Source organism: Streptomyces sp. NPDC048659, assembly GCF_040650575.1.
Classification (GTDB): Bacteria; Actinomycetota; Actinomycetes; order Streptomycetales; family Streptomycetaceae; genus Streptomyces.
This window is the reverse complement of record NZ_JBEZHM010000021.1, coordinates 1-111,448: the sequence shown is the minus strand read 5'-3', so window position 1 is coordinate 111,448 and position 111,448 is coordinate 1. Positions and strand designations below refer to the sequence as shown.

The following is a 111,448-nucleotide window of genomic DNA, read 5'->3' as shown; positions in this document are numbered from 1 at the left end:
TCGGCATCCGCACGGTCTTCGACCTGCGCATGGAGTCCGAGCGGACCAGCGCCCCCGACCGCGTCCCGGCCGGCGCGCGCTACCGCGTCGCCGACGTGCTCGCGGGCACCGGCACCTTCGCCACGATGCCCAAGTCCCCGGCCGAGGCCGAGGGCATGATGGTCCAGGGCAACCGCTTCATGGTGAGCGGCGACACGGCGAAGGCCGCGTACGGCACGGTCTTCGACCGGATCGGCGACGGCGGCGTGCTGTTCCACTGCACCGCCGGCAAGGACCGCACCGGCTGGGCCGAGGCGGCGCTGCTGACCGCGCTCGGCGTGCCCGAGGAGACGGTCATGGCCGACTACCTCGCCAGCAACACCTACCGGGCCGCCGCCAACGAGGCCGTCCTCTCCCACCTGCCGCCCGCCCAGGCCGCCGTCTACAAGCCGCTCCTGGACGTCCGCCCCGGCTACCTGAACGCCAGCTTCGACGAGGTGGAGCAGAAGTACGGCTCCTTCCGCGCGTACCTGCGCAAGGGCATCGGCGTCGACCACCAGGAGCTCAAGGAGCTCAAGCGCGAGCTCCTGGTGGGCTGACCCCCGAGCCCCCGGGCCTCCGGGCCTCCGGGCCCCTAGTCCTGGACGAGCGGCAGCAGTTCCGGCAGGTGTCCGTCCGACGCCCGCGCCGTGCGCTGCCGCTCGTCCGGCACCTCCCCGTACAGCGTCGTACGGGGCTTCGCCGGGCGGCCGGCGCTCTCCGCGATGGCCTCCAGGTCGCGGATCGAGCGGTAGGAGCCGTAACTCGACCCGGCCATACGGGAGATGGTCTCCTCCATGAGGGTGCCGCCGAGGTCGTTGGCGCCCGAGCGGAGCATCTCCGCCGCGCCCTCCGTGCCCAGCTTCACCCAGCTGGTCTGGATGTTGGGGATGTGCGGGTGGAGCAGCAGCCGGGCCATCGCGATGACGGCCCGGTTGTCGCGCACGGAGGGGCCGGGGCGGGCGATGCCCGCGAGGTAGACCGGCGCGTTGGTGTGGATGAACGGCAGGGTCACGAACTCCGTGAAGCCGCCGGTCTCCTGCTGGATGCGGGAGAGCGTGCGGAAGTGCCCGAGCCAGTGCCGGGGCTGGTCGACGTGCCCGTACATCATCGTGGACGAGGAGCGCAGGCCCAGCTCGTGCGCGGTGGTGATCACCTCGATCCAGGTGGCCGTGGGCAGCTTGCCCTTGGTGAGCACCCAGCGGACCTCGTCGTCGAGGATCTCGGCGGCGGTGCCGGGGATCGAGTCGAGCCCCGCCTCCTTCGCGGCCGTCAGCCACTCGCGGATCGAGAGCCCGGTGCGGGAGGCGCCGTTGACGACCTCCATCGGCGAGAAGGCGTGCACGTGCATCCCGGGGACGCGCTCCTTCACGGCCCGCGCGATGTCGAAGTAGGCGGTGCCGGGCAGGTCCGGGTGGATGCCGCCCTGCATGCACACCTCGACCGCGCCGACCTCCCACGCCTGCTGGGCGCGGTCCGCGACCTGGTCCAGGGAGAGGGTGTACGCGTCGGCGTCGGTGCGGCGCTGGGCGAAGGCGCAGAAGCGGCAGCCGGTGTAGCAGACGTTGGTGAAGTTGATGTTGCGGGTGACGACGTACGTGACGTCGTCGCCGACGGCGGCGCGGCGGACGTCGTCCGCGATCCGGGTCAGCGCGTCGAGGGCCGGGCCGTCGGCGTGCAGCAGGGCGAGCGCCTGGGGGTCGGTGAGCCGGGTGGGGTCGTCGGCGGCGACGGCGAGGGCCTCGCGGACGTCGGTGTCGATCCGCTGCGGCACCATGCCGGGCGCGGCGGCCTCGCGGAGCGCGTCCCAGTCCCCGTACACCTCGTCGAAGTCCTCGCGGCGGTCGCCGGTGCGGCCCTCGGTGTCGATGGTGCGGTGCAGGTCGGTGCGGCCGGCGGCGGTGAACGCCTCGTCGGGCTCCTGCCAGGGCAGGCCGCGGACGACGGCGTCCGGGTTCGCGAGGCCGGTCTCCGGGTCGGCGAGGGCGCGGACGTGCGGCAGCAGCCGGGGGTCCAGCCAGGGCTCGCCGCGGCGGACGAACTCGGGGTAGACGCAGAGGCGTTCGCGCAGCTCGAAGCCGGCGGCGCGGGAGCGTGCGGCGAGCTCCTCGATCTGCGGCCAGGGGCGCTCGGGGTTGACGTGGTCGATGGTGAGCGGGGAGACGCCGCCCCAGTCGTCGACGCCGGCCGCGAGGAGCCGCTCGTACTCGGCGTCCACCAGGTTCGGGGGCGCCTGGAGGCAGGCGCTCGGGCCCATGATCAGGCGGGCGACGGCGACGGTGGCGACGAGGTCGTCGATCTCGGCGTCGGGCATCGCGCGCATCGCGGTGTCGGGCTTGGCGCGGAAGTTCTGGATGATCAGTTCCTGGACGCCGTGGTAGGCGCGGGCGACGCGGCGCAGCGCGAACAGGGACTCGGCGCGCTCCTCGTAGGTCTCGCCGATGCCGAGCAGCAGCCCCGAGGTGAAGGGGACGGAGGAGCGGCCGGCGTCCTCCAGGACCCGCAGCCGGACGGCGGGCTCCTTGTCGGGCGAGCCGTGGTGGGGGCCGCCGGGCTCGCTCCACAGGCGCTCGGCGGTGGTCTCCAGCATCATGCCCATGCTGGGGGCGACGGGCTTGAGCCGCTGGAAGTCGGTCCAGGACAGGACGCCGGGGTTGAGGTGCGGCAGGAGTCCGGTCTCCTCCAGGATCCGGATCGCCATGGCGCGGACGTACGCGAGGGTGTCGTCGTAGCCGTGCGCGTCGAGCCACTCGCGGGCCTCGGGCCAGCGGTCCTCGGGCTTGTCGCCGAGAGTGATGAGGGCTTCCTTGCAGCCGAGTTCGGCGCCTCGGCGGGCGATGTCGAGGACCTCGTCGGGGGTCATGAACATCCCGTGGCCGGCGCGGCGGAGTTTGCCGGGCACGGTGACGAAGGTGCAGTAGTGGCACTTGTCCCGGCAGAGCCGGGTGAGGGGTATGAAGACGCTCTTCGAGTACGTCACGATGCCGGGCCGCCCGGCGGCTTCGAGCCCGGCGTCCCGCACCCGCCCGGCCACGCCGACCAGCTCCGCGAGCGCGTCCCCGCGCGCCTGGAGCAGCACCACGGCCTCGGCGACGTCGAGCGCTACCCCGTCCCTGGCCCGCCTGAGCGCGCGCCGCATCGCGTTCTCGGTGGGTCCTGCGGGGCGTCGTGCCTGGTGATCCGTCATGGACCGAGCATACGAGCGGGGGCGGTGGGGGGACATGGGCCGTGGGGGCGGGGCGGACCTGACGGCGCGGTCAGTGGTAGCCCAGTATCCCGGGGGCGTCGATGTCCACGGTGACGATGCCGGGCGGGTAGCGGCCCTCGTGGGCGGTGAGCAGGATCGACATGCCGGTGAACTGCGCCCGGGGCGAGGCGCAGTAGAGCGCGTGGCAGGTGTCCGGGGAGCCGAAGCCGTCGCGCACGAGGGTGCCGACGGTGACGGCCGCGACGGTGTCGAGGTTGTCGACCACGACCGAGGAGAGCCCGAGGACGGCGCGGCTGACGCCTTCGTCCGCCGCCACCGCCTCCGCCAGGCACAGGGCCGGTGCCCACATGACGTCGCCCGGCGTGTTCGCCATGTTCGCCGCGAGCTGGTTGAGGGCCTTGTGGCCCTCGGCCACGGCCAGGATGGCGCTGGTGTCGAGGATGATCACGCGGCGTCGTCCCGTGCGGCCCGCACCTTCTCGGCCGCGATCCGGTAGATGTTGCCGAGGACGTCGGGCGCCCGGTCGAACTCCTCGTCGCTCATCTCCACGCCCATGTTGCGGCGGGCCACCTCGCGGTCGGCCTTGAGCCGCTCGGCGATCTGCTCGCGGGTCGGCTCCCGCTCCGCGAGCTGCTGGACGAGCTGTCCCAGGGTGAGCCCGCGCTCGGCGGCGAGGGAGGCCAGGTGATCGCGGGTCTCCCGGGAGACCTGAATCGTCGTCGTTGCCATAGTGGCACTATAGCGCCGTCACGGCAGATACCGCTCGTACGTGTCCAGCGTCCGCAGCACCTCCCCCTCCCCGCCCGGCGGGAGCTGGACCACGACCTCCTCGCAGCCCAGGTCCGCGTAGTGGGCGAGCTTGCCGGGGGCGGGGTGGACGGCGAACGGGACCGTCTGGAGGGCCTTCGGGTCGCGGCCCGCCGCCTCCCAGACCTCGCGCAGCCTCGGCAGCGTCTCGGTGAGGCCGCGGCCCCCGATGGGCATCCAGCCGTCCGCGTAGTCGGCGATGTGCGCGAAGAGCTTGGGGCCCGCCGCCCCGCCGACCAGGACGCGGGGCGCGCCGCCCGGCGGTTTCGGCCAGGCGTGGGAGGCGCGTACGGAGAGGCCCGACTCCCCCGTGTACGCGGTGGGTTCGGGCGCCCACAGGGCGCGCATCAGGTGCACGGCCTCGCGGGTGCGCTCGCGCCGGGTGGACCAGGTGACGCCGTGGTCGTCGGCCTCCTCGCGGTTCCAGCCGAAGCCGACGCCGAGGGTGAAGCGCCCGCCCGACAGGTGGTCGAGGGTCGCGATCCGCTTGGCGAGCGCGATCGGGTCGTGCTCGGTCACCAGGGTGACGCCGGTCCCGAGCAGCAGCCGCTCGGTGACGGCGGCGGCCTGCCCGAGCGCGACGAACGGGTCGAGCACCCGCCCGTACTCCGGCGGCAGCGGCCCGCCGGCCGGGTAGGGCGTGGTCCGCTCGACGGGGATGTGGGTGTGCTCGGGCAGATAGAGCCCGGCGAAGCCGCGCCGCTCCAGCTCGCGGGCGAGCCGCACGGGGGTGATGGTCTCGTCGGTCAGGAAGATCGTGGTCGAGATCCGCATGACGGCACGGTAGGGGCTGCCGCGCCGAATTCCGAGGGGCGCGACGGGAGGGCTTGGGGCCCCACAGTGACCGTTTCCCGTTGTTCCCCCGTTCACCGGGGCGGAGGACAGTCGGGGGCATGACGGAGACGACCAGACGCGCGCTCCTCGTGACGGGTGCCGCGGGCGCGCTTACCTTGGGGACCGTGAGCTTCGCCCGGGCCGACGGCGGCGGGGGGCTCGGCCGCACCGTGAGCGGGAGCCTTCCGCCGGGCTCCCCCGACTACGTGTACCTGCCCGTCGAGCTGCCGCCCGGCGTCCGCGAGCTGCGCGTGGCCTACACCTACGACCGGCCGCCCGTGCCGCCCGGCACCCAGGGCAACGCCCTCGACATCGGGCTCTTCGACCAGCGCGGCACCGCGCTCGGCGGCCGGGGCTTCCGCGGCTGGTCCGGCGGCGCGCGCACGGAGTTCTTCGTACGGGCCGACGACGCCACCCCCGGCTACGTCGCGGGGCCGCTGCGGCCCGGCCTGTGGCACCTCGTGCTCGCTCCCTACACCGTCGCCCCGCAGGGCCTCGCGTACACCGTGACCGTGAGCCTGACGAAGGGGCCGGACGCGCCCGCCGTCCCGGTCGCCTACCCGCCCGAGCGGGCCCGGGGGCGCGGCCGGGCCTGGTACCGGGGCGACTGCCACCTGCACACCGTGTACTCCGACGGGCGCCGCACCCCGGCCGAGGTCGCCGCCCTCGCGCGCGCGGCGGGGCTCGACTTCCTCACCGCCACCGAGCACAACACCCATGCCGGGCACGGCGCGTGGGCCCCGCACGCCGGGGACGACCTGCTGGTCCTGCTCGGCGAGGAGGTCACCACCCGCAACGGGCACGTCCTCGCCCTCGGCACCGACCCGGGCACCTTCGTCGACTGGCGCTACCGGGCCCGGGAGAACCGTTTCGGCCACTTCGCCCGCGAGATCCGCCGCTCCGGCGGCCTCGTCGTCCCCGCCCACCCGCAGGCCACCTGCGTCGGCTGCGCCTGGAAGTTCGGCTTCGCCGACGCCGACGCGGTGGAGGTGTGGAACGGCCCCTACACCCCCGACGACGAGGTCGCCCTGGCCGGCTGGGACGCGGCCCTCGCGCGCGGGCGCTGGACACCCGCGATGGGCAACAGCGACGCCCACCGCGACCCCGACCGGGTCGGCACCCCGCAGACCGTCGTCCTCGCGGAGGAGCTGAGCCGGGCGGCGGTCCTGGCCGGGCCGCGGGCCGGGCGCAGCTACGTCGCCGAGTCCTCGGCCGTCTCCCTCGACTTCCGCGTCACCGACGGGCGCGGCCGGACCGCCGGGATCGGCGAACGCCTCCCGGTCCGCGCCGACGAGCCCGTCACCGTCCGCCTCCGCGTCACCGGCGCCCCGCCCGGCGGGACGCTGCGCCTCGTCACGGACCAGGGTGTCCTGCACACCGTCCAGGACACCGACACCGCCGAGTGGACGACGACCGCCGCCTACTCCACGTACGTCCGCGCCGAGGTCCGCCACCCGGCCACCGCCCCACCCCTGCCGGGCGCCCTCGCCGCCTTCACGAACCCGGTGTTCCTGGGACGGGCGGGGGCTACCGGCCGGTGACGGGCCGCCGCACCGCCATCGGCCCGTAGCCGCCGCGCTCCCACACCCGCTCGCGGAAGCCCTGGAGCGAGAGCGGGACCCGGTCCTCGCCGGGCACGCCGTGGAAGGTGACGGTGCCGCAGCGGTGGCAGTACCAGCCGTGCGACCACAGCTCCTCGGCCCGGCCCCGGCCCCGGGTCCGCAGGGCGAACGCCGCCTCACGGCCCAGCAGCACGACCGCGACGAAGACGACGACGCCCAGGGCGACGGCCGCGACGGTGTCGAGGAAGGCGAGGTCGGGGCCGGTGTCCTGGGGGAAGCCGGCCCCGGCGCCGTCCCCCTCGGCGCCCTCGGCCAGCCGCCCGCCCAGGAACGCGCCGATGCCGACGACCGCGGCGAGCATCCCGAGGCCGCCGAGCGCGCGGCCCGGACGCCTCGGCAGCGGTGCGAGCGCGTCGGCGAGCGCGGTGGTGGCGATGCGGGTCACGGTGCGCGCGGCGCCGCCGGCGTCGCGCTCGCGGCTGGTGACGGCGGTGCGGCCGGCCAGGTACACGGCGGGCACCGCCTGCGTCAGATCGTGTCGCCCGCAGCCCGGGCAGGTGTGCGTGGTCCCGTTCACGGCTCCCCCTCGGTCCGCACCGCTACCGCGAGGATGACGGGTCCCTGTCACCCCCGGGTCGCCGTCGGGTCACCGTCCTGTACCGCCGCCGGTACCGCCGCCCGCAGCGCCCTCAGGCCCGGTACTCCGTGAGGTCGATCGCGTGGATGCGCAGCGCGTGCCCGAACTCCGGGTGGACCGTCTCCCGCTCCAGCGTCATGCCCAGCTTGCGCATCACGTTCTCCGACGCCGTGTTCGCGGCGCGCGCGATGCTGATCACCCGCTCCAGGCCGCGGTCCTGGAGCGCGAACTCCAGGGCGGCGTGCGCGGCCTCCGAGGCGTAGCCCTGGCCCCAGTACTGGCGGCCCAGGCGCCAGCCGATCTCCACCTCGTGCTCCGCCTCCGGCAGGAAGTGCGGGACGGACAGGCCGGTGAAGCCGATCAGTTCGCCGGAGCCGAGGAGCTCGACGGCGAAGAGCCCGAAGCCCTCGTCGTCCCACTCCTCCTCCCAGTGCTCGATGTTCCCCGCCGTCGTCTCCAGGTCGCGTACGGAGCCGTCGCCGATCCACTGCATGACCTCCGGGTCCGCGTTGATCTCGGCCATGGGCACGAGGTCGTCGTCGGTCCAGCGGCGCAGCAGCAGGCGGGGGGTGAGGATCTCGGTCATGGCTCCATCATCCCGCGCGCCCGCGCCCGTACGACATCCTGGGCCCATGCTGACGCTCCTGGAGACCTACTACGACGCCGTGCCCCGCTCCGCCGCCCGCGCGGAGGCGTTCGGGCCGCTGACCCTCTTCGTACGGGACGGGGCCGGGTGGCCGTACTACGCGCGGCCCGCCCTCGGCCACGCGGGCCCGGTGTCCGTGGCCGCCGTGGACGCGGTACGGGCGCGGCAGCGGGAGCTGGGGGCGCCCGAGGCGTTCGAGTGGGTGGCGGAGACGACGCCGGGGCTGCGGGCGGCGGCCGAGGCGAGCGGCCTCGTGGTGCGGGAGCACCCGCTGATGGTCCTCGCCGAGGGCGCCGAGCCGCCGGGCGCGCTGCCGGAGGGCGTCGTCGTGCGCATGGTCGGCGCGGCCGATCCCGCCCTGGAGAGCGCGGTCGCCGCCCCGTACGCCGCGTTCGGAGCCACCCCCACCCCCGGCGCCGCCGTCCAGGTCGGGGAGCGGATCGCGGCGGGTCTCACCCGGCTCGCGGCGGCCTTCGGTCCTTCCGGCACCGCGCTGGCCGCCGGGCAGCACCAGCCGGTCGGCGCGGTCTCGGAGGTCGTCGGGGTCGGCACCCGCCCGGAGGCCCGGCGCCGGGGGCTCGGGCTCGCGGTCACGGCGGCGCTCGTCGCCGACGCGCGCGCGGCCGGTGTGACGACCGTCTTCCTGAGCGCCACGGACGCCACGGTGGCCCGGATGTACGCCCGCGTCGGCTTCCGCACGGTCGCCACCGCCCTCGTCGCCGAGCCGCCCGAGCCGACCGACCCGGCCGAGCCGGCCGAGCCCTCAGAGGGGGCCGAGGGAGCGCGTACGGAGGGGTGATCCGGGCACTCCGAAAGAAATTTCCCGGGGCGTGTCACATTCCCCGTCCCCCGATCCGTCACTGCGGTGAAGGCAACGGAACGGAAGGGACCGGCGGCACACGACCCCGGTCCCGCGGACTCCCAGGAGCGGACCATGCAGCACGCGATCAAGCCCCGGATGACCAACCCCGCCCACGTGCTCCGCGACACCGGCCCGGCGATCATGGGCCTGGTGAAGGCGGTGCGGGAGGGCGGGGTCGCGGAGTCGACCCTGGAGCTCGTGCACCTGCGGGCCAGCCAGATCAACAACTGCGGGTTCTGCGTCGACTTCGGGGTGAAGAGCGCCCGGAAGAACGGCGTGGGCGACGAGAAGCTGTTCGCGGTCGCCGCCTGGCGCGAGACCCCGTACTTCTCCGACGAGGAGCGGGCCGCGCTGGCGCTCGCCGAGTCGGCGACCCGGCTCGCCGACAGCCCGGACGCGGTGCCGGACGCCGTCTGGGACGCGGCGGCCGATCACTTCGACGAGAAGCAGCTCGCCTCGATCGTGCTGATGGTCGCGCTCACCAACTTCTTCAACCGGATCAACGTCACGACCCGGCAGCCGGCGGGCGCGGCGTTCTGAGGGCCGGTTCCCGCACCATCCGCACGTCGATCGGGTCCTCGGACTCGACCGTGAAGCCCGCCCGCTCGTAGAGGCGGCGGGCGGGGCTGCCCTGGACGACGGTCAGCCGGACGGGGACGCCCTCGGTGTCCGCCCGGTCGAGCAGCGTCCGCAGCACCGCCGTCCCGAGGCCCCGGCCCTGGGCCTCGGGGGCGAGGTAGAAGTGGAAGAGGCGCCGGCCGGGGCCGGGCTCGTCGGGGGCGAAGGCCACGCATCCGGCGAAGGCGCCCGCCACCTCGACGACCGAGGTGTGCTCGGGCCGGAACTCGTCCCGGAGCCGCTGCCGGACCCGGTGCTCGTCGTAGCGGCCCAGCCGCTCCAGGTCGGCGCGCATCACGACGGCCTTCAGCTCGGCGACGGGCTCCAGGTCCGCCGCCCGCGCGGGGCGGGTCCGCCAGCCGCCGCGATCCCCGTCCGTCACGTCTGTCCCGCCTGTCCCCGTAGTCACGCGCGCATCCTAAAGAGGGCCCGGCGGGGGTCCGGGGCCGCCCCCTCCGCCCGTAACCGGACCCTGTCCGTCCGCGTTGGAGCGGACATGAAGAAGATCCTCACCGCAGCCGCCCTGACCGGACTCGCCGTGGCCGGCGGTCTCACCGCCGCCGCCGGGACCGCCGCCGCCGACACCGGGGGCGCCAACCTCCCCTCCGTGATCCCGCTCAGCGGGGTCCTGATGCCGCAGGGCAAGGGCGGCGCCCCGGCCGAGATGCCGGCGCCGAACAAGCTGGTCTCGGGGCTGCTGCCCGGCGGCCACTGACCGCGGCGGCGCCGGGAACGACAAAGGTGGCGGGACCCCCCACGGGCCCGCCACCTCGTCGTTTCCGTCAGCCGACGGTCGCGGAGTCCATCAGTCCGCGACCACCAGCGACGGGGTCTCCTTGGTGAGCACCTCGCCGCGGAAGAACGCGGGGCTGCGGCGCTGCATCACCAGCATGATCACCACGCCGAGCAGCAGCAGCCCGACGCCGATGACGAAGACGGAGCCGACGCCGAGGACCGCGGAGCCGGAGCCGTAGGCCGGGTCCCACATGTCGTACAGCGTCTTGGCGAAGACGGCGGTGAGCATCAGGCCGCCGAGGGCCGGCATGAGGCCCTTGAAGGCGAAGTCGCGCACGGAGCGGAAGAGCTCGCCGCGGAAGTACCAGACGCAGGCGAAGGCCGTCAGCGCGTAGTAGAAGCAGATCATCAGGCCGAGCGCGTAGATCGTGTCGACCAGGACGTGCTCGCTGACCAGGGTCATCACCGTGTAGAAGACGCCGGTGGCGACACCGGCGACGATCGTCGCCTTGCCGGGGGTCTTGAAGACCGGGTGGACCTTGGTGAAGGACTTCGGCAGGGCCTCGTAGGTGGACATGGCCAGGACCGTGCGGGCGACCGGGATGAAGGTCGTCTGGAGGCTGGCGGCGGCCGAGGCGAGCACGGCGACGAAGAGCAGGATGCCGAGGGCGGGGCCCATGACGGGGCCGGCCAGGGCGGCGAAGACGTTGTCGGAGGTCTCCGGGTTGGCCAGGCCGAGGCCCTCGCCGCCGGAGCCGACGGCCATCTGGGCGGCGATGCCGGTGGCCAGGTAGGAGCCGACCAGGACGACCATCGCGATGAGCGCGGCGCGGCCGGGGGTCTTGGCGCTGCCGGTGGTCTCCTCGTTGGTCGCCATGCAGGCGTCCCAGCCCCAGTACATGAAGATCGACAGGGAGAGTCCGGCGGTGAACGCGGCGAAGGACTGCACCGCGAAGGGGTTCATCCAGGACCAGGAGAAGTCGACCGAGGTCTCGAAGGAGCCGGCCTTCGACAGCGCCATCGCCACGAACAGGCCGAGGACGACGAGCTGGAGGCCGACCAGGGTGTACTGCAGGCCCTTGGTGGCGGTCATGCCCCGGTAGCTGATCGCGGTGGCGGTGGCGATCAGGGCGAGGCAGGTGACGATGTGGACGGCCTTGTTGTCGTCCAGGGCGGCGATCGACGGATTGCCCGTGATCTCCCCGGCGAGCAGCCAGAAGTACGAGGTGGCGACGCCGGCCAGGTTCGACAGCACGATGATCGTCGCGATCACCAGGCCCCAGCCGCACATCCAGCCGACCTTGGGGCCGAACGCCTTCACGGTCCAGGTGAAGGAGGTGCCGCAGTCGGGCATGACCTTGTTCAGCTCGCGGTACGCGAACGCGACGAGGAGCATCGGCAGGAAGCCCGCGAGGAAGACGGCGGGCATCTGGAGGCCGACCTCGCCGGCGGTGGAGCCGAGGGTCGAGGTGAGGCAGTAGACGGGGGCGACGGTGGAGATGCCGATGACGGCGCTGCCCATCAGGCCCACGGAGTTGCCGCCGAGGCCCTTGGTGCGCACGCCGCGCTGGTCGGTGGTGCCACCCGCGGTCGCGGTGCCCCTTACCGTGTCTCCGGCCTGGGGCCGCACATCCACCTGAGTCATGAACAGGACGTTAAATGCTGCGGTTTCCACATCCGGAAGATCGTCGTCCGCTCATTTGATCGATCATCACCTTGCAATCTGAGGGCGAATCCGGGTGGTCGCCAATGATTGAAAGATCGACGACCCGGCCGGACCGACCAAGCGGTAGGTCCGGCGCGAGTGTCCGATATGCGGGAACCGCAGCACTGTCCGGAATGTCCGATTCAAAAATTTCCCGAGGAATTTTCCGAAGGTCTCCGGAAACGGGAAGGTGCCGGAAGACCCCCGGTCCGCACCGAAGGTCCCGGATCCGCCCGGACGGCGCCGGATCCGCCGGGACGTCCCGCCCGGACGGCGCCGGATCCGCTCAGCCCGGCCAGACCACCGCCTGCGTCTCGCTGTACGCGTGCAGCGCGTACGAGCCCACGTCCCGGCCGACCCCGCTCTTCTTGAAGCCGCCGAACGGCGCCTCCATGTTCCGGCCGATCGTGTTCACCCCGACCCCGCCCGCCCGCAGCCGGGCCGCGACGCGGAAGGCGCGGGCCACGTCGCCGGACCAGACGTAGTCGATCAGCCCGTAGTCGCTGTCGTTGGCGAGGGCGATCCCCTCCTCCTCGTCGTCGAAGGGCACCACCACGACCACCGGGCCGAAGATCTCCTCCCGGACCACCCGCATCTCGTTGGTGCAGTCCGCGAGCAGCGTCGGCGCCACGTAGAAGCCCCGGTCGAGGCCCGGGCCCGACGGGCGCTCGCCGCCCGCCACCACCGTGGCGCCCTCCTTGCGGCCCAGCTCCACGTACGACTCGATCCGGTCCCGGTGCGCCGCCGAGATCACCGGGCCGACCACCGTGCCCCGCTCCGCCGGGTCGCCGACCTTCATGAAGCCGAGGTAGCCGGTCAGCTTCTCGACCAGCCGGTCGTGGATCCCGCGCTGGGCCAGCACCCGGGTCGGCGCGGTGCAGATCTGCCCGCTGTAGAAGGAGAAGGTCGTGCCGATCCCCATCACCGCGGAGTCCAGGTCGGCGTCGTCGAAGACCAGCGCGGCGCCCTTGCCGCCGAGCTCCATCAGCTGCCGCTTCAGGCTCCGGCCGCAGACCTCGCCGATCGCCTGGCCGACCGCCGTGGAGCCGGTGAAGGAGACCATGTCCACCGCCGGGGAGTCCACGGCCGCCTCGCCCACCGCCGGGGCGGAGCCGGTGACCAGGTTGACCACCCCGTCCGGGACCCCCGCCTCCGCCAGCGCGCGGACCATCGCGAACACCGACAGCGGGTCCTGCGGGGCCGGCTTCACCACCACCGTGTTGCCCATGGCGAGCGCCGGGGCGATCTTGCCCGCCGGGTTGGCCCAGGGGTTGTTGTACGAGGTGACGCAGGTGACCACGCCGACCGGGCGGCGCACCGCGACCGCCCCGAACACCCCGGCCTTCCCCATCGGGCCCGCCTCGTTGATCTGCGGCGGCAGCGCCTGCTCGACCGGCTCCAGGGCGCCGCGCGCGTACCGCCGGAAGCGCGAGGCGCCCACCGCCACCTGCATCCCGCGCGCCGTCGCCGTCGTCGCCCCGGTCTCCGCGCGGGCCAGCAGCGTGTTCGCCTCCGCGTCGCGGGCCATCAGGTCGGCGGCCCGGTCCAGGATCGCGGCCCGCTCCTCCGGCCTCGTCCGCGACCAGGTGCCGAAGGCGTCCCGGGCCGCCTCGGCCGCCGCGTACACCTGCGCCCGGGACGCCTCCGGGGCGAGGCCGACCAGCCCCTCGGTGGCCGGGTCGGTCACCTCGTAGTGGCCGCCGTCGGGCTCGACCCACTCGCCCCCTATGTACAGCCGCTCCGTGATCGTCACCTGGTGCTCACCGTCCTCGTGTCGCGGCCCGAGCGCAGCACCCGGCCCGGGATGGCGCCCGTCACCTCGTCGTCGCGTACCGTCTCGACCCCGTTGACCCGCACCGACACGATCCCGACCGCCCGCGAGTCCAGCCGCGGGCTGTCCCCGGGCAGGTCGTGGACCAGGGTCGCCGGGCCCGCGTCGATCCGCTCCGGGTCGAAGAGGACCAGGTCGGCGTGGAAGCCCTCGGTGATCCGGCCCCGCTCGACCAGCCCGAAGAGCCGGGCCGGGTCGTCGCTGAGCATCCGCACCGCCTGCTCCAGCGGCACCAGCTTCCGGCCGCGCAGGCAGTCGCCGAGGAAGCGGGTGGTGTACGGCGCCCCGCACATCCGGTCCAGGTGGGCGCCCGCGTCGGAGCCGCCGAGCAGCACGTCCTCGTGCTCCCAGGTCGCGCGGCGCAGCTCCCAGGAGGCCGGGTCGTTGTCGGTGGGCATCGGCCACAGCACGGTGCGCAGCTCGTCGTTGGCGCAGATCTCGACCAGGCACTGGAAGGCGTCCTGGCCGCGCTCGGCGGCGATGTCCTTGACGACCCGCCCGGACAGGCCCGCGTTCTCCTTGCTGTACGTGTCCCCGATGACGTACCGGCCGAAGTTCGCCAGCCGCCGGAAGACGCCCGCCTCCTTGGAGTCGGCGCGGCGCAGCAGCTCGGCCCGGACGGCGGGGTCGCGCAGCCGCTCGATCCGCTCGGGCACCGGCAGGCCGAGGACCTCGCCCCAGCCGGGGATGAGGTTGAGGGCGCAGAAGGTGCCGAGCGACATGTTCATGGGGGTGAGGATCGGCATGGTGAGGGCGACGATCCGGCCGCCGGCCGCGCGGGCCCGCTCGGAGGCGAGGAGCTGGCGCGGGACGCGTTCGGGGACGGCGGCGTCGATGGTGAGGACGTTCCAGTTGAGCGGGCGTCCGGCGGCGGCCGTCATCGCGACGAAGAGGTCGATCTCCGGGTCGGAGAACTGGTCGAGGCAGCCCGCGAGGATGGCCTCGATCTGGGTGCCCTCGTGCTCGCCGACGGCCTCCGACAGGGCGATCAGCTCGGCGGGCAGGGCGTGCCGGGAGGCGACGGGGGCGCCGTCGCCGTCGGAGTGGGTGGCCGACTGGGTGGTGGACAGGCCCCAGGCGCCGGCCGCCATGGCCTCCTTGAGGAGGGCGACCATGCGGGCCAGCTGCTCCTCGGTGGGCTGTCCGCCGACCGCGTCCGCCCCCATCACGTACCGGCGCAGGGCGCAGTGGCCGACCATGAAGCCCGCGTTGACGGCGGTGCGTCCGTCGAGGGCGTCGAGGTACTCGGAGAAGGAGGACCAGCTCCAGTCGACCCCCTCCTCCAGGGCCTTCAGGGCCATGCCCTCGACCTTGGACATCATCCGGCGGGTGTAGTCGGCGTCCTCGGGCCGGTCCGGGTGGAGCGGGGCGAGGGTGAAGCCGCAGTTGCCGCCCGCGACGGTGGTGACGCCGTGGTTCATGGAGGGGGTGGCGTAGGGGTCCCAGAAGAGCTGGGCGTCGTAGTGGGTGTGCGGGTCGACGAAGCCGGGGGCGAGGACGAGTCCGGTGGCGTCCTCGCTGGTCCCGGCCTCCTCGGTGACGGTGCCTGGCTCGGCGATGACGGCGATCCGTCCGTCGCGGAGGCCGACGTCGGCGGTGAAGGCGGGGGCGCCGGTGCCGTCGACGACGGTGGCGCCCTTGATGAGGTGGTCGAGCATGGGCCGTCCTTTCTGCGCGGGTCCCGCGCGGGAGCACGGGCGCGCCCCGGTCGGGGGCCTGGCGCAGCCGGCCGCGGCTGCGGTTGCCTCCGGCCGGGGCCGGTACGGGGCGGCGGTCCGGGAAGACGCCGCCCCGCGCTGGGGGTGCGGGTCAGGGCACGGGGCCCGGAGGCGCCCGCGTGGGCGCCGTCCCGTGTGCCCACCCGTCCCGCCCTGCGGGACGATTGCCCACACGGGGGTGGCGAGGGCTCCGTCAGGAGCCCGCGCCCTGCCGGAAGCGGGTGGTGCGGTGGACGGGGTCCGTGTCGATGTTCGGGATGACGTGCTCGCCGATGAGCTTGATGGAGTTCATCGTGTCCTCGTACGAGATCCCGATCGGCAGGCCGAAGGAGAGCTGGTCGGCGCCCGCCCGCTCCCAGCGGCGGCACTGGGCGAGGACCTCCGACGGGTCGCCGCAGATCATCAGCTCCTCCGCGATGAGGAGTTCGATGATCTCGGCCGAGTACTCGGGGAGCAGCTCGGGCCACTCGGGGACGCCCTCGGGGCGCGGGAAGGTGTCGTGGTAGCGGAAGAGCAGCGACTGGAGGTAGTTGAGCCCGCCGCCCACCGCGATCTCGACGGCCTTCTCGTGGGTCTCGGCGCAGATGGCGGTGGAGGTCACCATGACGTTGTCGTTGACGAAGTCGCCGACCGCCTTGGCCTCCTTGATCGCGTTCTTGTAGGACTCGACGACCCACTCCATGTCGGAGACCTTCTGCACGCTGAAGCCGAGGACGCCGAGGCCCTTCTTCCCCGCCATGGCGTACGAGGCGGGGGAGCCGGCCGCGTACCACATGGCCGGGTGGGACTTGCCGTACGGCTTGGGGAGGATCTTGCGGGGCGGCAGCGACCAGTGCTTGCCCTGGAACCCCTCGTACTCCTCCTGGAGCCACATCTTGGGGAACTCGCCGATGGTCTCTTCCCAGATCTCCTTGGTGTGGTTCATGTCCGTGATGCCCGGGAAGAAGCCGAGGATCTCGTGGGAGCCGGCGCCGCGCCCGGAGCCGAACTCGAACCGTCCGCCGGAGAGGTGGTCGAGCATGGCGACCTTCTCGGCGACCTTCACCGGGTGGTTGACCTGGGCGAGCGGGTTGAAGATGCCGGAGCCGAGGTGGATGCGCTCGGTGGCGTGGGCGAGGTAGCCGAGGTAGACGTCGTTGGCGGAGAGGTGCGAGTACTCCTCCAGGAAGTGGTGCTCGGAGGCCCAGGCGTACTTGAAGCCCGACTTGTCCGCCTGGATGACGTACTCGGTCTCCTCGATGAGGGCCTTGTGCTCGGCATCGGGATCGGTCTCGGCCCGCTTGCCGACGTATCCCTGTACGAAGATCCCGAATTCCACGGAAGTTCACCGTCCTCGTGAGTTTCTGACGAATCGTCAGATCAGCGATGTGCCCGACTTTCGCACCGCGCGGTGGGTGCGTCAATACCTGATGGTGCGTCAGAAAAGCTCAGAAGAGGCTGACCCCGGCCAGCCAGCCGCCGTCGATGACGAAGGGCTGGCCGGTGATGTACGCGGAGTCCTCGCCGGTCAGGAAGAGCGCCAGGGCCGCCACCTCCTCCGGCCGCCCGATCCGCCCGAGCGGCACCAGCTTGCGGTACAGCTCCGCGGTGGCCGCCGGGTCGACGCCCTCCGGGTTGCTCATGGCGGTGTCGATGGCCCCCGGGCAGACCGCGTTCACCCGGATCCCCTTCGCCGCCAGCTCCAGCGCGGCCACCCGGGTCAGCCCCAGCACCGCGTGCTTGCTCGCCGCGTAGGCGCCGACCCCGGCCATGCCGGTCACGCCCGTGTACGAGGCGGTGTTCACGATCGTGCCGCCGCCGGCCGCCGCGATCTCCGGCGCCACCGCCTTGATGCCCAGGAAGCAGCCGACCTGGTTGACCCGCACGATCGCCTCGAACTCGTCCAGCGGCGTCGTCACCAGCTCGTTGAAGCGCAGGATGCCCGCGTTGTTCACCAGGCCGTCGATCCGCCCGAAGCGCTCCTTGGCCGCGGCCACCGCCGCCGCCCAGTCCGCCTCCGCGGTCACGTCCAGGCGCACGTAGAGCGCCCGCTCCTCCCCCAGCTCCTTGGCCAGCGCCTCGCCGGGGCCGTCCAGCACGTCCCCGAGGACCACCCGGGCCCCCTCGTCGGCGAAGAGCCGCGCCTCCTGCTCCCCCTGCCCGCGCGCCGCGCCGGTGATGACGACGACCCGCCCGTCCAGCTTGCCCATGCGATGGCTCCTTTCGGATCCCTAGGTCCTGTCGTCACACTCCCGTCGTCGCCCGGAGGGCGGCCTCGCGGCGTCAGGCGCGTGCTCTCGGCGTGCCGGGCGCACGCCCTCGTACTGGACGTACTCGGGCTTGCGCCCGGTGCGGCGAGAGTGCGTGCATGGCGTCGCGAGGCAGGCGGGAGTGTGGCGACAGGACCTAGGTGAGGTGCGGTGCGACCTCCATGGCGAAGGCCCGCATCTGGTCGATCAGTTCGGACCGGCTCCGGCAGCGGAAGCGGACCTGGAGCTGGTCCACGCCCATCTCCCCGTAGGCCCGCAGCGACTCGGCGAGCGCCTGCGGCTTGCCGGTCAGGGTGCGCCGGCCGGTGTCCCAGGCGGGCTGCCCCACGTACAGCGGCTCGGCGATCGCGCCGACCGTGAGCGGCGCCCCGATCCCGGCCGCCGCCCGCAGCTCCCGCAGCCGCGCGATCTGCTCGGCGAGCTTGCCGCGCGGGTCGCCCTGCGGCAGCCAGCCGTCGCCCTTGAGCGCGGCCCGGCGCACGGCGGCGGGCGAGGAGCCGCCGACCCAGACGGGGACCCGCTCCTGCGCGGGGCGGGGCCGCTGCCCCAGGTCCCGGAAGGAGAAGCGCTCGCCCTCGAACTCGGGGAACTCCTCGGGCCCGAGCGCCGCCCGCAGCGCGTCCAGGGTCTCGTCGAGCACCCCGCCGCGCCCGGCGAAGTCCACCCCGAGCGTCTCGAACTCCTCCTGGAGGTGCCCGGCGCCGACCCCGAGCACGAGCCGCCCGCCGGAGAGGTGGTCCAGGGTCGCGTACGCCTTCGCCGAGACCAGCGGGTGGCGTAGCCCGACCAGGGCCACGTGCGAGAGCAGCCGGACCCGCTCGGTGGCCGCCGCCAGGAACGAGAGGGTGGCCACCGGGTCGTACCAGACCGTGCTCATCGCCCCGGCCATCCGGCGCGGCACGGCGACGTGCTCGCAGCTCGCGATGTAGTCGAAGCCGAGCTCGTCGGCGGCGCGGGCGACCGCGAGGAGGTCGGCGGGGCCCGCGGCGGCCTCCCAGGGCTCGGCGTAGATCGTGCTCTGGGACTGGACGGGCAGCTGCATCCCGTAGACCACCATGGGGCTCCTCCTCCGACCTCATCTGACACTGCGTCAGTTGTGATGCCGCGGCCCATGCTGGCTTCTGACGCCTCGTCAGGCAAGGGGTGCGTCCGCTCCGTTACGGGCGGACCCCGCCGGGTGCGCTTTTGTCCAAGACCCCGCGCGGGCCCGGGCCGCACGCTGGAAGCGGCAGCCCCCCGCCCCCGCAAGCGGCCGCACCCGGCCCCCGTCGAACGGACCCCCTCCATGCGTACCCTGCTGCGCCGCACGGCCCAGGCCGGCACCGCCCTGCTCCTCGCCGCCGGCGCCCTGACCCTCACGGGCGGCTCCGCCCAGGCGGCCACCTACGACGGCGGCGACCCGGGCACCGCCAACTGCGGCGGCACCACCAGCACCGTCCAGTCGGCCCCGATGACGGACCAGCACGGCACCCACCTCGGCACCCTGGAGCTCCGCTACAACTCGGGCTGTCGCACCGCCTGGGCCCGGATCACCCTGGACTACACCCAGAGCGCCTGCGGCAACGCCTCCGCCGGCGTCGCCTGCCCCAAGGCATGGGTCATCCGCAACTCCGACGGGCGCCAGTACACCTGCACCGTGACCCAGGGCCACAGCTCCTGCTACACGCCGATGGTCAACGACGCCGGCGTCAGCTCCTACGCCCAGAGCTACACGGACACCGCGGGCGGCACCAAGTACACCCGCACCGGCAGCTACTGAGAACGGGACGGACCCCCGCCATGCGTGACCTCGCCCGCCGCGCCGCCCAGGCCGGCACCGCCCTGCTCCTCGCCGCCGGCGCCCTGACCCTCACCGGCGGCTCCGCGCAGGCCGCCACCTACGACGGCGCCGACCCGGCCGCCACGAGCTGCGGCGGCACCACCAGCACCGTCCAGTCGGCGTCGGTCAACGACCCGTACTTCGGCACCCACGTCGGCACCATCGAGCTGCGCTACAACTCCGGCTGCCGCACCGCCTGGGCCCGGATCACCCTCGACGGCGCCCAGTCGAACTGCGGCAACGCCTCCGCGGGCAAGGCGTGCGCCCAGGCGAAGGTCGTGCGCAACTCCGACGGGCGCCAGTACTCCTGCACCGTCTCCGTCGGGAGCAGCTCCTGCTACACCCGCATGGTCAACGACGCCGGGGTCTCCTCCTACGCGGAGGGCTTCGTCGACGTCGCCGGCGGCATCAGGTACGTCCGGACCGGCTCCTACTGACCCGGCCCGCCCCCAGCCCCCGCCCGGTCCGCCTCCCTCGGCGGGCCGGGCGGGCCCTTTTCCCGCGCCCGGAGCCGTCGGGAATTGTCAGACAGGCCCTAGGGACGCCAGAGGCCGTCCGGGGTGAGCCCCAGCAGGTCGATCGCGTTGCCGCGCACGATCCGCTCGACCACGTCCGGCGCCAGGTGGCCCATCTGCGCCTCGCCCACCTCGCGGGACTTGGGCCAGGTGGAGTCCGAGTGCGGGTAGTCCGTCTCGTAGAGGACGTTGCCGACCCCGATGGCGTCCAGGTTGCGCAGCCCGAAGGCGTCGTCGAAGAAGCAGCCGAAGACGTGCTCGGCGAAGAGCTCCGACGGCGGGCGCAGCACCTTGTCGGCGACCCCGCCCCAGCCCCGGTTCTCCTCCCAGACCACGTTCGCGCGCTCCAGGATGTACGGGATCCACCCGATCTGCCCCTCGGCGTACATGATCCGCAGGTTCGGGAAGCGCTCGAACTTGCCGCTCATCAGCCAGTCGACCATCGAGAAGCAGCAGTTGGCGAAGGTGATGGTGGAGCCGACGGCGGGCGGCGCGTCGGCGGAGGTGGACGGCATCCGGCTGGAGGAGCCGATGTGCATGGCGATGACCGTGCCGGTCTCGTCGCAGGCGCGCAGGAAGGGGTCCCAGTGATCGGTGTGCACCGAGGGCAGCCCGAGGTGCGGGGGTATCTCGGAGAAGGCGACCGCCCGCACGCCCCGGGCCGCGTTGCGGCGGACCTCGGCGGCGGCGAGCTCCGGGTCCCAGAGCGGGATCAGGGTCAGCGGGATGAGCCGGCCCGCCGCCTCGGGGCCGCACCACTCCTCGACCATCCAGTCGTTGTAGGCGCGCACGCCGAGCAGACCGAGTTCACGATCGGCGGCTTCTGTGAAGGTCTGGCCACAGAATCGGGGGAAGGTCGGGAAGCAGAGCGCCGACTGGACGTGGTTGACGTCCATGTCGGCGAGCCGCTCGGGCACGGAGTACGAGCCCGGCCGCATCTGCTCGTAGGTGATGACCTCCAGCCGGATCTCGTCGCGGTCGTAGCCGACGGCGGTGTCGAGCCGGGTCAGCGGGCGGTGCAGGTCCTCGTAGACCCACCAGTCGCCAATGGGGCCTTCGTCCCCTTTGGCGCCCATGACAGGGGCGAACTTTCCGCCCAGAAAGGTCATTTCCTTCAGCGGGGCGCGGACGACCCGGGGGCCGGTGTCGCGGTAGCGGGACGGGAGCCGGTCCTGCCAGACGTGCGGGGGCTCCACGGTGTGGTCGTCCACCGAGATGATCTTGGGGAAGCTCTCCATGCCCTTCACGGTAGCGTCGATCTGACGGTTCGTCAGCTCCCGTGTCCGCGTCCGCCCCGGGATCGGCCGCCCCGATGCTGACGCGCGCCCCGCGGACAAGGCAGACTGTCTTGGGCGAAACCAGCGGTACGGGCAGGGGGAGCTAATGGACCGTGAGGACGGGCCGCGGGTTCCGGAGCAGCACACTCCGGCGACGGGTTCCGACAGGACCGGCACCGGGCCGGCCGAGGAACCTCGCTCCCGCGTACCCGGAGACGGGCGGGCGGGTGCCGGGGGGACCGGGGCTGCCGGGGTGACCGGTGCGGGTGGCGCGAGCGCCGACGCGGGCGGTACGGGCGGCTACGCGAGCGGCGCGGGCCGTGCGGGCGGCGTGCCCGGCGCCCCCGGCTCGCTCCGCTTCGGCGTGCTGGGACCCGTGCGGGCCAGCCGGGGCGGCGGGGAGGTGCTGCCCACCGGTTCGCCGCAGCAGCGGGCCCTGCTCGCCGCGCTGCTGCTGCGCGACGGGCGCACCGCCACCGCGGGCGAGCTGATCGACGCCATCTGGGGCGAGGAGCCGCCCTCCCAGGCGCTGGCCGCCGTCCGCACGTACGCCTCCCGGCTGCGCAAGATCCTCGACCCCGGCGTGCTCGTCAGCGAGTCCGGCGGCTACGCCCTGCGCACCACCGCGCCGGGCCTCACCCTCGACCTCACCGAGGCCCACGAGCTGGCCGCCGAGGCCGAGAAGCTGCGCGGCGCGGGCGACCGGTGCGGCGCGCGCGAGCGGCTCGACGAGGCCCTCGGGCGGTGGGAGGGCGAGACCCTCGCGTCCGTGCCCGGGCCGTACGCCGAGACCCAGCGCACCCGCCTGGAGGAGTGGCGGCTCCAGCTCCTGGAGACCCGGCTCGACCTGGACCTGGAGGTCGGCGCCCACGCGGAGGCCGTCTCCGAGCTGACCGCGCTCACCGCCGCGCACCCGCTGCGCGAGCGGCTGCGCGAACTGCTGATGCTCGCGCTGTACCGCTCCGGGCGGCAGGCCGAGGCCCTCGCCGTCTACGCGGACACCCGCCGGCTCCTCGCCGACGAGCTCGGCGTGGACCCGAACCCGGAGCTCTCCCGGCTCCAGCAGCGCATCCTCCAGGCCGACGCCGAGCTGGCCCGGCCGGTGGAGGAGCAGCCCCCGGCCGCCGCGCCGCTCGCCCGGCCCGCCCAGCTCCCCGCCACCGTGCCGGACTTCACCGGCCGCGCCTCCTTCGTACGCGAGCTGGGCGGCCGGCTCGCCACCGCCGAGGGGCACGTCATGGCGGTGTCGGCGCTCGCCGGGATCGGCGGCGTCGGCAAGACGACCCTCGCCGTGCACGTGGCCCACGAGGCCCGGCCGCACTTCCCCGACGGGCAGCTGTACGTGGACCTCCAGGGCGCCGGTGCGCGCGCGGCGGCGCCGGAGACCGTCCTCGGGGCGTTCCTGCGGGCGCTCGGCACCCCCGACTCCGCGATCCCCGACTCGCTCGACGAGCGGGCCGCGCTCTACCGCTCCACGCTCGACGGGCGCCGGGTCCTGGTGCTGCTGGACAACGCCCGGGACGCGGCGCAGATCCGGCCGCTGCTGCCCGGCACGGCGGGCTGCGCCGCGCTCGTCACCAGCCGCATCCGGATGGTGGACCTGGCGGGGGCGCACCTGGTCGACCTGGACGTGATGTCGCCGGAGGAGGCGCTCCAGCTCTTCACCCGGATCGTGGGCACCGAGCGGGTGCGGTCCGAGCGGGAGGCCGCGCTCGACGTGGTCGCCGCCTGCGGCTTCCTGCCGCTGGCCATCCGGATCGCCGCCTCGCGGCTGGCCGCCCGGCGCACCTGGACGGTCTCGGTGCTGGCCGCCAAGCTGGCGGACGAGCGGCGCAGGCTGGACGAGCTCCAGGCGGGCGACCTCGCGGTGAAGGCCACGTTCGAGCTGGGCTACGGGCAGCTGGAGCCGGCCCAAGCGCGCGCCTTCCGGCTGCTGGGCCTCGCCGACGGGCCGGACATCTCGCTGGCCGCGGCGGCGGCGGTGCTGGACCTGCCGGAGTGGGAGACCGAGGACCTCCTCGAAGCGCTCGTCGACACCTCCCTCGTGGAGTCCGCTGCGCCGGGCCGCTACCGCTACCACGACCTCGTGCGCCTCTACGCGCGCGCCTGCGCGGAGCGGGACGAACAGCCGCCGGGGGAGCGGGAGTCGGCGCTGTCGCGGCTGCTGGACTTCTATCTGTCGACGGCCTCCCGGGTGTACGCGCTGGAGCGCCCCGGCGACCGGCTGGTGGACCATCTGGAGGCCACCGCCTACGAGGGCCTGGTCTTCGCCGACCGGCACACCGCGCAGGACTGGCTGTACGCCGAGGCCAACTGCCTGCTGGCCTGCGTCCGGCAGTCGGCGGCGTCGGCGGGGACGGTGCGGCGGGCGGTGGACCTGCTGTGGGCGGCGCTCGACCTGGGCGAGTCCGGCACCAACGCCAAGGAGTTCGAGGCCATCGCCTCCGGGGTCCGGGACGCGGCGCGCGACTTCGGCGACGTGCGTGCCGAGGGCCGGGCGCTGATGGCGCTGGCGGGCGTCCACCACACCGCGGGCCGCTTCGAGGAGGCCGACCGCGACGCCACGCTGTCGCTGCCGCTCGCGGAGGCCGCCGGGGACCCGCTGCCCGCCTGCTGGTCGGCGAACGCCCGGGGCATCATCGCCCTGTACCAGAGCCGGTTCGAGGAGGGCGAGGTCCATCTCGCCCACGCCATCGAGCGGTTCCGCGGCATCGGCGACCGGCCCGGCGAGGCCGCCGCCCTGTGCAACCTGTCCCGCATCCAGCTCGCCACCGGCCGGACCGCGCGGGCCATCGCCCTCGCCGAGGAGGGCACGGCGATCTACGACTCGATCGGGCACTCGCTGCGCGGCGCCAATGGGCGGTACGCGCTGGGCCTCGCGCTCACCGAGGACCGGCAGCTCGGCCCGGCCGTGGACCGGCTGCGGGAGGCCCTGGAGGTGTTCCGGGACAGCCGGCAGCGCCTGTGGGAGGGCATGACGCTGTTCCGGCTCGCCGAGGTCGACATCGCCGCGCGACGGCCCGCGCAGGCGGCGTCCAACGCCGAGATGGCGCTGACGGTGCTGCGGGGCATCGGCGGGGAGTGGCGCCGCGCCAATGTGCTGACCGTGCTGGGGCGGGCCCTGAACGGCATCGGCCAGCAGGGGCGGGCCCAGGTCTGCTGGCGGGAGGCGCTGGAGGTCTTCGACGAGCTCCGCTCCCCCGAGGCGACCGAGGTCCGGGCGCTGCTGGACCTCATCAGCGCGGCCTAGCGGGGGGCGCGCGGAATCGTCCGCACCGCCCCGGCCTGCGCGTTCATCGTTCGTTTATCGCCGAACGGCAGTCTTGCCTTGTCGATCCGTCGCGTCGGGGGGCAGACGGGTCACCGGCAAGGCCGTCACCGCTGGGAACTAGGGTGCGGCCATGAAGGATCCGTCCGGCTGGTTTCACGGGGGAACGGCCGGACGGATCACGTGCCGCGTCCCCACCCTTCAGGCAGGAGCAGACGAGATGAGCAACCCGATAGAGAAGAACCCGGTCGCCAAGCCTCAGGACATGCACGCCACGGGCGGCTCCGAGAGCGGGATCGTCACCAAGGACATGCACGCCACGTCCGAGCCGGCGGTCGACGCGATCACCGCCAAGGTGACGGCCAGGCCCGAGGGCGAGATCACGACCATGGACATGCACGCCACGTCCGAGCCGGCCAAGCCGGCGCTCTAGACCGCACGCCACGGGGACGGTTCCGGCGACGCCATCGGGGGAGTCGCCGGGGCCGTGGTCGTCCGCAGAGCAAGGCCGCACCGGTTCGGGGGACGCCCCCGGGTCGGGGGGATCCGTGGGGCACGGTCCGGTGCGGCAGGGGGGCGGACGACCAGGGCGGAGGGGCCGGGCCACCGGTCCGGTCCCTCCGTCGCACGTCACGGGGGACGCGCGGAGCTCCGACCTGACGAAGTACGCGAGCGCTCCTCGCACTCGCGTTCGAGGTCCGCGATGATCGATCACGTCCGGGAGCACCGGCGGTGGGGACCGCCGCACCACCCGGACGAGGCACGCCACGCGCGCGCAGGGGGGAGGGCCCGGACCGGCACAACCGGTTCCGGGCCCTTTTGCGTCGACGCCCCCGTCGGCGCCTGGGCTCACCGCCCCCGCTCACCGCCCCCGCAGCGTCCCCTTCAGGACCTTGCCGCTCGCGTTGCGCGGGAGTTCGCGGACGAACTCGACCTCGCGCGGGACCTTGTAGTTGGCCATCTCGCGGCGGGACCAGGCGATCAGGTCGTCCGCCGTCAGGGTCGAGCCGGGGCGGCGGACCGCGTACGCCTTGCCGACCTCGCCGAGGCGGGGGTCGGGGACGCCGACGACGGCCACGTCGGCGATGTCCGGGTGCAGGCCGATCAGCTGCTCGATCTCCGCGGGGTACGCGTTGAAGCCGCCGACGATGAACATGTCCTTGATCCGGTCGGTGATGCGCAGGTTGCCCGCCTCGTCCAGGACGCCCACGTCGCCCGTGTGCAGCCAGCCCTCCGCGTCGACGGCCGCCGCGGTCGCCGCCTCGTCCTCGAAGTAGCCGCGCATCACGTGGAAGCCGCGGACCAGCACCTCGCCCGAGTCGGACAGCCGCAGCTCGGTGCCGGGGACGGCCCGGCCCGAGGTGCGCGCGATCACCTCCGGCGGGTCGCCGCGGCGGCACATCGAGACGAAGCCGCTCGCCTCGGAGAGGCCGTACGCGGTGAGGACCGTGCCCACGCCGAGCTCGCCCCGCAGCCGCTCCACGAGCTGGAGCGGGACCACCGCCGCGCCGGTGACGACCAGCCGCAGCGAGGACAGGTCGTGGCCGCCGCGGGCCGGGTGGTCGAGCAGGGACTGGTGGAGGGTGGGCGGGCCGGGCAGGACGGTGATCCGCTCGGCGGCGATGTTGGCGAGGACGGTGTCCACGTTGAAGACCGGCTGCGGGACCATCACCGCGCCCCGCAGCAGGCAGGCGATGACGCCGGCCTTGTAGCCGAAGGTGTGGAAGAAGGGGTTCACGATGAGGTAGCGGTCGCCCTCGCGCAGCCCGGCGAGCTCGCTCCACAGGGCGTAGCAGCGCAGGGTCTGCTCGTGGGTGATGACGGCACCCTTGGGGCGGCCGGTGGTGCCCGAGGTGTAGATGATGTCCGAGGGGTCGGAGGGGCGGATCGTGGCCGCCCGGGACCGGACCTCGGCGGACGGGACGTCGTTCCCCTCCGAGAGGAAGGATTTCCAGGTGGTGTAGCCCGGGTCCTCGGGGGCGGTGTCGCCGAAGACCACCACCCGGTCCAGATCGGGCAGTTCCACCCCCGCGCGGCGCAGCGAGGCCACGTACGAGGTGCCCAGGAAGGTGCCGGTGACGAAGAGCAGCCTGGCCCGGGAGCGGGCCAGCACGTCGGCGGCCTCGGCGCCCTTGAAGCGGGTGTTCAGCGGGACCAGGACCGCGCCCGCGGTGACCGCGCCGAGCGCGGAGACGATCCAGTCCAGGGTGTTGGGCGCCCAGATGCCGACCCGGTCCCCGGGGCGGATCCCGGCGGCCAGACAGGCGGCCGCCGCGCGCTCGACGCGCTCGCCGAGTTCCGCGTACGTGATCCGCGTGCGGCCGTCGACGACCGCCTCGCGCTCCGCGTACCGCTCGGCCGCCCCGCGCACCAACTGCGGTATCGAGCCCCACTCCATCGCCCACCCCTCCCGTAGCTGACTATCCGTCAGATTAGCTGTAGCCTGACGCGCTGTCAGCAGTGCTGCCGGGCCGGGAGGACCACGTGCTCAAGGACGCAACAGCCATCGTCGGCATAGGCCAGACCCCCTTCGCCAAACAGCTCCCGGAATCGGAACGGACGCTCGCCTGCCGGGCGATCCTCGCCGCCCTCGACGACGCCGGCATCGCCCCCTCCGAGGTCGACGCCTTCGCCTCGTACACCATGGAGGAGACCGACGAGGTCGAGGTCGCCAAGGCCATCGGCGCCGGCGACGTCACCTTCTTCTCCAAGGTCGGCTACGGCGGCGGCGGCTCCTGCGCCACCGTCGGCCACCTCGCCTCCGCCATCGCCACCGGACAGGCCACCGTCGGCGTCGCCTGGCGCTCCCGCAAGCGCGGCAGCGGCCCCCGCCCCTGGAAGAACACCGCCGTCCAGCTCCCCACCCCCGGCCAGTGGACCCGCCCCTTCGGGCTGCTCCGCCCCGCCGACGAGATCGGGATGCTCGCCCGCCGCTACATGCACGAGTACGGCGCCACCCGCGACCACCTCTTCAACGTCGCCCTCGCCTGCCGCAACCGGGCCAACCAGAACCCGGCCGCGATGATGTACGAGCGCCCGCTGACCCGCGAGATGTACATGACCTCCCGCTGGATCAGCGAGCCCCTCTGCCTCTTCGACAACTGCCTGGAGACCGACGGCGCCCTCGCCTGCGTGATCGTCTCCGCCGAACGCGCCCGCGACTGCCGCCAGAAGCCCGTCTACGTGCACTCCGTCGCCCAGGGCCTGCCCGCCCAGCACCACGGCATGGTCAACTACTGGAACGACGACCCGCTCTCCGGACCCGCCTGGACCGCCGCCCGGCACCTGTGGAAGCAGGCCGACTTCGGCCCCCAGGACATCGACGTCGCCCAGATCTACGACGCCTTCACCCCCCTCATCCCGCTCTCCCTGGAGGGCTACGGCTTCTGCGGACGCGGCGAGGGAGCGGCCTTCACCGAGGGCGGCGCCCTGGAGATCGGCGGCCGGCTCCCCCTCAACACCGGCGGCGGCGGCCTCTCCGAGGCGTACGTCCACGGCTTCAACCTCATCAACGAGGGGGTCAAGCAGCTCCGCGGCGTCTCCACCGCCCAGGTCCCCGACGCCGCCACCTGCCTGGTCACCGCCGGTGAGGGCGTCCCCACGTCCGCGATCCTGCTGAGGAGCTGACCCCATGGCCCTGCTCACCCCCGTCACCGACGACGACGGCGCCCCCTTCTGGGAGTACGCGGCCCGCGGCGAACTCCGCGTCCAGGCGTGCGCCGCCCCCGACTGCGGCGAACTCCGCTTCCCGCCCCGCCCCTGCTGCCCGCACTGCCGGTCCTTCGACAGCGAGTGGCGGCTGATGTCCGGGCGCGGCCGGATCTGGTCCTACGTCCTGCCCCACCCGCCGCTGCTCCCCGACTACGCCGAACTCGCCCCGTACAACGCCGTCCTCGTCGAGCTCGCCGAGAACCCGCGCATCCGCCTCGTCGGCAACGTCGTCGCCGCCCCCGACGCCCCGCTGAACTCCGTGGACCCGGCGCGGCTGCGGATCGGGGCGGCCGTGAAGGTCGCGTTCACCGAGACCGACGGGGTCACCGTGCCGCGCTGGCTGCTGGAGCGCGGATGAGCGGCGGGCCCGGGATCCTCGTCGAGCGCGACAAGGAGAGCGGCGTCGCCGTCGTCACCCTCGACCGGCCCGAGAAGCACAACGCGATCACCCTGGAGATGGCCCGGACCCTCGCCGGGACCTGGCGCGGCTTCCGTTACGAGGACGAGGTCCGGGCGATCGTCGTCACCGGCGCCGGCGGCCGGGCCTTCTGCACCGGGATCGACCGCACGGCCGCCGCCGACGTGCCGCAGCCCTCCTCCCCGTACACGATCGACGACCCCCTCCTCGCGATCGGCCCCAAGGCCAACGACCTGTGGAAACCGGTGATCGCCGCGGTGGAGGGGATGGCCTGCGGCGGGGCCTTCTACCTGCTGGGCGAGGCCGAGTTCCTGGTGGCAGGCGAGGACGCCGCCTTCTTCGACCCGCACACCACCTACGGGATGGTCTCCGCCTTCGAGACCATCCACATGGCGCAGCGGATGCCGTACGGGGAGATCGCCCGGATGGCCCTGATGGGCGCCGCCGAGCGGATCTCCGCCCGGCGGGCCTACGAGACCGGGCTGGTCTCCGAGCTGACCGCCCCGGGCGGGGCGCTCGCCGCCGCCGTGGCCGCCGCGGCCGTCGTCGCCGGGCACCCGACCGAGGCGGTCCAGGGCACCGTCCGGGCGCTGTGGTCGGCCAAGGAGACCGCCCGCGCCCAGGCCCTCGCCCACGCCCCGCACCTGGTGGCGCTCGGCAACCTGCCGCCGGAGCGGCAGGCCGGGCTGTTCACCGGGCGGGCTACGGGGTACCGGACGCGGTAGCGGTAGCGGTCGGAGTAGGGGTCGGGGTGGCGGACTTCGGCACCTCGGTCACCTCCCGCACCTCGCACTCCTTCACCCGGCCGACGGCCTTCGGGTCGCGCATCGCGACCTCGAAGGTCTTCTTCCCCCGCCGTTCGACGGTCACCACGGTCTCGGCCCGGTCCGCCTCGTTCCCCGACGCGTCCAGGAAGTCCACCTCGACGCGGAAGGTCTTCGTCTCCCACTCGTCCGAGGTGAGCTCGACCGTGGCCGTGGTGTCCTCCTTGCGGGCGGGCTTGCCCTTGCGCTTCTTCTGCGCGGGCTCCACGCAGTCGGTGACGGTGGCGTAGACGTCCGGCGTCGGCGAGGAGCTCGGCGTCGGCGTGTCCGTGGCGGCGTCCGTGCCGCCCGAGCCGCTCCCCTCGTCCTGGTCGTAGTCGTCGTTGCTCTTCCTGGAGCTGGAGCAGCCGCCGCCCCCGTCACTGCTGCTGCCGCCGCTGCCGCTGCGGCTCTTGCCCGACTTGCCGCTGCCGCCCCCGTGGCCGCCGCCGCTGCTCGTCTGGAACCCGGTCAGCGCGAGCACCACCACCGTGAGCGTCGCCGCCAGTTTCACGCGCGTGCGGATCATGTTCCCCACTCCCCCGTCACTCCCCCCGTCGCCCTTCGACGTGTCCGCGTCACCCTAGCGCCGGGGGCGCCGCCGCCTGGCAGGGCTCCCCGACCCGGCGTAGCGTCGACAGCGAGAGCCGGAGCACCCAGGAGGCCGATCGATGATCCGCAACGTCGTCGGCTCGGTGCTGGCCCTCGCCGGAGCGACGGCCGCCGTTCTGAGCCCCTTCCGTGCCTGGTACGACGGCCGTCACGGGCGCGACTACGCGATCGACGAGCTCTTCACGGGCATCACCGACGCGAAGTCGGCGCTCGTCTCCTCGATCCTGCTCCCCTTCGCCTTCGCCGCGCTGCTCACCCTCATCGGCGTCCTGCTGCGCTCGCGCCTGCTCGTCGCCCTCGCGGGCCTGGTCGTGCTCGGCTTCACCGTGCTGTGGATGGTGCGGGTCGCGCAGGTCCAGGACGGCCTCGTCATCGGAGCCGACGGGCGCGGGCTCGGCGACGGGGTCTCCAACGCCCTGGGCGGCGCGGCGCTGCTGCTGATCGGCGCCGTCGTCATGTCGGGCCGCGGGCGCCGCGCCCGCGCGGGCCGCGTCGACCGCGCGCCGGAGCCGGCCGCGCCCGAGGCCGGGTACGGGCCGGAGGCCGGGCAGCCTTACGCGTACGGCCCCCCGGACGTCGCCCCGCCGCCCTCGACGGACGTGCCGTGGGACCCGGCGCGCGACGAGGACCCGCCGCCGCCGGGCCACCGGGCTTAGGGCCTGTCCGGTCTCACGCGCCCCGGTTGGTCGCCGTGCCCTTCACCGCGTCCAGCGCGTAGACGCAGCGGTCCTTGCTGCACGCGTACACGACGCCGTTCCTGGCCACCGGCGAGCCGGTGATCTCGCCGCCGGTGGCGAGCTTCCAGCGGAGCTGGCCGCCCGTCGCGTCCAGCGTGTACAGGACGTGGTCGGCCGAGCCGAAGTGCACCCGGCCGTCGGCGACGACGGGGGCGCCGATCAGCTCGCCGCCCGCCGCGAACCGCCACTTCGGGGTGCCGGTGACCGCGTCGAGCGTGTAGAGCGCGCTGCCGCTGCCCACGTGCACGTTGCCCGCGGCGACCAGCACCGGCTCGGTGGACTGGCGGGGCTCGGTGGCGATCCGCCAGCGGTCCTTGCCGGTGGTCGCGTCGAGCGCGTACACCGTGCCGAGGTGGTCGACCAGGTAGACCCCGCCGCCGGTGACCGCCGGGCCGGGCGCGAAGGCGGGCGGCGCCAGGAAGACGGCGGGCGCCTCGAAGTGCCAGCGGACGTGACCGGTCGCGATGTCCACGCACAGCACCCGGGTGCCGGCCGCGACGTACACGCAGCCGTCCTCCGCCGGGGCCACCCGGACCGGGACCTGCGCGCAGGAGGCCGCGTCGCCGACCGGGTAGGACCAGCGCTCGGCGCCGCTGCGGGTGTCGAGCGCCTGGAGCCGGGCGTCGCGCCACACGTACACGGTGTCGCCGTGCAGGGCGGGCCCGCCCTCCGGCGTCTCGAAGTCGGTCTGGGCGCCGGTGATCTCCCAGAGCCTGGCGCCGCTGGACGCCTCCCAGCCCTGGACGCCGCCGCCCCGGGTGCCGGTGACGACGGTGCCCCGGTCCACCTGGAGGGAGTACACCCAGGCGTCCGTGTGCAGCCGCCAGCGCTCCGAGCCGTCCAGCGCGTCGAGCGCGTACAGGGTGGGGCCGTCGGAGGCGTGGATCCGGCCGCCGGCGACCGCCATGGACCAGGCCACGTCACGGGTCTTGAACTGGCGCCGGCCGCTCGCCGTGTCCAGGGCGTGCACCTCGAAGGAGGTGACGTAGAGCAGGTTGCCGTCGACGACCGGGGTGCCCCACACGTCGTTGGACATGCGGAAGCGCCAGGGCCGCCAGTGGCCGGGCGCCTCGGGCGCGGGCGGGACCGGCGGGGCCTCGGGCGCGCGGGCGGGGCCGGGCAGCGGGCGGGAGCCGGGCGGCGGGCCGGGCTCGGTGCCCGCGCCGCCGCCGGGCGGGCGGATCCAGCCGGTGGCGGTGCCCGCGGCGGCGCCGAGGCCGACGCCGACGGCGGCGCGGGTGTCGGCGACCCGGGGGCCGGGCCCGATCGGGACGGGGGCGGCGCCGAGCCGGACCGGACCCGTGTCGGGCACGGAGACCGGGGCGGCGGCGGGTCCGGCGTGCCGCCCGCCGCCGGGCCGGTCGCCGTACGGGGCCGCGGGCCGGTCCGCGCGCGGGTCGCCGCCCCAGTCGGCGGGCTGCCGGGGCGGGCGCGGCGGCATCGGCGGCTCGGCCGGGGGCGGCGGCGGGTTGGGGCGTCCGCCGCGGCGGGCCTCGATCATGGCGGTGGCGCGCTGCGGCAGCCAGGCCGCGGCGGTGCCGCTGTCGTCGCCGCCCGCGCCGAAGAGGTGCGGGGCGAGCTGCGCCTGGAGGTCGGCCGGGGTGGGGCGCTGGGCGACGTCCGTCTTCATGCAGGAGTCGATCAGCGGGCGCAGCTCGTCCGGCAGGCCCGTCAGGTCGGGGCCCTCGCGCAGCAGCATGAAGACGGTCTCGACCGGGTTGGCGCCGTGGAAGGGGGCGTGGCCGGTGGCCGCGAAGACCAGCATGGAGCCCAGCGAGAAGACGTCGCTGGCGCCGGTGACGCTGCGCGAGTCGCGGGCCTGCTCGGGGGACATGTAGGCGGGGGTGCCGACGGCGACGTTGGTCATGGTCAGGCGCGTGTTGGAGACGCCCGACGCGATGCCGAAGTCGATCACCCGGGGGCCGTCCTCGACGACGAGGACGTTGGAGGGCTTGAGGTCGCGGTGGACGAGCCCGGCGCCGTGGATGGACTGGAGGGCCTCGGCGACACCGGCGGCGAGCCAGCGCACCGCCTGGGCCGGGAGCGGCCCGCACTCGTTCACTATCTCTTCGAGGGAGGGCGCCGGTACGTACGCGGTGGCCAGCCACGGCACGGCGGCGCGCGGGTCGGCGTCGACGACGGCCGCCGTGTAGAAGCCGGAGACCGCCCGCGCGGCCTCGACCTCGCGGGTGAAGCGGACGCGGAACAGCTGGTCCTCGGCGAGCTCCGTCCGTACGGTCTTGATCGCCACGCGCCGGCCGGACGCCGAGCGCGCGAGATAGACGAGGCCCATTCCGCCCGCGCCGAGCCGGCCCAGCACCTCGAAGGGCCCGATCCGTCTCGGGTCGTGCTGCGTCAGCTGCTCCACTTGCCTGCCACCTCCCCGTAGGGCCATGAGGGTACGGCCCCGTGGAACCTGATTGTTCCTGTCCGAGGCGGTGGTGGCGAACCCGGGGGCGGATCGGGGTGTCCCCGGGCATATCACCGCGCACGCGGGCACGCGGACCGGCGCCCGCGCGGGCGCGTCGGGCGGGGGGTCCGGCGGCGCGTCAGGCGGCGGGTCCGGCGGTGGTCGGGCCCGGATCAGACGGCGGCCAGGCCCGGATCAGGCACCCGGTCAGGCGGCCGGTTCGGCGAGGACGGCGAAGCGGGCGCCCTGGTTGTCGTGGAGGACGGCGATCCGGCCGTGCGGGGTGTCGAAGGGCGGGGTGGCGACCCGGCCGCCGAGCCGGGCGGTGGTGGCGCAGGCCGTGTCGCAGTCGCGGACGGCGAAGTAGGGCAGGACGTGCCCGGGCAGCTCGGCGGGGAAGGCGCCGGTCATCAGGGCCCGGCCGCCGAAGGCGCTGTCGTCGCCGGGGCGGGAGCCGGGCGGGGACCAGACGCGGTAGTCGAAGGCGCCGTCGCGGCCCTCGGCGGCGGGGTCGGCCTGGCGGCCGAGCCAGCCGAAGACGGTGGCGTAGAACGTGTCGACCGCCTCGGGGACCCGGGTGTACACCTCCATCCAGCAGAAGGCGCCGGGCCGGTTCACGGCCTCGAAGCCGTCGTCACCGGCGCCGTCGCCCGGCTGGCGCAGGCCGAAGACGGCGCCGCCGGGGTCCGCGGCGAGCGCCCGGACGCCGGAGCGGCCGACGGGGTAGGGCGCCATGACGAGCTGCCCGCCGGCGGCCTCGATCCGGGCGGCGAGGGCGACGGCGTCGCGGGTGGCGAGGTGGACGGTCCAGGTGGTGGGCATCCGGCCGTCGTGCTTGGCGAGCAGCCCGGCGACCCGGGCGCCGTCGAGGAGGGCGTCGGCGGCGAGGGCGTCGTCGCGGCCGGGGCCGAAGGTCCAGCCGAAGAGCTCGCCGTAGAAGCGCCTGCCCGCTTCGAGGTCGGGGAGCTGCGCGTCCACCCAGCAGGGGGTGCCCTGTGTGAATACGGCCATGGCCCCACGCTAGGGTCCGTCCCCGCGTCCCGCCTGTCCCCCACCCTCCCAAATACGAACATATGTGCGCTTATGGGGTGCGGAGCCCTTGTCCCACAAGGGTTCCGGGGTCGTTGTCCACCGAAGTTGTCCACAGGCTGTTAATAAGCCTATCGGGGACGGAGCCGCCGATCCGGGGCCTGATACCCATTTGCAGTCGGCCGAATCGCGCCCCGATCACCCCTCGGTAAGCTGACGGCATGACAGGACAAGTACGCACCGTCGACGGCCGCGTGGCCGGACGACGCGGCCAGGCGACGCGGCAGAAGCTGCTCGACTGCCTCGGCGAGATGCTCAGCTCCTCGCCCTACCGGGACGTCAAGGTGATCGACGTGGCCCGGAAGGCGGGTACTTCACCCGCGACGTTCTACCAGTACTTCCCTGACGTCGAGGGCGCCGTCCTCGAAATCGCGGAGGAAATGGCCAAGGAAGGCGCGGGACTGACCGAACTGGTCGCCGGCCGCTCCTGGGTCGGCAAGGCCGGCTGGCAGACCTCCGAGGAACTCGTCGAGGGATTCCTGGACTTCTGGCGCAAGCACGACGCGATCCTGCGGGTGGTGGACCTCGGGGCCGCGGAGGGCGACAAGCGCTTCTACAAGATCCGCATGAAGATCCTGAACTCGGTCACCAACTCCCTGACGGACGCGGTGAAGGAGCTCCAGGCGAAGGGCAAGGTCGACAAGGACGTCAGCCCCGCCGCGATGGCGGGCTCCCTGGTGGCGATGCTGGCCTCGGTCGCCGGCCACCAGAAGGGCTTCCAGACCTGGGGCGTGAAGCAGGCCGAACTCAAGCCGAACCTCGCCCTGTTGGTGCACCTGGGGATCACGGGCAAGAAGCCGACGAAGTAGCCCGCACGAGCCCGCGGGGCTCGCCTTCACCCGTCCTGTCGCGCCGGCGGCGGCCCGGAGCTCGTTCCCGTACGAGCCCCGGACCGCCGCCGTCGTCCTGTCGGCGGCGGGTCGGCCCCGGTCAGCCCTGAGGCGGGGCCGCCGGGGTACGGGTCAGCCGGAAGAGCCGGATCTCCCGGTCGATCCGGGCCTGATAGGCCGCGTACGGCGGCCAGAACTCCAGCGCCGCCCGCCAGGCCGCCGCCCGCTCCTCGCCGGTGAGCAGCCGGGCCCGTACGGGGAAGCTCTCGCCGCGCCAGCTCACCTCGGCGTCCGGGTGGGCCAGCAGGTTGCCGGTCCAGGCCGGGTGCCCCGGGCGGCCGAAGTTGGAGCCGACCAGCAGCCAGGTGCCGTCCGCCGGTTCGGGCATGCAGGCCAGCGGGGTGACCCGGGGCTGCCCCGACTTCGCCCCCTTGGCGGTGAGCACCACCCCCGGCAGCATCCGCGCGCTCAGCATCACCTTGCCCCGGGTCAGCCGGTGCACGGCCTTGTCCATGGCCGGGATGAAGTGCGGGGCGACCTTCGCGAAGGTCCGGGTCGACGAGACCTTCTGCATCATCCGCAGTCCGATCGGCATCTAGGCCACCTCTCCGAAGAGTCCGCCGCGTTCGGCGGCGCGGGCGCGCAGCCGGTGCGCGGGGCCGAAGAGGAGCTCGTCGGCCGCCGCGCGCTTGAAGTAGAGATGGGCGTCGTGCTCCCAGGTGACGCCGATGCCGCCGTGCAGCTGCACGGTCTCGGCGGCGGCCGACCGCAGCGCGTCGAGGGCCTGCGCCAGGGCCAGCGCGGGGGCCTCCGGCTCGGCGTCGTCGAGCAGCGCGCAGAGGGTGAGCGAGCGGGCCGACTCGACCTGCACCAGCAGGTCGGCCAGCCGGTGCTTGACCGCCTGGAAGGAGCCGACCGGGCGCCCGAACTGCTCGCGGGTGCCGACGTACTCGACGGTGCGGTCCAGGGCGGCCCGCGCGGCGCCGACCGCCTCGGCCGCGAGCGCGACGGCGACGGTGCGCCCGGCGGCGGCGAGCGCGGCGAGGACGGGGGGCACGGGGGCGGCGGGGGACGCGGAGGACGACCGGGCGGCGGGCCGCCCTGCGGCCGAGGGAGCGGAGGCCCCCGCACCCGCGCCCGTACCCTCCCCGGCGTCCCCGCCCTCCCCGGCCCCCCGTCCCGCCTCCGCCGGGTCCTCCCACTCCCCCAGCAGCTCCCCGGGCACGTCCCTGAGCTGGACGGTGGCCTGGGAGCGGGTGAGGTCGAGGGCGGGCTGGCGGCGGCGGACCAGGCCGGGGCCCGCGTCGGCCGGGTGGACCAGGAAGAGCAGGGTGCGGCTGCGCGGGAAGCCGCCCGCGTGCGCGGCGACCAGCAGCAGCCCGGCGCTGTGCCCGTCCAGGACGTGCACGGCCTCCCCGTACAGCGACCAGCCCTCGCCCCCGGCGGGCCGGGTGGCCTGGACGCCGCCGGAGCGCCCGCCGCCCGCCCAGGGCTCGGCCGCGTTGTCCCCGGTGAGCCCGAGGGCCAGCGGCAGCGCGCCGCCCGGCACCGCGAGGGCGCAGGTCAGCGAGCCGTCGGCGATCCGGGGCAGGAGTTCGGCGCGCTGCCGCTCCGTGCCGAGGGCGGCGATCAGCGGGGCCGCCAGGACGGCGGTGGCGAGCAGCGGGGAGGGGGCGAGCGCGCGGCCGGTCTCCTCGCAGGCGAGGGCGAGCTCGGCGGGGCCGCAGCCGACTCCCCCGTACTCCTCGGGCAGGGCGAGTCCGGGCAGGCCGAGGGTGCCGGCCATGGTGGCCCAGAGCCCGGTGTCGTACCCCTCGGGGGTGGTGACGGCGGCGCGGATCTCGGCCGGTCCTGCCCGCTTGGCGAGGAGTTCGCGCAGGGTCCTGCGGATCTCCTGCTGCTCTTCGGTGACGGCGGCGGTACGCATGGGGCTCCCCTCCGTAACTGACGGGGCGTCATGTTAGAGCGGTGAGCCCGAGAAACACAGCCCGCGAGGGCGGGCGACCCGGGCCGGATCCAAGAAATCTGATGTACCGTCAGATTCATGCCCACCACTTCAGGGGACCGCCGCCGCGTCGCCGTCGTCGGCATATCCCTCTCCGACTGCGGCCGGGTCGACGAGGCCACGCCGTACGCCCTGCACGCCCAGGCCGCCCGCCGCGCCCTCGCGGACAGCGGACTCGACCGCTCCGTCATCGACGGCCTCGCCTCCGCGGGGCTCGGCACCCTCGCCCCGGTGGAGGTCGCCGAGTACCTGGGGCTGCGGCCCCGCTGGGTGGACTCGACCGCCGTCGGCGGCGCCACCTGGGAGGTGATGGCGGCGCACGCCGCCGACGCCATCGCCGCCGGCCACGCCAACGCGGTGCTGCTGGTCTACGGCTCCACCGCCCGCGCCGACATCAAGGCCCGGCGCCGCACCTCCAACCTCTCCTTCGGCACCCGGGGCCCGCTCCAGTTCGAGGCGCCGTACGGGCACACCCTGATCGCCAAGTACGCGATGGCCGCCCGCCGCCACATGCACGAGTACGGCACGACGCTGGAGCAGCTCGCCGAGGTGGCCGTGCAGGCGCGGGCGAACGCGGCGCTCAACCCGGAGGCGATGTTCCGGGACCCGGTCACCGTCGACGACGTGCTCGGCGGGCCGATGATCGCGGACCCCTTCACCAAGCTGCACTGCTGCATCCGCAGCGACGGCGGCTGCGCGGTGCTGCTGGCCGCCGAGGAGTACGTGCCGGACACCGCGAAGGCCCCGGTGTGGATCCTCGGCACCGGCGAGCACGTCTCGCACACCACGATGTCGGAGTGGGAGGACTTCACCGTCTCCCCGGCGGCGGTCAGCGGGAGGCTGGCCTTCGAGCGGGCCGGTGTCACCCCCGCCGACATCGAACTCGCCGAGATCTACGACGCCTTCACCTACATGACCCTGGTGACCCTGGAGGACCTGGGCTTCTGCGCCAAGGGCGAGGGCGGCGCCTTCTTCCAGGACAAGGAGCGGCGCGAGCGGCTGCCGGTCAACACCGACGGTGGCGGCCTCTCCGCCTGCCACCCGGGGATGCGGGGCCTGTTCCTGCTCGTCGAGGCGGTGCGGCAGCTGCGCGGCGAGGCCCCGGGGCGGCAGGTGCGGCGGCCGGACGGCTCGCTGCCGGAGCTGGCCGTGGCCTCGGGGACGGGGGGCTGGTTCTGCTCCTCGGGGACGGTGGTGCTGGGGCGGGGCTGAGCCCCTTCGACTGAGCCGCCCCCGTACGCGCAGCACGCCGAGGGGGCGGCGCGCAAGAGGCTCCGTACCTACTGAACCCGTTCGAAACGCTCTTCTTCGCTTCCGGCGGCGCTGTTACGATCATGCAATCGGACGGGAAGAGCCTGAGGGGGCCGCGCGGCACACGCGCGGAACGACGGCCACCCGTCCCCGCCCGACCGGGCTTCACGGAGGGGACCTCTCTTGACCACACGCGCCCGCGTGCGCTCGCGCCGCACGCTCGCCGCCGCCACCGCCCTCGGCATCACGGCCGGACTCGCCGCCGCGACCGCGCCGGCCGCCCTGGCCGCCGACGCACCCGCCGCCCCCGCCGCCGACGAGGTCGTCCTCCCGAACCCGGGGGCGTTCGCGCCGCGCTCCGCGACCGTGTACCACGCGGGACCCACGGGCTACGCGTACGGCGAGGTCGGCACGGCCGGGCTGTTCTGGACCGACGCCGCCACGGGGACCTCCACCCCGGTGCCCACCGCCGCCCAGTACGGCCACTCCGGCCTCTACCTCGACCCCGCCGTCAAGCCCGGCACCATCGTGGACCTCGCGACCGGCGCCCGGACCCCGGTGACGGTGCCCGATGGGGACATCTTCTTCGGCGCGTACACCTCCGACGGCTGGCTCACCCGCACCGACAAGGACGGCGTCACCACCGCGCTCACGCTGACCCGAGTCAAGGACGGCACCGCCACCGCGACACCGGTCACCGGGATCACGGCGGACACGGGCATGCTCGCCTTGTTCGGCACCGCCACCCAGGACGCCAGGGGCGCCCTGCTGCGCGCCCGGGGCAGCGCCGTCCGCTACTACCTGGACTACGCGAGCGCCACCCTGACCGCGCTGCCCAAGGGCTTCGAGAGCGCCACCCAGCTCCGGCTCTCGGGGGACCACGTCCTCGGCTGGTCGCCCTCCGGCAACACCCTCACCACGGTGCCCCGCGCGGACGCCTCGGCCACCCCGGTGACGACGGTCGCCCCGGACCACGACCCCCTGTACGCCACCTCCTTCGCCGTGGTCGGCGGCCAGGCGCTGTTCGTCCGCAACACCCCGTCCTACGACGACCGAGGCGTGCTGCGCCAGAAGCTCCGGTCCGTGCCGCTCGGCGGCGGCCCGGCGACGGACGTCCTGCCCGCCGCGACGACCTTCCTCACCTACGGGACGGACGGCGGCGTCCTGGCCGTCGGCGGCTCCAGCGCCAAGGACTGGGCGGTCCACCGGATCACCGCCGCCGGAGACGGCACGCTCCGCACGGCCACCGTGCGCACGGTGGCCCCGATGCCCGCGGTCTACAGCGGCATCGCGCTCGGCGGCGGCCGGCTGAGCTACCTCGCCGACGCCGCCCGGGGCAGCAGCCCCTCGCTGTTCGACGTGGACACCGCCGCGACCGGCACCCCCTCGGCGACCGCGCCCAAGCTGCGCCAGCGACTCATGAGCGCCCCGCTCGGCCTGCGCTCGCTCGGCGACGGCGAGAGCGTCTTCGGCGCGGGCAGTTGGGTCCAGGCGCCCACCACCGAGAACTCCTTCCGCTCCGCGCACCTGCCCGCCACGGCCACGGTCGAGGACGCCGCCGGCCGCTACGTGCTGGCCAGGAACGGCGCCACGAGGTACGTCGCCGACCTCGACGTCACCAACGTCAACGACCCCGAGGTCCCGTACACCCTCACCGGCCCCGCCGCCCTCTGGGCCGACCAGGTGTGGAAGCCCGGCCCCGCCAAGGGCACGGTCAACTCCTACAACCTGACGACCAAGGCGACCTCCGCCGCCGTGAACATCGGCTCCGGCTGCACCCCCTCCGAGCTCCAGGCCGTCGGCCGCTGGCTCTACTGGGCCTGCTCGGCGGAGGCGAAGGCCGGCGTCTACGACCGGACCGCCAAGAAGAACGTCCCCGTCGCCTTCGGCATGTCGCTGCTCGGCGACGGCTTCGTGGTCCGCCACGACACCGTCGCCCGCAAGCTGCTGCTGACCGACGCGACGACCGGCACGACCTCGGACCTCGCCGAGGTCCCCGCCTGGGCAGACGCCGACGAGCGCGGCACCTCCTGGACCGTCGACAAGTTCGGCGCCAACGTCGCCTTCGTCGACGCCCAGCGGGCCGTCCACGTCAAGCGGGTGCCCGTGGCCCCCCAGCCGCTCACCCTGCTCGACACCCACTCCGCCCAGTACGACGGCGGCACCACCCAGCTGCGCTGGCGCGCCTCCCGGGCCGTCGGCGCCTGGACCGTCGAGATCAAGAACGCGAGCGGCAAGACCGTCCGCACCTACCGCGGCACCACCGGCAACGGAGCCGGTGTCGCGGTCGACTGGGACAGCCGCGACGACCTCGGCCGAGGCGTCGAGGACGGCCAGTACACGTACCACCTGACCGCGAAGCCCGCGAACGGCTCCGGCGCCGACCTCCGTGCCAACGGCACCCTGTGGGCCTTCGACGTCGGCGTCACCAGCCTCCCCGGCACCTACCACCCCGTCGCCCCCACCCGCCTCATGGACACCCGCTCCGGCCTCGGCGTCCCGAAGGGCAAGGTGGGCGCCGACAAGACGGTCACCCTCCAGGTCACCGGCACCGCCCCGGTCCCGGCCACCGGCGTGACCTCGGTCGTCCTCAACGTCACCGCGACCGACGCGACCGCGGGCAGCTTCGTCTCCGCCTACCCCTCGGGCACCCGGCGGACCTCCGCCTCGAACCTCAACTTCACGGCGGGCCAGACCAGCGCCAACCTGGTCACCCTGCCCGTCGTCGACGGCAAGGTGCACTTCTACAACCGCTCCGGCTCGGTGAACCTGCTCGCCGACGTGGCCGGTTACTACACCGAGGGCACCGGCGGCTCGGCCTACCAGCCCGTCACGCCCAAGCGGCTCATGGACACCCGTGACGGCACCGGCGTCGCGAAGGGCAAGGTCGGCGCGGGCGGCACCGTCACGCTGCCCGTCACCGAGCCGGACGTCACCGCCGTGGCCCTCAACGTCACCGCCACCAACCCGACCGCGACGAGCTTCGTCTCCGTCTACCCGGCCGGCACCGCCCGCCCCTCGGCGTCGAACCTCAACTTCACCGCCGGGAAGACCGTCCCCAACCTGGTCATCGTCCCGGTCCAGGACGGCAAGATCACCTTCTACAACCGCGCGGGCACGGTGGACCTCCTCGCCGACGTCGCCGGCTACTACAAGAAGGGCGTCGGCTCGGTCTTCACCGGTTCGCAGCCCCGCCGCCTGCTCGACACCCGCGACGGCACCGGTCTCGGCGGCACGCCCGCCAAGGTCGGCGCGGGCAAGACCGTGAGTCTGTCCGTAGGCTCCCGGTACTCCGCCGTGGTCCTGAACATCACCGTCACCAACCCCACCGCGGCCGGCTTCGTCTCCGCCTACCCGTACGGCGCCGCCCGCCCGTCCGTCTCGAACCTCAACTTCACGGCCGGCCAGACCGTCCCGAACCTGGTCGTCGTCCCCGTGAAGGACGGCCAGATCACCCTCTACAACCACACCGGCAGCGTCGACCTCATCGCCGACCTCGCCGGGTACTACATCGGCTGACCCACCGGCTGACGCCGACGAACGCCGTACGGAACGCCCCGGGCCCCCCTCAAGGGACCCGGGGCGTTCCGTACATCTCCTCGATCTCCCGGGCGAAGTCCCGCAGCACCGCCCCCCGCCGCAGCTTCAGCGAGGGGGTGAGGTGCCCGCCCGCCTCGGTCCACTCCCGGGTCAGCACCCGGAAGGCGCGGATCGACTCGGCCCGCGACACCAGCCGGTTGGCCTCGTCGACGGCGCGCTGGACCAGGGCGGTGATCTCCTCGTCGCCGGCCAGCTCCCACAGGGCGAGGTGGTCCTTGCGGCGCATGTGCCGCCAGTGCAGCAGCCCCTCGTGGTCGAGGGTGACGAGCGCGGTGACGTACGGGCGGCCCTCGCCGACCACCATGCACTGGGCGACCAGCGGGTGGGCGCGCAGCCAGTCCTCCAGCGGGCCGGGGGCCACGTTCTTCCCGGTGGAGGTCACGATGACGTCCTTCTTGCGGCCGGTGATCCGCAGCCGCCCCGCCTCGTCCAGGGCGCCCAGGTCGCCGGTGGGGAACCAGCCCCGGTCGGTGTACGGCAGGGCGACCCCGCGCCGGGAGTCCCAGTAACCGGCGAAGACGTGCCCGCCCTTGACCCAGATCTCCCCGTCGTCGGCGATCCGCACGGCGGTGCCGGGCAGCGGGGCGCCCACGCTGCCGGGGCAGGGGGCGCCGAGCGGGGTGACGGTGGCGGCGGCGGTGGTCTCCGTCAGGCCGTACCCCTCGCAGACCTCGACCCCGGCCCCGGCGAAGAAGGCGGCGAGCCGCGCGCCCAGCGCCGAGCCGCCGCTCACCACGTGCCGGACCCGCCCGCCGAGCGCGGCCCTGATCCGGCGGTAGACCAGCGGCTCGTAGAGGGCGTGGGCGGCGCGCACGGCCAGCGGGGGGCTGCCCTGTCCGTACCGCTCGGCGGTCCGGGCGGCGCGGTCGAAGGAGGCGGCGCGGCCCGCGCGTTCGGCGGTGGCGCGGGCGGTGTGGAAGACCTTCTCCAGGACGTACGGGATGGCGAGGAGGAAGGTCGGGCGGAACGAGGCCAGATCGGCGAGGAGTTCGTCGCTCTCGACGGACGGGCAGTGGCCGACCGTCACCCGGGCCCGGACGCAGCCGATGGCGACCACGCGGCCGAAGACGTGGGCGAGCGGCAGGAAGAGCAGGGTGGCGGCGGCTTCGCCGGTGGCCGCCTTGAAGACGGGGTGGAGCAGGGCGACGGCGTTGTCGGTCTCGGCGAGGAAGTTGCCGTGGGTGAGCGCGCAGCCCTTGGGGCGGCCGGTGGTGCCGGAGGTGTAGACGAGGGTGGCGAGGGTCTCGGGGGTGAGCAGTCCGCGCCGGGCGGTGACGGCCTCGTCGGGGACGTGCGCCCCGGCCTTGCGGAGCTGGTCGACGGCGCCGGTGTCGAGCACCCAGAGCTGGGCCAGGGCGGGGAGTCCGCGCCGTTCGGCGGAGACCAGCCGGGCCTGGGCGGTGTCCTCGACGACGCAGGCGGCGGCGCCGGAGTCCGCCAGGATCCAGCGGGTCTGGTGGGCCGAGGAGGTGGGGTAGACCGGGACGGTGACGAGTCCGGCGGCCCAGGCGGCGAAGTCGATCAGGGTCCACTCGTAGCGGGTGCGGGCCATCAGGGCGAGCCGGTCGCCGGGCCGCAGCCCCTGGGCGATGAGGCCCTTGGCGACGGAGTGCACCTCGGCCGCGAAGGCCGAGGCGGTCACGTCGGCCCAGGATCCGTCGGGCCGCTTGCGGGCGAAGAGCACGGCCGCCGGTTCCTCGCGGGCGGTGGTGTACGGCAGGTCGGCGAGCGAGCCGCGCCGTACGGGCGGTACGAGGGCGGGGACGGACGCCTCGCGTACGGTCCCGTCGACGCGGACCAGCGTGGGGGCCGGCGGGCCCGGCGGACCGGGCGGGGCGGGCGGCGACTGGGGGGCGGGCACGTGCGGCTCCTCGCGCGTCGAGAACCGGTCGGTAACCTTACTTCCGAGTAAATCTAGGGTGTGGCAAGGGATTTGGACAGCTCCCCTACCGCGGGTCCTGGTTGAACCGGGCGGTCGCCCAGACGTAGCCGAGGACCGTCAGGCCCACGCACCAGCCCGCCGCGAGCCAGCCGTTCGCGCCGATCTCGCCGCCGAGCAGCAGCCCGCGCAGGGTCTCGATGGCGGGGGTGAAGGGCTGGTACTCGGCGATCGGGCGGAACCAGCCGGGCATCGAGTCGACCGGGGTGAAGGCGCTGGACAGCAGCGGCAGCAGGATCAGCGGCATCGCGTTGTTGCTGGCCGCCTCGGCGTTGGGGCTGACCAGGCCCATGCCGACCGCGATCCAGGTCAGCGCGAGGGAGAACAGGACCAGCAGCCCCAGGGCGGCCAGCCACTCCAGGGCGGTGGCGTCCACGGACCGGAAGCCGAGGGCCACGGCGACGGCGCCGACCAGGACCACGCTCGCCACCGACTGGAGCACGCTGCCGACGACATGGCCGACCAGCACGGACGGCCGGTGGATGGCCATGGTGCGGAAGCGGGCGATGATCCCCTCGCTCATGTCGTTGGAGACGGAGACCGCGGTGCCGATCGTGGTGCTGCCGATGGTCATCAGGAGCAGCCCGGGGACGAGGTAGGCGAGGTACGCGGAGCGGTCCGGGACGCCGCCGGTCAGGCCCGCGCTCATCGCGTCCCCGAAGATGTAGACGAAGAGCAGCAGCAGCATGATCGGCGTCAGCAGCAGGTTGAGCGTCAGCGACGGATAGCGGCGCGCGTGCAGCAGGTTGCGGCGCAGCATCGTGGCCGAGTCGCGCACGGCGAGGGAGAGGGAGCTCATCGGACGTCCTCCTCGGACGGGGCGGGGCGGGTGGCGGTGGTGGCGGGGGCCGGAACGGCGGCGGGGGCGGTGAGGGCGAAGAACACGTCGTCGAGGTCGGGGGTGTGCACGGTCAGCTCGTCCGCCTCGATGCCGGCGGCGTCCAGCCGGTCGAGCAGCAGGCGCAGGGCGCGCTGGCTGCCGTCGCTGGGCACCCGGAGGGTCAGCGACTCCTCGTCGCGGACGGCCCCGTCGAGGACGAGGGCGGCGGTCCGGTGGAGCGCCGGGTCGGTGAAGCGGAGCCGGACGTGCCCGCCCGGGATGAGCCGCTTGAGCTCCTCGGCGCTGCCCTCGGCGGCGATCCGGCCGTCGTGCAGGACCGCGATCCGGTCGGCGAGCTCGTCGGCCTCCTCCAGGTACTGGGTGGTGAGGAAGACGGTGACGCCGTCGGCGACGAGCCCGCGGATAATCTGCCACATGGTGTGCCGGGAGCGCGGGTCGAGCCCGGTCGTCGGCTCGTCGAGGAAGATGATCCGCGGGTCGCCGACCAGGGTCATCGCGATGTCCAGGCGCCGCTTCATGCCGCCGGAGTAGGTGGCGGCGGGCTTCTTCGCCGCCTCGGTGAGGTCGAAGCGCTCCAGGAGGTCCGCCGCGACCCGGCGGCCCTCGCTCCGGGAGAGGTGGTGCAGGTCGGCCATCAGGAGCATGTTCTCCTCGCCGGTGATCAGCCCGTCGACGGCGGAGAACTGCCCGGTGACGCCGATCGCGGCGCGCACCTTCTGGGGGGCGGCGGCCAGGTCGTGGCCGCCGATCCGGACCGGCCCGCTGCCGGGTCCGGCGGAGATCAGGGTGGAGAGGATCTTGACGGCGGTGGTCTTGCCCGCGCCGTTCTGGCCGAGCAGGGAGAAGACGGTGCCGGCCGGGACGGCCAGGTCGACGCCGTCGAGGACGAGCTTGTCCCCGTAGGACTTGCGCAGGCCCTGCGCCGCGATGGCGAGGTCGCTCATGGGTGGTGCTCCTTCGGTCTCTCGGGAGGCGGGCGGGGTCAGTTGCTGCGGGCGGTGATGTCGCCGTAGGAGGTGGTGGCGCGGACGGTGAGGGCCGCGGCGGCGCCCTCGGCGTTGCGGAAGGAGTTGGCGACGCGGCCGTGGCCGGTGCCGGCGTCGAGCGTGGCGGAGACGCCCGGGGCGGCGCCGATCACCAGGTCGCCGCGCTCGGTGCGCAGCTCGACCGCGCCGCGCACGGCCTCGGTGACGGTGATGTCGCCCTGGCGGGTGCTCAGTTCGGCCGGGCCGGTGAGGCGGCCGACGGTGATGTGCCCGTCCTGGACGCGGATCCGGGCGCTCGCGGCCTCCTCCAGCGCGACCGGGCCCTGGGCGGTCTCCAGGACCACCTCGCCGAGGGGGCCGGTGCCGAGCAGTTCGCCGGCGGCGACCTCGGCGTCGACCCGGGAGCCGGCCGGGAGGTGGACGGTGACCTCGACGGTGCCGGAGGAGCCGAGGAGCTTGCGCTCGGGCTCGGGGGCGGCGACCTGGAGGATCCCGTCGGCGAAGGAGACCTCGACCCGCTCGGCGGCCTTGACGTCCTGGCCCTTGGCGGCGTCGGCCGGGCGGACCTCGACGGTGGTGTCGGCGCGGTCGGCGGCGACGAGGCGCACGCGGCCGGCGGGGATGTGGACGAGGGCGGTGACGGGGGCGGTGGCGGCGAAGCTGCGCATGATGTCTCTCCTGGGCCTCTGGGGCGTTCCGTCGGCGTTTCCGACAACGCAAAAGCTACGTTGCGTTCGAGATCTGGGCAACGACTTCGTTGCGAAGAAAAGCAACAACCGCAGCTCAAGCAAGCAATTTCGTTGCACCGGGAATGGATCTAACGCAACGTCATCGAGGCCACTCGTTGCAATGAATGACCCGCGAACGCTATGCTGGGGCCGACAGAGGGCCCGAAAGAGGGCCCGAGAGAGCCCGAACGGACACCGCAGGGCCGCACACCGAGGGAGACCGTGATGCCGGGAGGCAGACTCACCCAGCAGGAACGTCAGCAGATCGCGCTGGGACTGGGCGACGGCCTCGCCTACGCGGAGATCGCCCGGCGCCTGGACCGCCCCACCTCGACCGTGACCCGCGAGGTCATGCGCAACGGCGGCCCCACCTCCTACCGCGCCGACCTCGCCCAGCGCGCCACCGAGCGCCGCACCCACCAGCGCCGGCAGCCCGCGCCGCGGGGGCGGGCGGAGGCCCCGCGGGCGCACGGGCGCGACCCCGAGGCCGTACGGGAGTACGAGGAGACGTTCACGACCCTGCTCATGGCGCAGGGCCTGCCCAAGATGATGGCCCGGGTGCTGATGGCGCTCTACACCAGCGACTCGGGCAGCCTCACCGCGGCCGAGCTCTCCCGGCACCTCCAGGTCAGCCCGGCGTCGGTGTCGAAGGCCATCACCTTCCTCGACGCCCAGGGCCTCGTCCGGCGCGAGCGCGACGAGCGCCGCCGGGAGCGCTACACGGCCGACAACGACGTCTGGTACCACGGCACCGTGGCGGGCGCCCGCGCCAACCTCCAGCTCGCCGAGACGGCCCGCCAGGGCATCGCCGTCCTCGGCCCGGACACCCCGGCCGCCGCGCGCCTGGAGACCATCGCGCGCTTCGTCGACTTCATCGGCGAGAGCATCATGCGGGCCGCCGAACAGGCCCGCGACATCCTCTACTCACAGCCGGGCACGGGCCCGGCCGCGGACCCGGACCCGGAGGAGCCGCACGGCGAGGACAAGCCCCCCGCACACCCCTGACCGGCGGAAACACGACGAGGCCCGCACCCCCTTCGGGGTACGGGCCTCGTCTCGTGCCGCGGCCGGACTAGGCGGCGGCGGGAACCGCGACCTTCTGCTCCGCCTCGCGCGCGTCGACGAGGTCGTCGACCGGGGAGGCCGAGGCCGAGTTGTACTTGGCGAGGTCGAGGATCTTCTCGCGGGAGGACACGAGCACCGGGACGAGCGCCTGGCCGGCGACGTTGGTGGCGGTGCGGATCATGTCGAGGATCGGGTCGATCGCCATCAGCAGGCCGACGCCCTCCAGCGGGAGGCCGAGGGTGGAGAGGGTCAGGGTCAGCATGACCGTCGCGCCGGTGAGACCGGCGGTGGCCGCCGAGCCGATGACCGAGACGAAGGCGATCAGCAGGTACTCCTTGACGCCGAGCTGCACGTCGAAGATCTGCGCGATGAAGATCGCGGCGAGCGCCGGGTAGATCGCGGCGCAGCCGTCCATCTTGGTGGTGGCGCCGAACGGCACGGAGAAGGAGGCGTACTCCTTCGGGACGCCGAGGCGCTCGGTGACCCGCTGGGTGACCGGCATGGTGCCGACCGAGGAGCGGGAGACGAAGGCGAGCTGGATGGCGGGCCAGGCGCCCTTGTAGAACTGCAGCGGGTTGACCTTGGCGACGGTCGCGAGGAGCAGCGGGTAGACGCCGAACATGACCAGGGCGCAGCCGATGTAGACGTCGGCGGTGAAGGTGGCGTACTTGCCGAGCAGGTCCCAGCCGTAGTTCACGATCGCCTTGCCGATGAGACCGGCGGTGCCGATCGGGGCGAGCCGGATGACCCACCACAGGGCCTTCTGGAGCAGCTCCAGGATCGACTCGGAGAGCGACAGGATCGGCTGGGCCTTCGCGCCGAGCTTCAGGGCGGCGATGCCGGCGACGGCGGCCATGAAGACGATCTGGAGGACGTTCAGCTCGGTGAAGGGCGTGATGACGTCCGTCGGGATGATGCCGGTGAGGAAGTCGATCCAGCTGCCCTGGTGCTCGGGGAGCTTGCCGTCCTTCGGCGTGAGGCCGGTGCCCGCGCCGGGGTTGGTGAGCAGGCCGATGGCGAGGCCGATGCCGACCGCGATCAGCGAGGTGATCATGAACCAGAGCAGGGTCTGGGCGGCCAGCCGGGCCGCGTTGTTGACCTTGCGGAGGTTGGTGATGGACACCAGGATCGCGAAGAAGACGAGCGGGGCGACGGCCAGCTTGAGGAGCTGGACGAAGATGCCGCCGACCTGGGTCAGGGTCTCCTTCAGCCAGGAGATGTCCTGGCTGCGGGCGAGCCAGCCGAGCAGGACGCCGATGACGAGACCGGCGACGATCTGGGCCCAGAACGGGACCTTGGGTATGCGGGACTTCGCCACGGGCGCGGACGAGGACGCGGACACGGACACACTCCAGCGGTGCGTATCGGGAAATACGGGGACGGGGGTGCGGCAACCGCGCTCGACGCGCGGACCGCTGCATGATGCCGGGTTCGGACCTAGCGGCAACAGACCGCGGACATACAGCGGCACAGGTCGACATGCAGGCGCGCCACGAGCGGGGTGCTCGCGGCATGGAGGTGGCGCACTGCTGTCTTCATGTCGAACACGTTAACACTTGAACTTTGAGATCCTCAAAGGGGTTCTTTGGGGTAAGCGCGCCCCGGATCCCTTGGAAACACAGAAAACCCCAGGCAGGAGCCTTGGAAGCTCCCGCCCGGGGCGAGGATGTGAGGTACCTTACGCGGCTCTTATGCCGCGCGGGGCACGGGTCAGAGCGCGTCCTCCTGGGACCGGTTGGCCGCGAGGCGGGCCTTGCCGCGGTCGACCTTCTCGACGATCTCGGCGCTCGCCTCGTCGCGGACCTTGCGCAGCAGCACGAAGCTCAGCGGGGCGGAGACGACCACCGCGAGCAGCAGGACCCACAGCAGGTTGGAGTCGCCGAGGCCGCGCGGCAGGACGCCGACGTAGACCAGGCCCCAGAGCGCGAGGAAGCTGCCGGCGAAGATGCCGAGGCGCATCAGGGTGTAGCGGAGCATGAATGTTCCCTCCCATACCGGACGAGCGTCCCTCCAGTGAAGCACGGGGAGGGACGCTCGTCGGGACCGGGGTCAGGTGTGGACCGGTGCGGCTCAGATCAGCCAGCGGTGCTCGCGGACCAGGCGCTGCTGGGCCCACCAGCCGCCGAGGCCGTAGTAGCTCCCCGCGCCGGTGGCGGCGGTGATGAGCAGGACCAGGGCGATCATCCAGTGGTCGTCCATGAAGGGGTTGCTGCCGGGCCAGAGGGTGACCAGCCACATGAAGCCCATCATCAGCGTTCCCGAGACGGCGGCGACGCGCATCCCGATGCCGAGGATCATCGCGAGGCCGACGCCGAGCAGGCCGAGCATGAAGAGGGTGTCCAGCCACCAGGCGCCGGCGACCGAGTCGAAGACGTGGGCGAAGGGGCCCTGGGTGCCGTGCAGCAGGAAGCCCTCGGTGGGGTGCCCGCCGTTGATCCAGGCACCGGCCGACGGGGTCGACTTGCCGAGGCCGAACGCCTTGTCCAGGAACGGCCACAGGAAGTAGAAGCCGACGAGGACGCGGGCGGTGGCGAGCAGCGCGCGGGTCGGGCCCGAGCGGACGAGCACGTCGTCCTGGCTTCCCGGTCGGCCGGCGGTGCCGCGGACAGTGTGACGTTCCGGCGTGTGGACAGCCATGACTACAGCCCTTCTTCCCTGTTCAGGGGCCCCGGAGCGGAGCTCGTGAATACATTCACAAACTACTCCGCCCCTTATCCGGCGCCGACGGGCGAACGTCCCGAATCGGACGTACGAAGGTCAGAAGTCCTTGAGCGCTCTACTAAGCACGGGATAAGTAAGGGATACTCTGCGCTCATGAGCCTTACTTTCGACATGGACCCCGCCGTCGGGCCCGAGCTCCGCGACGAGGTGCTCGCCCTCTGGGCGGACGTCTCCAACGCGGGCGGCTCGGTCGGCTTCGTGCCGCCCGTGACCCCGGAGGACATCCGGCCCGCGCTGCTGAACCACCTGACCGGGATGGCGCGGGGCACCACCCGGCTGCTGGTCGGCCGCGACGCGGCCGGGAAGGTCGCCGCGACCGCCTTCTTCACGCACAACAGCCACCCCCTGATGACGCACTGGGTGTGGCTGTACACGGTGATGGTGCACCCCCGGCACCAGGGCCGGGGGTACGGGCGCGAGCTGATGGCCGCCGTCGAGCACACGGCCCGCACCGCCGAGGGCTTCGGGCACGTCGAGGCGATCCGGCTCACCTGCCGGGGCGGCATGGGGCTCGAAGCCTTCTACGCGCGCGCCGGCTACAAGGAGGTGGGCCGCGTCCCGGGCGCCATCCGGGTGGCCCCGGGCGACGACCGCGACGACGTCGTCATGCTGCTGCCGCTGGGCTGAGCCCGGGTCAGAAGCGCATCGGCTGCGGGGCCTCGCGGAGCTCGGCGTCCGGGCCCGGGTACTCCCGGATGATCTCGTAGCGCGTGTTGCGCTCCACCGGCCGGAAACCGGCGTCCCGGATGAGCTCCAGCAGGTCCTCGCGGCCCAGCTTGTTCGGGGTGCCGTAGTTGTCGGCGTCGTGCGTGATCTTGTACTCGACGACCGAGCCGTCCATGTCGTCCGCGCCGTGCTGCAGCGCGAGCTGCGCGGTCTGGACGCCGTGCATCACCCAGAAGACCTTGACGTGCGGCACGTTGTCGAAGAGCAGCCGGGAGACCGCGAAGGTCTTCAGGGCCTCGGCGCCCGTCGCCATCGTCGTCCGCGCCTGGAGCTTGTTGCGGACCTTGCCGTCCTTCATGTCCACGAAGTCGTGCTGGTACCGCAGCGGGATGAAGACCTGGAAGCCGCCGGTCTCGTCCTGGAGCTCGCGCAGCCGCAGCACGTGGTCCACGCGGTGGCGCGGCTCCTCGATGTGCCCGTAGAGCATCGTCGCCGGGGTCTTGAGCCCCTTCTCGTGCGCGAGCCGGTGGATCCGGGACCAGTCCTCCCAGTGGGTGCGGTGGTCCACGATGTGCTGCCGGACCTCCCAGTCGAAGATCTCGGCGCCGCCGCCGGTCAGCGACTCCAGACCGGCCTCGATCAGCTCGTCGAGGATCTCGGAGGCCGACAGGCCCGAGATGGTCTCGAAGTGGTGGATCTCGGTCGCGGTGAACGCCTTCAGCGAGACGTCCGGCAGCGCCTTCTTCAGCTCGGAGAGCGAGCGCGGGTAGTAGCGCCAGGGCAGGCTGGGGTGCAGCCCGTTGACGATGTGCAGCTCGGTGAGGTTCTCGTTCTCCATCGCCTTCGCGAGGCGCACGGCCTCCTCGATGCGCATGGTGTACGCGTCCTTCTCCCCCGGCTTGCGCTGGAAGGAGCAGTAGGCGCAGGAGGCGGTGCACACGTTCGTCATGTTCAGATGACGGTTCACGTTGAAGTGCACCACGTCGCCGTTCTTGCGGGTCCTGACCTCGTGGGCCAGCCCGCCGAGCCAGGCGAGATCGTCCGACGCGTACAGCGCGATGCCGTCCTCACGGCTCAGCCGCTCACCGGCGAGGACCTTCTGCTCCAGCTCCCGCTTGAGCCCCGCGTCCATACGGTCGCCTCCCTTTGCTTTCTTCGAAACCAGGCGTGCCAACCGTACTCCCCCACCCTTCGGGCGGGAGGTGCCCCCATGCCGCTGCGCGTCAGCCCTCTTCCGGCAGGTCCCCGACCCGGTTCTCCCACTTCGTGGACAGCACGATCGTGGTACGGGTCCGCGAGACGCCCTTGGTGCCGCTGAGCCGGCGGATCGTCTTCTCCAGGCCGTCCACGTCGCTGCCGCGGACCTTGAGCATGAAGGAGTCGTCGCCGGCGATGAACCAGCAGTCCTCGATCTCGGCCAGGTCCTTCAGCCGGCGGGCCACGTCCTCGTGGTCGGCGGCGTCGGAGAGCGAGATGCCGATGAGGGCGGTGACGCCGAGGCCGAGCGAGGCGGCGTCGACGGTGGCGCGGTAGCCGGTGATGACCCCGGCGGCCTCGAGGCGGTTGATGCGGTCGGTGACGGAGGGGCCGGAGAGCCCGACGAGCCGGCCGAGCTCGGCGTACGAGGCCCTGCCGTTCTCGCGCAGAGCCTGGATGAGCTGCCTGTCCACGGCGTCCATAGGTATGAAGCCTTCCATTGTCCAGCGATACCGCGAGTATAGGTATAGAATCTAAGGCACACAGGGGCGACACCCTGTGAATCTTTCAGTGGATCAAAGACGATCTTTCAGGAGTGGTGATCACCGTGTACACGATCGAGATGGCCTACGCCCGTATGCGCGAGCTGCAGGAGATGGCCAACCGCTCGCGTGCCCACCAGTCGAACCCCGCCTCGAAGCGCGCCGCGAAGAAGCGCGCCAAGAAGCGCTAATCAGCGGGACGGAGGGCTCCACCGAGCTCTCCCTCCCAACGGCGGTACAACGCGTGCGGGACTCCCGCCGCGTCCAGTACCCGCCCGGCGACGAAGTCCACCAGATCCTGGATGTGCGTCGCCCCCGCGTAGAACGCCGGAGAGGCGGGCAGCACCACGGCGCCCGCCTCGTCCAGCGTCACCATGTGCCGGAGGGTCTGTCCGTTCAGCGGGGTCTCCCGCACCGCGACGACCAGCGGGCGCCGCTCCTTGAGCGTCACGCTCGCGACCCGCTGCAGCAGGTCCTTCGAGAGCCCGAGCGCGACCCCCGCCACCGCGGCCGTCGACGCCGGCACGATCAGCATCCCCTTCACGGCGTACGAGCCGGAGGACGGCCCCGCCGCCAGGTCCCCGGCCGGCCAGTACCGCACGTCGTCCAGCGCCCCGTCGGGCAGCGCGAACGTGTCGGGCTTCCCGTCCGCCCCCCGGGCCAGCCAGGCCGCCAGGTCCTCGCGCCAGCGCGCGTCCCGGAAGGCGAGCCCCGTCTCGTCGAGCAGCGTCAGCCGCGAGGCCCGCGAGACGACCAGGTCCACGCTCTCCCCGGCCGCGAGGAGCCCTCGCAGCACGGCGGCGGCGTACGGCGTCCCCGACGCCCCCGACACCCCGACGACCCACGGACGACGCTGCTGCTTGTTCACCTGCTCCACGCGGACGAGCCTAGCCGCCCCTTACAGGGACAGCCCGCGCACCAGCAGGTCGAGCAGCGCGCACACGAACAGGCAGACGCCGATGAAGCCGTTGGTGGTGAAGAAGGCCCGGTTCAGGCGGGACAGGTCGTGCGGCTTGACGATCGAGTGCTCGTAGCAGAACGCCGCCGCGACGATCACCAGGCCGGCCCAGAAGAACACGCCCGCGTCGGTGGCCAGCGCGTACCAGACCAGCAGGCCCGTGGTCACCACGGCGGAGGCCCGGGCGCCCCACAGGGCGGCGGGGATGCCGAAGCGCGCCGGGACGGACAGCACGCCGTGGGCGCGGTCCGCCTGCACGTCCTGGCAGGCGAAGATCAGGTCGAAGCCGCCGATCCAGATGCCGACCGCGAGCCCCAGGATGACCGCGTCCCAGGACCACTCCCCGCTGACGGCGAGCCAGGCGCCGATCGGGCCGATCGACTGGGCCAGGCCCAGGATCGCGTGCGGGAAGTTGGTGAACCGCTTGCCGTACGGATAGACCACCATCGGGATCACGGCGAGCGGCGCGAGCGCCAGGCAGAGCGGGTTGAGCAGGGCCGCGGCGCCCAGGAAGACCACGACGGCGACACCCGCGCCGGTCCACGCCGAGCGCACCGAGACCGCGCCGGTGACCAGCTCGCGGCCCGCGGTGCGCGGATTGCGGGCGTCGATCTCCCGGTCGATGATCCGGTTGCAGGCCATCGCGAAGGTGCGCAGCCCCACCATGCAGACCGTCACCAGGAACAGGGTCCACCAGTGGATCTCCCGGTCCAGCTGGTACATGGCGGTGAGCGAGGCGATGTACGCGAAGGGCAGCGCGAAGACCGAGTGCTCGATCATCACCAGCCGCAGGAAGGCTTTCGTCCGCCCCGGCTGGGCTCCCGGGACCGCGGCGGTGGTCACAGCCCGTACTCCTTCCAGCGGCGGTCCACCAGGGCCGCCGTCGCCGGGTCCGACTCGACCATGTCGGGCCAGCCGCCGTCGCGGGTGTAGCCCTCCTCGGGCAGCTTCTTCGTGGCGTCGATGCCCGCCTTGCCGCCCCAGAACTGCTGGTAGGAGGCGTGGTCGAGGTGGTCGACGGGGCCCTCGACGACGGTCAGGTCGCGGGCGTAGTCGGTGTTGCCGAGGGCCCGCCAGGAGACCTCGTGCAGGTCGTGCACGTCACAGTCCTTGTCGACCACGATGATCAGCTTGGTCAGCGACATCATGTGCGCGCCCCAGATGGCGTGCATGACCTTCTGCGCGTGCTTCGGGTACTTCTTGTCGATCGAGACGATCGCGCAGTTGTGGAAGCCGCCCGACTCCGGCAGGTGGTAGTCCACGATGTCCGGGACGATGATCTTGAGGAGCGGCAGGAAGAAACGCTCCGTCGCCCGGCCCAGCGGGCCGTCCTCGGTCGGCGGGCGGCCGACCACGATCGACTGGATCAGCGGGCGCTTCCGCATCGTGACGCAGTCGATCTTCAGCGCCGGGAAGGGCTCCTGCGGCGTGTAGAAGCCGGTGTGGTCGCCGAACGGGCCCTCGGGCAGCATCTCGCCCGGCTCCAGCCAGCCCTCGATCACGACCTCCGCCTGCGCGGGGACCTGGAGCGGGACGGTCTTGCAGTCGACCATCTCGATCCGCTTGCCCTGCACGAAGCCGGCGAACAGGTACTCGTCGATGTCGCCGGGCAGCGGCGCCGTCGAGGCGTACGTCACGGCCGGCGGGCAGCCGAAGGCGATCGCGACCGGCAGCCGCTCGCCCTTCGCGGCGGCGACCGCGTAGTGGTTGCGGCTGTCCTTGTGGATCTGCCAGTGCATCCCGATGGTGCGCTTGTCGTGCCGCTGGAGGCGGTAGAGGCCCAGGTTGCGCACGCCGGTCTCGGGGTGCTTGGTGTGGGTGAGGCCCAGGTTGAAGAAGGAGCCGCCGTCCTTGGGCCAGGTGAACAGCGCCGGCAGCAGGTCGAGGTCGACGTCGTCGCCGGTCAGGACCACCTCCTGGACCGGGGCGTCCTTCACCTTCTTCGGCGGCACGTGGACCATCGAGCCCAGCTTGCCGAACGCCTCCCGGACCCCGACGAAGCCGTGCGGCAGCTCCGGCTTGAGCAGCCCGCCGATCTTCTCGGAGATCTCCTCGTACGACTTGAGGCCGAGGGCCTTGAGGAGGCGGCGGTCGGTGCCGAAGACGTTCATCGCGAGGGGCATGGCGGAGCCCTTCACGTTCTCGAACAGCAGCGCCGGGCCTCCCGCCTTGTTCACCCGGTCGACGATCTCCCCGACCTCCAGGTACGGGTCGACTTCGGCCTTGATGCGCTTGAGGTCGCCTTCGCGCTCCAGCGCCCTGAGCAGCGAGCGGAGATCGTCGTAAGCCATACGGGCAAGTATCGGGCACCGGCTAGGCTGGCTGTGTCACCGGGGCCGTCGAACACGCTCCGCCGCTGCTTCCAGGGGGCTGTCCCACATGCTCAGGGCGTTGATGTTCATCCTGCCGCTGGCGCTGACGATCTACGCCTTCATCGACTGCCTGAACACGTCGGAGGAAGACACCAAGCACCTGCCCAAGGTGGTCTGGGTCATCATCATCCTGCTCTTCTGGATCGTCGGCCCGGTCGTCTGGTTCGCCGCGGGCAAGCGCCGCCGGACCGCCGCGGGCCGCTCCGGCGGCGGCTGGGTCGCCCCCGACGACAACCCCGAGTTCCTGAAGTCGCTCCGCGACGAGAAGCCGGGCAAGCCGGGCAGGCCGGAGGAGAGCGACGAGGCCGGGAAGGCCGACGACGACGCGCACCTGCGGGACTGGGAGGCCGACCTGCGCCGCCGCGAGGAGGAGCTGCGCAAGCGGGAGCGCGGCGAGGACGCCGAGGGCTGATGGAGCCCCGGCTCCTGGTCACCTTCGAGAAGGTCGCCACCGTCCTCTCCTTCACCCGCGCCGCGGCCGAGCTGGCCTACGCGCAGTCCAGCGTCACCGCCCAGATCCGCGCCCTGGAGTCCTCCCTTGGTGTCGAGCTCTTCGAGCGGCTCGGCTCCCGCATCCGGCTCACCGAGGCCGGCGAGCGCCTGGTGCCGTACGCCCGGCAGCTCATCGAGCTCACCGAGGAGGCCCGCGCCGCGGTCACGGCGGCGGGCGAGCCCTCCGGCACCCTCGCGCTCGGCACCGTGGAGTCGCTCACCTCCTACCGGCTGCCGCCGCTGCTTGAGCTCTTCCACCACCGCTACCCCGGGGTGCGGCTGAGCCTGCGCCCCACCCTCGGCGACGCCAACCGGCGGGCCCTGCGGGACGGCACGTACGACCTGGGGTTCCTGCTGGAGCGGGAGACCGTCCACGAGGGCCTGGAGAGCGAGGTGCTCGGCGAGGAGCCGCTGGTGCTGGTCGCCGCCCCCGGGCACCCGCTGGCCGGGCGGGCCGGGCTGACGTCGGCGGACCTCGCGGCGGCGGCCCTGGTCGGCACCGAGCCGGGCTGCGCCTACCGGGACCTGTTCGAGGCGGAGCTGCGGCCCTGGTCGCCGGGGTTCCTGGAGTTCGGCACGATCGAGGCGTCGAAGCGGGGCGTGGCCGCGGGCCTCGGGATCGCGCTGCTGCCCCGGATCGTCGTCGCCGCGGAGCTGGCGGCCGGGGAGCTGACGGCGCTCGACTGGGAGCCGCCGTTCACGCTGTTCACGCAGATCGCGTGGCGGCGGGGGAAGCGGCTGCCGCCGCACGCGCGCCTGTTCGTGGAGCGGGCGCGGCGGCTCGTGGCCGAGTCACCCTGAGCCCGGCGAGCACGATCAGCGGGACGCCGAGCGCCTGCACGAGGCCGATGTGGTGCCCGTACGCGAGCCAGTCCGCGAGCATCGCGACGGCCGGGTAGACGAAGGCGAGGACCGCGATCCGGGCGGTCGGCAGCTTGGCGTAGGCCGCGTACATGAGCACGTACATCACCCCGGTGTGGATCAGCCCGAGCCCGGCGAGCCAGCCCCAGCCGGTCCCGAGCCCCGCGGCCTCGCCGAAGTCGGCGAAGGGCAGCAGCAGCGGGATGCCGACGGCGACCTGGACGAGGGCGATCAGATGCGGGCGGACGCCGGTGATCCGCTTGGTCACCACGGTCGCCGCCGCGTAGAGCACGGCGGCGGCCAGCGCGAGGCCGAGCCCGGCGAGCGAGGCGGTGTCCCCGGGCCGCACCCCGGAGACGAGCACGAGCCCGGCGAAGGCGACGCCGAGCCAGCCGAGCTGCGCCGCGCGGATCCGCTCCCGCAGCACGACGGCGCCGAGCAGCACCAGGAAGAACGGCTGGGTGTGGTAGACGACGGTGGCGAAGGAGATCGAGGTGGCCTCGTACGCCTCGAAGAGCAGCACCCAGTTCAGCACGACGAACACCCCGGCGAGGGCGGCGAGCCCCAGGGTCCGCGGGGTGAGGCCGTGCCCGGTGAGGAAGCCGCGGGCCAGGCTGTAGGCGCCGAGCGCGAGGGCGCCGAACAGGCAGCGGAAGAACACCACGGTGAAGGGCGAGGCCCCCGACTCGACGACGAAGATCCCGAGGGTGCCGGAGAGCACCATGGCGAGGGTCAGTTCGAGGGTTCCCCTGGTCTCGTTTCTCATGCCGCCGACGCTACGAACGCCCGCCCGCCCCGGTCCACGGGCCGGCGGGGCGTCCTGCCGATGGGCCCATCGGGGCCGCCGATGGGGGGCCGCCCCCGCCCGGGGGCGTGAGAGGCGCCCCCGTACGGGGAAGCCTCCCCGTATGGACAGGGAACGGGCCCGGGAGTGGCTGGCCGTCGCGGCCGACGAGGCGCGCGGCGGGTTCGCCGAGGGCGGGATCCCGATCGGGGCCGCCCTGTACGGGGCCGACGGCGGGCTGCTCGGGCGGGGGCGGAACCGGCGGGTGCAGGACGGGGACCCCTCGGCGCACGCCGAGACCGAGGCGTTCCGCGCGGCGGGGCGGCAGCGCTCGTACCGGGGGACGACGATGGTGACCACGCTGGCGCCGTGCTGGTACTGCTCCGGCCTGGTGCGGCAGTTCGGGATCTCGCGGGTGGTGATCGGCGAGGCGCGGACCTTCCCGGGCGGCCGGGAGTGGCTCGCGGCGCACGGAGTGGAGATCGTGCTGCTCGACGACCCCGGGTGCGAGGCGCTGCTGCGGGAGTTCGTGGCGCGGGAACCCGGGCTGTGGCACGAGGACATCGGCGAGGACACCGGCGAGGACATCGGCGAGAACGTCGGCGAGGGCTGAGGCTCCCGGCCGGTCCGGAAATCGGGGGAGAGCCGGGACGCAAACCGTACGCGTTTCCCAACACCCGCTCGATATCCTGGACTTGAGGATGTGACGGGGCACGTCTGGTGGGATGCGGGGGTGGCGGGTGGACAGAGTCCTCTACGGTCGCGAGGCGGTGTTCCACGACACGGGACTCGCGGCGCGGCTCATCGGGCTCCGCGGCCGGGACTTCGCCCGGGTGCCCTACGAGCATGGCGAGGACCCGCCCGTCGTCGTCTTCACCGGCGGGCGCGGCATGGGCAAGACCGCCCTGCTCAAGCAGCTCCGCTCCACCTACAAGGGCGCCACCCCGCTCGCGATGGTCGACTGCGCCCGGATCGAGCGGCCCGCCGACCACGGGCCCGGCTGGACCGAGCTCACCGGCGCGCTGGCCGAGCTCGCCGTGCAGCTGTCGCCGCGGGTGACCGGCGCGAAGTCCGTGCAGTTCCCGCGCCTGTCGCTGGGGCTGGTCGCGGTCGCCTCCCTCAGCTGGAGCCACGAGGACGAGGAGCGGGCCCAGCGCGACCTCCAGCGGCTCGGCCCGGTGCTCTCCACCGTGGACGCCACCAAGGGCGCCGCCGCCAACTGGGTCACCAAGGTCCTCACCAAGCTGGCCGCGACCTTCGCCGACGCCGCCGTCCCGATGGCCGGACTGCTCGCCGAGGCCACCGTGGAGACCGTCCTGGAGGACGTGTTCGGGCGCGCCCACCAGCGGTCCGAGGGCTGGTACGGGAGCTACCGCAACGCGGGCGGGCGCGGCAAGGCCGGGCTCCAGCAGCTCGCGATCGACTTCGCGGCGGGCGGCCGGCGCCGCCGGGAGGCCGAGGGCTTCCTCGTCGGCGCCCTCGTCGAGGACCTCGGCCAGGCGTACAAGGGGCTCACCCGGGTCGGCACCCGGCGCGGCCGGCCCGTGCTGCTCCTCGACAACGCCCACACCGACCTCGGCCGCCTCCTCATCGAGCCGGTCCTGCGGGCCCGCCACGACGGCCGCCGCGACAAGGTGATCGTCTTCGCCGCCTCCCGGGTCGCCCGGCACGAGGGGCTGCGGCACGCCCGCCGCCTGCGGCTGCCCGAGACCACCCGGCAGGCGCGCTGCGAGCGCGCCGGCGACATCACCTCCGGCATCCTCGCCGTCGAGCTCACCCCGCTGTCCGCCGCCCAGACCCAGGCCGCCTTCGACCGGCTCGACCCCTCCGGGCTCGCCCCCGCCGACCTGGCCCGGGGCGTGCACCGGCTGACCGGCGGCCGGCCGCTCGGGGTGGCCCTGCTCGGGCAGGCCGCCGCCGAGACCCCGCGCGCCCGGCGGCCCCACCTCACCCCCGGCGACCTGCTCGACCTGGACGTCGAGCTGCGCGAGGACGCCCACCCGGTGCCGGTCGCCCCGGCGCTGCTCGCCGCGCTGCTCCCGCAGCCGCGCCTGGAGCCCTTCACCGTGCTGGCCGCCGCCCACGACGAGGGCTCGGCCCGGCTGCTCGCCCGGACCCGGCTGCACACCGAGTCCCGCGACGGCGACATGGCGCTGCGGGTCCGCGACCAGCTGCGCGCCGAGGACTGGCCGGAGGGGCCCGAGCACTTCATCGCCGACCCGCTGCTGCGCGCCCTGCTGCTGCACCGGCTGCGCTTCGCCGACGGGGACCCCCGGCACGGGGCCTGGCGCGCGGTCCACGAGACCCTGCACCGGCACTACGACACGGCCGCCGTCCTGCCCTACCGGCTCCACCACGAGCTCGCCCTGGGCCGGGTCGAGGACGCCGTGACCCATCTGCGGGCCACCTTCCACGAGCCCGACGTGGTGGGCTGGCTGGGGCGGCTGCGGTTCATCGCCTCCGCGCCCCGGCCGCGCGACACGGGGGCCGAGGGCCCCGATCCGCGCCGGGACGCCGCGCTGGGGCGGCGGATCCCGGACCGGCTGCCCGCCGGGCTCGACACCGACACCACCGAACTCCACCTGTCCGTACGGCGCCTGCTGCACGCCGTATGGCTGCTCACCGATCCGCTCGCCCTGCCGGACGACGGTGTCACCGAGAAGCTGGCGCACGAGCTGCGCCATCTCTCGGGGCGCCATCTGACCGGCAACAGCCCGCTGTGGGACGCGGCCACGCACTGGCCGCGCGACATTCACGCCTGGCGGCGCCTGTCGCTGCCGCCCGGCCGCGAGGACGGAGTCTGAGGCCATGGCCCACCGGCTGCGCAACCGTTACCTCTACACCCCGAGACAGAAGCTGGTCGCCCTGCTGGTCGCGCTGGTCGTCCTCGGCGTGCCCCTGGGCTACGGGATCAAGTCCTGGCTCACCCCGGAGGACCGTTCCTGCGCGGCCGGTGTCGCCCGCCCGGACGGCTCCGACGAGTGCGTCGGCGTCAACGGCGACGGCTACGCCTTCGGCGTCGCCGAACTCGGCGAGGTCGCCGGGCTGATCCGGCGCGAGAACGAGACCCTCAAGCCCGACACGTACGCCACCGTCGCCGTCCTGCTCCCGCTGACCTCGACCGACCCCGGGATGCGGACCAAGGTGCTGCACGAGCTCCAGGGCGCCTACGCCCTCCAGTTCCGGGCCAACCACGAGTCCAACAGCGAGACCCCGAAGATCCGGCTGGTCCTCGCCAACACCGGCAAGGGCAACTCCTACTGGGCGGACGCCGTCGGCCGGCTCAAGCTCATGACCGGGGCCCCCGACCGGCTGCGCGCGGTCACCGGCGTCGCCACCTCCTCCACCGAGATACGCGAGGCGGTGGCGGCGCTGACCGGCGCCGGCATCGCCGTCGTCGGCACCACCATCACCGCCGACGACATCGCCAACGGGCCCGGCGCCAACCGCTACCCCGGACTGGCCCGGGTCTCCCCCACCAACAGCGACGAGGCCAGGGCGCTGGCCCACTTCGGCCGGGTGAACGCCGCCAAGGCGCTGCTCGTCGAGGACACCCGCACCGGCGACCACTACACCGACACCCTGAAGGCGGCGTTCGCCGCCTCCCTCAAGGGCGCCCCCTACGAGCCGCAGCTCTTCACCTCGCCGCCCGACCCGACCGACGAGGGCACCACCGCCAACACCTTCCGGCAGATCACCCATCTCATCTGCGACACCCGCGCCGAGACGGTCTTCTTCGCCGGACGCCACACCCAGCTGCGCCAGTTCATCAACGCGCTGGGGGCCCGCGGCTGCGCCGAGCGCCCGTTCACCATCCTGACCGGCGACGAGGGCTCGTACCTGGGCGCCGACGCGCTGCTCAACCGCGCCGCCCTCAAGGGCCGGCTGACCGTGCGCTACGCGGCGCTCGCGCACCCGGACGCCTGGCGCCCCGCGCCCGGCCGCCCGGTCCCGGCGACGGGCGGTTCGGCCGTCGCGTACCAGACCTTCGCCGGCGACGTCGCGCGCGCCTCCGCGAAGCCGGTGGCGCTGGCCGACGGGCAGGCGATCATCGCGTACGACGCGATGGCGACGGCCGTCCACGCGATCCGGCAGGCGACCCCGGACAAGGCCGCCTACCCCGAGCTCGCCGACGTCGTCTCGCAGTGGCCGCAGGTGAAGGGCTCGCTGCGGGTGGAGGGCGCCAGCGGCTGGATCTGCCTGGACAACTACGGCAATCCGTACAACAAGGCGGTCCCGATCGTCGAGCTCGCCCAGGACGGCAGCCAGCGCTTCGTGGCGATCGCCTGGCCGGAGGGCAAGCCTCCGGCCCCGGCCTGTCTGCCGCCCCAGGCGGGCTGATCAGACGCCCGCGTAGGAGTGCTTGCTGGTGACGAAGATGTTCACGCCGTAGTAGTTGAACAGGAAGCAGCCGAAGGCGATGAGCGCGATGTACGCGGCCTTGCGGCCCTTCCAGCCGGCGGTCGCCCGCGCGTGCAGGTAGGCGGCGTAGCCGACCCAGGTGATGAAGGCCCAGACCTCCTTGGCGTCCCAGCCCCAGTAGCGGCCCCACGCGTCGCCGGCCCAGATCGCGCCGGCGATGATCGTGAAGGTCCACAGCGGGAAGATCGCCGCGTTGACCCGGTACGCGAACTTGTCCAGGGTCGCCGCGGAGGGCAGCCGCTCCATCACCGAGGCGGTGAAGGCGCTCGGCTTGCCGCCGTTCGCCAGCTTGTTCTCGTACGAGTCGCGCAGCAGGTACGCCGCCGTGGCGACGGCGCCCAGGAAGAGGACCGCGCCGCAGATGATCGCGGTGGAGACGTGGATCCACATCCAGTACGAGTGCAGCGCGGGCACGAGCTGGTCGCTGGAGGTGTACAGCACCGTGGTGGCCAGGCCGAGGTCCAGGAGGACGACGGTGACCAGCGGGAGGCCGATCCAGCGGACGTTCTTCTTCGCCGCCATGAAGCCGAGGAACGCGCCGACCGCCACCGTGGAGAAGGTGGTGGAGAACTCGTACATGTTGCCCCAGGGGGCCCGCTGCACGGCCAGCGCCCGGACGACGACGCTGGTCGCCTGGATCGCGAAGGCGAGCACGGTCAGCGAGATCGCCATCCGGCCGTACAGGTCGCCCTTGACGGTGCCGCCGGCCGCGCCGGGGCCGTCCGGCACGTCCCGGGTGCCGGCCGCCGAGCGGACGACGACCTTCGGGCGGTCGATGACGGCGGTGCCGCCCGCCGCCGACTGCACGGTGACCGACGGGGCCTTCCCGGCCGCCTCGGGCCCGGTCAGCGCGGCGGCCGTGCGGGCCACCTTGCTGCGGCTGCCGAGCACCCACTCGGCGATGTAGAGCAGGAAGGCCAGGGTGTAGACGGCCATCGAGGAGTAGATGAGCGTGTTGCTCAGCTGCGCCATGCTCTCGTTGGTGGTGGCGGCGAGATTCACTTCTCAGCCCCTTCGGCAGGTTCTTCGGAGGTGGGTTCCGGCGCGGTCGGCGCCTCGGTGGTGAGCGTGACCGCGAGCTCGGCCAGCTCCTCGGGCAGCTTGGCGGACTCGCTCCGGCCAAGACCTGCCATCTCGACGACGGTGACGCCGTCCTCGCCCCGGACGGCCCGCACCCAGACCCGGCGGCGCTGGATGAACAGCGAGCCGCTCAGGCCGAGGATCGCGGCGACCGCGCCCGCGAGGGCGAGGCCGTTGCCCGGCTGCTGGGTGATGGAGAAGCTGGCCCACTCCTTGATCTCCTTCTCGAAGGTGATCGAGCCCGCTCCGTCCGGCAGCGTCATGGTCTCCCCGGGCAGCAGCCGGTTGGCGCTGCCCGTACCGCCCTGGACCTTGAACTGCTTCATCTTGGAGGTGTCCAGCTGGTACACGTTCTGCGGCAGACCGGAGTCCACGCGCAGGTCGCCGTGGTAGCCGGTGACGGCCATCACGGGGAAGTCGAGCGCCGGGAACTGCGAGAACATCTGGCCCTTGCCGGCGCCGGCGAACGTCGGCACGAAGAAGGCGTTGAAGCCGAGCTGCTCCTTCTTGCCGTTCTTGTCACGGTAGCCGTCCATCACCTTGATGGCACCGGTCGAGGTGACGTTGTTGTCGAACGGCAGCAGCGGCACGGCGCCGTGGTAGACGACCTTGCCGCGGCCGTCCTTGACGGTGACGACGGGCGCGTAGCCGTGGGCGATGAGGAAGACCTTGGCGTCGCCGACCTTCAGCGGCTCGTTGACGCGGATGATCGCCTTCTTCTCCGGCGAGCCGACCTCGGACCAGCGCACGGCCGCCTCGAAGGTGCGCGGGGTGCCGCGCTGCGGGCCGCTCTTCTCGTACGTGCCGGTGAAGCTGTCCAGCGTGAAGCTGAACGGCTCCAGCTCGTCGGTGCCGAACTGCGAGCCCGACTTGAAGTCGTCGTACTGGGTGAGCGTGTTGGAGAAGCCGTCGCCCTCGACGATCAGCTTGCCGCCCTCGGACTTGAACATCACGCCCCAGGCGAAGGCCACCAGCATGACGATCAGGGCGACGTGGAAGACCAGGTTGCCGGCCTCGCGCAGATAGCCCTTCTCGGCGGCGACGGCGTCCCCGGCGAGGTGCGCCCGGTAGCGCCGCTTCCGCAGCATCGCCAGCGCGGCCTCGCGGACCCGCTCGGGCTCGGCCTCGGTGCGCCAGGTCGTGTACGCGGGCAGCCGGGTGAGGCGCTTGGGCGCGCCCGGCGGGCGGCTGCGGAGCTGGCCGACGAACTGCCAGGTGCGGGGCACGATGCAGCCGATCAGCGAGACGAACAGCAGGATGTAGATCGCGGAGAACCACACCGAGCCGTAGACGTCGAAGAGCTGGAGCTTCTCGTAGATCGGCGTGAGCGTCTCGTGCGCCTCCTTGAAGGTGCGCACCTTCACCTCGTCCGCGCTGGTCTGCGGGATGAGGGAGCCCGGGATGGAGCCGAGCGAGAGCATGAAGAGCAGGATCAGCGCGACCCGCATGGAGGTGAGCTGGCGCCAGCACCAGCGGACCCAGCCGAGCGGGCCGAGGGAGGGACCGCCGATGACGGTCTCCTCCTTGGGGGCGGTGGAGAGCTGGGCCCCGGCCTCGCCGAGGGAGTCCTGCTGTTCCGTCGTTTCGGTGTTGCTCATGTCGAAAACCCTCAGATCCCCACCGTGAAACCGCTGGACCAGCCCTGCATGTCGGCGACCATGCTGTCCCACACTCCTGTGAGCAGCAGCAGACCGGTGACGATCATCATCGCGCCGCCGGCCCGCATCACCCAGGTGTAGTGCTTCTTGACCCAGCCGAACGCCCCCAGCGCCTTGCGGAAGGCGATGGCGGTGAGGATGAACGGGAGCCCGAGGCCGAGGCAGTACGCGACGGTCAGCAGCGCCCCGCGGCCGGCGCTGGCCTCGTTGGCGGCGAGCGCGGTGACGGAGGCGAGGGTCGGGCCGATGCAGGGCGTCCAGCCGATGCCGAAGAGCGCGCCGAGCAGCGGGGCGCCGACCAGTCCGGTGACGGGCTTGCGGTGGAAGCGGAACTCGCGCTGGGTGAACCAGGGCATGAGGCCGATGAAGAAGACGCCCATGAGGATCATGAGCACGCCGAGGACCGTGGTGAGCGTCCCCCGGTACTCCTGGAGCGTGGAGCCGAAGTAGCCGAAGAGCGCGCCGCCGGAGACGAACACGACGGTGAAGCCGAGCACGAAGAGGCCCGCTCCGGCGGCCATCCGGCCGCGCCGGGCCTCGGCGAGGTCGGTGCCGGTGACGCCGGTGACGTAGCTCAGGTAGCCGGGCACGAGCGGCAGCACGCACGGCGAGAAGAAGGAGACCAGACCGCCGAGCACGGCGATGGGCAGGGCCAGCAGAAGGGCTCCGCTGAAGACCGTCTCGTTCACGTCGTCTCTCTCACTTCTCCGCGATCAAGGGGTCGATCATGGAGCGGAGCTTGGCCTCGTCGAGGGCCATCAGCGAGCGCGCGGCGACCTTGCCGTCCTTGTCCAGGACGACGGTGGAGGGGATGGCCTGCGGGTTGAGCGTGCCCTTGGGGAAGCCGCCCACGATGAGCTTGCCGGCCGGGTCGTAGAGGCTCGGGTAGGGCACCCCGTAGTCCGCCTCGAAGGCGAGCGCGGGCTGCTTGTTGGGGTCGCGGGTGTTGATGCCCACGAACTCCACGCCCTTCGGCTTGAGCTCCTTGGCGACCTTGGCGAAATGCGGTGCCTCGGCCCGGCAGGGCGGGCACCAGGAGCCCCAGACGTTGAGGACGACGACCTTGCCCTTGAGGCCGGCGACGTCGAGCCGCTTGCCCTCCAGGGTCTCGCCGGCGAGGTCGGAGACCGGCTTGCGCTCGCCCTTCGCGACGGTGGAGACACCGCCCGTGTTGGTCACGAACCCGGTGTCGCCACCGCCCCCGGACTTGCCATTGGTGTCCGAGCTGCAGGCCGAGAGGACGAGGGCGGTCGTCACGGCTCCGACGGCGAGCAGGGTGCGTCGAGAGGCACGGCTAAGACTCATGTGAAAAGTTTCGCATGGGCGTTTCGCGGATCTTGGGCACCCCCCTACGTGCCCAAGATGCCCCTTGTCAAGATCGCTTAAGCCGGCCTGAGGAACGTGTTCCAGCCGCCCGCCGGGGCCTTGCCGACCTCCAGGGTGCGCAGCTTGGCGAGGATCTTCGGGTCCTGGACGTCCAGCCAGTCGCAGAACTGGCGGAAGGAGACGAGCCGGACGTCCTTCTTCCCGGCCATGCCCTTGAGGGCCTCCTCGACGGCGTCCATGTAGATGCCGCCGTTCCACTGCTCGAAGTGGTTGCCGATGTAGAAGGGGGCGCGGTTGGTCTCGTAGGCCCGCTGGAATCCGGCCAGGTAGGCGCCGGTGGCCTGCTTGCGCCAGCCCGGGTAGCGGGAGGGCATCCCCTTGGTGGAGTTCTTCGACTGGTTGGCGAGCATGTTGTAGTCCATCGAGAGGACCTCGAAGGAGTGCCCGGGGAAGGGCACGGCCTGGAGCGGCAGGTCCCACAGGCCGCCGCGCTTGACCGGCCACATCTGGCGCCCGCCCGGGGAGCTGGCGTCGTAGCGCCAGCCGAGCCGCTTGGCGGTGGGCAGCAGGTTGTCCTGGCCGAGCAGGCAGGGGGTGCGCCCGCCGACGAGCTCCTTGGTGTAGTCGAAGGGCAGCGGGTCGAGGTCGGTCCAGCCGGTGTTCGTCTTCCACTTCGTGACGAAGCCGATCGCCTGGTCGATCTCGCTCTGCCACTGGGCGGGGGTCCAGTGGGCGACGGTGCCGGAGCCGGAGCAGAAGTGCCCGTTGAAGTGGGTGCCGATCTCGTGGCCTTCGAGCCATGCCTGGCGGACGTACTTCAGGGTCTGCTTGACGTGGTCGTCGGTGAGGTAGCCGATGTCGGAGGCGCCGACGCGGTTGTTCGGCGGGCGGTAGAGCTTCGCCTTCGACTCGGGCAGGAGGTAGAGCCCGGAGAGGAAGAAGGTCATCGCCGCGTCGTGGCTCTTGGCCAGTTCGAGGAAGCGCGGGAAGAGGCCGTTGCCGACCTCGCCGGCGCCGTCCCAGGAGAAGATCACGAACTGCGGCGGGGTCTGGCCGGGTTCGAGCGGGACGGGCGCGTCGGGCTGGTTCGGCTGCTTGCCGGTGTCGGAGGTGGAGCCGTCGCCGATCAGCCGGCCCTGGTCCTTCGTGGGCGCGGGGGTGTCCGGGCCGCCGGAGACGTCGCCACCCTTGCCGGGTCCGGAACGTCCGCCTTTGCCCTGATCGTTACTGGTGCATCCGGCGATACCGAGCGCGGCGGCGGCCCCCACTCCGGCCCCCAGCAGACCCCTTCGACTGATCCCGCGCATGACATCCCCATTCGCGCTGACGTATGACCTGACGTCATTCCAAACCGACAAACAGTGAGATGTCAGGATGAACACGAAGGTTCCGGAAATCAGAACAAATATTTCAGGGCGGCCCCGGTGACCGAACACCATCGAGGGCCGCCCCGAACGATAGAGCGGAAAGGCTACGCGCCGAAGGCTTTGGCCTTACCCTTCACAGGCTTCGCACCGGCGCGCAGGTGCACCGGCACCAGATCCAGCGCCGGCTCGCTGTAGCCGACCGACACGATCGTGTCCCCGCGGTACGTGAACGAGGTCAGCGAGGCCAGCGTGCACTGCCGCCGCCGCGGGTCGTGCCACAGCCGGCGCTTCTCCACGAAGCTGCGCACGATCCAGATCGGCAGCTGGTGGCTCACGCACACCGCCTCGTGCCCGCGCGCCGCGTCCTTCGCCGCGTCGAGGGCGCCCATCATCCGGACCACCTGCTCCACGTACGGCTCGCCCCAGGACGGCTGGAACGGGTTGGTCAGGTGCTTCCAGTTGCCCGGCTTGCGCAGCGCGCCGTCGCCGACGCCGAAGGTCTTGCCCTCGAAGACGTTGGCCGCCTCGATCAGGCGCCCGTCCGAGGCCAGGTCCAGGCCGTGGGTCTTGGCGATCGGCGTGGCCGTCTCCTGCGCCCGCTCCAGCGGCGAGGCCACCACGTGCGTGATGTCCCGGCCCGCCAGGTGCTCGGCGACCCGGTCGGCCATCCGCCGGCCCAGCTCGGACAGGTGGTAGCCGGGGCGGCGCCCGTAGAGCACCCCGTCCGGGTTGTGGACCTCGCCGTGCCGCATCAGGTGCACGACGGTGATGTCGTCGGCGCTCACGTTCTCCTCGGGACGCACGTCGCTCATGCCGTGGCCTCCGCGGCGGCGCGGGCGGCGGCGGGCAGCGCGGCGGCGATCCGCTCGACGGCCCGCTCGTCGTGGGCGGCCGACACGAACCAGGACTCGAACGCCGACGGCGGCAGGTAGACCCCGTCCGCGAGCATCGAGTGGAAGAAGGCGTTGAAGCGGAACGCCTCCTGCTTCTTCGCGTCCTCGTAGTTCCGCACCTCGGCGGAGGTGAAGAAGACCGAGAACATGTTGGAGGCGGTCTGGAGCCGGTGCGCCACCCCCTCCTTGGCCAGCGCGTCCGTCACCAGGCCCTGGATCTCGGCGGAGACCGCGTCCACCTTCGCGTACGCGGCGTCGTCGAGCAGCCGCAGCTGCGCGAGGCCCGCGGCGGTGGCGACCGGGTTACCGGACAGGGTGCCCGCCTGGTAGACCGGGCCCGCCGGGGCGAGGTGCCCCATCACGTCGGCCCGGCCGCCGAAGGCCGCCGCCGGGAAGCCGCCGCCCATGACCTTGCCGAAGGTCATCAGGTCCGGCTTCACCCCGTCCACGCCGTACCAGCCGGCCCGCGAGGTCCGGAAGCCGGTCATGACCTCGTCGGAGATGAACAGCGCGCCGTTCTTCTCGCACGCGTCCTTCAGCCCCTGGTTGAAGCCCGGCAGCGGCGGGACCACGCCCATGTTGCCCGGCGACGCCTCGGTGATCACACAGGCGATCTCGCCCGGGTACCGGTGGAACGCCTCGTGCACGGCCTCCAGGTCGTTGTACGGCAGCACGATCGTGTCGCCCGCCTGCGCGCCCGTCACCCCGGGCGTGTCCGGCAGGCCGAAGGTGGCGACACCCGAGCCCGCCGCGGCCAGCAGCGCGTCCACGTGCCCGTGGTAGCAGCCGGCGAACTTGACGACCTTGGCGCGGCCGGTGAAGCCGCGCGCCAGCCGGATCGCGGACATCGTGGCCTCGGTGCCGCTGGACACCAGCCGGACCTGCTCGACCGGCTCGATCCGCGCGACGATCTCCTCCGCCAGCGCGACCTCGCCCTCGCCCGGCGTGCCGAACGAGGTGCCACGGGCCACCGCGTCCTGCACCGCCGCCGTCACCTCGGGGTGCGCGTGGCCGAGGATCATCGGCCCCCACGAGCACACGAGGTCGACGTACTCACGCCCGTCGGCGTCGGTGAGGTACGGACCGGTACCCGACACCATGAACCGGGGCGTACCGCCCACGGCACGGAAGGCGCGCACCGGTGAGTTCACGCCGCCGGGCGTCACGAGGGACGCGCGGTCGAAAAGCGTCTGTGAGACTGGGGCTTCGTATGAATACGGCACTGGGATCCTGACCTGCGAGTACGGAGGGATGGAGTGAGCATCCCCGGAATTACGCCGGGGCGGCGGTCCTCCGCGTCTGCGAAACTGGGGCGTCATAGGGATGGCTCACGGAATCCATGGTGTCAGAGGCCACGGCGTTCTTGCGGACAGGTGTTTCACCGTACGAACGTGGGGGAGGTCATTGTCACGATGATCGGGTCGCGCCGCGGAGACGCGCGGCCCGGAACAGCAGTCGGGTGGAGATATGCATCGCGGTGGCGGACCGGGCGAGGGGACTGACGACCTGGGTCCCGATCCTGTCCGGCGGGGGCGGCACCGGCGCAGGCGGGCCGAGGAGCCGAGGGCGAACGAGCCGCGGACCGGACAGCCGGGGGAGCAGGGAGCGGCCGAGCGGAAGGCCGGGGAATCGCGGGGTGGCCGCTTGGGGGTGACGTACAAGTACTTCGGCGCGCCCGACGGCGCCACGGCGGCGCGGGTGCCGATCTCGATGCGCCCCGAGGAGCTGGGCGGCGACGAGCTCGGCATGGGCGGCATGTTCACCAAGATCAAGCCGGAGACCATAGCCGCGATGGTGCTCACCGGCATCCAGGGGATGCCGCTGTACAAGGTGCCCCCGCTGGAACTGGTCGTGCTGCACCCCGACTACGCGGTGGTGAAGCTGCCGATGACCGTGGTCGACCCGCTGCGCGCCATCGGCGAGGAGTCGGTCGGCGCCGCCGCCTTCATCTGGTCCACCGTCCCCGACCGCGGCGGCCCCCGGGACGCCTTCAACGTCTACCAGCTCCTGCACGAGTGGCAGGACTTCTCGGTCCGGCTGCACGAGGCGGGCCACCAGCCGTACTGCCTGGTCTGGCCGTAGCCTCTCGGGACCGATCCCTCGGGTCCGGCCCCCTCACGGCGACCGGCGGGCCGCCTCGGCGGCGGCCTTCGCGCGCTCGGCCGCCAGCTCCCGGGCCGACGCGAGCCGGTACGGCACGTCGATGACCACGACGTTCTTCATGAACAGCAGCCGGGTCTTGAGCCGCAGCGCGCTCTGGTTGTGCAGCGGCTGCTCCCACCAGCGCCCCACGACGTACTCGGGGATGACGACGGACAGCACCGAGTCGGGGGACCGCTCGGGCGCGTCGCGGATGTGCCGCAGCAGCGGCTGCACCATCGAGCGGTACGGCGAGTCCAGCACCCGCAGCGGTACGTCGATCCCATGGGCCTCCCAGGAGGCGCGCAGGGCCGCCGCCCGGTCGGCGTCCTCGGCGACGGTGACCGCCGTCAGCGTCGCCGGCTTCAGGGTCTTCGCGTACGACAGGGCGCGCAGGCTCGGCGCGTTGACCGAGGAGACCAGCACCAGGACGTGGTGGGCGGCGAGCGGCTGCGGCCGGGCGTCGGGGGCGACGGCCACCTCGGCGGCCACGGCGTCGTAGTGGCGGCGCACCCCCTTCATCCCGGCGAACAGCAGCGGCATCGCGATCACGACGATCCAGGCGCCGTGCGTGAACTTGGTGATCAGGACGATGACGAGGACGACCGCCGTCAGAGCGGCCCCGAACGCGTTGATGGCGAGCCGGCGCAGGATGTGCACCCGCTGGGCGGCCCCCTCGGGCGTGGCGAGCTCCCGCCGCCAGTGCCGGACCATGCCGGCCTGGGACAGGGTGAAGGAGACGAAGACGCCGATGATGTAGAGCTGGATGAGCCGGGTGAGGTTGGCGTCGAAGGCGACGATCAGGGCGATCGCGGCCAGCGCGAGCAGCAGGACGCCGTTGGAGTGGACGAGCCGGTCGCCGCGGTGCACGAGCTGCCGGGGCGCGAAGCGGTCGCGCCCGAGCACGGAGGCGAGCATCGGGAAGCCGTTGAAGGCCGTGTTGGCGGCCAGGATCAGCACACCGGCGGTGACGGCCTGGAGGGCGTAGAAGAGGACGTGCCAGTCGCCGAAGGTGGCGCGGCCGATCTGCGCGAGCGCGGTCGAGGTGGCGGTGCCGGGCGGCAGCCCGAGCTCCGTCGGGTCCTCGGCGACGTGCACCTGGTAGACCATCGCGAGGACGGTGATCCCGAAGAACATGGTCACCGAGAGCCCGCCCATCACCGCCAGGGTCGTGGCCGCGTTGCGGCTCTTCGGCTTCTCGAAGGCGGGCACGCCGTTGCTGATCGCCTCGACGCCGGTCAGCGCCGTGCAGCCGGAGGCGAAGGCGCGCAGCCCGAGCAGGAGGAGCGCGATGCCCGAGTAGGTGGAGACCGCCTCCACGGGCAGGTCCGCCGACTCGGCGCGGATCGTCGCGCCCGTCGCCATGCGGGCCGCCGCCACCGCGAACATCACGTAGATCACGGTGATGAACGCGTAGGTGGGCAGCGCGAACCAGCGCCCCGACTCCCGCACCCCGCGCAGGTTGAGCCAGGCGAGCACGGCGACGAACACCACCGACATGACGGTGGCGTGCCCGTCCAGCGAGGGGATGGCCGAGGTGATCGCGGCGACGCCGGAGACGACCGAGACGGCCACGGTCATCACGTAGTCGATGAGCAGCGCGCTGGCCGCGGTGAGCGCGGCGGTCGTCCCCAGGTTCTCGGCGGCCACGATGTACGCCCCGCCGCCGCCCGGATAGGCGTAGCAGGTCTGCCGGTAGGAGGCGACGACCACGAGGAGCAGGACGACGATCCCGACCGCCGCGTACCAGGCCAGATGGAGCACGGCGAGGCCGCCGAGGGCCAGGATCAGCAGGATCTCCTCGGTCGCGTACGCCACCGAGGAGAGCGGGTCGCTGCAGAAGATCGGCAGCGCCAGCCGCTTGGGCAGCAAAGTCTCGCCGAGCCGCGCGCTGTCCAACGGACGTCCGACCAGCAGGCGTTTCGCCACGCTTCCAGCTCTCATAAGTGCTGAAGTTAGGACGAATCGGATGTAATGCGCGGAAGCCGCGCCCGCCGGCGCCCCGTACGAGGGGCCGCCGAAGGGCCGCCGTACGACCCCGTACGGCCGCCGTACGACCCTCGTACGGCCGCCGCGCGACCCCCGCAAGACCGCCGCAAGACCGCCGAAGGATCCGCCCGAGGAAGGACCCGACACCGTGAGCACCACGCGCACCGCCCCCCGCCCGCCCGGCGAGCCCCTGCAGATCGGCGAGGTCGCCGCCCGCACGGAACTGCCGCTGCGCACCATCCGGCAGTACGAGGACAGCGGCCTCGTCGTCCCCTCCGCCGCCTCCGAGGGCGGCTTCCCCCTCTACACGGACGCGGACGTGGCCCGCCTGATGGTGATCGGCCGGATGAAACCGCTCGGCTTCACCCTCGACGAGACCCGCGACCTGCTCACCGCCGTCGACCGCCTCGCCGCCGACACCCCGGACACCCCCGGCGAACTCGACCCGCCGACCCGCGCCGCCCTCGTCGCCCGCATCCGCGGCTACGAGCGCGCGGCGACGGCCCGCGTGGCGGAGCTCCACGCCCAGCTGACCAGGGCGGAGGAGTTCGCGAACTCGCTGCGGGCGCGGCTGCCGTAGGGGGCGGGGGCGCGGCTGCCGTAGGGGCGGGGGTCGGGGCGCTGGCGCGGCTGCCGTAGGGGGCCGGGGCTGGCGCGGCTGCCCGTACGGGCGGGGGCCCGGGCACTGGCACGGGGCGCGGGCCCGGGCCGGGCCCGGGGCATGGGCGCCGGGCGCGCGGGAAGGCGCCGGGGCTCGGCTCCGCGCCCCCGGCGCGCCCACGTTCGGGCCCGGGCGCGCCGACGCGCGGCCCCCGCCGGGTTTACGGCTCGCGGTCCTCCAAAGCCGCCGCCAGGTCCTGGAGGAAGCGGGCGCAGGCCGCCGGGCTCGGCGGGGTCTCCGGGTTCCAGGGGGCGAGCCGGGCGCCCGGCGGGACCGCGTGCGGCGGCACCGCGTTGGCCCGGCTGTCGAACAGCACCAGGCCCGGCGCGAGCCCCACCGCGTGCTCCCAGTCGGCCGTCAGCCAGTTCGCGCCCGGCCCCGGACCCGGGTCCACGAAACGCACCCCCAGCTCGGCGAGGAGCGCCAGCTCGGGCCACGCGTGCGGGCGCGCCAGGTGCACCTGCTCGGGCCCGGCCCCGGACAGCGCCAGCACCGTCACGTCCGCGCGGGACACGGCCGCCCGCACCGCCGCCTCCGCGTCGCCCCACCGCCCCGCCGTCCCGGGCGGCGCGCCCAGCGCGGACGCCAGCTCCCCGAAGCGGCCCACGATCGCCGGCAGCGACAGCTCCCCGCTCACCGACAGCGCCGCCAGACCCGCCCCCGACTCCGCCGCCAGGGCCTCGTCGACCGCGTACGGGCTCTTCCCGTCGTACGTCACGTCCACCAGCAGGTCCACCCCGCCCAGCGCCCGCAGCCGCGCCGCGTCCAGCGCCCGCCCCGGCCCCAGGTACGGCACACCCGCCGCCGCCAGACCGCCCGCCTTGACCGGGTCGAGGGCCTCGCCGTCGTGCCCCGAGCCGTACACCGCGAGCGGCCGGACCCCCAGGTCCAGCAGGGCCGCCCCGGCCCGTACGTACGCCACCACCCGCTCCGGCGCCCGCCCCGCCGCCAGGGCCGCGCCCCGGTCGTCGGTGAACCCCCAGCCGCCCGTACCCGCCGCGTCAGCCATAGGACCGCTCCCTCCCCGGCCGGAAACCTCCGTCCCCGCCACCTTGAAACGGTTCCGGCCCGCGCACAAGAGGGCCTCCCGCCCCGGACGGCCCCGGGACTTTGGTCCCGGACCCCCCTGCCGAAAGACCCCCAGGGTGGTGTTAACTGAACGGGTCGGGAGGAAGCAGTAGGAATCGACAGCGCCGCGCGGGCGCGCACCCCCTGCCAGGGGCACGCCGCCGCCAGGCGCCCTCCGCCCTGGAGTCAGCCATGACGTTGCCCGGCCAGTTCTCGGACCCCCGCGTCCTCACCCTCTTCGGCCTGCTCGCCCTCTCCGCCGCCGTCTGGGTCGCCCTCGGCCTGCGCGCCCGCGCCCGGCGCGAGCGGGCCCGCACCCCGCTGGAGCGGATCTGGCACCCGCAGGAGACGGTCGCCCTCACCCCCGCCGAGGAGCTCGCCTTCGGCCAGGTCGTCTCCCGCCTCTCCCTGGGCTCGGCGGGCCGGCTCCGCTGAGCCCCGCCCGGCCCGCCCGCGCCGCCGAACAGCCCGCCCGGGCCCTCGACCGGCCCGTCCGGGCCCTTGATCGGCCCCGCCCGGACCGGCCACCATGCCCGGCATGACCGACGCCACCGGCCCGCGCCGGGACACCCGGGGCATCGTGGACGCCGCCGAGCTGCTCACCCGGGTCCGCTTCCGCCGCCGCTCCCCCGCCCCGCCGCTGCGCCCGTACCTGGAGCACTACTGGCTGATCGACTGGGACCTGAGCGAGCCGTACGCCTCCCGCGTCGTCCCGCACCCCTCGGTGAACATCGTGTGCGAACGCGGCCAGGACACCGGCGACTTCGCCGTCCTGTCCGGCATCGGGACCGGCCTCTTCACGAAGACGCTGACCGGCACCGGCCGGGTCTGCGGCGTCCAGTTCCGCCCGGGCGGCTTCCGGCCCTTCGCCCCCGCGTGGCCGGCCGCCGAGTGGACCGGCCGGACCGTCCCGCTCGCCGAGGCGTTCCCGCTCGACGGGACCGCCGCGGCCGGCGCCGTCCTGTCCCCCGCCGGCGACGACGCGCGCGTGGCCGCGCTCGACACCTTGCTGCTGGCCCACGGCCCCGCCCCCGACCCGGCCGCCGACGAGGCGATGGCCCTGGTCGACCTGGTCCGCGCCGACCGCACGATGCGCCGCGTCTCCGCGCTCGCCCGCGCGGGCGGACTCTCCCCGCGCTCGCTGCAACGCCTGTTCGCCGCGTACGTCGGCGTCGGCCCGAAGTGGGTCATCCTGCGCTACCGCATCCACGAGGCCCTGGAACAGGCCGAGTCGGCCGCCGGGTCCGGTTCCGCCCCGGACTCCGGCCCCGGCCCCGGCCCCGACTGGGCCCGGCTCGCCGCCGAGCTCGGCTACAGCGACCAGGCCCATCTCGTACGGGACTTCACGGCGACGGTCGGGGTGCCGCCGAGCACGTACGCCAAGACGCTGTCAGTGGCGTGACCTAGGGTGCGCGCATGAGCGAAGACGGCGGCGGCACGGTCCGCCTGGAACCCTGGTCGGACGCGGACTTCGGCCTCCTGAAGGCCATGAACGCGCCGGAGCTGATGGAGCATCTGGGCGGCCCGGAGACCGACGAGCAGCTCGCGGCCCGCCAGTTGCGCTACGAGCTGCTGAGCGCCGACCCCGGGCGCCCCGGGAGCATGTTCCGGATCGTGCTCCTCCCGGAGGAGGTCCCGGCGGGCGCGATCGGCTTCTGGGAGCACCGCGAGGGCGCCTCGGAGCCGCCGGTCTACGAGACGGGCTGGACCGTGCTGCCCGGCTTCCAGGGGCGCGGGGTCGCCACGGCGGCGACCCTCGCGGTGGTGGAACGGGCCCGCGCGGAGGGCCGTTTCGCCCACCTGCACGCCTACCCGTCCACGGAGAACGCGCCGTCGAACGCGGTGTGCCGCAAGGCCGGCTTCACGCTCCTCGCGGAGCGGGAGTTCGAGTACCCCCCGGGCCGCACGATGCGCTGCAACGACTGGCGCCTGGAGCTCACTCCCCCCGGGGCTTCAGCAGCCGGCTGAAGTGGAAGGCGACGATGTCGAAGCGCTCGCGCAGATAGAAGCGGTGGGCCCCGGTGCGGTGGGTGCCCGAGTCCAGGTTGAGCTCGAAGCAGCCGGCCGCGCGGGCGTGCCCCTCCAGGTGCCCGACCAGCGCGTGCCCGACCCCGGCGGACCGGCTGCCCTCGGCGGTCACCAGGTCGTCCACGTACAGCATCCGCACCGCGCTGGTGTTGTCGACGACCCGCCACCCGGCCACGCCCACGCAGGCCCCGCCCCCGTCGTACGCGGCGCTGAACCGCAGCCCCTGCGCGTGCCCGCGCGCGTACACGTCCGAGAAGAGCCCGGGCGTCAGGTGCGGCCGGAGCTCGCGCAGCACCGGCAGGACCTCGGTCTCCAGGCGCGGGTCGCCCGGCTCCACATCGATGATCTTCATGCCGGGACCGTACCGCGCGGCCCCCGGCGGGGCCCCTCGGGCGGCCGGAATTCCCTGGCCGGGCGGCGGCCCCGGTGCCATCCTGTCCCCGTGAACGGACCGGAGATCCAGATCAGTTTCGCCCCCGCCCTGCGCCTGTTCGTCGCGGCGGACCGCCGCGCCGGAAGCACCGCCGTGGCGACCGACGGCTCCTCCTCCCTCGGCCACGTCGTCGAGTCGCTGGGCGTGCCGCTCACCGAGGCGGGGCGGCTGCTCGTGGACGGACGGCCGGTCGACCCCTCGCACGTCCCCGCGGCCGGCGAGACCGTCGCCGTCGAGGCCGTCGAGCGCCCCCAGCCGGTCCCCGGCGCCCCGCTCCGCTTCCTGCTCGACGTGCACCTCGGCACCCTCGCCCGGCGGCTGCGCCTGCTGGGCGTCGACGCGGCCTACGAGAGCACGGACCTCGGCGACCCGGCGCTGGCCGCGCTGTCGGCGAAGGAGCGCCGGGTGCTGCTCTCCCGCGACCGCGGGCTGCTGCGGCGCCGGGAGCTGTGGGCGGGCGCGTACGTCTACAGCGACCAGCCCGACGCGCAGCTCCGCGACGTCCTCGGCCGCTTCGCGCCGCGGCTGGCGCCCTGGACCCGCTGCACCGCCTGCAACGGGCCGCTGACCGAGGCCGACAAGGACTCCGTGCGCGAGCGGCTGGAGCAGGGCACGGAGAACACGTACGACGTCTTCGCCCGCTGCACCGCGTGCGACCGGGTGTACTGGCGCGGCGCCCACCACGCGCGCCTGGAGACGCTCGTGGCGGCGGCGCTCGCGGAGTTCGGCGAGGCAGGGGCGTCCGGGGCGTCCGGGGCGTCCGGCGAGGTCCACGAGACCGACGCGTCCGGCGAGGCCGGGGCGTCCGGCGAGACCGGTGGCGCGGCGCGGGACCTCCCGGCGGCCGGCTGACGGAGCCGGATCAGGGCCGCTCGGCGCCCGCCGGACGGCGGCCCGGTCAGGGCCGCTCGGCGGTCAGATAGCGCTGGACGGTCGGCCCCAGCCAGGCGGCGACCTCCGCGCGCGACATCTCCACGGCGGGCGGCAGCCGCAGCACATAGCGGGCGAGCGCCATGCCGAGGATCTGCGAGGCCACGAGCGCGGCACGGCGGGGCGCCTCGGCGGGGTCGGGGCAGACGCCGCGGGTGATCGGCCCGAGCTGCTCGGCGAAGATCTCCTGCATCCGCTCGGTCCCGGCGGCGTTGGTGACGCCGACCCGCAGCAGCCCAGTGAGCACGTCGTCGCGCTCCCAGCGGTCCAGGAAGTGCTCGACGAGCGCGGTCCCGACGTGCCGCGCGGGCAGCGAGCCGAGCTCGGGGAGCTCCAGCTCGAAGTCGGAGGCGGCGGCGAACAGCCCCTCCTTGTTGCCGTAGTAGCGCATGACCATCGACGGGTCGATCCCGGCGTCGCGGGCGATGGCGCGGATGGTCGCGCGCTCGTACCCCTCGCTGGCGAAGTGCTCGCGGGCGGCTTCGAGGATCGCGGCGCGGGTGGCGTCAGAGCGCCGGACGGTCGTCATGCCAACAACTGTAGGCCAACAGGCGTTGACATACCATTCCGGGCGGGTCCAGAATTGCCAACAAGCGTTGACCAACACACGTTGGCCAACCGACGTTGACGTGCTGCCCGAGCGGACTTCGACGGAGGCCCCCATGACCACCGGACCCCAGGACCAAGCCCACCCCCAAAACCAAGCGCGGCCCAATCCCGACCGCGCCGACCCGGACGTCCTCGTCGTCGGCGCGGGCCCCACCGGCCTCCTCCTCGCCGGCGACCTCGCCGAGGCGGGCCTGCGGGTCACGCTCGTCGAGCGCAGACCCCCCGGCATCAGCAACCTCACCCGGGCCTTCAGCGTCCACGCCCGCACCCTGGAGCAGCTCGACGCCCGCGGCCTCGCCGACGACCTGACCGCCACCGGCACCCCCGTCACCGACCTGCGCCTCTTCGGCCGCCTCTCCCTCGACCTGTCCGCGCTCCCCAGCCGCTTCCCCTACCTCCTCCTCACCCCGCAGTACGAGGTCGAGCGGCTCCTCGAACGCAGGGCACGCGCCGCGGGGGTGGACTTCCGCTACGGGACGGAGCTCACCGCCCTGCGCCAGGACGCCCAGACGGCGACCGCCGAACTCGCCGACACGGCCACGGGCACGGCCACGACCCCCCTCCGCGCCCGCTACCTGATCGGCACGGACGGCGCCCACAGCTCCGTGCGCACCGCGCTCGGCCTCCCCTTCCCCGGCGCCTCCGTGATCCGCTCCATGGTCCTCGCCGACGTCCGCCTCGCCGAGGACCCCGGCACCCTGCTCACCGTCACCGCCGCCGAGGACGCCTTCGCCTTCATCGCCCCCTTCGGCGACGGCTGGTACCGGGTGATGGGCTGGGACCGCACCCACCAGACAGCCGACGACGCGCCCGTCGGCCTCGACGACGTCCGCGCGATCACCCGCCGCGCCCTCGGCGGCGACCTCGGGATGCACGACCCCCGCTGGATCTCCCGCTTCCACAGCGACGAGCGCCAGGCCCCCGCCTACCGCGTCGGCCGCGTCTTCCTCGCCGGGGACGCCGCCCACGTCCACTCCCCCGCCGGCGGCCAGGGCATGAACACGGGCCTCCAGGACGCCGCCAACCTCTCCTGGAAACTCGCCGCCGTCCTGCGCGGCGAAGCCCGCGCCCCCGAGGCGCTCCTCGACAGCTACCAGGCCGAACGGCACCCGGTCGGCGCCACGGTGCTGCGCAGCAGCGGAGCCCTGGTCCGCCTCGCCATGGCCCGCACCCCGCTCCAGCGCACCGCCCGCGCCCTCGCCACCCGCCTGCTCGGCGCCCTCCCGCCGGTCGCCACCCGCGCCATGGGCCAGATCAGCGGCATCGGCATCGACTACCCGGCCGGAGCCCGCCGCGTCCCCGACGCGCCCCTGCGCGAGGGCCGCCTGTACGAGGCGCTGCGCGGGGGCGCGTTCGTGCTGGCCACCCCCGCGGACCACGCGGACACCGCCCTCCCGCCGACCGCACCGGTCACCGGCGCCCGCCTGGTCCGCACGGTCTGGGCCGACCCGGCCCGCCAGGACACCACCCTGGTCCGCCCGGACGGCTACGCGGTCCCACTACGACACCGGAGGCCCTGGAAGACGCCTAGAGGAGACCTAAAGGACGCCTAGAAGACGTAAGGATCCCCCGTGGCGAGCACCAGCACCCGATGCCGGTCGTTGCGCGGGTTCCGGTCGGTGACACCGTCCCGCCAGACGGTCCGGATGTCCACGGTCAGCTCGTCCGGACGGCCCGCCGTGCGCAGGTCCAGGGCGAGCTCGCCGACCGCGCCCGCCGCCCGCAGCGCGCCCGTACGGCAGGACACCACCCGGTCGCTGCTCCACAGACAGGCGGGCGGCAGCTCCTGGCCGCCCGCCATGGGCTCGGAGAAGGCGAGCCGGACGGTCGCCTCGGGCACGTTCGCCGGGCCGTGGTTCTCACTGACAAGCCACACCCCCAGCCGCCCGTCCCACAGCGAGACATGCCCGTGGTGGGCCAGGTCCGCCTCCGCCTCGGGCCCGGCGGCGCCGGCGCCGCCGCCCGTACCGACCACCAGGGCAGCGGCGAGAGCCGCGCCCAGCAGGGCCTTGCGCATCGCACTCATGCCCAGAAGATACGAGAAACACCCATATATTCTGACTAACTGTCAGCCGCGTGTCCCGTGCCACCCTTCCCCCATGCTCCTCGCCCGCTCCATCACCCTCTTCGTCGTCGCCGCCCTCTTCGAGATCGGCGGCGCCTGGCTCGTCTGGCAAGGCGTCCGCGAACACCGCGGCTGGATCTGGATCGGCGCGGGCGTCCTCGCCCTCGGCCTGTACGGCTTCGTCGCCACCCTCCAGCCCGACGCCGAGTTCGGCCGCATCCTCGCCGCCTACGGCGGGGTCTTCGTCGCCGGCTCCCTCGCCTGGGGCATGGTCGCCGACGGCTACCGCCCCGACCGCTGGGACGTCATCGGCGCGCTCATCTGCCTCGCCGGCATGGCCGTCATCATGTACGCCCCGCGCGGACGCTGACCCCGCCCCGCCTATCCTGACCGGGCGATCGACCCGCAATCGACCACATGCGCGAGGAGCACGTCATGACTGCCGCCGGTACCCCCATCGCCGTCGTCACGGGAGCGAGCAGCGGAATCGGCGCGGCCACCGCCCGGCAGCTCGCCGCCGCCGGCTACCGCGTGGTCCTCACCGCCCGCCGCAAGGACCGCATCGAGGCCCTCGCCGCCGAGATCAACGAGGCCGGCCACCAGGCCACCGCCTACGCCCTCGACGTCACCGACCGCGCCGCCGTCGACGAGTTCGCCACCGCCTTCCGCACCCTCGCCGTCCTGGTCAACAACGCGGGCGGCGCACTCGGCGCCGACCCCGTCGCCACCGGCGACCCCGAGGACTGGCGCCGGATGTACGAGGTCAACGTCATCGGCACGCTCCACATCACGCAGGCCCTGCTCCCGGCCCTCACCGCGAGCGGCGACGGCACGGTCGTCGTCCTCTCTTCCACGGCGGGCCACTCCACCTACGAGGGCGGCGCCGGCTACGTGGCCGCCAAGAACGGCGCCCGCGTCCTCGCCGAGACCCTCCGCCTGGAGATCGTCGGCACCCCGGTCCGGGTCATCGAGATCGCCCCCGGCATGGTCAAGACCGACGAGTTCGCCACCACCCGCTTCCGCGGCGACACCGAAAAGGCCGCCAAGGTCTACGCGGGCGTGGCCGAACCCCTCACCGCCGACGACGTGGCCGACACCATCACCTGGGCCTGCACCCGCCCCCCACACGTCAACATCGACCTCCTGGTGGTCCGCCCCCGAGCCCAGGCATCCAACACAAAGGTCCACCGCGAACTCTGACGAGCCCCGCCCACCCGTACGAGTGAACGGCCCCAAAAGCCCAACACCGTACGAAACCCGAACCTAGGCTCGACACAACTCAAAAGAGAACGGCCCTCGGCCGGGACGCCAATCCCAACCGAGGGCCTCACCATCAGGAAGGCGAAAACTTCCCATGGCTGACCACGACCCTAACGCGCCCACGCTCTTCGACCTGGACGCCCCCACGAAACCCTTCATGGACCTGGAGAACCCCGAGTACGCCTACATGTTCGGCTTCCTCCAGGCCGACGGACATCTCGCCCAGGGCCTGGGCAAGAAGGGCGCGCTCACCGTCGAGCTCAACGCCCGGGACCTCCGCATCCTGGAAGAGTTCCAGCGCCTCACCCCATACAACAGCTTCATCACCGAGCGGGTCCGCAGCACGAACTTCGCGGAACGGGCCCACTCCGCCACCTGGGCCTTGTACGCGCTCGAAGCCAGGACCGCCATCAACGATCTCGGCATCCCCTACGGCAAGAAGTCCCGCACCATCCGCCCACCCCGGGGCGAGTTCTCCCGGCCGGACTACATCCGGGGCCTGATCGACGCCGACGGCTCCCTGGGGTTCACGGGAGCGGGACTCCCCTTCGTCAGCCTGACCACGCAGAGCACCGCCATCGGGGCCTACCTGTGCCACTACGCGAAAAAAGTCACCGGCGCCCGCCGCACGATCACGCGGAATGGGCGTGACGGCATCTACAACGTCCTCTACACCACCGAGACCGCCCAGCAGCTCGCGGCGCACCTGTACTACCCGGGCTGTCTGGCACTGGACCGCAAGCGGTCCGCCGCCGACGCGCTGTCCACGTGGACGCGCCCGGCCGAAATGAAGAAGCGGGCACCCCGCATCGACTGGACCCCCGAGCGGGACCGCGTCCTGCTGGCGGCGCCGACGCTGGCGGAGGCAGCCGCCGCGCTGCGGCTCTCCCAGAGCGCCTGCCAGGTCCGCCGCTGGAAGCTGACACACGGAATTGCGCCGCTGCCGGACTGACACGCGGAGGAGGGGCGGCAGTGCGCCTCCCCTCCTTCTCACGCCTCAGCCCTTCACGTTCACAACCTGCTTCAGCTTCGCGACCACCTCGACCAGGTCCTGCTGCTGCTCCATGACTCGCTCGATCGACTTGTAGGCGCCGGGGATCTCGTCCAGCACCCCGGAGTCCTTCCGGCACTCGACGCCCCGCGTCTGCTCCTCCAGGTCCCGGACCGTGAAGCGCCGCTTCGCCGCGCTCCGGCTCATCCGGCGACCCGCGCCGTGCGAGGCCGAGTTGAAGGAGGCCGCGTTGCCCAGGCCCTTCACGATGTACGAACCGGTTCCCATCGAGCCCGGGATGATCCCGAACTCCCCGGAGCCGGCCCGGATCGCGCCCTTACGGGTCACGAGCATGTCCATGCCCTCGTACCGCTCCTCCGCCACGTAGTTGTGGTGGCAGGAGATGACCGGCTCGAAGGCCACCTTCGCCTTGCGGAACTCGCGCCGCATGACCTCCTGGAACAGCGCCATCATGATCGCGCGGTTGTACTTGGCGTACTCCTGCGCCCAGAACAGGTCGTTCCGGTAGGCCGCCATCTGCGGGGTGTCCGCGACGAAGACCGCGAGGTCGCGATCGACCAGACCCTGGTTGTGCGGCAGCTTCTGCGCCTCGCCGATGTGGTGCTCGGCGAGTTCCTTGCCGATGTTCCGGGAGCCGGAGTGCAGCATCAGCCACACCGACCCTTGGCCATCGATGCAAACTTCACAGTAGTGATTGCCGCTGCCTAGCGTCCCCAGCTGCTTCTCCGCCCGCTCCCGCCGGAACTTCACCGAGTCCGCGACCGTGTCGAACCGCGACCACAGCGCGTCGAACCCCGCCGTCGGGAACTGGTACAGCCGCCCCGGGTCCACCATCTCGCGGTGCAGGCCGCGGCCCACCGGGATGGCCTGCTCGATCTTCGAGCGGAGCCGGGACAGGTCGCCCGGCAGGTCGTTCGCGGTCAGGGAGGTCTTCACGGCGGACATGCCGCAGCCGATGTCCACGCCGACCGCCGCCGGACACACCGCGCCCCGCATCGCGATCACCGAGCCGACCGTCGCGCCCTTGCCGTAGTGCACGTCCGGCATCACCGCCAGGCCCTTGATCCACGGCAGCGTCGCCGTGTTGTGGAGCTGCCGCATCGCGCCCTCGTCGACCGACGCCGGGTCGGCCCACAGGCGGATGGGGACCTTCGCGCCCGGTATCTCCACGTACGACATAACCCCTCAATTCCCCTATAAAGTCTGATAGCGCAAAAACCGGAGCACAAGCCCGTACAGGTGACTACGGACCGGCATCAACAGCGGCGCGTGCGATAGACATTGTGTTCATCGCCCCATGTGGAGCGACAAACGGTTTTCGGGGGGTGCCTCCCGGGAGAAGGGAGCTGGGATCGTGCAGCGGAAGGCGTACGCATCCGGCCGGACCAGGCCCGCCGTCCTCACCGCGACCGCCGTCGTCCTCGGTCTCGGCCTCGGGCTGAGCGGCTGCACGTCGGGGCCCGCCGCGGACGTGGCGGCCGTCGACTCCAAGGCGGGGCCCGCCTCCGCCGTCGCGCCCCCGGGCCGCTACCGCACCCTCTTCGAGCCCTGCGGCGCCGTCCCCCAGGCCACCCTCAAGGACCTGCTCCCGGGCGCCGCCGCGCTGCCCGAGGCCGAGCGCGACCGGGCCTACCGCGGCACCGCCGCCGTCACCTTCGACACCGACCGCCGCGTCGGCTGCGCCTGGAAGGCCGACTCGCCGGACGTGGCGCACCGGCTCACCCTCGACATCGAGCGGGTCGTCTCGTACGACCCCGCCGTCAGCGACGACGACCGGGCGCAGGAGGTGTACGCCAAGAAGCAGACGGCGGCGGGGATTCCGCTGACCGCCCCGACGACGCCCCCGGCGACCACGCCGGCCACGGCCCCGCCCGCCACGGCCCCGCCGGGCACCGCGCACGGTCCGTCGACGCTCGCCGCGTCGGGGAAGCCGCCGTCGGGTCCGGCCACCCCCGCCACGGTCCCGCCGACGACCCCGCCCGCGACCTCGGCGACCGGCCTGGAGCCGCGGATGCTGAGCGGTCTCGGGGACGTGGCGTTCGTCGACGACGTGCTGACGACGACGGGTCCGGCGGGCGCGAAGCGGCTCGTGAGCGTGGTGTTCCGCACATCGAACGTGATCGTGACGGTCGCGTACGAGGAGCAGTCGACGTCGTCGGCGGAGCCGCCGGACAGCGGGGAGCTGCAGGAAAGGGCCCGGAATCTGGCTCGGCTGCTCGCGGAGCGGCTGGAGGAGTAGCGGTTCGGGAGCGCTCCGTGAGCGGGGCGGGACCACGTAACGTGTCGGGGTACCCCGGCCGCCGGCCGCCCGGTCCGTGTGCGCGTCCGCGTGCGTGCGGGCCTGTACGACAAGCGACTGAAGGAACCATGCAGCGATCCGCCTCGCGCCTCTCCCGTGTCCTCGCCTGTGCCGCCGTCCCGGTGATGCTGGTCGCCGCCGGCTGTTCGTCGGGTTCGGACTCCGCCGACAAGGGGTCCGGTTCCTCGGGTTCGGGCGAGTCCTCGGCTTCGGCGTCCGCGACGCCGAAGCCCACGCCGACGAAGACGGTGGAGGCGGCGCGGTTCGCGAAGCTGCCGGACGTGTGCAAGGCGGTGTCGGCGAAGACGACGGCGAGCCTGGTGCCGAAGGCGAAGGCGAAGAACGGCACGGCGGCGCAGTCGAGCGACGTGGCGAGCCGGGGCGGCTGCTCGTGGAACGGCCTCGACGACAAGGGCGTGAAGGGTTCGCAGTACCGCTGGCTCGACGTGTCCTTCTACCGTTACGAGTCGGACGCGTCGCTGGGCAGCGGCCAGGACCGGGCGGCGGAGAACTTCGCCAAGGAGCTGGCCAAGGTGCAGGGCACCCAGGGCGCGAAGAAGCTGGCGACGGCGGAGACCGCCGGGGTGGGCGACCAGGCGAGCACGGTGACGTACCAGCTGCGGAAGACCGACGAGGACTTCACGTACGCGTCGGTGGTGGCGCGGACGGGCAACGTCGTGGTGCTGCTGTCGTACAACGGCGCCGGGTACGCGGGGGCGGACGCCCCGTCGGGGAAGACGATCTCCGAGGGCGCGGTGCAGGCGGCGAAGGAGGCCGTGGCGGCGGTCGCGGCGGCCAACAAGTAACGATTCGAACTGCTTTGTGACGGGTCCGGCCCTCCCCAGGGGGTCGGGCCCGTCATGCGTGTGCCACGCTGTGCCCGCGAGTTGTCGTTCGACGGGAGGGGATCGCGGGTGGCCGCGATGCAGCTGACACGGACGCACCGAATACTCATCGGCATGGTCGTGGCCGGTGCGGTGCTCATCGCCGGGATCGGTTTCGCCGGCTCGTACGCCGCCGTGCGCGAGCTCGCGATCGACAAGGGCTTCGGCACCTTCTCGTACTTCTTCCCCATCGGCATCGACGCGGGCATCTGTGTGCTGCTGGCGCTGGACCTGCTGCTGACGTGGATGCGGATCCCGTTCCCGCTGCTGCGGCAGACGGCGTGGCTGCTGACGGCGGCGACGATCGCGTTCAACGGCGCGGCGGCGTGGCCGGATCCGCTGGGTGTGGGGATGCACGCGGTGATCCCGGTGCTGTTCGTGGTGGCGGTCGAGGCGGCGCGGCACGCGGTGGGCCGGATCGCGGACATCACGGCGGACAAGCACATGGAGGGTGTGCGGCTGACGCGTTGGCTGTTGTCTCCGGTGCCGACGTTCCGGCTGTGGCGGCGGATGAAGCTGTGGGAGCTGCGGTCGTACGAGCAGGTGATCAAGCTGGAGCAGGACCGGCTGATCTACCAGGCGCGGCTTCAGGCGCGGTTCGGGCGGGCGTGGCGGCGGAAGGCGCCGGTGGAGGCGCTGATGCCGCTGCGGCTGGCGAAGTACGGGGTGCCGCTGGCGGAGACGGCGGCGGCGGGTCTGGCGGCGGCGGGGGTGGAGCCGGTGCTGCTGCCTCCGGCGCCGCAGCCTCTGCCGCAGCAGTTGGCCCACCAGTTGCCGCAGCAGTTCCCCCAGCCGTTGCCCCAGCCCCACCAGCCCCAGTCCCACCCTCAGCCCCATCCCCAGCAGGCGCACGGGCAGTCCGCTCCGCAGCCCGAGTCGGCCCCGGCGGCGCTCACGGCGGAGGCCGCCGTTCCGGCGCAGCAGGCACAGCAGGCACAGGGGCCGCAGGGGGCGCAGGGAACGCAGCAGCCTCAAGGCCCGCAGGAGAGCCAGTGGTTCGCGGCGGGCCCCGTGTCGGCGGAGGCGTACCAGGGTTCGTACAACCCTCAGATCGTGGAGGGTCTGGAGCCGACGGCGGTGCCGATCCCGCAGGGTCCGGAGGACGTTCCGCCGCCGGGTCCCGAGGAGTTCGAGGAGTACTCGGAGTTCGTGGACGAGGAGCCTTCGGGTGAGGCGGAGTCCGACGAGTTCGCCGAGGCCGACGAGTTCACGGAGGCGGCGTACAAGGCGATGTGGGACTTCCTGGAGGAGAACCAGGAGTTCCCGACCTCGGAGCAGCTCGACATAAGGCTGAGCGACATGTACGGGGTGACGCATCCGCGGAGCGCGTCCCTGCTGCGGGAGCTGACGCCGCGGCTGCGGCACCGGATCGAGCAGGAGTGGGCGGAGACGCACACCCCGTAGGCGCGGCGTTCCGTCAGTTCGTGGCCTTCCGGCGGGCCTTCACGGTCTCGCCGTAGCCGGCGAGGGCGGCGCCGAGGGCGAAGAGGACGAGGTAGCCGGCGGTGGGGATGTCCCACCACTTGTGGAGGAGGCCCCAGGGGCCGTCTCCGAAGAGGCGTCCTCCGGCGCCGAGTCCGCCCTGGACGAGGGTGATCCAGCCGATGACGGTGAGGGCTTCGTTCTTCATGGCTCCACGGTCTCGCGGCGGGCGGCGGTTCTCGTCGTGCGCGCGGTGGAGCCGGTCCTCCGTCGAAGGATGCAGAAGAACGCGCGGAAGCGGGCGCGGAGCCGGGCACGGAAGCGGGCGCGGATGCAGACGTGGCCCAGGACGTGCGAAGGCCGCCGCCCGCGGGTGCGGGCGGCGGCCTTCGTGCCGTTCGTTACGCGTTACGCGCCGAGGAGCTTGCGCACCCGGTCCGCGCCGACGGCGAGGAGCAGGGTGGGCAGGCGCGGGCCGGTCTCGCGGCTGACCAGCAGCTTGTAGAGCAGGGCGAAGAAGGCGCGCTGGGCGAGCTTCAGCTCCGGGGTCGGCTTGGCCTCGGGGTCGAGGCCGGCCATGACCTTCGGGACGCCGTAGACGAGCGTGGTGAGCCCGTCGAGCGACCAGTGGCTGTCGAGGCCCTCCAAGAGCAGGCGCAGCGACTCGCGGCCGTCGTCGTCGAGGGAGCCGAGGAGCTCGGTGTCGGGCTCCTCGCGGACGATGGTGCGCTGGTCGGCCGGGACCTGGTTGGTGATCCAGCTCTCGGCGCGGTCGAGGCGGGGGCGGACCTCGTCGAGGGAGGAGACCGGGTTCTCCGGGTCGAGCTCGGTGAGGATGCGCAGGGTCTGCTCGTCGTGTCCGGCGGTGACGTCCACGACGGAGGCCAGCGTGCGGTACGGGAGCGGGCGGGGCGTCCGGGGGAGCTCGCCGGCGGCCGTGCGGGCGGCGCGGCTGTGGGCGGCGGCGTCGGCGGGGAGCACGGTGCCGTCGGCGACCTTGGCCTCCAGCTTGTCCCACTCGTCGTAGAGCCGCTGGATCTCCTGGTCGAAGGCGATCTTGAAGGACTGGTTGGGCTTGCGGCGGGCGTACAGCCAGCGCAGCAGCTGCGGCTCCATGATCTTCAGGGCGTCGGCCGCGGTGGGGACGCCGCCCTTCGAGGAGGACATCTTGGCCATGCCGCTGATGCCGACGAAGGCGTACATGGGGCCGATGGGCTGGACGCCGTCGAAGACCTCGCGGACGATCTGGCCGCCGACGACGAAGGAGGAGCCGGGCGAGGAGTGGTCGACGCCGGAGGGCTCGAAGATGACGCCCTCGTAGGCCCAGCGCATGGGCCAGTCGACCTTCCAGACCAGCTTGCCGCGGTTGAACTCGCTGAGCTTGACGGTCTCGGCGAAGCCGCAGTTGGTGCAGGTGTAGGCGAGCTCGGTCGTCTCGTCGTCGTAGGACGTGACGGTGGTGAGGTCCTTCTCGCACCGGCCGCAGTACGGCTTGTACGGGAAGTAGCCGGAGGTGCCGCCGGAGCCGTCGTCCTCGGCGGCGGCGCCGGAGCCCTCCTCGGCCTCCAGCTCGGCCTCGTCGAGGGGCTTCTGCGACTGCTTCTTGGGGGCCTTCTTCGTCCGGTACTGGTCGAGGATGGCGTCGATGTCGCCGCGGTGCCTCATGGCGTGCAGGATCTGCTCGCGGTAGGTGCCGGCGGTGTACTGCTCGGTCTGGCTGATGGGGTCGTAGTCGACGCCCAGCTCGGCGAGCGACTCGACCATGGCGGCCTTGAAGTGCTCGGCCCAGTTGGCGTGGGGCGAGCCGGCGGGGGCCGGGACGGAGGTCAGGGGCTTGCCGATGTGCTCGGCCCAGGACTCGTCGATGCCCTCGATACCGTTCGGCACCTTGCGGTAGCGGTCGTAGTCGTCCCAGGAGATGAGGTGGCGGACCTCGTGGCCCCGGCGGCGGATCTCGTCGGCGACCAGGTGCGGGGTCATGACCTCGCGGAGGTTGCCGAGGTGGATGGGGCCGGACGGGGAGAGGCCGGAGGCGACGACGACCGGTTTGCCAGGCGCACGTCGCTCCGACTCGGCGATGACCTCGTCCGCGAAACGGGAGACCCAGTCGGTCTCGGTGCTGCTCTGAGCCACGGTCGGTACGTCCTTCTTCCTGGATTCCTGGATTCTCTGATGCCTGAGAACGCCTTGCAGCCTTGCTTCAGTCATTGTCCCAGACGGAACGGGGCGCTCCGAGGTTGTCCACAGGCGTGGAAAACACGTTGCTGCCCCGTGGGACACTTGACAAGCGAAATAGTCCACCGGACGTCCTCCGGACAGCCCCTACAGGAACGGAAGCTCATGGCCTCGGTCCCTTCCCTCGCTTCGACCGTGCAGCAGCGCCTCGCGGACGGCCTCTCGGCGGCTCTGCCGGACGCCGGTTCCGCCGACCCGCTGCTGCGACGAAGCGACCGGGCCGACTTCCAGGCCAACGGGATCCTGGCGCTGGCGAAGCGGCTGAAGGGCAATCCGCGTGAGCTGGCGACGCAGGTCGTGGCGGCGATCCCGGAGAACGACGTGCTGAAGGAGATCGAGGTCTCGGGCCCCGGCTTCCTGAACATCACGGTGACGGACGAGGCGATCGTCCGGACGCTGGCCGCGCGCGCGGCGGACTCCCGGCTGGGTGTGCCGTTCAACCCGTCGGCGGGCACCACGGTGATCGACTACGCGCAGCCGAACGTGGCGAAGGAGATGCACGTCGGGCACCTGCGGTCGGCGGTGATCGGCGCGGCGATGGTCGAGATCCTGGAGTTCACGGGCGAGACCGTGGTCCGGCGGCACCACATCGGCGACTGGGGCACCCAGTTCGGGATGCTGATCCAGTTCCTGATCGAGCACCCGCACGAGCTGGACCACGCGGCGGACGGCGAGGGCGCGGAGGTCTCCGGCGAGGAGGCCATGTCGAACCTGAACCGGCTGTACAAGGCGTCCCGCGCGCTGTTCGACTCCGACGAGGAGTTCAAGGCGCGGGCGCGGGCGCGGGTCGTGGACCTGCAGGCGGGTGACGAGGAGACGCTGGCGCTGTGGCAGCGGTTCGTCGACGAGTCGAAGATCTACTTCTACTCGGTCTTCGACAAGCTGGACATGGACATCCGGGACGTCGACGTGGTCGGCGAGTCCGGGTACAACGACATGCTCCAGGAGACCTGCGCGCTCCTGGAGGAGTCGGGGGTCGCGGTGCGCTCGGAGGGTGCGCTGTGCGTGTTCTTCGACGACGTGAAGGGCCCGGACGGCAACCCGACCCCGCTGATCGTGCAGAAGTCCGACGGCGGCTTCGGTTACGCGGCGACGGACCTGTCGGCGATCCGCGACCGGGTGGGCAACCTGAAGGCGTCGACGCTGCTGTACGTGGTGGACGCGCGCCAGTCGCTGCACTTCAAGATGGTCTTCGAGACGGCCCGCCGGGCCGGCTGGCTGAACGACGAGGTGAAGGCCGTGCAGCTGGCCTTCGGCACGGTCCTCGGCAAGGACGGCAAGCCGTTCAAGACCCGTGAGGGCGAGACGGTCCGGCTGGTGGACCTGCTGGACGAGGCGATCGACCGCGCGTCGGCCGTGGTCCGCGAGAAGGCCCAGGACCTGTCGGAGGCGGAGATCGCCGAGCGGGGCGCCCAGGTGGGCATCGGCGCGGTGAAGTACGCGGACCTGTCGACGTCGGCGGCGCGGGACTACAAGTTCGACCTGGACCAGATGGTCTCGCTGAACGGCGACACCTCGGTGTACCTGCAGTACGCGTACGCGCGGATCCAGTCGATCCTGCGGAAGGCGGGCGACGCGAAGCCGGCCGCTCACCCGGAGCTGACGCTGGCGCCCTCGGAGCGTGCGCTGGGCCTGCACCTGGACTCGTTCGGCGAGCTGGTCCAGGAGACGGCCGCGGAGTACGCGCCGCACAAGCTGGCCGCGTATCTCTACCAGGTGGCGTCGCTGTACACGACGTTCTACTCGGAGTGCCCGGTCCTGAAGGCCGACACCCCGGAGCAGGTGGAGAACCGCCTCTTCCTGTGTGACCTGACCGCCCGCACCCTGCACCAGGGCATGGCCCTGCTGGGCATCCGGACGCCCGAGCGCCTCTGACGGGCCCCGCCGAGTGACGCCGCAGGCCCCGCCGGGGTCTGCGGCGTCACTGGTTGACGACCCAGGCCCCCTTCTGGGGCCAGTAGCCGAAGACGGGGCGCCCGGCGATGGCGGTGGTGCGGAACAGCTGCCCGCCGTCGTCCACCCGGATCGTCCCGTGCCGCTCGCCGCTGCTCCAGGCCAGCTCCAGGTACCAGGAGGCGGCGGTCTCCTCGGTGTGGACGTCCAGGTTGAGGACCTGGGGGTCGCCGGTGGACACCTTGTACGGGAAGTCCTTCGCGGGCACCACCCGGTCGCCGTCCTGTCCGGCGACGGGCTTGAGGTAGGGGCGCGGGGCGTCGAGGTCGACGTCGAAGGTCTGCGGGGTGACGCCGCTGCCGCAGCCGTCGCCCATGGAGTACACGGTCCCGGCCTGCGGCTCGCCGCGCTGGGCGACCCGCACGTGCAGCCCGGTGAGGACGACGGGCGCCTGGGTGCCGCCGGTCACGGTGAGCTGGAGCTGCATGTGCCCGCCGTCGGTCCCGCCGAGCGCGCGGGCCCAGCCGCGGGTGTCCTGGGGCGCGGGCGGCGGCGGCACGCTGCCGGGCCGCTGGTCGAGCACGTAGTACTGGCCGCAGGGCTCGGCCCAGTTGTACGAGCTGATGCCGACGCTCAGCGGCGCGGGTGACGCCCCGGCGTCCGGGGCCCCGGCCGCGCCGCCCCGGTCGTCGCCGCCGCGGTCGACGAGGAGGGCGACGGGGACGGCGAGCGCGACGACCCCGAGGGCGGCGAGCCCCACGAGCGCCCGCTTCCGCGCGCGGGAGGGCCCTCCGGCACCCCCGGCGCCCTCGCCACTCCGCGTATCGCTCCCCGTACCGCTCCCCGTATCGACGCCTTCTGCGAAGCCGCCCGCCGAAACCTCCCCGACCGGCTCCACGCCCGCGCCACCGCCGGGTTCGTCCCTCCCCACGCCCGCACCACCGCCGGGTTCGTCCCGCTCCCCGTCCCTCCCCCGCCGCCGCGCCTCGTCCGCGAGGATCCAGGCCCGGTGCAGGGCGACGAGCTCCTCGCGGCCGGCCCCGCAGAGCCGGCCGAGGCGCTCGACGGGGGCGAAGTCGGTCGGGACGGCGTCGCCGTTGCAGTAGCGGTGCAGGGTCGAGGTGCTGACGTGCAGCCGCTTCGCGAGGGCGCCGTAACTGAGCCCGGAGCGTTCCTTCAGTGCGCGCATCAGCTCCGCGAAGCCGTCCGCCGGCGCCCCCATCCGTATCCCCTCACCTCTCGCACGTCCCGGGAACGCGTTCCAGGGAAGGGTCGTTTCCCCAGGTCACAGCAGGTGTGGGCGTTCCAGCGTCCCCCATTGTCCCGTGCCGATTGCGCGGGGACCGCCGCGACCCGCAGCGTATGAGCCATGCCGAACAGCCGCGTCGTCGACGCCTTGGCCGTAGCGGTGCTGATCGCCTGCACGGCGGTCGTGATCGCGCTGCTCCACCAGCACTGACCCGCACACGCCACCACCCGCCAGCAGCCACCAGCCATCAGCCACGGGGACCCTCATGCGTACGCTCGCCCTGCCCGTCACCGCCTTCGCCGCGGTGCTCGCCCTGACCGCCTGCCAGTCCTCGGACTCCGCCGAGGCCGACGCGAAGCCGCTCCCGGCCACCCAGCCCGCCTCGGCGAGCCGCACGAGCGCCCCGCCGGCGGCCTCGGCCCCGGCCACGGAGCCCCCGGCCGCCACGCCCGCCCGCACCACGAAGCCCGCCGCCACCCCCACCACGCGAGCCACACAAGCCACGCCCGCCACGGCGCCCGCACCCGCCGCGCCCGCCGCCACCCGCCCCTGCACGGTGCCCGGCACGAAGATCGTGGCGAGCAGGGTCAGCCGCCCCGTCAACCACCTGGCGCTCACCGTCACCAACGTCGGCAAGCGCCCCTGCAACGCCCTGAACGCGCCCTTCGTCGGCTTCGACGAGCCGCAGGCCGCGATCCGGACCGTGGAGGAGAGCAAGCCGCAGGCGGTGGTGACGCTGATGCCGGGCGAGTCGGCCTACGCCTCGCTGATCCTGACCGGCGAGCCGGGCCCGGACACCCACGGCCGGACCATCCGCACCATCAAGGTGAGCCTGACCAGGAACGACAGCACGACGGTGGCGGCGCCGAGCGGCACGTTCGCCGACGACGGCGCCGCCGTGTCGTACTGGCAGCGCACCCTGGAGGAGGCACTCGCGTACTGAGGGGCCAGGTCCGGGCCCGCGTCCTCAGCGGTTGATCGGATAGGAGCTGCGCCCGGAGGCGTCGTCGATCTCGGCGTGGGCCTTCTGCAGCAGCTGCGAGGCGAGGTCCATGAGCGCGCGGGCCCCCGCGATCTCCTCCCCGACCCGCAGCTGATCCGGGTCGGAGGGATGGCGGCTGGCGTTGCCGTGGGCGCGGAACTCGGTGCCGTCACCGAGCCGCACCATGGCCGCCGCCCGCGTCCGGTCGCCCTCCTCCCGGAACTCCATCTCGACGTGCCATCCGACGAGCGTGTTCATCATGAGGACCACCTCCGCGGGGGTACCGGTCGGCTACCTATCCAGAGTGCGCCGCCCCCAGCTTCCGCGCGACCTCCGTCGCCCAGTACGTGAGGATCATCTGGGCGCCGGCCCGGCGGATGCCCGTCAGGGTCTCCAGGATGGCCTTGTCGCGGTCGATCCAGCCCTTCTCGGCCGCGGCCTCGACCATCGCGTACTCGCCGCTGATCTGGTAGGCGGCGACGGGCACGTCCACGGACTCGGCGACCTTGGCGAGGACGTCCAGGCAGGGCCCGGCGGGCTTGACCATGACCATGTCCGCGCCCTCCGCCAGGTCGAGGGCGAGCTCGCGCATCGACTCGCGCAGGTTGGCGGGATCCTGCTGGTAGGTCTTGCGGTCGCCCTGGAGGGAGGAGCCGACGGCCTCGCGGAAGGGGCCGTAGAAGGCGGAGGAGTACTTGGCGGTGTACGCCAGGATCGACACGTCCTCCTTGCCGATGGTGTCGAGGGCGTCGCGGATCACGCCGACCTGGCCGTCCATCATGCCGGAGGGGCCGACGACGTGGACGCCGGCGTCGGCCTGGACCTGGGCCATCTCGGCGTACCGCTCCAGGGTGGCGTCGTTGTCGACGCGCCCGTCGGTGTCGAGGACGCCGCAGTGGCCGTGGTCGGTGTACTCGTCCAGGCACAGGTCGGACATGATCACGAGCTCGTCGCCGACCTCGGCGCGCACGTCGCGGATGGCGACCTGGAGGATGCCGTCGGGGTCGGTGCCGGCGGTGCCCGCGGCGTCCTTCTTGGTGTCCTCGGGCACGCCGAAGAGCATGATCCCCGAGACCCCGGCGGTGACGGCCTCGACGGCGGCCTTGCGGAGCGTGTCGCGGGTGTGCTGGACGACGCCGGGCATGGCGCCGATCGGCACGGGCTCGGTGACGCCCTCGCGGACGAACGCGGGCAGGATCAGGTCGGCAGGGTGCAGCCTCGTCTCGGCGACCATGCGGCGCATGGCGGGAGTCGTCCGCAGCCGGCGCGGGCGCGCGCCGGGAAAGGATCCGTACGAGTTCATCCCCCGAGGCTACGCCCGCACGTCCGGTGCGGTTACCGACACCGTGTTGCCGCCGGTGTCGCCGCAGATGTCGCCGCCGGTACGCGAAAGGGGCGCGGGTCCCGGGAGGGTCCGCGCCCCTTTCGGGCGGCTCACATCACGTGGTCCGGCGGCGTCGCGCCCCGGGCCTGCGCTCGCTGGGCCGGGTCACCGGGTCGCCGGCCTCCAGGGCGGCGGCGCGGCGGCGGAGGCCGAAGTCGGCGAGGGCCTCGGCCAGCTTGTGGACCGACGGCTCGGGCGACAGGACGTCGACGCGCAGGCCGTGCTCCTCCGCCGTCTTGGCGGTGGCGGGGCCGATGCAGGCGATGACCGTGACGTTGTGCGGCTTGCCGGCGATGCCGACGAGGTTCCGCACGGTCGACGAGGAGGTGAAGAGCACGGCGTCGAAGCCGCCGCCCTTGATCGCCTCGCGGGTGTCGGCCGGCGGCGGCGAGGCCCGTACGGTCCGGTAGGCGGTGACGTCGTCGACCTCCCAGCCGAGCTCGATGAGCCCGGCGACGAGGGTCTCGGTCGCGATGTCGGCGCGCGGCAGGAAGACGCGGTCGATCGGGTCGAAGACCGGGTCGTACGGCGGCCAGTCCTCCAGGAGGCCGGCGGCGGACTGCTCGCCGCTGGGCACCAGGTCGGGCTTGACGCCGAAGTCGACGAGGGCGGCGGCGGTCTGCTCGCCGACCGCGGCGACCTTGATGCCGGCGAAGGCGCGGGCGTCGAGCCCGTACTCCTCGAACTTCTCCCGGACGGCCTTGACGGCGTTGACCGAGGTGAAGGCGATCCACTCGTAGCGTCCGGTGACCAGGCCCTTGACGGCCCGCTCCATCTGCTGCGGGGTGCGCGGCGGCTCGACGGCGATGGTGGGCACCTCGTGCGGCACCGCGCCGTAGGAACGCAGCTGGTCGGAGAGCGAGGCGGCCTGCTCCTTGGTGCGCGGCACGAGGACCCGCCAGCCGAAGAGCGGCTTGGACTCGAACCAGGAGAGCTGGTCGCGCTGCGCCGGGGCGCACCGCTCGCCGACCACGGCTATCGCCGGGCGGTGGCCCTCGGGGGAGGGGAGCACCTTGCCCTGCTTGAAGACCTGGGCGATGGTGCCGAGGGTGGCGGTCCAGGTGCGCTGGCGGGTGGTGGTGCCCGCGATGGTCACGGTGAGCGGGGTGTCGGGCTTACGGCCCGCCGACACGAGTTCACCGGCCGCCGCGGCCACCGAGTCGAGGGTCGCGGAGACGACGACGGTGCCGTCGGAGGCGCCGACCTCGGACCAGCAGCGGTCGTCGGCGGTGCGGGCGTCGACGAAGCGGACGTCGGTGCCGTGCGCGTCGCGCAGCGGGACGCCGGCGTAGGCGGGGACGCCGACGGCGGTGGCGACGCCGGGGACGACCTCGAAGGCGATGCCCTCGGCGGCGCAGGCGAGCATCTCCTGACCTGCGTTTCCGTCGAGGCCGGGGTCGCCGGTCACCGCACGCACGACCCGCTTGCCGCCCCGTGCGGCCTCCATGACAAGATTGGTCGCATCCCTCAACACGGGGACACCGACGGTTGTTGACGCGTCGTCAATGACCGTCAGCTCAGGCGTGCTCACACCTGCGCGGGCATGGCCGCGAACGACTTCGAGCACCTCCGGCTCGGCGATCAGTACGTCCGCGCCGGCCAGGGCCTCGACGGCCCGGAGCGTCAGGAGCCCGGGGTCGCCCGGGCCTGCGCCGAGGAAGGTGACGTGACCGTGGCCGAAGACGGCGGCGGACGCGGGGCTGGTGGTCGGGCTGGTGGGGTTCAAAGTGCTCGCTCCCCCATAAGACCGGCCGCACCCTTGGCGAGCATCTCGTCCGCGAGTTCGCGTCCGAGTGCCACCGCCTCGTCGTGCGAGCTGGGTACGGGACCGGTGGTGGACAGCTGCACCAGCGTCGAGCCGTCGGTGGTGCCGACGACGCCGCGCAGGCGCATTTCGGTGACAACCTGCCCGTGACCGGGGTCGTCGGCCAGCAGGTCGGCGAGCGCACCCACGGGTGCGGAACAGCCGGCCTCCAGGGCGGCGAGCAGGGATCGCTCGGCGGTCACGGCGGCCCGGGTGAGCGGGTCGTCGAGCTCGGCGAGCGCGGCGACGAGAGCGGCGTCGGACGCCAGGCACTCGACGGCCAGGGCCCCCTGGCCGGGGGCGGGCAGGACCGAGTCGACCGACAGGTGGTCGAGCGACAGGGAGCCGGTGAGCTCCTCGGTTCCGCCGATGCGGTTGAGTCCGGCCGCGGCGAGTACCACCGCGTCCAGTTCTCCGCTGCGTACATAGCCGACGCGGGTGTCGATGTTGCCCCGGATCGGTACGGTCTCGATGGTCAGGCCGTGGCTGCGCGCGTACGCGTTGAGCTGGGCCATGCGGCGCGGCGAGCCGGTGCCGACGCGGGCGCCCGCGGGCAGCCGGTCGAGCGTGACCCCGGGGCCGGCGACGAGCACGTCGCGCGGGTCCTCGCGGCGCGGGATCGCGGCCAGCACCAGGTCGGGGTGCTGGGCGGTCGGCAGGTCCTTGAGGGAGTGCACGGCGAAGTCGACCTCGCCGGCGAGCAGCGCGTCGCGGAGCGCGGCGACGAAGACGCCGGTGCCGCCGATCTGCGCGAGGTGCTCGCGGGAGGTGTCCCCGTACGTCGTGATCTCCACGAGCTCGACGGGGCGGCCGGTCGCCTGCCGTACGGCGTCGGCCACGTGTCCGGACTGGGCCATGGCGAGCTTGCTGCGCCTGGTCCCGAGCCTCAGTGCCCTCTCGGTCATACTCGCCCTCGGTTCTTGACGTCGCCGTCGTTCAGGTCGGCCCGGCTGACAGAGGCAACCGTCTCCGGGTCGAGGTCGAAGAGTGTCCGCAGTGCGTCCGCGTACCCGGCGCCGCCGGGCTCGCTGGCGAGCTGCTTGACGCGCACGGTCGGCGCGTGCAGGAGCTTGTCGACCACGCGGCGCACGGTCTGGGTGATCTCGGCGCGCTGCTTCTCGTCGAGGCCGGGGAGCCTGCCCTCCAGGCGGGCGACCTCGCCGGCGACCACGTCGGCGGCCATGGCGCGCAGGGCGACCACGGTCGGCGTGATGTGGGCGGCGCGCTGGGCGGCGCCGAAGGCGGCGACCTCGTCGGAGACGATGGTGCGGACCTGGTCGACGTCGCCGGCCATGGGCGCGTCGGCGGCGGCCTCGGCCAGGGACTCGATGTCGACGAGGCGGACACCGGGCATCCGGTGGGCGGCGGCGTCGATGTCGCGGGGCATCGCGAGGTCGAGCAGGTACAGCGGCGCGGTGCGGTCGCGCAGCGCGGCCTCGATCTCGTCGCCGGTGAGGACGAGGCCGGTGGCGCCGGTGCAGGAGACGACGATGTCGGCACGTGTCAGTTCGTCGCCGACGGCAACCATCTCGACCGCGCGCGCGGCGGCGCCGCTTCCGCCGGGCTCGTGGAGGATCTCGACGAGCCGGTCGGCGCGGGCGGCGGTGCGGTTGGCGATGACGATCTCGGCGACGCCGGCCCGCGCGAGGGTGGCGGCGGCGAGCGAGGACATCGATCCGGCGCCGATGACGAGGGCGCGCTTGCCGCGGGCCCAGGTCTCGACGTCGGCGGCGGCATCGCGGCCGTCGGCGGCGGTGCCGTCGGCGAGCTGCTGGAGCCCGAAGGTCACGAGCGACTGCCCGGCCCGGTCGATGCCGGTCTCGCTGTGGGCGCGCTTGCCGACCCGCAGCGCCTGCTGGAACAGGTCGTTGAGGAGCCGGCCGGCGGTGTGCAGGTCCTGGCCGACGGCGAGGGCGTCCTTGATCTGGCCGAGGATCTGGCCCTCGCCGACGACCATGGAGTCGAGCCCGCAGGCCACCGAGAAGAGGTGGTGGACGGCCCGGTCCTCGTAGTGCACGTAGAGGTAGGGGGTGAGCTCTTCGAGGCCGACGCCGCTGTGCTGGGCGAGCAGCGTGGACAGCTCGGCGACCCCGGCGTGGAACTTGTCCACGTCGGCGTAGAGCTCGATGCGGTTGCAGGTGGCGAGCACGGCGCCCTCGGCGGCCGGTTCGGCGGCGAGGGTGTCGTGGAGCAGCTTGGCGCGGGCGTCGCTGGAGAGGGAGGCCCGTTCCAGGACGCTGACGGGGGCGCTGCGGTGGCTGAGGCCGACGACGAGGAGACTCATGCCGGCATCACGGCGGGCATGTCCCCGTCAGGTCCCTTGCGCTCGCCCTCGCCGGTGGCGCGGCCGGCCGACGGCACGGCGGCGGGGGCCTCGGCCGTGTCGGCGCCGGGCTCCTCGCCGGCCTTGCGCTGCTCGTGGAAGGCGAGGATCTGCAGCTCGATGGAGAGGTCCACCTTGCGCACGTCGACGCCGTCGGGCACGGACAGGACGGTCGGGGCGAAGTTCAGGATGGAGGTGACCCCGGCGGCGACGAGCCGGTCGCAGACCACCTGGGCGACCCCGGCGGGGGTCGCGATGACGCCGATGGAGACGCCGTCCTCGGCGACGATCTTCTCCAGCTCGTCGGTGTGCTGGACGGGGATCCCGGCGACCGGCTTGCCGGTCATGGCGGGGTCGGCGTCGATCAGCGCGGCGACGCGGAAGCCACGGGAGGCGAAGCCGCCGTAGCCGGCGAGCGCGGCGCCGAGGTTGCCGATGCCGACGATGACGACGGGCCAGTCCTGGGTGAGCCCGAGCTCGCGGGAGATCTGGTAGACGAGGTACTCGACGTCGTAGCCGACACCGCGGGTGCCGTACGAGCCCAGGTAGCTGAAGTCCTTGCGCAGCTTCGCGGAGTTGACTCCGGCGGCGGCCGCGAGCTCTTCGGAGGAGACCGTGGGCACGGAGCGCTCCGACAGCGCCGTGAGGGCACGCAGATACAACGGAAGACGGGCGACGGTGGCCTCGGGAATGCCTCGGCTACGGGTCGCCGGTCGGTGAGTTCGGCCAGTTGCCACGGTGCTCCTGCGGGATGAGCGGGGCTGCAGGCGGCCGTGTGTCCCAGGACCGCCCCGTCGAATGCAGGCTATGTCTTTGTGAACGCGTGCACAAAGATGGTGTCCGTTTTGTCTGGCCAAAGTGACCGGGGTCACGCGGCCGGTTCGCGATGGTACGGAACCACGGACGACGTCAGAGCGTTGGGAACCCGAAGGGGGCAAAACCGCACACTCTCCTCACGACGCCGCCCCCGAAACCCAACAAAACGTCCATGATGGTAGCCGTCTTTCGGTCACGCACCCAGTTCGCGCCGGAGCCGTCCGGCATCCACCCGCCAGAACGTGTGCTGCTCACCGTCGACCAGGACCACGGGGATCTGCTCCCAATACGCCCGGTAGAGCTCCTCGTCCTGACTGATGTCCTTCTCCTCCCAGAGTGCCCCGGTCTCGGCGCAGACCGCCTCCACGACCGCCCTGGCGTCGTCGCACAGATGGCATCCCGGCTTCCCGATCAGCGTCACCGTGCGCGGACCGGCCTTCTTCTTCGCTCGTCCGAACATGGCGTCCATTCTGCGCGGCCCGCGCGGGCCGGGTCACACGCACGGCGCCCACTGTTCACACCACGGCATCCCCACAAGTCGGGAAGTACCGAACAGACTGGCTATGCTCAACGGCATGGCCGCACTGGGATGGCTCACCCCCCGTAGGCGCTCCGCCACCGCGCGCAGCGTCCTGGCAGGCGAGGCCGCCGCCGAGGCGGCCCGCAAGACCTCGCAGCAGCTGGAGCGCGAGAGAGAAGAGGAGCAGCGGGAGGCCGCCGCCGCCGAATCCGCGCCCGCCGAGCCCGAGTTCCCCGTCGCCGGCGACACCCGCGCCGCCGCCTTCTTCGACCTCGACAACACCGTCATGCAGGGCGCCGCGATCTTCCACTTCGGCCGCGGCCTGTACAAGCGCAAGTTCTTCCAGCGCCGCGAACTCGCCCGCTTCGCCTGGGCGCAGGTCTGGTTCCGGCTGGCCGGGGTCGAGGACCCCGAGCACATGCAGGAGGCCCGCGACAGCGCCCTGTCCATCGTCAAGGGCCACCGCGTCTCCGAGCTGATGTCGATCGGCGAGGAGATCTACGACGAGTACATGGCCGACCGCATCTGGCCCGGCACCCGCGCGCTCGCCCAGGCGCACCTGGACGCGGGCCAGAAGGTCTGGCTGGTCACCGCCGCCCCGGTCGAGACCGCCACGATCATCGCCCGCCGGCTCGGCCTCACCGGCGCGCTCGGCACCGTCGCCGAGTCCGTCGACGGCGTCTACACCGGGCGCCTGGTCGGCGAGCTGCTGCACGGCCCCGCCAAGGCCGAGGCGGTCCGCGCGCTGGCCGCGGCCGAGGGCCTGGACCTCGCCCGCTGCGCCGCGTACAGCGACTCGCACAACGACATCCCGATGCTCTCGCTGGTCGGGCACCCTTACGCGGTGAACCCGGACACCAAGCTGCGCAGGCACGCGCGGGAGCGCGACTGGCGGCTGCGGGACTACCGGACCGGCCGCAAGGCCGCCAAGGTCGGCATCCCGGCCGCCGCGGGTGTCGGCGCCCTCGCGGGCGGCACGGCCGCCGCGCTCGCGATCCACCGCCGCCGCCGCTGAGCCGCGGCCGGAGCCGCCGCCCCGGCGTGTCGCGCCGCCTGCCGATACGTTTCGGCTGCGATCATCCGGGACAACCCGGGACCAACCCGGCTCACCCGTACGTGGTCGAACACCCACGCGCGCGCGGCCCCCGCTCATTCGCCGCCCCCTGCCCGGCAGCGGCCCCGATCACTCACAGGTCCCGTACTTGAGCACAACCCAACTCACCCCCGGTCACACTCGGAAGTAATCCGATCAACAACCGGTCACAAATTGCGACTCATTCCGCCTGTAAGCAGTAACAGATACGACGGAATCGATGATTTGAGCAACTGGGTGTAGCGCTGCCTGTACGAAGCGTTATTCTCCTCAGACGCACAAGGGACCCCACACGTCGCCACGACGAGTGAACGGTCCCGCACTGCACGTGATGGAAGCTCTGCCTCTGGGAGTCCCGTGTACCCACACGTCGGGGTTGACGCCTCGGGCCTGGCTACGCTGCGCGCAACGGTCCTCGACCACTTGCGCGGCTTCGTCCCCACCGCGTACGCCGGCCTCGCACCCGCATTCGCCTTCGCCGGACCGGCACCCGTCGGTCCCTGCTACGCCCTGGCCGAGAGCGGTGCCGCTGTCGGCAGACGCGGCACCCGGAGCGGCGCGGGGACCTCGACCACCGCCCGCCGGCCCACCGCCGACAGCGACAGCGCCCGCATGATGGACCTGGTCGAACGCGCCCAGGCCGGCGAGGCCGACGCCTTCGGCCGGCTCTACGACCAGTACAGCGACACCGTCTACCGCTATATCTACTACCGCGTCGGCGGCAAGGCGACGGCGGAAGACCTCACCAGCGAGACGTTCCTGCGCGCCCTGCGCCGGATCTCCACCTTCACCTGGCAGGGCCGCGACTTCGGCGCCTGGCTCGTGACGATCGCCCGCAACCTCGTCGCCGACCACTTCAAGTCCAGCCGCTTCCGGCTGGAGGTGACCACCGGCGAGATGCTCGACGCCAACGAGGTGGAGCGCAGCCCCGAGGACTCCGTCCTCGAATCGCTCTCCAACGCCGCCCTCCTCGACGCCGTCCGCCGCCTCAACCCCCAGCAGCAGGAGTGCGTGACCCTGCGCTTCCTCCAGGGCCTGTCGGTCGCCGAGACCGCCCGGGTCATGGGCAAGAACGAGGGCGCGATCAAGACCCTCCAGTACCGGGCCGTCCGCACCCTGGCCCGGCTCCTCCCGGACGACGCCCGCTGAGCGCCGCGCGCCCCCCCACACGCGCGGCGCCCCCAGGGCGCTCCCCCTCCCCCCACATCCCCACTACCCGAGACCAACTCACAGTCGGTGACGCCTCGATGACGCACTGGTCCGATCATCTTTCGCGCGTAACCCAAGTGCCGCGCCGCTCGTTGTGCGAAATGCAGGCTCCCTGTGGTCACGCCGTGGCCGTCTCCACTCACTCTTTCGTGTGGATGCGCTCAAGGCGTGCAACCTCCCGAACCCCTCGGGGAGTCGACCGTCATGACGAGAGGAGGTGCCGCCAGTGATCGCGAACGTATCGGCGCACCGGCGGGCGAACGCCTTCGCCCAGGCCCTGGACGACCGGACGCCCGAGGGCCCGGCGGCCGAGCCGTCCGAAGCGACCGCGGAGCCGGCCGAACAGGGACGGCTCCTGGCCCTGGCGAACGGCCTCGGCGAACTGCCCAAGCCCGTGCTGGACCCCGAGGTCAAGGTGGTGCAGCGGGCCCAGCTCGTCGCCGCCATGGAGGCGATGTTCGCGGAGGGGACCGCGGCCGCGGGACCCGTCGTACCCGAGCAGCGGACGGCCGGCGGCCGGGGAGCCCACCGGGCCTCCCCGCTCCGCAAGCTCCGCCCGCGATCCCGTTGGACCAAGGGACTCGCCGCCGGCGGGCTCACCGTCGGCGTGGCCGCGGGCGCCTTCAGCGGCGTCGCCGCGGCCAGCTCCGACGCCCTCCCCGGCGACTCCCTGTACGGGCTGAAGCGCGGCATGGAGGACCTGAAGCTGGGCATGGCCGACGACGACGCCGACCGCGGCGGGATCTACCTCGACCAGGCGTCCACGCGCCTGAGCGAGGCCCGCAGGCTCATGGAGCGGGACCGCGCCGGCGCCCTCGACCACGAGTCGCTGGGCGAGATCCGGCGCGTGCTCAGCGGCATGGAGCACGACGCCTCCGAAGGGCACCGGCTGCTCCGCCAGGCATACGAGCGGGACGGCGAGATCGGCCCCATGGCCCGGCTGAACTCCTTCGCCCAGTCCCACCGCGCCACCTGGGACGGCCTCCGCGACCGGCTCCCGGTCCAGCTCACCGACGTGGGCAACCAGGTGAACGACGTCTTCGACGCCATAGACCACGAGGTCGAGCCGCTCCAGTCCGTCCTCCCGCGTACCCCCGAGCGCGGCGCGATCGGCTCCGGCGGCCCGAGCACGCCGCGACACGCCAAGCCCACCGACCCGCAGCACCCGCGCACCACCCCGGCCGCACCCCCGACCGCGGGCGACACCAGCACGCCCCACCCCTCGGGCTCCGGCACCGGGACCGGGGCGCCCCAGGACGAGGGCCTCCTCGGCGGAAGCACGGGCGGCCTGCTCAACCCGCCCCAGGGCGGCCAGCACACCCTCCCGACCGACGACCCGACCCCACCCACCCCCGACGTCACGATCCCGCCGATCCTCCCGGGCCTGCTCCCCGGCCTCGGCATCAACAGCGAGGACGTGAAGTAACCCCGGAGCACCCGGAGTACGGGGAAGGGGGCACCGCCCAGGCCGGGCGGCGCCCCCTTCCCCGTACGGGCGGCGGACTCAGAAGAACACCGACCGCCGCTGCACCAACAGCTTGTACAGCGTGTGCTGGATCTGTTCGCGGACCTGGTCGGTCAGGTTGAACATCAGCATCGGGTCCTCCGCCGCCTCCTGCGGATACGAGTCCGTCGGGATCGGCTCGCCGAACTGGATCGTCCACTTCGTCGGCAGCGGCAGCGCCCCCAGCGGCCCCAGCCACGGGAAGGTCGGCGTCAGCGGGAAGTACGGCAGGCCCAGCACCCGCGCCAGGGTCTTCGCGTTCCCCAGCATCGGATAGATCTCCTCCGCGCCCACGATCGAGCACGGCACGATCGGCACGCCCGCCCGCAGCGCCGTCGACACGAAACCGCCCCGCCCGAAGCGCTGCAGCTTGTACCGCTCGGCGAACGGCTTCCCTATCCCCTTGAAGCCCTCGGGCATCACCCCGACGATCTCCCCGGCCCGCAGCAGCCGCTCCGCGTCCTCCGCGCACGCCAGCGTGTGCCCCGCCTTGCGGGCCAGCTCGTTCACCACCGGCAGCATGAAGACCAGGTCCGCCGCGAGCAGCCGCAGGTGCCGGCCCGCCGGATGGTGGTCGTGCACCGCCACCTGCATCATCAGGCCGTCCAGCGGCAGCGTCCCGGAGTGGTTGGCCACCACCAGGGCCCCGCCGTCCTTCGGGATGTTCTCGACGCCCTTCACCTCCACCCGGAAGTACTTCTCGTACACCGGGCGCAGCAGCGACATCAGGACCTGGTCGGTGAGCTCCTCGTCGTAGCCGAACTCGTCGACCTCGTAGTCGCCCGTCACCCGCCGCCGCAGGAACGCGAGCCCGCCCGCCAGCCGCCGCTCCCAGCCGCCCTGCCCCGCCGCCGGGACCGGCTCAGGGGCCGTCTCCGGGGCCACCTGGGTCTCCGGGGCCCCGGCGGGGGGCTGCTGCGCCGGCAGCGCCCGTACGGCCGCCTCGCCGCCGCCGCGGGCCGGGGGCCTGCGGCGGGCCCGCGAGCGGTCGTCGTCGAACGGGATGACCTTGGCGTCCGCCATCGGGATCTGGCTCCTATTCCGCGGGCTGGGAGGTCGAGGCGGGGGCGAGCCGCCCGGCGAGCCGGTCCACGGCCCCCGCGAGCAGCTCCGGCGGCAGCAGGCCGGGCCCCCGGGCCGCCGCGAAGTCCGCGAAGGCCCCCGCCGTCGAATACCGGGGGTCGAAGCCGAGCGTCTCGCGCATCTGGACCGTGGAGACCACCCGGCCATGGGTGAGCAGCCGGATCTGCTCCGGCGAGAAGTCGGTGATCCCGACCGTGCGCAGCGCCTGCCCGACCCAGGTGACCGCCGGCAGCAGCACCGGCACCGTCGGCCGGCCCAGCCGCCGCGCGCACTGGGAGAGCAGCAGCACCCCGTCCCCGGCCACGTTGAACGTGCCGCTGTTCAGGGTGGCCCGGCGCGGCTCGCGCGAGGCGATCTCCAGCACGTCCATCACGTCGTCCTCGTGGACGAACTGCAGCCGGGGGTCGTAGCCGAGGACGGTGGGCAGCACCGGCAGGTCCAGGTACTCGGCGAGCGGGGAGTCCACCCGTGGCCCGAGGATGTTCGCGAAGCGCAGCACGCACACCGCGACGTCCGGGCGGCGCCGGGCGAAGCCCCGTACGTACCCCTCGACCTCGACCGCGTCCTTCGCGAAGCCCCCGCTCGGCAGCGACTTCGCCGGCGTCGTCTCGGTGAACACCGCCGGATCGCGGGGCGCGGCCCCGTACACGCTGGTGCTGGACTTCACCACCAGCCGCTTGATCCGCGGCGACTTCTGGCAGGCGCCGAGCAGCTGCATGGTGCCGATGACGTTGGTCTCCTTGACCGACGTCCGGCCGCCGGAGCCGAGGGGCGTCCCGGTGACGTCCATGTGGACCACCGTGTCCACGTCGTGCTCGGCCAGGACCTTGGCGATCGCGGGCTGCCGGATGTCCGCCCGGACGAAGTCCGCGCCGCCGAGCGGATGCGGGGAGTCGACCGCGTCGACGGCGATCACCCGGCCGACCTCGGGGTCCCGCCGCAGGCGCCGTACGAAACGGGCGCCGAGGTGCCGGGCCGCACCGGTGACGAGCACGACCTTGCCCAAGAGGAGCGCCTTCCGTCGGTCTTCCATCGGTGTTCCGCTGACCGCCACCGTAGCGCCTCGACATTTCGGCACGATAAAAGCGTGGCCCCCCACCGGAGAACCGGTGGGGGGCCACGCCGACGCGAAACGCCGTCTTTACAGCTGTCGCCTACTTCTTGTTGCGACGCTGAACACGGGTGCGCTTGAGCAGCTTGCGGTGCTTCTTCTTAGCCATCCGCTTACGCCGCTTCTTGATAACAGAGCCCACGACTACCCTCGCTCACTTCTCGGAACATCCCCGCGCCAGCGGGGATCGGTGCGGGGCGTCTGGGCCCACACGACCTACGAGGGGCTAGCCTACCGCCCCGAACGACCCGCTCGTAATCCGAGGGCGAAACCGGACTCGGGACACGCGCTCGCTACGCGGTCGCCACCCCCACGAAGGACTCCCTGAGGTACTCGTGAACCGCCTGTTCCGGCACCCGGAAGGACCTGCCCACCCGGATCGCCGGCAGATGACCGCTGTGCACCAAGCGGTACACGGTCATCTTCGAGACGCGCATCACCGAGGCGACCTCCGCCACGGTCAGAAACTTCACCTCGTTGAGAGGCCTGTCGCCAGCAGCCATGACCCACCTGTACCTTCCGCACACGACGCGCACCGGCTTCCCCTCCGGTGACTCTTCGTCGCTGAGCGCTCACGCCCAGACTAGGGGCGTGTGGTACGAGTGGGGAAGAGGAGCTGCCACTGACCGTTTACCGTGACAGACACGCTCGATTGAGTACATAGCGAGTGAGTGGACGGTAGTAGTCCGCGCGGACCGCGTCATCAAGCGGAACGGCCACGGACACCTGCCCCTCGGCCTCCCCGACGAACAGCGCGGGATCATCCGTATCGGCAAGCCCGATGGCCTCGATACCCAGCTGACCTGCCCCGCAGACCCAGCCGTGGTCCCCCACCACCAGCTCCGGCAGCGGCCAGCCGCCCTCGGCCGCACCCTCCAGGACCGCCCTAACCGGCAGCGGCGAGTGCGAGTGCGCCCCGGTCTCACGCCCTGCGGCGGACAGCTCCCGCTCTCGCACCATCGCGACCCCCCGTACGTAGTCCACGAGGTACGTACGTACGCCGAACCGGGTCGTTATGTCGACACATCTCCCCTGCGCCGGGGTGAGAACAAGACAGCCAGCCGCCGACAAAGCGTCTGCGAGCGTGGCGTAGAAACCGAGCAGTCGGTGCGGATGCCCCGTGCCGAACAGCACCGGAGCCCGCCGCCCCGCCGCCTCCCCGAGCCGCGCCGCGAACGCCGCCAGCGCCCCCAGCGTCCGCTCCGGATCGATCACGTCGGGCCCCGACCGGTGCGCCGGATCCCCCGACACCCCGCACCGCTCCGCCATCAGCCGCAGCAGCTCCGCCTCGCCCCAGCCGCGCCCCGGCTCGATCCCCAGGGTCACCCGGGGATCCCCCGCCGCGAACAGCCGATAGCTCCGCAGACTCGTCTCCCGCGGGGTCGCCACCGTCCCCGCCAACCCCGCCGCCAACAGATGCGCCCGCAGCGCCCCGGTACTCAACACCCTCCCGATGCTGCCGGAACGCTCCTGCCGCCGAGCGAAAACCCCGCGCACACCGCACAGTTGGCGTAACACCCACACACGGGTCCAGACACGGGGCCACGACCGGCCACGACCGGCCCCCGACCGGCCCCCGACCGGCCCCGGCCTCAGACCAGCAGCCCCCGCAGCGGGAACACCGCCCGCCGGGTCGCCAGCACCGCCTGGTCCAGCCGGTCCGCCGGGTCGTAACCCGCCGCCCAGTCACGCCAGTCCACCGGCCACCGCCCGTCCGTCATCCGCGCCGGCGCCAACTGCCGCGTCCGCGCGTACGCCTCGTCCCGCCACGAGGACGGGATCACCGACTCCGGCTCCACCGGCGCGTGCGCCGCGATCCCCACCAGATGCGTCCACGACCGCGGCACCACGTCCACGACCGCGTACCCGCCCCCGCCGAGCGCCACCCACCTGCCCCCGTCGACATGCTCGTGCGCCAGCGCGTGACACGCCTCCTGCACCGCCCGCTGCGCGTCCAGCGACACCGCCAGGTGCGCCAGCGGGTCCTCGAAGTGCGTGTCCGCCCCGTGCTGCGTCACCAGCACCTGCGGCCGGAAATCGGCGATCAGCTCCGGCACCACCGCGTGGAAGGCCCGCAGCCACCCCGCGTCCGCCGTCCCCGCCGGCAGCGCCAGGTTCACCGCCCCGCCCTCGCCCGCGCCCGGCGCGCCCGTCTCCTCCGGCCAGCCGGTCTGCGGGAACAGCGTCCGAGGGTGCTCGTGCAGCGAGATCGTCAGGACCCGCGGATCGTCCCAGAACGCCGCCTGCACTCCGTCCCCGTGGTGCACGTCCACATCCACGTACGCGACCCGCTCGGCGCCCAGCTCCAGCAGCCGCGCGATCGCCAGCGAGGCGTCGTTGTAGATGCAGAAGCCCGCCGCCGCCCCCGGCATCGCGTGGTGCAGCCCGCCCGCGAAGTTCACCGCGTGCGCCGCGTCCCCGCGCCACACCGCCTCCGCCGCCGCCACCGACTGCCCGGCGATCAGCGCCGACGCCTCGTGCATCCCCGCGAACGCCGGATCGTCCACCGTCCCCAGCCCGTACGCCTGGTCGGCCGCCCGCGGATCCGCCGACGCCGCCCGCACCGCGGCGACGTAGTCCTCCCGGTGCACCAGCCGCAGCGTCGACTCCCCCGCCGGCTTGGCCGCCACCACCTCCACGGCCCGGTCGAGCCCGTAGGCCCGCACCAGCCCCATGGTCAGCGCCAGCCGTACCGGGTCCATCGGGTGCTCCGGACCGAAGTCGTAGCCCGTGACAGCTTCATCCCACATCAACAGTGCGTGACCGCTCATGCGAGCCACCGTAGCGGGCCTTCTCCGAGCCGAACGACGTGGCGTACACCACCGTCACCAGGACCAGCACCAGCGGCACCAGCATCGCCCCGCGATAGCTCCACGCGTCCCCCAGCGCGCCCACCAGCGGCGAGCCGACCAGGAATCCCACGTAGTTGAAGACGTTCAGCCGCGCCACCGCCGCGTCGCTCGCCGCCGGGAACATCCGCCCCGCCGCCGCGAAGGTCTGCGGCACGATCACGCTCAGCCCGAGCCCCAGCACCGTGAACCCGGCCATCCCCGCCCACGGCCCCGGCGCCACCGCCACCACCGCGAACCCCAGCGCCGCCAGCACCGCCCCGCACCGCACCACCAGCACCGCGCCGAACCGCCGCACCCCGAAGTCCCCCACGGCCCGCCCGAGCAGCGTCGTCACCATGTACGCGTTGTACGGCACGGTCGCCAGCTCCTCCGAGGAGCCGAGCACGTCCTGGAGGTACTTCGCCGACCAGTTGGAGACCGTCGAGTCCCCGATGTACGCGAAGGTCATCACCAGGCACAGCGGCAGCAGCATCCGGAACACCACGCCCCCGCCGGCCGCCGCGCCCTCCTCCGGCTCTCCGTCCGCCGGCCCCGGCTCCCCGGCCACGTACCACCGGCTCCCCACCAGCACCACGGGCAACAGAGCCGCCACCACCGGCAGATAGGACACGAACAGCGACAGGTGCCAGTGCGCCCCCACCCAGGCCAGCGAGGCGCCCACGATGCCGCCCAGGCTGTACGTGGCGTGGAAGCCGAGCATGATGCTCCGCCCGTACGCCCGCTGGAGGCTCACCCCCAGCATGTTCATGGAGGCGTCCAGCGCGCCGACCGCGAGCCCGAACACCCCGAGGGCCACCGCCGCCTGCCACAGCTGCGAACCCGCCCCCACGCCGAGCAGCGCCAGCAGCACCACCGGCTGCGCCCAGCGCAGCACCACGGCGGGCCCGACCCGGGCCACCAGCTTCTCCGTGAGCACACTGGCCACACCGGCCAGCACCGGCACCGCCGCCAGGAAGAGGGGCAGCAGCCCGTCGGAGATCCCGTACCGGTCCTGGATCGCCGGTATTCGGGTCACGAGCAGGGCGAAGGTGACCCCCTGCACGAAGAAGCCGACCGCCAGAGATCCCCGCCCACGCCGCAACCGCGCATCCGTCATGGCGGCACAGCGTAGGGCCGGGACCTACTCAGCGGTAGATGGATCACATCCCCAATGTGGCGGGCAGCTCGTCCATCGCCCCGAAGTACCCCGTGGCCCCGGCCAGCCGCTCCCGCGGCATCATCGCCGTGTACCCGTATACGTCCATCCCGGCGGCCACGGCGGCCTGGACGCCGAGCGCGCTGTCCTCGACGACCGCGCACCGCTCCGGGGGCACGCCCATGCGGGCGGCGGCGTGGAGGAAGAGGTCGGGCGAGGGCTTGCCCCGGCCGACGTCCTCGGAGCTGAACACGATCCCGTCGCGGAACCAGACGTCGAGCCCGGTCTTCCGGTGCCCGATCCGGATCCGCTCGTGGCTCCCGGAGGACGCCACGCAGTACGGCACCCCCGCCTCGGCCAGCCCCTTCAGCACCTCGGCGGCGCCGGCGACGGGCTCCAGCTCCCGCTGGAAGCCGTCGAAGACCCTCCGGTTGAAGACCTGGTCGAACTCCGCGGGCAGCCGCCGCCCGGACCGCTCCTCGACGAGCTCGTGGATCCGGTGCATCGCCGACCCCATGAAGTCCCGGATCGATTCCTCGTACGTGGTGGGGTGCCCGAGCTCGGTGAGGTAGCCGGCCAGGATCGTGTTGGAGATCGGCTCGCTGTCCACGAGCACACCGTCGTTGTCGAAGATGATCAGGTCATAGCCCATGACGACCACCCTAAACGCAGAAAAGCCCCGCACCAGAAGGTGCGGGGCTTTCCCACAATGATTGTTCGGCGGCGTCCTACTCTCCCACAGGGTCCCCCCTGCAGTACCATCGGCGCTGAAAGGCTTAGCTT

Annotated in this window: 106 protein-coding genes and 1 pseudogene (1 of these 107 cut by a window edge); 42 read left to right on the top strand and 65 right to left on the bottom strand. The window is 73.0% G+C overall.

The features are described 5' to 3' along the window. A protein-coding gene (locus tag AB0C99_RS18535; RefSeq protein ID WP_362476083.1) for a tyrosine-protein phosphatase crosses the window boundary here: on the top strand, positions 1–578 show its 3' portion. It extends 502 nt beyond the left edge of the window; only the last 578 of its 1,080 coding nucleotides appear in the window; its start codon lies off the left edge, out of view; the stop codon is at positions 576–578. A gap of 35 nt (positions 579–613) precedes the next feature. On the opposite strand, the gene AB0C99_RS18530 is transcribed toward AB0C99_RS18535, so the two are convergent. From AB0C99_RS18530 to AB0C99_RS18515, 4 genes are all read right to left on the bottom strand, one after another. Continuing rightward, positions 614–3,205, bottom strand: coding sequence for a bifunctional FO biosynthesis protein CofGH (locus AB0C99_RS18530; RefSeq protein ID WP_362476081.1), 2,592 nt, complete (start codon positions 3,203–3,205; stop codon positions 614–616). Positions 3,206–3,275: 70 nt separating this feature from the next. Then, positions 3,276–3,674, bottom strand: coding sequence for a hypothetical protein (locus tag AB0C99_RS18525; protein ID WP_362476080.1), 399 nt, complete (start codon positions 3,672–3,674; stop codon positions 3,276–3,278). After that, entirely contained in the window at positions 3,671–3,955 is a 285-nt protein-coding gene (locus AB0C99_RS18520) for a hypothetical protein (protein WP_362476079.1), read from the bottom strand. The genes AB0C99_RS18525 and AB0C99_RS18520 overlap by 4 nt, the downstream gene beginning before the upstream one ends. Positions 3,956–3,973: 18 nt before the next feature. Then, complete coding sequence (locus tag AB0C99_RS18515; protein ID WP_362476077.1) at positions 3,974–4,807, bottom strand: LLM class F420-dependent oxidoreductase; 834 nt, start codon at positions 4,805–4,807, stop codon at positions 3,974–3,976. A gap of 119 nt (positions 4,808–4,926) precedes the next feature. Between AB0C99_RS18515 and AB0C99_RS18510 the strand changes: the two genes are divergently transcribed. Continuing rightward, complete coding sequence (locus AB0C99_RS18510; protein ID WP_362476076.1) at positions 4,927–6,408, top strand: CehA/McbA family metallohydrolase; 1,482 nt, start codon at positions 4,927–4,929, stop codon at positions 6,406–6,408. On the opposite strand, the gene AB0C99_RS18505 is transcribed toward AB0C99_RS18510, so the two are convergent. Both AB0C99_RS18505 and AB0C99_RS18500 read right to left on the bottom strand, forming a co-directional pair. Continuing rightward, positions 6,395–7,006, bottom strand: coding sequence for a hypothetical protein (locus tag AB0C99_RS18505; RefSeq protein WP_362476074.1), 612 nt, complete (start codon positions 7,004–7,006; stop codon positions 6,395–6,397). The two genes, AB0C99_RS18510 and AB0C99_RS18505, sit on opposite strands and share 14 nt — an antisense overlap. Before the next feature lie 112 nt (positions 7,007–7,118). Next, positions 7,119–7,652, bottom strand: coding sequence for a GNAT family N-acetyltransferase (locus AB0C99_RS18500; RefSeq protein WP_362476073.1), 534 nt, complete (start codon positions 7,650–7,652; stop codon positions 7,119–7,121). A gap of 46 nt (positions 7,653–7,698) precedes the next feature. Here AB0C99_RS18500 and AB0C99_RS18495 point away from each other — a divergent pair, with 46 nt between their 5' ends. Continuing rightward, on the top strand, positions 7,699–8,511 hold the full coding sequence (locus tag AB0C99_RS18495) for a GNAT family N-acetyltransferase (protein WP_362476071.1): 813 nt from the start codon (positions 7,699–7,701) through the stop codon (positions 8,509–8,511). A gap of 135 nt (positions 8,512–8,646) precedes the next feature. Then, positions 8,647–9,114: a carboxymuconolactone decarboxylase family protein gene (locus tag AB0C99_RS18490; RefSeq protein ID WP_362476070.1), complete on the top strand. Its 468-nt coding sequence runs from the start codon at positions 8,647–8,649 to the stop codon at positions 9,112–9,114. Here the strand turns inward: AB0C99_RS18490 and AB0C99_RS18485 are convergent. Next, positions 9,080–9,574, bottom strand: a complete 495-nt coding sequence (locus tag AB0C99_RS18485; protein WP_362476068.1) for a GNAT family N-acetyltransferase — start codon at positions 9,572–9,574, stop codon at positions 9,080–9,082. The two genes, AB0C99_RS18490 and AB0C99_RS18485, sit on opposite strands and share 35 nt — an antisense overlap. A gap of 114 nt (positions 9,575–9,688) precedes the next feature. Between AB0C99_RS18485 and AB0C99_RS18480 the strand changes: the two genes are divergently transcribed. Further along, positions 9,689–9,907: a hypothetical protein gene (locus AB0C99_RS18480; protein ID WP_362476067.1), complete on the top strand. Its 219-nt coding sequence runs from the start codon at positions 9,689–9,691 to the stop codon at positions 9,905–9,907. A gap of 90 nt (positions 9,908–9,997) precedes the next feature. Here the strand turns inward: AB0C99_RS18480 and AB0C99_RS18475 are convergent, their stop codons facing one another. The 6 genes from AB0C99_RS18475 to AB0C99_RS18450 all read right to left on the bottom strand — a co-directional run bounded on the left by AB0C99_RS18475 (position 9,998) and on the right by AB0C99_RS18450 (position 18,487). Further along, positions 9,998–11,572, bottom strand: coding sequence for an APC family permease (locus AB0C99_RS18475; RefSeq protein ID WP_362476065.1), 1,575 nt, complete (start codon positions 11,570–11,572; stop codon positions 9,998–10,000). Between the two features lie 346 nt (positions 11,573–11,918). Beyond that, complete coding sequence (locus AB0C99_RS18470) at positions 11,919–13,385, bottom strand: aldehyde dehydrogenase family protein (protein ID WP_362476064.1); 1,467 nt, start codon at positions 13,383–13,385, stop codon at positions 11,919–11,921. Beyond that, entirely contained in the window at positions 13,382–15,121 is a 1,740-nt protein-coding gene (locus tag AB0C99_RS18465; RefSeq protein WP_362476062.1) for a D-aminoacylase, read from the bottom strand. The genes AB0C99_RS18470 and AB0C99_RS18465 overlap by 4 nt, the downstream gene beginning before the upstream one ends. Positions 15,122–15,374: 253 nt before the next feature. Beyond that, a complete protein-coding gene (locus tag AB0C99_RS18460; protein WP_362476061.1) occupies positions 15,375–16,499 on the bottom strand; it encodes an LLM class flavin-dependent oxidoreductase in 1,125 nt (374 codons plus the stop codon). Between the two features lie 109 nt (positions 16,500–16,608). Beyond that, on the bottom strand, positions 16,609–17,370 hold the full coding sequence (locus tag AB0C99_RS18455; protein ID WP_362476059.1) for an SDR family NAD(P)-dependent oxidoreductase: 762 nt from the start codon (positions 17,368–17,370) through the stop codon (positions 16,609–16,611). Between the two features lie 196 nt (positions 17,371–17,566). Next, positions 17,567–18,487 (bottom strand): TIGR03619 family F420-dependent LLM class oxidoreductase, encoded by a 921-nt coding sequence (locus AB0C99_RS18450; protein WP_362476058.1) that lies wholly within the window; start codon positions 18,485–18,487, stop codon positions 17,567–17,569. A gap of 228 nt (positions 18,488–18,715) precedes the next feature. Between AB0C99_RS18450 and AB0C99_RS18445 the strand changes: the two genes are divergently transcribed. Continuing rightward, positions 18,716–19,189, top strand: coding sequence for a DUF2690 domain-containing protein (locus AB0C99_RS18445; protein WP_362476056.1), 474 nt, complete (start codon positions 18,716–18,718; stop codon positions 19,187–19,189). 20 nt (positions 19,190–19,209) lie between these two features. Next, on the top strand, positions 19,210–19,686 hold the full coding sequence (locus AB0C99_RS18440) for a DUF2690 domain-containing protein (RefSeq protein WP_362476055.1): 477 nt from the start codon (positions 19,210–19,212) through the stop codon (positions 19,684–19,686). A gap of 98 nt (positions 19,687–19,784) precedes the next feature. Here AB0C99_RS18440 and AB0C99_RS18435 read toward each other — a convergent pair whose 3' ends face one another. After that, positions 19,785–21,002, bottom strand: coding sequence for an amidohydrolase family protein (locus AB0C99_RS18435; RefSeq protein WP_362476053.1), 1,218 nt, complete (start codon positions 21,000–21,002; stop codon positions 19,785–19,787). A 145-nt stretch (positions 21,003–21,147) separates the two neighbouring features. Between AB0C99_RS18435 and AB0C99_RS18430 the strand changes: the two genes are divergently transcribed. Both AB0C99_RS18430 and AB0C99_RS18425 read left to right on the top strand, forming a co-directional pair. Beyond that, on the top strand, positions 21,148–24,291 hold the full coding sequence (locus tag AB0C99_RS18430) for a BTAD domain-containing putative transcriptional regulator (RefSeq protein ID WP_362476052.1): 3,144 nt from the start codon (positions 21,148–21,150) through the stop codon (positions 24,289–24,291). A gap of 238 nt (positions 24,292–24,529) precedes the next feature. Next, complete coding sequence (locus AB0C99_RS18425; RefSeq protein ID WP_362476050.1) at positions 24,530–24,742, top strand: hypothetical protein; 213 nt, start codon at positions 24,530–24,532, stop codon at positions 24,740–24,742. A gap of 429 nt (positions 24,743–25,171) precedes the next feature. Here AB0C99_RS18425 and AB0C99_RS18420 read toward each other — a convergent pair whose 3' ends face one another. Beyond that, positions 25,172–26,707 (bottom strand): FadD3 family acyl-CoA ligase, encoded by a 1,536-nt coding sequence (locus AB0C99_RS18420; RefSeq protein ID WP_362476049.1) that lies wholly within the window; start codon positions 26,705–26,707, stop codon positions 25,172–25,174. A gap of 86 nt (positions 26,708–26,793) precedes the next feature. Between AB0C99_RS18420 and AB0C99_RS18415 the strand changes: the two genes are divergently transcribed. Genes AB0C99_RS18415 through AB0C99_RS18405 form a run of 3 tightly spaced genes read left to right on the top strand, consistent with a single transcriptional unit; the run spans position 26,794 to position 29,163 of the window. Beyond that, positions 26,794–27,936: a lipid-transfer protein gene (locus tag AB0C99_RS18415; protein ID WP_362476048.1), complete on the top strand. Its 1,143-nt coding sequence runs from the start codon at positions 26,794–26,796 to the stop codon at positions 27,934–27,936. Positions 27,937–27,940: 4 nt separating this feature from the next. Continuing rightward, positions 27,941–28,378, top strand: a complete 438-nt coding sequence (locus AB0C99_RS18410) for an OB-fold domain-containing protein (RefSeq protein ID WP_362476047.1) — start codon at positions 27,941–27,943, stop codon at positions 28,376–28,378. Further along, positions 28,375–29,163 carry an enoyl-CoA hydratase/isomerase family protein gene (locus AB0C99_RS18405; protein ID WP_362476046.1) on the top strand — a complete coding sequence of 263 codons (789 nt, stop codon included), beginning with the start codon at positions 28,375–28,377 and terminating at the stop codon, positions 29,161–29,163. Before AB0C99_RS18410 ends, AB0C99_RS18405 begins: the two co-directional genes overlap by 4 nt. Here AB0C99_RS18405 and AB0C99_RS18400 read toward each other — a convergent pair. Further along, a complete protein-coding gene (locus tag AB0C99_RS18400) occupies positions 29,141–29,770 on the bottom strand; it encodes a hypothetical protein (protein WP_362476044.1) in 630 nt (209 codons plus the stop codon). The two genes, AB0C99_RS18405 and AB0C99_RS18400, sit on opposite strands and share 23 nt — an antisense overlap. 142 nt (positions 29,771–29,912) lie before the next feature. Between AB0C99_RS18400 and AB0C99_RS18395 the strand changes: the two genes are divergently transcribed. Then, positions 29,913–30,509: a hypothetical protein gene (locus AB0C99_RS18395; protein ID WP_362476042.1), complete on the top strand. Its 597-nt coding sequence runs from the start codon at positions 29,913–29,915 to the stop codon at positions 30,507–30,509. Between the two features lie 13 nt (positions 30,510–30,522). On the opposite strand, the gene AB0C99_RS18390 is transcribed toward AB0C99_RS18395, so the two are convergent. Both AB0C99_RS18390 and AB0C99_RS18385 read right to left on the bottom strand, forming a co-directional pair. Further along, positions 30,523–32,958, bottom strand: a complete 2,436-nt coding sequence (locus tag AB0C99_RS18390; RefSeq protein ID WP_362476041.1) for a PQQ-binding-like beta-propeller repeat protein — start codon at positions 32,956–32,958, stop codon at positions 30,523–30,525. A gap of 249 nt (positions 32,959–33,207) precedes the next feature. Further along, positions 33,208–34,011 (bottom strand): VOC family protein, encoded by an 804-nt coding sequence (locus AB0C99_RS18385; RefSeq protein WP_362476039.1) that lies wholly within the window; start codon positions 34,009–34,011, stop codon positions 33,208–33,210. A gap of 239 nt (positions 34,012–34,250) precedes the next feature. Between AB0C99_RS18385 and AB0C99_RS18380 the strand changes: the two genes are divergently transcribed. Beyond that, positions 34,251–34,898, top strand: coding sequence for a TetR family transcriptional regulator (locus AB0C99_RS18380; protein ID WP_362476037.1), 648 nt, complete (start codon positions 34,251–34,253; stop codon positions 34,896–34,898). Between the two features lie 121 nt (positions 34,899–35,019). On the opposite strand, the gene AB0C99_RS18375 is transcribed toward AB0C99_RS18380, so the two are convergent. Beyond that, complete coding sequence (locus AB0C99_RS18375) at positions 35,020–35,514, bottom strand: nitroreductase family deazaflavin-dependent oxidoreductase (protein WP_362476035.1); 495 nt, start codon at positions 35,512–35,514, stop codon at positions 35,020–35,022. Then, positions 35,515–36,846, bottom strand: coding sequence for an acyl-CoA dehydrogenase family protein (locus AB0C99_RS18370; protein ID WP_362476033.1), 1,332 nt, complete (start codon positions 36,844–36,846; stop codon positions 35,515–35,517). A 117-nt stretch (positions 36,847–36,963) separates the two neighbouring features. On the opposite strand from AB0C99_RS18370, the gene AB0C99_RS18365 reads away from it, so the two are divergent. Further along, complete coding sequence (locus AB0C99_RS18365; protein WP_362476031.1) at positions 36,964–38,136, top strand: acetyl-CoA acetyltransferase; 1,173 nt, start codon at positions 36,964–36,966, stop codon at positions 38,134–38,136. A 222-nt stretch (positions 38,137–38,358) separates the two neighbouring features. Continuing rightward, positions 38,359–41,694: a FlgD immunoglobulin-like domain containing protein gene (locus AB0C99_RS18360; RefSeq protein WP_362476029.1), complete on the top strand. Its 3,336-nt coding sequence runs from the start codon at positions 38,359–38,361 to the stop codon at positions 41,692–41,694. A 49-nt stretch (positions 41,695–41,743) separates the two neighbouring features. On the opposite strand, the gene AB0C99_RS18355 is transcribed toward AB0C99_RS18360, so the two are convergent. The 4 genes from AB0C99_RS18355 to AB0C99_RS18340 form a co-directional block, all read right to left on the bottom strand. Next, positions 41,744–43,576, bottom strand: coding sequence for an AMP-dependent synthetase/ligase (locus AB0C99_RS18355; RefSeq protein ID WP_362476104.1), 1,833 nt, complete (start codon positions 43,574–43,576; stop codon positions 41,744–41,746). A gap of 145 nt (positions 43,577–43,721) precedes the next feature. Beyond that, positions 43,722–44,513 carry an ABC transporter permease gene (locus tag AB0C99_RS18350; RefSeq protein ID WP_362476027.1) on the bottom strand — a complete coding sequence of 264 codons (792 nt, stop codon included), beginning with the start codon at positions 44,511–44,513 and terminating at the stop codon, positions 43,722–43,724. Further along, positions 44,510–45,499 carry an ATP-binding cassette domain-containing protein gene (locus AB0C99_RS18345; RefSeq protein WP_362476026.1) on the bottom strand — a complete coding sequence of 330 codons (990 nt, stop codon included), beginning with the start codon at positions 45,497–45,499 and terminating at the stop codon, positions 44,510–44,512. The genes AB0C99_RS18350 and AB0C99_RS18345 overlap by 4 nt, the downstream gene beginning before the upstream one ends. A 38-nt stretch (positions 45,500–45,537) precedes the next feature. After that, a complete protein-coding gene (locus AB0C99_RS18340) occupies positions 45,538–46,209 on the bottom strand; it encodes a DUF4097 family beta strand repeat-containing protein (protein ID WP_362476024.1) in 672 nt (223 codons plus the stop codon). 285 nt (positions 46,210–46,494) lie between these two features. Between AB0C99_RS18340 and AB0C99_RS18335 the strand changes: the two genes are divergently transcribed. Continuing rightward, a complete protein-coding gene (locus AB0C99_RS18335) occupies positions 46,495–47,274 on the top strand; it encodes a helix-turn-helix domain-containing protein (RefSeq protein ID WP_362476022.1) in 780 nt (259 codons plus the stop codon). Positions 47,275–47,341: 67 nt separating this feature from the next. Here the strand turns inward: AB0C99_RS18335 and AB0C99_RS18330 are convergent, their stop codons facing one another. The 4 genes and pseudogenes from AB0C99_RS18330 to AB0C99_RS18315 form a co-directional block, all read right to left on the bottom strand. Further along, positions 47,342–48,682, bottom strand: a complete 1,341-nt coding sequence (locus AB0C99_RS18330) for a dicarboxylate/amino acid:cation symporter (RefSeq protein WP_362476020.1) — start codon at positions 48,680–48,682, stop codon at positions 47,342–47,344. Between the two features lie 89 nt (positions 48,683–48,771). After that, positions 48,772–48,837, bottom strand: a pseudogene (locus tag AB0C99_RS18325) (putative leader peptide); the annotation flags it as partial. A 207-nt stretch (positions 48,838–49,044) separates the two neighbouring features. Then, complete coding sequence (locus tag AB0C99_RS18320) at positions 49,045–49,311, bottom strand: DUF4229 domain-containing protein (protein WP_362476018.1); 267 nt, start codon at positions 49,309–49,311, stop codon at positions 49,045–49,047. Between the two features lie 93 nt (positions 49,312–49,404). Next, positions 49,405–49,971 carry a hypothetical protein gene (locus tag AB0C99_RS18315; RefSeq protein WP_362476017.1) on the bottom strand — a complete coding sequence of 189 codons (567 nt, stop codon included), beginning with the start codon at positions 49,969–49,971 and terminating at the stop codon, positions 49,405–49,407. 177 nt (positions 49,972–50,148) lie between these two features. Here AB0C99_RS18315 and AB0C99_RS18310 point away from each other — a divergent pair, with 177 nt between their 5' ends. After that, positions 50,149–50,682, top strand: a complete 534-nt coding sequence (locus tag AB0C99_RS18310) for a GNAT family N-acetyltransferase (protein WP_362476015.1) — start codon at positions 50,149–50,151, stop codon at positions 50,680–50,682. Between the two features lie 7 nt (positions 50,683–50,689). Here the strand turns inward: AB0C99_RS18310 and mqnE are convergent, their stop codons facing one another. Both mqnE and AB0C99_RS18300 read right to left on the bottom strand, forming a co-directional pair. After that, a complete protein-coding gene (gene mqnE, locus AB0C99_RS18305; RefSeq protein ID WP_362476013.1) occupies positions 50,690–51,853 on the bottom strand; it encodes an aminofutalosine synthase MqnE in 1,164 nt (387 codons plus the stop codon). Between the two features lie 91 nt (positions 51,854–51,944). After that, entirely contained in the window at positions 51,945–52,400 is a 456-nt protein-coding gene (locus AB0C99_RS18300) for an Lrp/AsnC family transcriptional regulator (protein ID WP_362476011.1), read from the bottom strand. A 113-nt stretch (positions 52,401–52,513) separates the two neighbouring features. Here AB0C99_RS18300 and AB0C99_RS18295 point away from each other — a divergent pair, with 113 nt between their 5' ends. Beyond that, positions 52,514–52,651, top strand: coding sequence for a hypothetical protein (locus AB0C99_RS18295; protein WP_165590983.1), 138 nt, complete (start codon positions 52,514–52,516; stop codon positions 52,649–52,651). Here AB0C99_RS18295 and AB0C99_RS18290 read toward each other — a convergent pair. The 3 genes from AB0C99_RS18290 to AB0C99_RS18280 are packed head-to-tail and all read right to left on the bottom strand — an operon-like array spanning position 52,648 to position 55,709. Beyond that, positions 52,648–53,328 carry a UbiX family flavin prenyltransferase gene (locus AB0C99_RS18290; RefSeq protein ID WP_362476102.1) on the bottom strand — a complete coding sequence of 227 codons (681 nt, stop codon included), beginning with the start codon at positions 53,326–53,328 and terminating at the stop codon, positions 52,648–52,650. The two genes, AB0C99_RS18295 and AB0C99_RS18290, sit on opposite strands and share 4 nt — an antisense overlap. A 30-nt stretch (positions 53,329–53,358) precedes the next feature. Next, positions 53,359–54,261 carry a menaquinone biosynthesis prenyltransferase MqnP gene (mqnP, locus tag AB0C99_RS18285; protein WP_362476009.1) on the bottom strand — a complete coding sequence of 301 codons (903 nt, stop codon included), beginning with the start codon at positions 54,259–54,261 and terminating at the stop codon, positions 53,359–53,361. After that, positions 54,258–55,709, bottom strand: a complete 1,452-nt coding sequence (locus AB0C99_RS18280; RefSeq protein ID WP_362476007.1) for a menaquinone biosynthesis decarboxylase — start codon at positions 55,707–55,709, stop codon at positions 54,258–54,260. The genes mqnP and AB0C99_RS18280 overlap by 4 nt, the downstream gene beginning before the upstream one ends. Positions 55,710–55,797: 88 nt before the next feature. On the opposite strand from AB0C99_RS18280, the gene AB0C99_RS18275 reads away from it, so the two are divergent. Together AB0C99_RS18275 and AB0C99_RS18270 are read left to right on the top strand one after the other, a co-directional pair. Next, positions 55,798–56,202, top strand: coding sequence for a PLD nuclease N-terminal domain-containing protein (locus AB0C99_RS18275; protein WP_362476005.1), 405 nt, complete (start codon positions 55,798–55,800; stop codon positions 56,200–56,202). Beyond that, positions 56,202–57,083, top strand: coding sequence for a LysR family transcriptional regulator (locus AB0C99_RS18270; protein ID WP_362476004.1), 882 nt, complete (start codon positions 56,202–56,204; stop codon positions 57,081–57,083). The genes AB0C99_RS18275 and AB0C99_RS18270 overlap by 1 nt, the downstream gene beginning before the upstream one ends. Here AB0C99_RS18270 and AB0C99_RS18265 read toward each other — a convergent pair. Continuing rightward, positions 56,989–57,909, bottom strand: coding sequence for a DMT family transporter (locus AB0C99_RS18265; protein ID WP_362476003.1), 921 nt, complete (start codon positions 57,907–57,909; stop codon positions 56,989–56,991). The genes AB0C99_RS18270 and AB0C99_RS18265 overlap by 95 nt on opposite strands. A 142-nt stretch (positions 57,910–58,051) precedes the next feature. On the opposite strand from AB0C99_RS18265, the gene AB0C99_RS18260 reads away from it, so the two are divergent. The 3 genes from AB0C99_RS18260 (at position 58,052) to AB0C99_RS18250 (ending at position 62,268) form a co-directional block, all read left to right on the top strand. Next, the gene (locus AB0C99_RS18260; RefSeq protein WP_362476002.1) at positions 58,052–58,540 is read left to right on the top strand and encodes a nucleoside deaminase; all 489 of its coding nucleotides are present in this window, start codon (positions 58,052–58,054) and stop codon (positions 58,538–58,540) included. A gap of 157 nt (positions 58,541–58,697) precedes the next feature. Further along, complete coding sequence (locus AB0C99_RS18255; RefSeq protein ID WP_362476001.1) at positions 58,698–60,731, top strand: hypothetical protein; 2,034 nt, start codon at positions 58,698–58,700, stop codon at positions 60,729–60,731. Positions 60,732–60,735: 4 nt separating this feature from the next. Further along, positions 60,736–62,268 (top strand): hypothetical protein, encoded by a 1,533-nt coding sequence (locus tag AB0C99_RS18250; RefSeq protein ID WP_362475999.1) that lies wholly within the window; start codon positions 60,736–60,738, stop codon positions 62,266–62,268. Here AB0C99_RS18250 and ccsB read toward each other — a convergent pair whose 3' ends face one another. The 7 genes from ccsB to hemL all read right to left on the bottom strand — a co-directional run bounded on the left by ccsB (position 62,269) and on the right by hemL (position 69,896). Next, positions 62,269–63,351, bottom strand: a complete 1,083-nt coding sequence (gene ccsB, locus AB0C99_RS18245; protein ID WP_362475997.1) for a c-type cytochrome biogenesis protein CcsB — start codon at positions 63,349–63,351, stop codon at positions 62,269–62,271. Beyond that, positions 63,348–65,027 (bottom strand): cytochrome c biogenesis protein ResB, encoded by a 1,680-nt coding sequence (locus AB0C99_RS18240; RefSeq protein WP_362475995.1) that lies wholly within the window; start codon positions 65,025–65,027, stop codon positions 63,348–63,350. Before AB0C99_RS18240 ends, ccsB begins: the two co-directional genes overlap by 4 nt. An 11-nt stretch (positions 65,028–65,038) precedes the next feature. Further along, positions 65,039–65,776 (bottom strand): cytochrome c biogenesis protein CcdA, encoded by a 738-nt coding sequence (locus tag AB0C99_RS18235; protein WP_362475993.1) that lies wholly within the window; start codon positions 65,774–65,776, stop codon positions 65,039–65,041. A gap of 10 nt (positions 65,777–65,786) precedes the next feature. Next, a complete protein-coding gene (locus tag AB0C99_RS18230; protein WP_362475992.1) occupies positions 65,787–66,392 on the bottom strand; it encodes a TlpA disulfide reductase family protein in 606 nt (201 codons plus the stop codon). A 77-nt stretch (positions 66,393–66,469) separates the two neighbouring features. Next, complete coding sequence (locus AB0C99_RS18225; RefSeq protein WP_362475990.1) at positions 66,470–67,720, bottom strand: hypothetical protein; 1,251 nt, start codon at positions 67,718–67,720, stop codon at positions 66,470–66,472. 164 nt (positions 67,721–67,884) lie between these two features. Continuing rightward, positions 67,885–68,592, bottom strand: coding sequence for a histidine phosphatase family protein (locus tag AB0C99_RS18220; RefSeq protein WP_362475988.1), 708 nt, complete (start codon positions 68,590–68,592; stop codon positions 67,885–67,887). Further along, complete coding sequence (hemL, locus tag AB0C99_RS18215) at positions 68,589–69,896, bottom strand: glutamate-1-semialdehyde 2,1-aminomutase (RefSeq protein ID WP_362475986.1); 1,308 nt, start codon at positions 69,894–69,896, stop codon at positions 68,589–68,591. The genes AB0C99_RS18220 and hemL overlap by 4 nt, the downstream gene beginning before the upstream one ends. A 244-nt stretch (positions 69,897–70,140) precedes the next feature. On the opposite strand from hemL, the gene AB0C99_RS18210 reads away from it, so the two are divergent. Further along, positions 70,141–70,755 carry a hypothetical protein gene (locus tag AB0C99_RS18210; RefSeq protein ID WP_362475984.1) on the top strand — a complete coding sequence of 205 codons (615 nt, stop codon included), beginning with the start codon at positions 70,141–70,143 and terminating at the stop codon, positions 70,753–70,755. Positions 70,756–70,788: 33 nt separating this feature from the next. On the opposite strand, the gene AB0C99_RS18205 is transcribed toward AB0C99_RS18210, so the two are convergent. Next, a complete protein-coding gene (locus tag AB0C99_RS18205; RefSeq protein ID WP_362475982.1) occupies positions 70,789–72,756 on the bottom strand; it encodes an APC family permease in 1,968 nt (655 codons plus the stop codon). Positions 72,757–72,949: 193 nt separating this feature from the next. Here AB0C99_RS18205 and AB0C99_RS18200 point away from each other — a divergent pair, with 193 nt between their 5' ends. Next, positions 72,950–73,381 (top strand): MerR family transcriptional regulator, encoded by a 432-nt coding sequence (locus AB0C99_RS18200; protein WP_362475980.1) that lies wholly within the window; start codon positions 72,950–72,952, stop codon positions 73,379–73,381. Positions 73,382–73,622: 241 nt separating this feature from the next. Here the strand turns inward: AB0C99_RS18200 and AB0C99_RS18195 are convergent, their stop codons facing one another. Next, positions 73,623–74,471, bottom strand: a complete 849-nt coding sequence (locus AB0C99_RS18195) for an ABC transporter substrate-binding protein (RefSeq protein WP_362475979.1) — start codon at positions 74,469–74,471, stop codon at positions 73,623–73,625. A 251-nt stretch (positions 74,472–74,722) separates the two neighbouring features. Here AB0C99_RS18195 and AB0C99_RS18190 point away from each other — a divergent pair, with 251 nt between their 5' ends. The 3 genes from AB0C99_RS18190 to AB0C99_RS18180 all read left to right on the top strand — a co-directional run bounded on the left by AB0C99_RS18190 (position 74,723) and on the right by AB0C99_RS18180 (position 76,498). Continuing rightward, positions 74,723–74,965 carry a hypothetical protein gene (locus tag AB0C99_RS18190; RefSeq protein ID WP_362475977.1) on the top strand — a complete coding sequence of 81 codons (243 nt, stop codon included), beginning with the start codon at positions 74,723–74,725 and terminating at the stop codon, positions 74,963–74,965. Positions 74,966–75,068: 103 nt separating this feature from the next. After that, positions 75,069–75,932 (top strand): AraC family transcriptional regulator, encoded by an 864-nt coding sequence (locus AB0C99_RS18185; protein WP_362475975.1) that lies wholly within the window; start codon positions 75,069–75,071, stop codon positions 75,930–75,932. 14 nt (positions 75,933–75,946) lie between these two features. Further along, complete coding sequence (locus AB0C99_RS18180) at positions 75,947–76,498, top strand: GNAT family N-acetyltransferase (RefSeq protein WP_362475973.1); 552 nt, start codon at positions 75,947–75,949, stop codon at positions 76,496–76,498. Here the strand turns inward: AB0C99_RS18180 and AB0C99_RS18175 are convergent. Next, the gene (locus tag AB0C99_RS18175) at positions 76,467–76,910 is read right to left on the bottom strand and encodes a GNAT family N-acetyltransferase (RefSeq protein ID WP_362475971.1); all 444 of its coding nucleotides are present in this window, start codon (positions 76,908–76,910) and stop codon (positions 76,467–76,469) included. The two genes, AB0C99_RS18180 and AB0C99_RS18175, sit on opposite strands and share 32 nt — an antisense overlap. 90 nt (positions 76,911–77,000) lie before the next feature. Between AB0C99_RS18175 and AB0C99_RS18170 the strand changes: the two genes are divergently transcribed. Beyond that, a complete protein-coding gene (locus AB0C99_RS18170) occupies positions 77,001–77,843 on the top strand; it encodes a Mut7-C RNAse domain-containing protein (protein WP_362475969.1) in 843 nt (280 codons plus the stop codon). A gap of 46 nt (positions 77,844–77,889) precedes the next feature. On the opposite strand, the gene AB0C99_RS18165 is transcribed toward AB0C99_RS18170, so the two are convergent. Next, positions 77,890–78,450 carry a TetR family transcriptional regulator gene (locus AB0C99_RS18165; protein ID WP_362475967.1) on the bottom strand — a complete coding sequence of 187 codons (561 nt, stop codon included), beginning with the start codon at positions 78,448–78,450 and terminating at the stop codon, positions 77,890–77,892. A 133-nt stretch (positions 78,451–78,583) separates the two neighbouring features. On the opposite strand from AB0C99_RS18165, the gene AB0C99_RS18160 reads away from it, so the two are divergent. After that, positions 78,584–80,083: an FAD-dependent oxidoreductase gene (locus AB0C99_RS18160; RefSeq protein ID WP_362475965.1), complete on the top strand. Its 1,500-nt coding sequence runs from the start codon at positions 78,584–78,586 to the stop codon at positions 80,081–80,083. On the opposite strand, the gene AB0C99_RS18155 is transcribed toward AB0C99_RS18160, so the two are convergent. Then, positions 80,080–80,556 carry a hypothetical protein gene (locus AB0C99_RS18155; protein WP_362475964.1) on the bottom strand — a complete coding sequence of 159 codons (477 nt, stop codon included), beginning with the start codon at positions 80,554–80,556 and terminating at the stop codon, positions 80,080–80,082. The two genes, AB0C99_RS18160 and AB0C99_RS18155, sit on opposite strands and share 4 nt — an antisense overlap. 73 nt (positions 80,557–80,629) lie before the next feature. Here AB0C99_RS18155 and AB0C99_RS18150 point away from each other — a divergent pair, with 73 nt between their 5' ends. The 3 genes from AB0C99_RS18150 to AB0C99_RS18140 all read left to right on the top strand — a co-directional run bounded on the left by AB0C99_RS18150 (position 80,630) and on the right by AB0C99_RS18140 (position 82,807). After that, positions 80,630–80,965: a YnfA family protein gene (locus AB0C99_RS18150; RefSeq protein WP_362475962.1), complete on the top strand. Its 336-nt coding sequence runs from the start codon at positions 80,630–80,632 to the stop codon at positions 80,963–80,965. A 65-nt stretch (positions 80,966–81,030) separates the two neighbouring features. Then, positions 81,031–81,795, top strand: a complete 765-nt coding sequence (locus tag AB0C99_RS18145; protein ID WP_362475960.1) for an SDR family NAD(P)-dependent oxidoreductase — start codon at positions 81,031–81,033, stop codon at positions 81,793–81,795. Between the two features lie 154 nt (positions 81,796–81,949). Continuing rightward, a complete protein-coding gene (locus AB0C99_RS18140) occupies positions 81,950–82,807 on the top strand; it encodes a hypothetical protein (protein WP_362475958.1) in 858 nt (285 codons plus the stop codon). A gap of 45 nt (positions 82,808–82,852) precedes the next feature. Here the strand turns inward: AB0C99_RS18140 and AB0C99_RS18135 are convergent, their stop codons facing one another. Next, entirely contained in the window at positions 82,853–84,046 is a 1,194-nt protein-coding gene (locus AB0C99_RS18135; RefSeq protein ID WP_362475956.1) for an RtcB family protein, read from the bottom strand. A gap of 175 nt (positions 84,047–84,221) precedes the next feature. On the opposite strand from AB0C99_RS18135, the gene AB0C99_RS18130 reads away from it, so the two are divergent. From AB0C99_RS18130 to AB0C99_RS18120, 3 genes are all read left to right on the top strand, one after another. Beyond that, the gene (locus tag AB0C99_RS18130) at positions 84,222–85,106 is read left to right on the top strand and encodes a DUF3558 domain-containing protein (RefSeq protein WP_362475954.1); all 885 of its coding nucleotides are present in this window, start codon (positions 84,222–84,224) and stop codon (positions 85,104–85,106) included. 128 nt (positions 85,107–85,234) lie between these two features. Beyond that, positions 85,235–85,972 (top strand): DUF3558 domain-containing protein, encoded by a 738-nt coding sequence (locus AB0C99_RS18125; protein ID WP_362475952.1) that lies wholly within the window; start codon positions 85,235–85,237, stop codon positions 85,970–85,972. 108 nt (positions 85,973–86,080) lie between these two features. Next, complete coding sequence (locus tag AB0C99_RS18120) at positions 86,081–87,454, top strand: DUF2637 domain-containing protein (RefSeq protein WP_362475950.1); 1,374 nt, start codon at positions 86,081–86,083, stop codon at positions 87,452–87,454. A gap of 13 nt (positions 87,455–87,467) precedes the next feature. On the opposite strand, the gene AB0C99_RS18115 is transcribed toward AB0C99_RS18120, so the two are convergent. After that, on the bottom strand, positions 87,468–87,680 hold the full coding sequence (locus AB0C99_RS18115) for a hypothetical protein (RefSeq protein ID WP_362475948.1): 213 nt from the start codon (positions 87,678–87,680) through the stop codon (positions 87,468–87,470). 200 nt (positions 87,681–87,880) lie between these two features. Next, positions 87,881–89,605 (bottom strand): lysine--tRNA ligase, encoded by a 1,725-nt coding sequence (gene lysS, locus AB0C99_RS18110; RefSeq protein WP_362475946.1) that lies wholly within the window; start codon positions 89,603–89,605, stop codon positions 87,881–87,883. Positions 89,606–89,812: 207 nt separating this feature from the next. Between lysS and argS the strand changes: the two genes are divergently transcribed. Continuing rightward, positions 89,813–91,582 (top strand): arginine--tRNA ligase, encoded by a 1,770-nt coding sequence (argS, locus tag AB0C99_RS18105; protein ID WP_362475944.1) that lies wholly within the window; start codon positions 89,813–89,815, stop codon positions 91,580–91,582. Positions 91,583–91,628: 46 nt separating this feature from the next. Here the strand turns inward: argS and AB0C99_RS18100 are convergent, their stop codons facing one another. Continuing rightward, entirely contained in the window at positions 91,629–92,822 is a 1,194-nt protein-coding gene (locus AB0C99_RS18100; protein ID WP_362475942.1) for a helix-turn-helix transcriptional regulator, read from the bottom strand. A gap of 292 nt (positions 92,823–93,114) precedes the next feature. Between AB0C99_RS18100 and AB0C99_RS18095 the strand changes: the two genes are divergently transcribed. Beyond that, entirely contained in the window at positions 93,115–93,792 is a 678-nt protein-coding gene (locus AB0C99_RS18095) for a DUF4232 domain-containing protein (protein ID WP_362475940.1), read from the top strand. Positions 93,793–93,816: 24 nt separating this feature from the next. Here AB0C99_RS18095 and AB0C99_RS18090 read toward each other — a convergent pair whose 3' ends face one another. The 7 genes from AB0C99_RS18090 to AB0C99_RS18060 all read right to left on the bottom strand — a co-directional run bounded on the left by AB0C99_RS18090 (position 93,817) and on the right by AB0C99_RS18060 (position 100,627). Continuing rightward, positions 93,817–94,089, bottom strand: a complete 273-nt coding sequence (locus tag AB0C99_RS18090; protein WP_362476100.1) for a DUF1876 domain-containing protein — start codon at positions 94,087–94,089, stop codon at positions 93,817–93,819. Positions 94,090–94,126: 37 nt separating this feature from the next. After that, a complete protein-coding gene (gene hemB / locus AB0C99_RS18085; RefSeq protein ID WP_362475938.1) occupies positions 94,127–95,134 on the bottom strand; it encodes a porphobilinogen synthase in 1,008 nt (335 codons plus the stop codon). Positions 95,135–95,270: 136 nt separating this feature from the next. After that, complete coding sequence (locus AB0C99_RS18080) at positions 95,271–96,941, bottom strand: bifunctional uroporphyrinogen-III C-methyltransferase/uroporphyrinogen-III synthase (protein WP_362475936.1); 1,671 nt, start codon at positions 96,939–96,941, stop codon at positions 95,271–95,273. Then, entirely contained in the window at positions 96,938–97,924 is a 987-nt protein-coding gene (gene hemC, locus AB0C99_RS18075; RefSeq protein WP_362475934.1) for a hydroxymethylbilane synthase, read from the bottom strand. Before hemC ends, AB0C99_RS18080 begins: the two co-directional genes overlap by 4 nt. Beyond that, complete coding sequence (locus tag AB0C99_RS18070) at positions 97,921–99,303, bottom strand: glutamyl-tRNA reductase (RefSeq protein WP_362475932.1); 1,383 nt, start codon at positions 99,301–99,303, stop codon at positions 97,921–97,923. Before AB0C99_RS18070 ends, hemC begins: the two co-directional genes overlap by 4 nt. After that, the gene (locus tag AB0C99_RS18065) at positions 99,300–100,079 is read right to left on the bottom strand and encodes a redox-sensing transcriptional repressor Rex (protein WP_362475930.1); all 780 of its coding nucleotides are present in this window, start codon (positions 100,077–100,079) and stop codon (positions 99,300–99,302) included. The genes AB0C99_RS18070 and AB0C99_RS18065 overlap by 4 nt, the downstream gene beginning before the upstream one ends. Positions 100,080–100,351: 272 nt before the next feature. Next, positions 100,352–100,627, bottom strand: a complete 276-nt coding sequence (locus tag AB0C99_RS18060; protein WP_362475928.1) for a glutaredoxin family protein — start codon at positions 100,625–100,627, stop codon at positions 100,352–100,354. A gap of 106 nt (positions 100,628–100,733) precedes the next feature. Between AB0C99_RS18060 and AB0C99_RS18055 the strand changes: the two genes are divergently transcribed. From AB0C99_RS18055 to AB0C99_RS18045, 3 genes are all read left to right on the top strand, one after another. Next, positions 100,734–101,693 (top strand): HAD-IB family hydrolase, encoded by a 960-nt coding sequence (locus AB0C99_RS18055; RefSeq protein ID WP_362475926.1) that lies wholly within the window; start codon positions 100,734–100,736, stop codon positions 101,691–101,693. Positions 101,694–102,128: 435 nt separating this feature from the next. Then, positions 102,129–102,920 (top strand): ECF subfamily RNA polymerase sigma factor, BldN family, encoded by a 792-nt coding sequence (locus AB0C99_RS18050; protein ID WP_362475924.1) that lies wholly within the window; start codon positions 102,129–102,131, stop codon positions 102,918–102,920. Positions 102,921–103,206: 286 nt separating this feature from the next. Beyond that, positions 103,207–104,406, top strand: coding sequence for a DUF5667 domain-containing protein (locus AB0C99_RS18045; protein ID WP_362475922.1), 1,200 nt, complete (start codon positions 103,207–103,209; stop codon positions 104,404–104,406). Between the two features lie 78 nt (positions 104,407–104,484). Here AB0C99_RS18045 and AB0C99_RS18040 read toward each other — a convergent pair whose 3' ends face one another. The 8 genes from AB0C99_RS18040 to AB0C99_RS18005 form a co-directional block, all read right to left on the bottom strand. After that, positions 104,485–105,507: a lysophospholipid acyltransferase family protein gene (locus AB0C99_RS18040; RefSeq protein WP_362475920.1), complete on the bottom strand. Its 1,023-nt coding sequence runs from the start codon at positions 105,505–105,507 to the stop codon at positions 104,485–104,487. A 13-nt stretch (positions 105,508–105,520) separates the two neighbouring features. Continuing rightward, positions 105,521–106,573 carry an NAD-dependent epimerase/dehydratase family protein gene (locus tag AB0C99_RS18035; protein ID WP_362476098.1) on the bottom strand — a complete coding sequence of 351 codons (1,053 nt, stop codon included), beginning with the start codon at positions 106,571–106,573 and terminating at the stop codon, positions 105,521–105,523. A gap of 148 nt (positions 106,574–106,721) precedes the next feature. Next, positions 106,722–106,820, bottom strand: a complete 99-nt coding sequence (locus tag AB0C99_RS18030) for an AURKAIP1/COX24 domain-containing protein (protein WP_003948845.1) — start codon at positions 106,818–106,820, stop codon at positions 106,722–106,724. Between the two features lie 151 nt (positions 106,821–106,971). Continuing rightward, positions 106,972–107,181 (bottom strand): helix-turn-helix domain-containing protein, encoded by a 210-nt coding sequence (locus AB0C99_RS18025; RefSeq protein ID WP_046910004.1) that lies wholly within the window; start codon positions 107,179–107,181, stop codon positions 106,972–106,974. A 127-nt stretch (positions 107,182–107,308) separates the two neighbouring features. Then, positions 107,309–108,124 carry a phosphatase gene (locus AB0C99_RS18020; RefSeq protein ID WP_362475918.1) on the bottom strand — a complete coding sequence of 272 codons (816 nt, stop codon included), beginning with the start codon at positions 108,122–108,124 and terminating at the stop codon, positions 107,309–107,311. 146 nt (positions 108,125–108,270) lie between these two features. Further along, positions 108,271–109,449, bottom strand: coding sequence for an acetoin utilization protein AcuC (locus tag AB0C99_RS18015; RefSeq protein ID WP_362475916.1), 1,179 nt, complete (start codon positions 109,447–109,449; stop codon positions 108,271–108,273). After that, positions 109,418–110,626: an MFS transporter gene (locus tag AB0C99_RS18010; protein WP_362475914.1), complete on the bottom strand. Its 1,209-nt coding sequence runs from the start codon at positions 110,624–110,626 to the stop codon at positions 109,418–109,420. The genes AB0C99_RS18015 and AB0C99_RS18010 overlap by 32 nt, the downstream gene beginning before the upstream one ends. A 43-nt stretch (positions 110,627–110,669) precedes the next feature. Continuing rightward, on the bottom strand, positions 110,670–111,317 hold the full coding sequence (locus AB0C99_RS18005; RefSeq protein ID WP_362475912.1) for an HAD family hydrolase: 648 nt from the start codon (positions 111,315–111,317) through the stop codon (positions 110,670–110,672). Positions 111,318–111,448 lie beyond the last annotated feature (131 nt).

Excerpts from the sequence above, each read along its gene's own strand:
- AB0C99_RS18165 (WP_362475967.1), bottom strand. The coding sequence starts at position 78,450 with ATGACGACCGTCCGGCGCTCTGACGCCACCCGCGCCGCGATCCTCGAA.
- AB0C99_RS18145 (WP_362475960.1), top strand. The coding sequence starts at position 81,031 with ATGACTGCCGCCGGTACCCCCATCGCCGTCGTCACGGGAGCGAGCAGC.
- AB0C99_RS18380 (WP_362476037.1), top strand. The coding sequence starts at position 34,251 with ATGACAGGACAAGTACGCACCGTCGACGGCCGCGTGGCCGGACGACGC.
- AB0C99_RS18300 (WP_362476011.1), bottom strand. The coding sequence starts at position 52,400 with ATGGACGCCGTGGACAGGCAGCTCATCCAGGCTCTGCGCGAGAACGGC.
- AB0C99_RS18210 (WP_362475984.1), top strand. The coding sequence starts at position 70,141 with ATGCATCGCGGTGGCGGACCGGGCGAGGGGACTGACGACCTGGGTCCC.
- AB0C99_RS18520 (WP_362476079.1), bottom strand. The coding sequence starts at position 3,955 with ATGGCAACGACGACGATTCAGGTCTCCCGGGAGACCCGCGATCACCTG.
- mqnE (WP_362476013.1), bottom strand. The coding sequence starts at position 51,853 with ATGGACGCGGGGCTCAAGCGGGAGCTGGAGCAGAAGGTCCTCGCCGGT.
- AB0C99_RS18190 (WP_362475977.1), top strand. The coding sequence starts at position 74,723 with ATGACGTTGCCCGGCCAGTTCTCGGACCCCCGCGTCCTCACCCTCTTC.
- AB0C99_RS18090 (WP_362476100.1), bottom strand. The coding sequence starts at position 94,089 with ATGAACACGCTCGTCGGATGGCACGTCGAGATGGAGTTCCGGGAGGAG.
- AB0C99_RS18250 (WP_362475999.1), top strand. The coding sequence starts at position 60,736 with ATGGCCCACCGGCTGCGCAACCGTTACCTCTACACCCCGAGACAGAAG.
- AB0C99_RS18345 (WP_362476026.1), bottom strand. The coding sequence starts at position 45,499 with ATGAGCGACCTCGCCATCGCGGCGCAGGGCCTGCGCAAGTCCTACGGG.
- AB0C99_RS18185 (WP_362475975.1), top strand. The coding sequence starts at position 75,069 with ATGACCGACGCCACCGGCCCGCGCCGGGACACCCGGGGCATCGTGGAC.
- AB0C99_RS18425 (WP_362476050.1), top strand. The coding sequence starts at position 24,530 with ATGAGCAACCCGATAGAGAAGAACCCGGTCGCCAAGCCTCAGGACATG.
- AB0C99_RS18400 (WP_362476044.1), bottom strand. The coding sequence starts at position 29,770 with ATGATCCGCACGCGCGTGAAACTGGCGGCGACGCTCACGGTGGTGGTG.
- AB0C99_RS18230 (WP_362475992.1), bottom strand. The coding sequence starts at position 66,392 with ATGAGTCTTAGCCGTGCCTCTCGACGCACCCTGCTCGCCGTCGGAGCC.
- AB0C99_RS18440 (WP_362476055.1), top strand. The coding sequence starts at position 19,210 with ATGCGTGACCTCGCCCGCCGCGCCGCCCAGGCCGGCACCGCCCTGCTC.
- AB0C99_RS18490 (WP_362476070.1), top strand. The coding sequence starts at position 8,647 with ATGCAGCACGCGATCAAGCCCCGGATGACCAACCCCGCCCACGTGCTC.
- AB0C99_RS18465 (WP_362476062.1), bottom strand. The coding sequence starts at position 15,121 with ATGCTCGACCACCTCATCAAGGGCGCCACCGTCGTCGACGGCACCGGC.
- AB0C99_RS18010 (WP_362475914.1), bottom strand. The coding sequence starts at position 110,626 with ATGACGGATGCGCGGTTGCGGCGTGGGCGGGGATCTCTGGCGGTCGGC.
- AB0C99_RS18315 (WP_362476017.1), bottom strand. The coding sequence starts at position 49,971 with ATGGCTGTCCACACGCCGGAACGTCACACTGTCCGCGGCACCGCCGGC.
- AB0C99_RS18115 (WP_362475948.1), bottom strand. The coding sequence starts at position 87,680 with ATGAAGAACGAAGCCCTCACCGTCATCGGCTGGATCACCCTCGTCCAG.
- AB0C99_RS18420 (WP_362476049.1), bottom strand. The coding sequence starts at position 26,707 with ATGGAGTGGGGCTCGATACCGCAGTTGGTGCGCGGGGCGGCCGAGCGG.
- AB0C99_RS18435 (WP_362476053.1), bottom strand. The coding sequence starts at position 21,002 with ATGGAGAGCTTCCCCAAGATCATCTCGGTGGACGACCACACCGTGGAG.
- AB0C99_RS18140 (WP_362475958.1), top strand. The coding sequence starts at position 81,950 with ATGGCTGACCACGACCCTAACGCGCCCACGCTCTTCGACCTGGACGCC.
- AB0C99_RS18350 (WP_362476027.1), bottom strand. The coding sequence starts at position 44,513 with ATGAGCTCCCTCTCCCTCGCCGTGCGCGACTCGGCCACGATGCTGCGC.
- AB0C99_RS18240 (WP_362475995.1), bottom strand. The coding sequence starts at position 65,027 with ATGAGCAACACCGAAACGACGGAACAGCAGGACTCCCTCGGCGAGGCC.
- AB0C99_RS18410 (WP_362476047.1), top strand. The coding sequence starts at position 27,941 with ATGGCCCTGCTCACCCCCGTCACCGACGACGACGGCGCCCCCTTCTGG.
- AB0C99_RS18195 (WP_362475979.1), bottom strand. The coding sequence starts at position 74,471 with ATGGCTGACGCGGCGGGTACGGGCGGCTGGGGGTTCACCGACGACCGG.
- AB0C99_RS18310 (WP_362476015.1), top strand. The coding sequence starts at position 50,149 with ATGAGCCTTACTTTCGACATGGACCCCGCCGTCGGGCCCGAGCTCCGC.
- AB0C99_RS18095 (WP_362475940.1), top strand. The coding sequence starts at position 93,115 with ATGCGTACGCTCGCCCTGCCCGTCACCGCCTTCGCCGCGGTGCTCGCC.
- AB0C99_RS18205 (WP_362475982.1), bottom strand. The coding sequence starts at position 72,756 with ATGAGAGCTGGAAGCGTGGCGAAACGCCTGCTGGTCGGACGTCCGTTG.
- AB0C99_RS18375 (WP_362476035.1), bottom strand. The coding sequence starts at position 35,514 with ATGCCGATCGGACTGCGGATGATGCAGAAGGTCTCGTCGACCCGGACC.
- AB0C99_RS18365 (WP_362476031.1), top strand. The coding sequence starts at position 36,964 with ATGCCCACCACTTCAGGGGACCGCCGCCGCGTCGCCGTCGTCGGCATA.
- AB0C99_RS18040 (WP_362475920.1), bottom strand. The coding sequence starts at position 105,507 with ATGGCGGACGCCAAGGTCATCCCGTTCGACGACGACCGCTCGCGGGCC.
- hemB (WP_362475938.1), bottom strand. The coding sequence starts at position 95,134 with ATGAACTCGTACGGATCCTTTCCCGGCGCGCGCCCGCGCCGGCTGCGG.
- AB0C99_RS18450 (WP_362476058.1), bottom strand. The coding sequence starts at position 18,487 with ATGGTGGTCTACGGGATGCAGCTGCCCGTCCAGTCCCAGAGCACGATC.
- AB0C99_RS18225 (WP_362475990.1), bottom strand. The coding sequence starts at position 67,720 with ATGCGCGGGATCAGTCGAAGGGGTCTGCTGGGGGCCGGAGTGGGGGCC.
- AB0C99_RS18495 (WP_362476071.1), top strand. The coding sequence starts at position 7,699 with ATGCTGACGCTCCTGGAGACCTACTACGACGCCGTGCCCCGCTCCGCC.
- AB0C99_RS18340 (WP_362476024.1), bottom strand. The coding sequence starts at position 46,209 with ATGCGCAGCTTCGCCGCCACCGCCCCCGTCACCGCCCTCGTCCACATC.
- hemC (WP_362475934.1), bottom strand. The coding sequence starts at position 97,924 with ATGACCGAGAGGGCACTGAGGCTCGGGACCAGGCGCAGCAAGCTCGCC.
- AB0C99_RS18160 (WP_362475965.1), top strand. The coding sequence starts at position 78,584 with ATGACCACCGGACCCCAGGACCAAGCCCACCCCCAAAACCAAGCGCGG.
- AB0C99_RS18455 (WP_362476059.1), bottom strand. The coding sequence starts at position 17,370 with ATGGGCAAGCTGGACGGGCGGGTCGTCGTCATCACCGGCGCGGCGCGC.
- AB0C99_RS18025 (WP_046910004.1), bottom strand. The coding sequence starts at position 107,181 with ATGGCTGCTGGCGACAGGCCTCTCAACGAGGTGAAGTTTCTGACCGTG.
- AB0C99_RS18515 (WP_362476077.1), bottom strand. The coding sequence starts at position 4,807 with ATGCGGATCTCGACCACGATCTTCCTGACCGACGAGACCATCACCCCC.
- AB0C99_RS18270 (WP_362476004.1), top strand. The coding sequence starts at position 56,202 with ATGGAGCCCCGGCTCCTGGTCACCTTCGAGAAGGTCGCCACCGTCCTC.
- AB0C99_RS18055 (WP_362475926.1), top strand. The coding sequence starts at position 100,734 with ATGGCCGCACTGGGATGGCTCACCCCCCGTAGGCGCTCCGCCACCGCG.
- AB0C99_RS18395 (WP_362476042.1), top strand. The coding sequence starts at position 29,913 with ATGATCCGCAACGTCGTCGGCTCGGTGCTGGCCCTCGCCGGAGCGACG.
- AB0C99_RS18500 (WP_362476073.1), bottom strand. The coding sequence starts at position 7,652 with ATGACCGAGATCCTCACCCCCCGCCTGCTGCTGCGCCGCTGGACCGAC.
- argS (WP_362475944.1), top strand. The coding sequence starts at position 89,813 with ATGGCCTCGGTCCCTTCCCTCGCTTCGACCGTGCAGCAGCGCCTCGCG.
- AB0C99_RS18510 (WP_362476076.1), top strand. The coding sequence starts at position 4,927 with ATGACGGAGACGACCAGACGCGCGCTCCTCGTGACGGGTGCCGCGGGC.
- AB0C99_RS18480 (WP_362476067.1), top strand. The coding sequence starts at position 9,689 with ATGAAGAAGATCCTCACCGCAGCCGCCCTGACCGGACTCGCCGTGGCC.
- AB0C99_RS18265 (WP_362476003.1), bottom strand. The coding sequence starts at position 57,909 with ATGAGAAACGAGACCAGGGGAACCCTCGAACTGACCCTCGCCATGGTG.
- AB0C99_RS18335 (WP_362476022.1), top strand. The coding sequence starts at position 46,495 with ATGCCGGGAGGCAGACTCACCCAGCAGGAACGTCAGCAGATCGCGCTG.
- AB0C99_RS18475 (WP_362476065.1), bottom strand. The coding sequence starts at position 11,572 with ATGACTCAGGTGGATGTGCGGCCCCAGGCCGGAGACACGGTAAGGGGC.
- AB0C99_RS18100 (WP_362475942.1), bottom strand. The coding sequence starts at position 92,822 with ATGGGGGCGCCGGCGGACGGCTTCGCGGAGCTGATGCGCGCACTGAAG.
- AB0C99_RS18175 (WP_362475971.1), bottom strand. The coding sequence starts at position 76,910 with ATGAAGATCATCGATGTGGAGCCGGGCGACCCGCGCCTGGAGACCGAG.
- AB0C99_RS18280 (WP_362476007.1), bottom strand. The coding sequence starts at position 55,709 with ATGGCTTACGACGATCTCCGCTCGCTGCTCAGGGCGCTGGAGCGCGAA.
- AB0C99_RS18070 (WP_362475932.1), bottom strand. The coding sequence starts at position 99,303 with ATGAGTCTCCTCGTCGTCGGCCTCAGCCACCGCAGCGCCCCCGTCAGC.
- AB0C99_RS18260 (WP_362476002.1), top strand. The coding sequence starts at position 58,052 with ATGGACAGGGAACGGGCCCGGGAGTGGCTGGCCGTCGCGGCCGACGAG.
- AB0C99_RS18125 (WP_362475952.1), top strand. The coding sequence starts at position 85,235 with ATGCAGCGATCCGCCTCGCGCCTCTCCCGTGTCCTCGCCTGTGCCGCC.
- AB0C99_RS18430 (WP_362476052.1), top strand. The coding sequence starts at position 21,148 with ATGGACCGTGAGGACGGGCCGCGGGTTCCGGAGCAGCACACTCCGGCG.
- AB0C99_RS18445 (WP_362476056.1), top strand. The coding sequence starts at position 18,716 with ATGCGTACCCTGCTGCGCCGCACGGCCCAGGCCGGCACCGCCCTGCTC.
- AB0C99_RS18405 (WP_362476046.1), top strand. The coding sequence starts at position 28,375 with ATGAGCGGCGGGCCCGGGATCCTCGTCGAGCGCGACAAGGAGAGCGGC.
- AB0C99_RS18005 (WP_362475912.1), bottom strand. The coding sequence starts at position 111,317 with ATGGGCTATGACCTGATCATCTTCGACAACGACGGTGTGCTCGTGGAC.
- AB0C99_RS18015 (WP_362475916.1), bottom strand. The coding sequence starts at position 109,449 with ATGAGCGGTCACGCACTGTTGATGTGGGATGAAGCTGTCACGGGCTAC.
- AB0C99_RS18155 (WP_362475964.1), bottom strand. The coding sequence starts at position 80,556 with ATGAGTGCGATGCGCAAGGCCCTGCTGGGCGCGGCTCTCGCCGCTGCC.
- AB0C99_RS18220 (WP_362475988.1), bottom strand. The coding sequence starts at position 68,592 with ATGAGCGACGTGCGTCCCGAGGAGAACGTGAGCGCCGACGACATCACC.
- AB0C99_RS18135 (WP_362475956.1), bottom strand. The coding sequence starts at position 84,046 with ATGTCGTACGTGGAGATACCGGGCGCGAAGGTCCCCATCCGCCTGTGG.
- AB0C99_RS18275 (WP_362476005.1), top strand. The coding sequence starts at position 55,798 with ATGCTCAGGGCGTTGATGTTCATCCTGCCGCTGGCGCTGACGATCTAC.
- AB0C99_RS18150 (WP_362475962.1), top strand. The coding sequence starts at position 80,630 with ATGCTCCTCGCCCGCTCCATCACCCTCTTCGTCGTCGCCGCCCTCTTC.
- AB0C99_RS18385 (WP_362476039.1), bottom strand. The coding sequence starts at position 34,011 with ATGGCCGTATTCACACAGGGCACCCCCTGCTGGGTGGACGCGCAGCTC.
- AB0C99_RS18370 (WP_362476033.1), bottom strand. The coding sequence starts at position 36,846 with ATGCGTACCGCCGCCGTCACCGAAGAGCAGCAGGAGATCCGCAGGACC.
- AB0C99_RS18530 (WP_362476081.1), bottom strand. The coding sequence starts at position 3,205 with ATGACGGATCACCAGGCACGACGCCCCGCAGGACCCACCGAGAACGCG.
- AB0C99_RS18060 (WP_362475928.1), bottom strand. The coding sequence starts at position 100,627 with ATGGACGCCATGTTCGGACGAGCGAAGAAGAAGGCCGGTCCGCGCACG.
- AB0C99_RS18180 (WP_362475973.1), top strand. The coding sequence starts at position 75,947 with ATGAGCGAAGACGGCGGCGGCACGGTCCGCCTGGAACCCTGGTCGGAC.
- AB0C99_RS18320 (WP_362476018.1), bottom strand. The coding sequence starts at position 49,311 with ATGCTCCGCTACACCCTGATGCGCCTCGGCATCTTCGCCGGCAGCTTC.